Below are 84,826 nucleotides of genomic sequence, written 5' to 3' on the forward strand. Positions count from 1 at the left end.
GCCCCCGCCACACACGCCGGGATCAACCTCCCGCAGACCAAAACACCCCAAAAACCAGCCCAGTGACTCCACACAGCTTGACAACTTTCGAGCGTTCCCGCTTTCGGCCGCATACGTGAGCGAGCGTCGGGGAAAAGGACGATATACGTGAGCGAGCGTCGGAGGGGCAGGTCAGAGTTCGGCTTTCCCCTTGCGCCAGTAGCCCATGAACGCCACCTGCTTCCGGTCGATCCCCACATCCCGGACAAGATACCGGCGTAGCTCTTTGATGACCCCTGCCTCGCCTGCTATCCAGGCGTAGAACGGCAAAGCGCCAGCGGGAAGGCCCGGGTTGCGGCTCGCTTCGATCGCGGCCGTGTCCATCCGCAGCGGCGTTTCCCACAAGATGTCCTGGTCAACGTTGACGTCTTCGGGCTCGGGGCCGGCGGCGCCGTCGAGCGAGACGATGCCAACCCACCCCGGGACGGGTACAGCTCCGCGGACGGCTTCCTTGAGCAACTCACCGTGGGGTCGGGACCGGCCGAGCGCCGCGCCGCGCGCGAGCCACGTGATTTCGATGGCGGCGTCTGTGGCGAGATCCTGGAAATCGCCGGCCTCGGGTACCTCAAGGAAGGCATGCCCTGTGATTTCCGCGGGCAGGGACTCCAGGATCGCGCCGATGGCGGGGACTGCTGTTTCGTCGCCGGCAAGGAGGACCCGTTGCGCCAAGCCGGGACGCCATTCGATGCCGGAGTATGTTTCGGCGGTGACGCAGTGGGCTGCCCGGTTGTTAGGGCCGATGATGGTGATCGAATCCCCCGGTTTCGCGGCGAGCGCCCAGTTGGCCGCAGGGCCGCCTGTCAGGTGAGCCGCACCGCCGTCGACGCCGGGCCGCGCCGCGCCGCCGCTAGCGCCGCGGGTGCCACCACCACCGCCGCCGTCGTCGTCGTCGAAGTGCATCACGAAGTCGACGTCGATTTCCGGGTAAACGGCGTCGAGCCTCTCGTTCCGCACCGTGTAGGTCCGCATCGATCCGCGCACCGCGGAATCCATCGCCAACCACTCTTGGTACCAACCGGCGTCGCCCGTGTTGAAGGCGGGCAACGGCAGTGGGCGACTGTCGCCGTCGAGCGAGGGAATCATGAGTTTGATGCGCAGGTCCAGGGTGTTCCCCGAAACCCCGAATCCGCGCAGGCAATATCCCCCGAAGGTGATGCGCCGGAAATTGGGCCCTAGATCCTCGACGGCGGTGACGGTAACGGCGAACGCCAGGGTCATCGGCTCCGTGATGGCGTTCCGCACAGCGGCGTCTGCATTCATGATGCGAACTCCAATTCGAGGGGTGTTGCGGGAGCGGCGGTGTGGTGGCGGCCGATCGGGAGAATGAGCGGGGTGCCCGAAATTGGATCCGGAACCACCCGGGCCTCCAAGCCAAAAACTTCGCGAACCAGGTCCTCGGTGACCACTGCGAGTGCGGGCCCTTCGGCGACGATTGCCCCTGCCTTCATGGCGATGACGTGGTCCGCGTAGCGCGCGGCCAGGTTGAGGTCGTGCAACACGATGGCCACGGTGGTTCCGCGGCTGCGGTTCAGATCGGTGACCAGGTCCAGCACCTCCACTTGGTGTGCCAGGTCAAGGTAGGTGGTGGGCTCGTCGAGGAGCAGGACGTCCGTCTCCTGTGCCAGGGCCATGGCGATCCATACCCTTTGGCGTTGCCCGCCGGACAATTCATCGATGTTCCGTTCAGCAAGCTCAAGAGTAGAAGTGGTCTCGAGTGCGCGCTGTACCGCGAGATCATGCAACGACAGGTCACCAGTCCTCCAACTGCGGAAGAATCCTTGGTGCGGATACCGTCCGCGGCCCACGAGTTCGCGGACGGTGATGCCGTCCGGGGCGAGGGGGTGCTGCGGAAGGAGGCCGAGCGTACGGGCGAGTTCGCGGGCCGGGCGGGAGTGGATGTCCTTGCCATCCAAGGTGACGACGCCGGTGCTCGGCTTCAAGAGCCTGGAGAGCCCTCGGAGCAAGGTGGATTTTCCGCAGGCGTTGGCGCCCACGATCATGGTCACTTTGCCTTCGGGGATATGCGTCGAGAGTCCTTCGACCACCCTTCGCTGCTCGTATTGGAGCGTCAAGCCGCGTGCGCTCAGTTGTGCCATGTCAGGCTTCCTTTCGGTTGGACGTGGCCAGGAGCCACAGCAGGAATGGAGCACCGAGGGCGCCGGTAATGACGCCGACCGGCAGGACGGTACCGGCCAGAATCAGGGGTGCCACGTTGTACGCGAAATAGTCGGCCGCGAGGACGATCCAGGCGCCAGTGAACGCCGACGCCGGGAGGCTGGGCCACCCGACAACCCGCCGCGCGATCGGCCCGGCAAGGAAGGCGACGAAGGCAACCGGCCCGGCAGCCGCCGTCGCCACTGCTGCGAGCGCGACGGCGGTGATCACCAGTCCGAAACGTACGGCGTTCACGCGGATTCCCAGTCCGGCCGCGGCGTCGTCCCCGAGTTCGAGCATGCGCAGCGGTCCGGCGAGGAGGGCCAGGGCGGGAACGAGCACCGCGAGCGAAGCGAGGAGGACGCCCACGCGCTCCCAATTGGCTGAATTCAGGGAACCGTTGAGCCAAATGAGGGCCTCGGAGGCTGTCCGGATGTCCGCCCGGGTCATGAGGAAGTTCACCACCGCCCCCAATGCGGCGGCGATACCTACTCCGGCCAGGATCAGTCGGTTGCCTGCCGCGTTCGCGCTCCTGCCGCCCGAGCCGCCGCGCGAAATGGCGTAGATGACAAGCGCGACGCCGATCGCACCAGCGAGCGCGGCTGCGGACACGGCGGCACCGGACGCGCCGAACACGACAATGGCCAGGACTGCCGCGGCGCTCGCACCGTAACTGATGCCGATGACGTCGGGGCTTGCGAGGGGATTGCGGAGCATGGTCTGGAAGAGCCCGCCCGAGAGGCCGAACGCGACACCGATCAAGATTCCGAGCACGGCCCTTGGCAGTTTGTTCTCCATGACGATGAAGCTTGCGCCCGGGATCTTCTCGCCGCCCGCCAGCTGGACCGCAATTATCCTGAAGAAATCGGGGATGGTGACCCTGTAGCTGCCAAGGAGCACGGTCACCGCAAAGAGGACCACGACGCCGGCACCAAGGAGTGCTGTCCTGCTGCGGGGGTTCATAGCGAGGCCCCTTTGCCCCGGCGGACGAGCCACACGAAGACGGGAGCACCGACGATTGCCGTCATGATTCCCGCGGGGACTTCGCCCGGCAGTAGCACCACGCGGCCGATCACGTCCGAAACCAGCAGGAGTGCCGGTGCGAGAACCATCGAGAACGGCAGGATCCAGCGGTAGTCCGGGCCCGTAAAGAAGCGCACGGCATGTGGAACCACGAGTCCGACGAATCCGATGGGACCAGCCAACGCCGTGGCCGATCCGCAGAGCAGCACGATTCCGAGCGCGGTGACGCCCCTGGCCAGCACCACATTCTGGCCGAGTCCGCGGGCAACGTCGTCACCGAGGGCCAGGCTGTTGAGGATCCGGCCGCTGCCCAGCATGATCAACGCCCCAAGCAGCAGGAACGGCAGCCCGGTCAACACCGCCGACCAGTCGTTGCCGGCGATTCCACCCACCTGCCAGAAACGGAAGCGGTCCAGGGTGTCCTGGCTCGAAACCAAGATGACGTTCATCAGCGAGTAGAGTCCCGCGCTCAGCGCCGCCCCCGCTAAAGCGAGCTTCACCGGCGTCGCACCGTCCCGTCCCATCAACGCAATCAGATAGACGACGACGGCGGCCGCGGCGGCGCCAACGAAAGCGAACCAAATGTAGCCGCTCGCCCCCGAGATACCGAAAAGGTAGATCCCGGCGACCACGGCCAGTGCCGCCCCCGCGTTGACGCCCATGATGCCCGGATCCGCCAGGGGGTTCCTGGAGACCCCCTGCATCGCGGCGCCCGCAAGGCCGAGGGCAGCTCCCGCGACGAGGCCGAGCACCGTGCGTGGAATGCGGGTGTGGACCACCGCGTGGTTGCCGTCATCGGGATTGAACTGTGTGAGTGCCTGCCAGACGGTTTCAATGGACATGTCCCTGGCACCGATCGCGAGCGAGGCCGCACAGACAAGCGCAAGCACGACGACGGCGGCCACCAGCCAGGTGGCGCGGTTGCCGCGTCCCCGGCCCCCGACGTCGGGCCCGGCCTTCGCGCGAACTGGCAGGTGTTGCCCTTTGGAGGCGATTTGACGGTCATGAGCTGCCAGTTCGCGCGCAGTTCCGCCCGCGGAAGGTGGGCCCGCCGTCGTCGTGCTCTGTGTCATGTCAGGCGTATCGCTACTTGGCGGCCGCGTCGGCGCCCTTGGCGAGCTGGGGCAGGAACATGTCCAGTGCCCACGGCAGGCTCAGGGGCGAGGATGCGGAAATCGCCAGGGTGAGGGTGTTGTCGGAGTCGGCGACCAGGGCGCCCTTCTTGATGGCGGGGATCTGGCCCAGCAGGGGGTCCTGCTTGATCTGGTCAGTGGTCTTGGAATCCGGCACCCACGTCACGAAGACGTCCGAGGAGAGTTCGTTGGCCTTTTCAGCGGACCACGGAACGAAGAATTCCTTGGAGCCCTTGCTGGCGTTCTGCACCACGGGGGCGAGCGTCATGCCGATTTCGGAGAGGAAACGCGGTCGGTTGTCGTTGGCTGTGTAGACGTTGACGCCGTCGCCCTTCGCAGGCTCAAGGTTGCCGTAGATGAACGACTTGCCGGCGAGCTGCGGGAACGCCGAAACCTTGTTCTTGATGGTGGCTTCCGTGTCCGAGACGAGCTTGGCTGCCTCCGGGGTTTTTCCGAGGGCCTTGCCGATGATGGTGGTCGCATCCTGCCACGACGTGCCATACGCGAGTTCGGGCTGCGCCACCACGGGGGCAATTTCGGAGAGCTTCTTGTAGTCCGCCTCGGTCAGGCCGGAATAGGCGGCAAGGATGACGTCCGGTGCCAGCTTGGCGATCTCCGTGAAGTTGATGCCGTCGGCCTCGGAGAACTGGGCTGGCGCCTTCGCGGTGCCAAAGCCGGCACCCAACTTCTCAAGCGCGGCGTCCTTCCAGGGGGTGGAACCCTTGCCGTTGTTGCCCCATTCGTTTTTCGGGACCCCGACGGGCACGACGCCGAGAGCCAAGGCGACGTCGTCGTTGACCCACGAGACGGTTACCACGCGTTGCGGTTGCGACTTGATGGTGGTCTCACCGAAGACGTTCTTGATAGTGACCGGGAACTGGCCGCTGGAGGCCGGCGTTGTCGCAGAACTGGCGGTTGTTGAGCCGGTCGAGCAAGCGGTGAGTGACAGTGCGACGGCGGCAAGGGCTGCGGTCGCTGCACCTGCGGTCTTCAGCAGGGCACGGCGTGAGGGGCGGGAAGCCACGGGACTCCTTAGGTAAGTGATGCAAACCTAAGTAAGGCTAGCCTACCCTTCGAATAATTACGAAACGTTTGCGTCGCGTAATTAATTCGCTTTGCTTGAGCCCCCGATGCTCGCTCACGTATCGCGGCCAAAACGCGGACGGTCGCTCACATCTAGTGAGCGACCGTCGTCAGTAAATGCCCCAAAAGTGAGCGGGCGTCAGGGCTCGCCGCGACTAGAACGCACGGGATCTTTTGGACACCGGGTACCGCATTTGCAAAGATGACAGAGCCGGTTGATTCAACGAACTGCCCAAGGCCGTGAAAGCGGCGAAGATCGAGAGGATGAGCATGCGCACTACACACGTTGGCGCTGCCATGGTTTGCGAGGTGGCCGTTTTGGCCTGCTTTGCAGCCCCCTCTGCGTCGGCCATCCCGCTCGGCGGTCAGGGGAACTAACCCCGCCGCCCCTGCACTAGAAGCACGCTAAGGTTCCTTTGCCGTGCCCTCGGATCGCCAGACGCCAGCGTCCTTGCTCTTCGGAGCCCACACGATCTGAAAGAACTTTGCCGTGCAGAAAATCACCGCTCAACAAATCCGTTCCGCATTCATCAATGCGAGCCGCTCGGAGGCCGCCAAACTCAGCCTCCCGAAGGACTTTGATTCCCTCGACTGGGCCAACCTCGAATTCCTTGGCTGGCGCGACGAAAAGATGCCCATGCAGGGCTACCTCGTCCTCCCGAACGATGATTCCCTCACTGGCATCATGCTGCGCGCACCCGAGGGAGGCTCCGGCAAGAAGCGCTCGGTCCTTTGCGAACTGTGCCGCGACGTGTTTTCCAAGGACGATGTCTATCTTTGGGTTGCCAAGCGCGCGGGCCAATCGGGTCGCGACGGCAACACCGTGGGGACGTTGATCTGTGCAGAATTCGGCTGCTGCGCCAACGTCCGGAAGGAGCCCCCAGCGAATGAGATCAATCCCGACCCGGCCGCCGTCGTCGTTCGCCAAATCGCCGGGCTACAGTCCCGGACCGCCAAGTTCCTGGGGCGGGTCCAAGGAAAGTAGCCGGTCCGCCGGCGGACGCTCGCTCACCTCATGTGAGCGAGCGTCGGCCGGAAACCGGACATAGGTGAGCGAGCGTCCCGGGAAAACCGGCGATAGGTGAGCGGGCGTCGGGGCTAGCGGAGCACGATGTCCACGGGGTTGGCCTCGGAACGCCATTCACCCGGCAGGCCCGGGGCGCCGATCACGGGAGCCGTGAGCACGCCGGAACGGTTGGTTCGCTTATCGCGCAGGATTTCCGTAACCGAACCAAGATGCCGGGACAGGTCGATGACATTTTCGGGCGCGGCCAGCAACAACTGGAAGCCGAACTCGTGCAGCGCCTTGATGCCCGCCCCGGCGAACTCCTCCGACGCCAGGACGAAGGCCTCGTCCATCATCACCGTTCCGTAAGTCGTGAAACCTTGCTCGGCGATGCCCAACTGGTAACTCAGGGCCGCCGCCATGATGAACGCCGTGAAGCGCTGCCGCTCGCCACCGGACATCGATCCGGTGTCTGCGTGCATGTACACCTCGGTCTTCTTGCCACCCCGCGGGCCTTGGACGGAGCGGTGCTCCTTGCACTGGATGAAAAGGTGCCCGCGGACATCCAGCACCTCAGCACGCCAGCGCCGGTCCTCAGGGGTCTGCGAGCCGAGCCGCTTGACCAGGGTTTCGAGCGACTTGTAACGGTTGGTGAGTTCGACGTCGTCGTCCGCCTCCGTCGAGGCTCCGGCACCCGAAGTGGCACCCGCCGCACGCGAGGGCCGGGTGTGTCGGGTCTTCAACGCGTTGTGGATAGCGTCCTTGAACTGCTTCGCAGTGCCGGGCAGGGTCTGCTTGATATCGAGTTCGAGGAAGCTGCCCTCATGGAAGTTGACCTCGGACAAAATGCCGTTGAGCGGCAGGATGCGGCTCGTGATCGCGCGACGTTCCTCGTCGAGCAAGTGCAGCAAGGTGCTGAACGATTCGTGCGTGCGTTGGTTGAAGAACTGCCGGAATTCGGCTTCCTGCGCGGGCAACCCTTCGCTGACGATCTGGTGGTAACGGGACTCGAACTCCCCCGCAGCACCGATCGAGGTGCCGTGGTCCGCGGAAATGGCGGTGCCCCATTCGCGCACGAATCCTTCGAACATCCGCGTCAGCCGCTCGGCCAACGCCTGCCCGCGCGACTCGGCGGCATGCAGTTCCGCCAAGAGCTTGCTCCGAACTTCGGCAGCCAGGGTGTCGAGTTCGTGGAGCTCGCCAACCTCGCCGAATGCGCTGAAGTACGGCTCGAGGGCGGTGACAGTAGCGCCCGACGGCGGCGCCTGGTCAAGGCGCTTGCGCGCGGCATCGAGGAGGGCGTCAGCCGTGGTCATCTGCTGGTCGAGCGTCTTGTATTCGCTCTGCAAAACCGCCGCCGACCCTGTGGAGGACTGGTGCCTTTCGCGTACGGCCTCGATGTTTGCACGCAAGGGTTCCAAGTCGGCCTGCGCGGCCAAGGCGTCCTTGAGCCGCTGTTCGATCTTCGCGAGCTCCTCGGCCGCCACCGCTGCGGAGACCTGTTCCCAGCCACGTTCGTCGTCGGCGATGCGGCGCAACGCTTCGAGCTGCCGAGTCATGCCTTGGTGCGAATCCTCGCGGCTTTGGGCGAGTTCGGCGGCCTTCAGAAGCTCGTTTTCGAGCTCGCCGACCTTCGCGGCCACAAGCTCCAGCTTGGAAGCATTGTCGAAACCGAGAACGTAGTCCTGCCGGCTCGTGAAGCGATCGTCCTTCTCCACTGTGTGCCTGTTGCGCTTGACCACACCGCCCAGGCTCAGGCCCTTGTCCAGCTTCGCGAGCTCGTCCGGATCTTCCACGCACGGGTAGGCGAAATCGAGGGCGATCCGCTCGCGGATCCATTCAGCTGCCTCTACGACGGAGTCGCCCCTCGCCCCCAAGGTGAGGATGTTCAGCTTGGTCAGCAGGTCGCCGTCGGACACGTCCTCCACAGCCAAAGCGCCGCCCGCGAGCGGTTTGGAGACGTCCACTGCCCGCAGCGCGCCGCGGACGGTGTTGTCGTTCAGGTAGCGCGTGACGGCGGCGAAGTGCTCGCCTGGAACCAGCAGCGTCGTGGCGAGGTTCCGCAAGGCGCGCTCGGCCGCGGGCCGCCACTGTTCCTCCCCCTCGGCGAGGTCTATCAGCTCGCCTCCAAAGGGCATGCGGTCCTCGGGAACGCCAGTGGCTGCGGCGATCGCGGCGCGGTTTTCAATGCTCGACGGCGGCAGCAAAGACTTGCGCGTCTTCAGCGAGACGAGCTCCTGCTGGGCCGCGGCGAGTTCGCGTTTCTTGGTCGCGTGGCCGTCGAAAGCTTCGAAGCGGAGTTCCCGCAGCGCTTCGGAATCGTCCTTGAGCTCGGCAGAGCGGCTCGCTGCCTGCTCGTGGGCCTGCTCCCACCCCTCAGCCGTCCACTCAAGGTTGAGTCCGGCGTCGGCCAATGCTTGGCGGGCCGACTCCTCCACCTGCTGCCGGAGCTTGAGGCCGACCCGGGCGTTTTCAAGCGACTGCTCGATCGCCGAAATCGCGTTCCCGCCCTGGTTGTTGTAATCCGATTCGAGCTGGCGAAGCTCCTTGGCGAGCGCGTCCCGCACGGCCCGCTCGGCGCTGAGTTCCTTGGCTTTCGCCTGGGCAAGGTCCTTGAAACGGGCCAAGGTCTTGGCGTGGACCGTGACCGAGAGCTGCTGCTTGTACGCGTCGAATTCCTCGCCGCTGAGCTCCCGGAGCCGGTTGGCCTCCAGCAACGACTGGGCATACTCCTTGTTCATCCCGGGCACGGGGGCCAGCTGGTCGCGCTGCTGGCGGACGTCCTCCAGCCGCTGCCTGATGGACATGAGGTTGCTGAATTCCTCGACGACGTCGTCCGCAGCAGTGAGCGTCGCGGGCGCGTCGAGCACCTGGTCGCGGAAGAACGTGTTGACGCTGCCGCCGAGCCCCTTACCGGCCTGGATCACACGCAAAAGCGGGAGCGCCTGGTCCGAGTTGATGCCGAGAAGCCGGCGGAAACGCTCCGCAAAGGCCTTGTGCACATCGAAGATCTGGGCGTCCGGGAATATGGTCTCCAGCGCGCCCTTCGTGAAGCGCTTCTCCGCGATGCCCTCAATGGCGCCGAGATCCAAGGGCTTGTTGTCAATGACGTAGAACCGGCCGACGCTGGACTCCGTGCCGTTCTTGGGCAGGTCGAAGAGGGCCGAGATGGTGATCTTGGTGCCGACCGCATTGTCGAACGTCAGGGCGACGGCGGACCACGTGGCACCCGGGCGCTGGAAGGCACTGGCCGAACCCTCGCCCACGGCCTTGTCGCCCACTTTTCCACGCATGTACGTGAACGTGGTCCTCTTGTCCTCCACAGCCCCGCCAGCGCGCTGCGCGGCAGCCTCATTGGAGCGCGGACGGGCATCGAAGACGCGCAACATCGCATCGAACAACGTCGACTTGCCGACTCCCGAATTTCCTGTCAGCAGCGTGCCGTTGCGGTCCACGTGCATCGTGTGGGCGCCATGGAACGTGCCCCAGTTGACCACCTGGACCAAGGCTAGGCGCATCTGGCCCGGGTTGGTGAGTTCGCCGATCGGAAGCATCGTCGCAATGGTCATTTGGCTGCCTCCTTGATGGTCTTGGGTGTTGTGGTTGCGTCAGTTGTGGTTGCGTTTGCCTCCGCGGTGGATGCCGGCTCCGCCCCTTCGCCGGACAGCATTCGTCCTCCGGACGATGCTGCCGGCTCCGGAAGCGGCAGTGGCCTACCCAACACTCGCAAGCTCGCGTCGGGGCCCTCGGCCAGTGCCTTAGATGCCACTCCCGGGCCGGCATCCACCGCTGCGGCGTGTTTGTCACCGCTGCGGTCAGTCACCGAGCCGTCCTCTTCCCCGGCGTCGGCGTCGGCGTCGTCGGACGGGTCGCCGTCGTCGTCCGGGTCTGTTAGTTCGATGAGGGGTTCCGTGCCTGATTCGTCGGCCGCTACGGCGATCAGGGCTTCGATTTGGGCTGGGATGTCGCCGATGTTTTCGAAGGGGAGAGCCAGAGGGAGGGCCTTGGAGATCGCGAACGTGTCTTCGATGCCCGTGGCCAGGAGGAGTTGGCGGGCCAGGAGTTTCGTTATGGTGCGGTTCACGACGTCGGTGTCGCGGAGGGCATCTTGTTGGCCGGATGGTTGGTAGTGCGCCACGAGTTCGGCGATTTCTTCGCGAGAGATCACCGGGTCCGTCTGGGCCGTGACATGGCGGTCGAGAAGGAGCCTCAGGCGCAGTAGGACGATGGTTTCCACACGGCTCAACGCGCGTTGTTGGCGAAGGATGCTTGAGCGGGCGCTTCCTCCGATAGCTTCGGGATCGACGGGCCGGAGCACCGCGATCTTGCGTTCGTGGTCGAGCTGCATGCTCAGGAAGAGCTCCGAAAGTCGGCTGCGGAGGATCACTTGGTTATCCAAAAGGGTAGTCCAGAGCTTTTCGTCGCGACCGCCGTCGACATAGGGGCCCTTGAGCAGCCGCACGAGGGCCTGCCGGACCTTCATGGGCAGCACGCCGGTGTCGCCCGGGAACAGCGCCGCGCCGTCGACAAACGTGTCGCGGGGCGTGACGCGGAACGGATCGGACTGGACATGCTGCGTTATGTCCGCTCCTTGCTCCGAAGAGGGGGCATGCTCGGTGGGGTGGGCGTCAGTCATCGGAATCCTTAGTCAGGGTCACGAGCGGCAGGTACGCGGTGCGTGTACTGCCATCGATTTGTTCGAAGTCGATGTTTTCCCAAGCGGCCCGGTCGAACGCCGCACCACCGTGCAGCGCTTCGGACAGGAGGGCCCGGACCGTGTTGATGTGCCGTTCTTCCTCCGGGAGGTTCGCCCAAGCCCCCGCCAGTGTCGAGGCACCCGCCATTGCCGAGCGGACGACGTCGGGCCTTGCTTTCGCGGAGCGCAGCGAACGCACGCGGTCCGAATCGCTGAAGGCGATGGGGTCGGCCAGCTTTGGCGGTGCCGCAAACTCATCCGGATCGAAGAGCTTGACCATGGCGAGCGATTCGAATCCCGCATTGAACAACACCGGACCGCGGACCAGGCCGGGACGGTCGCGTTCGTAGGGCATGGAACGGATAGCCTGTTCGGCTTCGCGCAGGACCTCCCGCAGCCTGACGGACTGGCGGATGTCGTCGCTCTGGATGTAGTTATTCAGGCTCTCGGACAACCGGCCGTAGATCCGCTGGATCTGGCTGTGCTGGGTGCGCAGTTCCGCCACGAGGTTCTTGAGGGTTTCCCGGTCCTCATGGCTGAGTTCGTCGGCAAATTGGCGGCTCAACACGTCACCGATTGCCGAACGGAACCGCAACTGTTGCTGCGGGTCCTCAAGGAACGCCGTGAAGGAGCGGAACGTGCGGCCTTCGGGGCTCTGCCGTAGGCGCTTGTCCGCCTCCAGGACCTGCGCCATGGTGGCGCCCTTGCTGAGCGACTCCTCGATGATCTGGTTGCGGAGCTCGCCGACCAGTTCCTCGATGCGGTCGCGCATCTTCTTGTAGTCTGCCGGCAGGCTCGCCGCAAGGTCCAGGATGTTCCCGGCTGCTTCGACGGCTTGCTCATCGTCCAAAAGACCGTCGAAGTCGCCGGAACTGATGTCTTCTATCAACTGCTGGCGCTCTTGGATCTCCTCTTCAAGGGATTCCAAACGGGCGCTTTGGTCCGGGTTCGTCTCGTTGGCGAGCTTTTCGACGTCGCCCAGCAGCGTTCCTAGCCGGGAACCATTGAGCGTGGAGCGTTCGCTGGACAGGCTGTCCAGGAATGCCAGGACTCTTGCGGCGGCCTCGGTGATTTCGTAGACGATCTGGCCGGACTGGCCGCGACGGGTCAGGAACTGCTTGCGGGTCCATTCGTCGGCGAAGGCCTTGCCGCTCCCCTGGCCGCCAAGCCCGGGATCCTGCCTGCGGAGCTGCTCGAGGAAAGCGTCGACGTCGGCATGGAACTCTTCGAGCGGAAGCTGCGGTCTTGTTCGGGTAAAGGATGCCTGGAGCACCGCGATGACCCAGGGTGCCGAGCGAGTGAGGGCCCACGCAGGGCCTTTGGTCAAGAGTTCGAGGTCCCTGAGCCGCGCACTGATGGCGTCGGCTGAGGACATTGCTGAGCGGGACACTTACTCTCCTTCAGCTGCCGCGGAACCTTCTGGCAGCGGAAATCCCGAAAACTGCCCCGTACAAGGTTAACGCAGGGTGCGCCGCAACCCTTCCGTGATCTACCTGCCGGTAGGGTTTCGATCGCGTATCAACAGGCCCGACGCCGGTGTTGTTGCTGGCTGAACCGCCGATGCCGACCCTAATGTCGACACCAACGACGTCGACGCTCCGACGTCGGCTTTGGCAGCGTTGCGGAGGGGACCCAATGCAGTTCGACTTAACGACCTTAGACACCAGCATCTATGTCTTCGTGGGAACACTGATCCTTGGGCTGGTTCTGGCAGCCTTCATCGCGGTAGCCGCCATGGCCACGCTTGCGTTGATCGGAGCGGGAAGCCTCGCTTGGTACACCGTGAAGAACGTGTTGGGTGGGCTGGTCCTCGGCATCAATTTTGCGTGGGATCAGTTGGTGCACCAGGCCGGAAAAGTGGAACTGCCGATGGAATTCCCATCGCAAACGGCCCCTAGCACGGGTACCTACCCGCGGGTAGCATTGAGGGACAGCTGAAGGGTCCGCCACCCGAGGCGGATCCTGGGCTCAAACCGGCACAACCGGCAAGAGGAGTCCTCCCATGACCTCCGCCACTGACAACAAGAGCAACGGCGTCACGGCCGCAGAAGCCCGCGCCGTCGCAGAGGCCGCCCGCGACACCGAATGGAACCGCCCGAGTTTCGCCAAGGGGCTGTACCTGGGAGACTTCGATCTTGGACTGATCCATCCCTGGCCCCAGGCAAGGGCTGAAGACGTCGAGCGCGGCGAAGAGTTCATGGCGAAGCTGACGGAGTTCTGCGGCACCATGTCCGGCCGTATGATCGAACGCGACGCCAAGATCCCGGACGAATACCTCGCGGGCCTCACCGAATTAGGCGTTTTCGGCATGAAGATTCCGCGCGAGTACGGCGGTTTGGGCCTGTCGCTGGTGTATTACGGCAGGGCGCTGGCGCTTTTGGGATCAGTCCATCCGAGCCTTGGCGCGTTGCTTTCGGCCCACCAGTCCATCGGCGTCCCGGAGCCGGTCAAAGTGTTCGGCACGCCCGAGCAAAAGCAGGAGTACTTGCCGCGTTGCGCCGCCGGCGCCATTACGGCCTTCTTGCTGACAGAGCCCGACGTCGGCAGCGACCCCGCCCGGATGGGCTGCACCGCAGTGCCAAGCGACGACGGCGAGTCTTACCTTTTGGACGGCGTCAAACTTTGGACTACCAACGGCGTGATCGCCGAACTGGTGGTGGTCATGGCGGTTGTTCCTGCCCGTACCGCATCCGACGGCACGTTACTCAAGGGCGGGATCACGGCGTTCGTTGTGGAGATGAACTCGCCCGGCATCACCGTGGAGAACCGCAACGCCTTCATGGGCCTGCGCGGCATCGAGAACGGCGTGACGCGGTTCCACCAGGTCCGCGTACCGGCAGCCAACAGGCTCGGCCGGGAGGGCCAAGGGCTCAAGATCGCGCTCACCACCCTCAACACTGGCCGTCTCTCCATCCCCGGACTGTGCGTGGCTGCGGGCAAATGGTCATTGAAGATCGCCCGGGAATGGTCCAACGCCCGCACCCAATGGGGCCGTCCGGTCGGAAAACACGAGGCCGTCGGCAAGAAGATCGCGTTCATCGCCGCCACCACCTTTGCCCTTGAAGCCGTCTTTGAACTTTCTGCCGAGATGGCCGATGCCGGTCAGAAGGACGTGCGAATCGAGGCTGCGCTGGCCAAGCTTTGGTCCACTGAGCTGAGCTACACGGTGGCCGATGAGCTGGTGCAGATCCGTGGTGGTCGTGGCTTTGAGACGGCGGATTCCTTGGAGGCCCGCGGGGAGCGGGCGGTGGCCGCCGAGCAACTGCTGAGGGACATGCGCATCAACCGGATCTTCGAAGGCTCGTCCGAGATCATGCGCCTGCTCATCGCCCGCGAAGCCGTCGACGCCCACCTTTCGGCCGCGGGCGAGCTCGCTTCAGCGGACGCAACGCTGCAGGAAAAGGCGCGTGCCGCCGTCGGCGCCTCAGGTTTCTACGCGAAATGGCTCCCTAAGCTCGTGGCCGGAGCAGGCCTGGACCCCCGGTCCTACAGTGAGTTCGGGCGTCTCGCGAAGCAACTGAGGTATGTCGAGCGGGCTTCGCGCCGGCTCGCCCGGCAGACGTTCTACGGGATGGGCCGCTGGCAGGCGAAGCTTGAATACAAACAAGCGTTCCTCGGCAGGATTGTGGATATCGGGGCCGAGTTGTTTGCCATGGCAGCGTGCTGCTCGCGGGCTGAGATGCTGCTGCAGACCGCACCGGAACAAGGTGCGGCGGCGTACGAACTTGCCGAGGCCTACTGCGAGCAGGCCCGGATTCGCGTGGACGGATACTTCGATCAGTTGTGGCGGAACACCGACGACGTCGATCATGAGTTGTCCTCGAACGTCCTCGCAGGTGACTATGCGTGGCTTGAGGCCGGAATCCTTGACCAATCCGAAGGGACGGGCCCGTGGATCGCCGACGCCACCCCCGGCGCCTCGTCGAAGGAGAGCCTTCACAGGAAGTACCGCTAGCCGACGTCGCCGTCTAGGTAGTACCAGCGCCGGTCGATCCGCAGGAAGCGGCTGTTTTCGCGCTGGACTCCACGTTCGCCGTCGGACCGGTAGTGCGCCGCGAACTCGACCGTCCCGTCCGTGTCCAAGGGACCGCCTTGGCGCGTCGCCAGAATGTCCAGCCGGCGCCATTCAATGTCCGGGTCCAGGTCCAGCACGGCAGGCCTGGTGTCCGGGTGCCACGTGCGCAAAAGGTAATCGCTGTCGAGGACCACAAAGGCCGAGTAGCGCGAACGCATGAGCTGTTCTGCCGTAGGCGCGTCGGCGTCTCCGCGGTGGAAGCGTCCACAGCACTCGGTGTACTGCTCCCCGGACAAACAAGGGCAAGCGCCGAGTCGGAGGCGGGCCGGATCGAGTGGCATTGAAGCCCTATCTGGAAGAGAAGGTGAGAGCTAGGCAACAAATTCTGTCACAGCAGATAACAGCTTCGAAACAACCTCGGCTAGCCGGACTTTGGCGGATGATTCATTCACATTTCGCCCTTAGGCTAGAAGACATGCCCGCAGACCTTCGGTTGCGGCGCTCACCTCACAACTCTGGCTCGGGGAGGCTACGTGGAGGATCCAACAACACTTGGCCTCAATCTGACCTTTTTTGGAACGCTCGGGCTGGCCTTGCTGATGTTCCTTGGTTTGGGCTTCCTGATGGTTGTCACCTTAGTGCTGGCCGGCGTTGCGAAGCTGGTTTCGATTATCCTGCTCGCGATGTTCGGGATCTTCCCGAAACGCGATGCCGTGCCGGTTGTGCACCTGCCCCCGCGGCCTCGGCGCGCGCCCGTCCCGCTTTCGGATTCCGAGGAATCGACGACGGCGGACGACGGCTTGCTGGGCGGAGGTCCCTTCGTCCCCGGGAAACCGCGTCCTGGAATCGTTGAGACCACCAGGTTGCTGTGGTCGGCGTCGTGGTCGGCTGTCCGGAACGTCCCTTGGAAGTCGCTGGTCAACCCACGGACGTGGCCCAAGCCTGCCCAGATCAAGGACGGTATCGCAGCCACAGCCACAACCCAGGCGAAGGAACATCCTTTTGTGGTCGCGATAAAGCAGGATCCTCCGGTCCTGAACAGCCAGTGGGCTGCCGCCGTCGCCGAGGCCGATGCCCGGGCTGCGGCACGCGAAGCTGAACGGGCCGGGGAAGCGTCAGCTTCAGACCCTGAACCGCCGACTTCCGAGGAACCCGCTGAAGGGAATGTAGCGGAGTCGTCCGGAACTGGCGTGCCGGTACGCGAACACCGGGGAGAACCACATGGCGGCAAACCCGTATCTTCCGGCCGTGTGACGGCCTCAGCAGGGTCCCGCCCCCGGGCCTAGCGCCCCGCAGTGCCCGGCTGACCCAATCCGCAGTGCCCGGCTGACCCAACTGACTAGCATTTGTTGTCGTTTTGGAGGCTCATAACGACAACAAATGCTAGTCAGTTGGGGTGTGTCCAGCCTCAGGCGGCCAGTTGCCTGAACCCGGCCCCGTGGTAGATGAGGGGCTCGGCGTCGTGGTTGATCTCCACGGACTTCACTTCGAGGACGACGATCGCGTGGTCACCCGCGGGGGTTTCTGAGACCACTTCGCATTCAAGCACCAGCGCCGCGCCGTCGATCAACACTGCGCCCGCGTCGCTCGTTGAGGTCGCAAGGCCGGCGAATCGGTCCTGGGTCCGCGAGGAGAGCTGCAGGCACAAGGCTTCCTGACCTTGGGCCAAGACGGAAACACCCAGTCGAGGGGCGCGCCGGAGCTTGGGCCACGTGGTGGAGGAGTTCTGCACCGCAAACATGACCAGCGGTGGTTCGAGCGAGACTCCCACTGTGAAGCTCGATGCCACCAGGGCCTCCGGCGCGAAGCCGACCATGGCACTGAAGGCCGCCACGCCTGAGGGAAATTGCGCGAATGCCTGCTTGATCGAAGCGGCTCCATCCACCGTTACCTGGGTCATGGCGGGTTCCTTTCTCTGTGGTTTCGTGCCTGCCTACCTACTAATTCATTGGATGCCGATAACGGCAATATTTGTGTATTCGCGTGTCGAATGAAGTCAATTCATAATTCGTCATTCCTTGTTTTCATTACCCCGTAATACGAAAAGCGAAGAATTTGTACGTTTTTCGAGTGCCCCGGCCACGATATGTGTAGCGTCGTGTCAATCCATTGCACAGCCTTGATTCTTCACGGAGGAAGCCGGAGATGAGCCTCAGCGAGCTTCGAACCCTGGGACGCACAGGCGCCCTGATCAGCCCCCTTACCCTGGGAACCCTTAACCTCGGGACGGGCTCGGCGCCCACGGGCGCCGAAGAGAGCATCCGCATTATCCATGCGGCCCTCGACGCCGGCATCACTAGCGTCGACACCGCCGACATCTATTCGCAAGGCGAGGCAGAGGCCATCGTGGGCCGGGCCCTCCAAGGCAGGCGGGATGACGTTTTCCTTTCGACCAAGTTCCACGGACAAATGGGGCCGAATCCCGCGCATGCAGGCAATTCCCGGCGCTGGATCATGAAAGCCGTGGAAGGCAGCCTGCACCGCTTGCAGACGGACAGGATCGACCTTTACCAGGCGCACCGTCCGGACTACAACACAGACGTCCTGGAAACCATCACGGCCCTTAACGACCTCATCCGGCAGGGCAAGATCCTCTACTACGGAACGTCGGTATTCACGCCGTCGCAGCTTGTGGAGGCACAGTGGATCGCCACCACCAACCACCTCATTCCGCCAGTGGTGGATCAGGTGCCCTATTCCTTGTTGGTCCGCGCGAATGAGCGGGACGTCTTCGCGATCACACAGCAATACAACCTTGGCGTGCTCAGCTATGGACCGCTCGACGGCGGCTGGCTCTCCGGGAACTACCGCGTGGGAGTCCCCCAGCCCGCAAGCTCCCGTGCGTCGGCCGTTCCCGGGCGCTTCGACGTCTCGGCACCTTTCAATAGGAACAAACTCCTGGCAGCCGATGCCTTGGGCCGCGTCGCCGAACGGCATGGGCTCACCCTTATTCAGCTTGCTGTCGGCTTCGCCCTGAATCATCCGGCCGTCAGCAGCGTGGTTATTGGTCCACGCACGGAGGACCATCTGGTCGATTACCTCAAGGCCGCCGATGTTGTGCTTAACGACGCCGTCCTGGACGCCATTGACGAGATCGTGGCGCCCGGCACCAACTTCCTGGAGCGGGACGCTGGGACGGTCGTCCCGCACCTTGAATACGCGGAACTTCGACGCCGGTAATCGGCTTTTCGTTGGAGCCGCAGGTTCGCGCGCCGACTATACTCGTTCGCAATCATGACTAGCCTTCCAACTTCCGCCCAAACATCAAAAGCCGGCAATGTGCGCATTGACGCCTGGCTCTGGGCGATCCGCGCTTACAAGACCCGTTCCGCCGCCACAACCGCTTGCAGGGCGGGGCATGTGCGAATCAACGGCAACCCGGTCAAGGCGTCCCAGTCCGTGATTATCGGCGACACCATCCGTGTAAGGCAGCCTGGCTTCGAGCGCATCCTTGAGGTCCGGAGGCTCATTGCGAAGAGGGTGGGGGCCGAAGCAGCATCCCACTGCTTTACTGACCACACTCCCGAGCGCCCCGCAGCACCGGCCCTCGGGCTGCCGCAGCGGGATCGCGGCGCAGGTCGGCCCACCAAGAAGGACCGGCGCGACATGCAGAAGCTCAAGGGACAGTAGCCCGCCCGACAGGCGGGGCGGGAGGCTCACTGTTCGGCCCGTCGTCGGGCAGTTTTGTTCCTTGGCTCTGCAGGAGCGTGAGCGACGCGTAAAGTGGCAAGGGACGCCGATTCTGGACGCCGCGCTGCCGAAGGAGAGAACGTGACCATTGACTGGGACGAAAAAAGGGCCTTGCTACAGGAGCCCAACATTGCTGCCGTGACGCAGCTGTGCGACGAACTGATGGCCAAACGGCCCGGTTCCACCGTGCCTTATATCGATCCAGTGCATGACGAAGATGAGTGCCGGATCGTCACCCTCCAGACCAGTCCCGGGCGCGCCCCCACCTCGGGATTCGTATCGCACCTCAACGACGACGACGCCGCCCGACGTGCGCAGCTGATCTATGACTCGGCCGACTTGGACGTCCGCTATGTCATGCCGTGGAACTGCTACCCCTGGGTCCGCGACCCGGAACTGCCGCCGGCACTGAGCGCACAGGAGAAGACCGACGGGCTCCGCCCCTTCCGCCAGTTCCTGAAGATCAACAAGAGAGTCTCCGCCGTCGTCGCGCACGGTGCTGAGGCCGCCGCCTTCCTGGCGCTCTTTGAGAAGACCTACCACTCACCGCTCCGGCAGCACGGGATCAAGGTCTACAAGGCTAGCGCACTCGGCGGACGGGCATTTGCCCTGTCCGAAGCGAAGCAGCAGGAACTCCTGGCAAAGAACATCGAAACTTACAGGGACGCCATGCAGCGGGCAGGCATCCAGCACCTATAGCTGGGGAAGCCACTAGGCCGCCACCACGGCGCGAAGGACTTCCCTTGCAGTGTCTTCCCATCGTGGCAACTCACTGCTGGCCGCCTCGGCTGCTGACTGCCATCCCTCCCGTAGGGCAGGGTCGCTGAGCCATCTCCGCAGGAACTTCTCCAACGATCCGATTCCTGTGGTGAGATCGATCGCCTCACCGGCACCGTGGGCTCCGAGCGCTTCGACGGCACCGGTTCCTTTTCGGACCATCACCGGTATGCCGTGAACCAGGGACTCCTGGACCACCATGCCGAAGGACTCCGAGTGTGAGATCAACAGACTGAGGTCAGCTCGGTTCCACTGCTCCTCCAGGGCCGGGCCGGAGAGCTCGCCTGTTGTTTCCACCCGTTTTTCAAGTCCGTTCCGGAGGATGCGCTCTTGCACAGCGGCGGCGTACGAGGAGTCTGCTTTGGTGGATCCGACCAGCGCTGCGGTCCACGCCAGATCCTTGATCCGGGCCAGCGCGTCGACAAAGAAGATCTGGTCCTTATTGGGCAGTAGGGCGCCCACCATGATGAAATGCGGCGCCGCTGTCGCTCGTGGACTCGGGCGTGCTTTCGATGGGAGATCTACCCCCGGGGTCGCCAAGTGCACGTTGCCCAGGCCTAGGGTTCTGGCCGTTTCGGCAGTCCGGGAACCAGTGCAGAGAAGACCTGTTGCAGCGCGCAGCGCGCTCGTTTCCACTGGCTCCTCCCCGGAAGGGGGCATGTGGAGCAGCACCCAGACACGGCACCCGGCAGCGGTTGCGGTCTCGATTTCCGCGGGTGCACCCGAGGCAATCAGGCCGTCGACAATGTAGATGGCGAGACCGCTTCCGGCAAGTGCAGCTGCAAAGCGGTTCCGGGCTCCGGCACTCCCCGAAGGCCAGTCGCCGTCGAGCTTGCAGACCGAGACCTCCGCGCCCAGGCCCCGAAGGGCTGCAGCCAGCCTCGAGTTGTAGATGTTTCCCCCGGAACGATGGCGCACATTCGCGGGCAAAATCATGCGGATTTTGACCACGGGCTGCTCCCTTCCATCGTGCCGGCTGTTTGGCCTCACAGTCCTCAGACCGTGGTGTTGACCATATAACCCGGGCGGGTGACGGGGAAGGTGAACTGCATGTCCGGCGCGGGGCATCGGCGGTAGATTGTGGGCATGGGACAGACTTCTTCAGACCGTCGGGATGTGTTCGCTGATTGGCTCTTGGGTGTCGCGGAGTTCACCCACGCACACTGGTTCTTCGGCAACCTCTATGAGGCCATCGTCAAAATCCCGGACCGGGTCGCGGCCTCGGCAGCGAGCCGCGAACTCCCTCGAAGCCCCTTTGGAGCGGGAAGCCCCGGGCGCTACTACGCCCCAATCGCGCCTCTCAGCGCCCCTGCCGCCGTCGCTGCCCTCGTCGCCGGGTGGAAGCATTCCGACAATCGGGCTTGGCTGATGGTGGGTGCCGCGAGCTCCGCCACGGGGGCGGCCGCTACGGCGTACCTGCTTCGGTCCGTCAACCCCAAGCTGTTCTTCAGCCCCCAGCCGCTCGACGAGACGCAACGCAAGCCCCTGTTGAAGCGGTGGTACAGGGTCCACGCCCTCCGGCTCACCGCCAGCGCGATTGCGCTGGCCGCCATCCACCATGCCAGAACGATCCGGCTAAGAGGCCACGGATAAGGAGTTTCGCGTGAGCTTGCAGGTACCACTACGGCAATTGAGGGAAATGCTGGCGGTTCCTGATCCGCGATTCGCCGAAGTCAACTCCCACCCGGCCGATCTCCCAAGGCCCGCGTCCCCGGTGCAATGGCCTGCCCACAGCCACATGGGGTACCCAGCGAGGCGAGCGGAATCCAAGGGCAGGGGAGCTGAGGATGAAGTCGTCGATGTTGTCGACAAGCAGTTCATCCAGGAGTTCATGAAGCGCGTGTACAAGGGAGACCTGAAAGTCATGCACCGAGGCGGGCACATCTACTTCCAGTCCGCACACTCCGCCGCTGCCCAGGACGATCAGCCTTTCGGCGCTGCCGGAGAAGGCCTCCAGTACGGGCAGCGCCTCAAGCCACGCGACGGTCCTGAGCATGGCCGAATCGGCGCGAGTGTTGCCTTTGGTCCAATCAGCCACGTCCCGGCAGAAGTCATCCAGGACGCCCAAGTGCAATAGCGTCATGTGCAATCCCCGCTGCCTGCGCAAGGCAAACACGTACCGCGACAACTCCTCATAGTCCGCAGGCCCTGCCCCGACACCGAGGACCGGCACCTCCACTGTGATGGGCGGTGCTGTCTGTGTCGTTGAATCCCATCCCCCGCGCGGACGGTTGGCCATGGGAGTAATTATGCTCCCAACATTGACACCACCCTGTGACCCGTGCCATATTCGTAGAGTGAACCTGTCAGACAGCCGGACAGCCGGACAGGCCGCCACTGGACAGCCAGCCGTCAGCCAGAAAGCTGCGGCTGGCCAGCGCACCGCCACAAGCGGCGCCGTCCCCCGGCCGGCCCAAGTGGCCCAGCCATCAAGCCCCCGGCCCCTCGCCCGCTTCAGTGCCGCGGAAGCTGTGTTCAGCGCCCTCCGCCAGGACATCGAAGACGGAAACGTCGAAGTGGGGGCCAAACTCAGTTCTGAGGCCACCCTGGCAGCGCAGTACGGGGTAAGCCGCTCGGTGATCCGTGAGGCGCTCCGCTCCTGCACTGCGCTCGGGCTGACGGTCACCAAGACCGGCAAAGGCACGTTCGTCGTCGCCGACCGGGTAGCCAATGACCTCACACTCGGCCAGTACTCGGCACGGGACCTCAACGAGGCACGCCCGCACATCGAAGTCCCGGCAGCCGGCCTGGCGGCGAAACGCCGCAGCCCGGAAGAACTTGAACACCTCAAGGAAATCGTCAGTTCAATGGCAGTCGAGACCGACCCTGAGACCTGGGTCAGCCTCGACGCCACTTTCCATTCTGCCATTGCCCGCGCAAGCGGCAACAAGGTCTTCGAAAGCGTCGTCGCAGACATCCGCGAAGCCCTTGCCCACCAATCCGAAACCTTGAACATGGTGGCCGACCGCCAGCATGTTTCAGACGATGAACACCTCCGCATCGTCGAAGCCATCGAAGCCGGTGACGCCTCAGCCGCCGAAGCCGCCATGGCCGACCATCTCAGCGCCGTCAGCGTTGCGTTGGACACCATCCTCAGCAAATGATCCACCAACTGAAGGAAGTCATGCCCACCCCGCATGCAACGCGCACCGCTATGCCCGAAACCACCCCGGCAGGGACGATTCCGCCAACCCCGCGCCACGTCCCCCTCGCGGAACAGACCCGCGACGGCCTGGTCGAGAGCGTCCACTACGGCTCCCTGATCGCCGTCGGGCCTGACGGTGAAACCCTCCTCGAAGCGGGCGAGCCCGACGCCGCGTTCTACCCGCGGTCCTCCCTCAAACCGCTGCAGGCGGTCGCCATGGTCCGCGCGGGGCTCAAGCTTCCGGAGAACCTCCTCGCCCTCACCGCTGCAAGCCACTCCGGCGCCACTATGCACCTTGACGGTGCCGCACGCATCCTCGAAATGCACGGCCTGGACAAAAGCGCGTTGGAAAACAGCACCGACCTCCCTTATGGCACCGCCGAGCGTGAAGAATGGCTCCGCGCCGGCGGCAAGCCCACCCAGCTCGCACAGAACTGTTCCGGCAAGCACGCGTCCATGGCCGCCACGTGCGTGATCAACGGCTGGCCTGTCCAGGGCTACCTGCATCCCGAACATCCCCTGCAGGTGCTCGTGAAGGACACCATTACCGAACTCACGGGCGAAGACGCAGCGGCCATCAGCACGGACGGTTGCGGCACCCCGCTCTTTGCCCACAGCCTGCACGGCATGGCGCGGGCCTATGGCCGCATGGCGGCGGCGGACAACACGCAAGCAGAAGGCCAAGTAGCCCACGCGATGCGCGCTTTCCCCGAGATGGTGGCCGGCGAGGGTCGCGACGTCACAGCGATCATGCGCACGGTTCCCGGGCTGCTCGCCAAGGACGGCTTCGAAGGCCTCCAGCTCATCGGCCTGGGGAACGGCACCGGCGTCGCCATCAAGATCTCCGACGGCGGCGATCGAGCCCGCATGCCCGTCACCGTCCGCGTCCTTGAGGAACTAGGGCTCGACGGCGGCCAGCTCGCCACGCTTGCCAGCGCGCCTGTGTTGGGCGGCGGCCACCCTGTTGGCGTGCTCCGTGCCGCGAACTTCCTTGCATCCAACTGACTTCGACTGAGTCCAACTGACGCAGCCAAACAAGCACAAAAGACCTAAGGACAGCAATGACATCTGCCGTGCCCACCACGACAATTCCACGGTTCCGCTCGGAACACGATCTCCTCGGTGACCGCGACGTCCCTGCTGATGCCTACTGGGGCGTGCACACGCTGCGTGCCATCGAGAACTTCCCCATCACCGGCCACCCCTTGGCCAGCAACGCCAACCTCGTCAAAGGCCTCGCCGCAGTCAAGCTCGCCGCCGCCCGCACCAACCGCGAGCTCGGCCTCCTGGACGACGAACGGGCGGACGCGATCGAGCAGGCTTGCCAGGACATCTTGGACGGCAAGCTTCACGAGCAGTTCATGGTGGACGTCATCCAGGGCGGCGCCGGCACCAGCTCCAACATGAACGCCAACGAGGTCATTGCCAACCGGGCCCTTGAAATCCTTGGCCACCCCAAGGGCGACTACGCCAGGCTGCACCCGAACGACCACGTCAACTTGAGCCAGTCCACCAACGATGTCTACCCCACCGCCGTCAACCTGGCCACCATTTTCTCGGTCCAGGGCCTTCTGGAGGCTCTTCAGGAACTCCAGGTCGCCTTCGCGGAGAAGGGCCAGGAATTCCGCGCGGTGGTCAAGATGGGCCGCACGCAGTTGCAGGACGCCGTCCCCATGACCCTCGGCCAGGAATTCGGTGGCTACGCAGTGACCGTGGGCGAGGACCGGGCGCGACTCGCCGAGTCCCAGTTGCTCATACACGAGATCAACCTCGGCGCCACCGCCATCGGGACCGGCCTGAACGCCCCCGTTGGATACGCCGCAGCAGCCTGCAGGCACTTGGCCGAGATCACCGGCTTGCCCCTCGTCACCTCGGTGGACCTCATCGAGGCCACCCAGGACGTAGGCGCGTTCGTCCACCTCTCCGGCGTGCTCAAGCGCGTCGCCGTCAAGCTTTCCAAGATTTGCAACGATCTCCGCTTGCTGTCCTCCGGACCGCGTGCGGGACTGGGCGAGATCAACCTCCCGGCTGTGCAGTCGGGATCGTCCATCATGCCAGGCAAGATCAATCCGGTGATCCCGGAAGTGGTCAGCCAAGTGGCCTATGAAGTCATCGGCAACGATGTCACAGTCACCATGGCAGCCGAAGCCGGACAGCTCCAGCTGAACGCCTTCGAACCGATTATCGTCCACAGCCTCCACAAGAGCATCTCCCACCTGGAAGCCGCGTGCCGCACACTCACGTCGCGCTGTATCCGGGGCATCACCGCGAATACCGAACACCTGCGCCTCACGGTAGAGCAGTCGATCGGACTCGTCACGGCACTCAATCCGCACATTGGCTACGCCTCCGCCACTGCCATTGCCCAAGAAGCGCTGGCAAGCGGCAAGGGCGTCGCCGAGCTCGTTCTCGAACACGGCTTGCTGACCTCGGAGCAGCTCGATGAGCTCCTCCGCCCCGAACGCCTGGCCAACCTCAGCAATTAAGCTGAGCCGCGCAGAGCGTCCGACGACGGCGGCACCCACCAGCCGCCGTCGGGCCTGAGCGCGCGAAGAAACAGGCCGGACGGCAAGATCCGGACCCCCAACAGGACACCCCTAAGGATTCCCATGACCAATGCACCCATCACGGACCACACGGTCCCTCCGCAGGCGCACTCCACTGAAAAGCTCCTCCACGCCGAGGACAAGGGCTATCACAAGAGCCTGAAGCCGCGTCAGATCCAGATGATCGCAATCGGCGGTGCCATCGGCACCGGCCTGTTCCTGGGTGCCGGCGGCCGCCTCAACGCTGCGGGCCCTTCCCTCGTCATCGCGTATGCGGTCTGCGGCTTCTTTGCCTTCCTGATCCTGCGCGCCCTCGGCGAACTCGTGCTGCACCGCCCGTCGTCGGGCTCCTTCGTCTCCTACGCCCGCGAGTTCTTCGGCGAGAAGGCTGCGTTTGTCTCCGGCTGGTTCTACTGGATCAACTGGGCAACCACCACCATCGTGGACACCACGGCCGCGGCCCTCTACATGAACTTCTTCGGCAAATACGTCCCTTGGATCGGCGTCGTCCCGCAATGGGCCTGGGCACTGATCGCGCTTCTGGTGGTGCTTGGCCTGAACCTGGTCTCGGTCAAGGTCTTCGGTGAAATGGAGTTCTACTTCGCGCTCATCAAGGTGGCCGCGCTGGTGGCCTTCCTGTTCGTCGGTACCTACTTCGTCGTCTTCGGCACGCCGGTACCGGGCCAGGAAGTCGGCTTCAGCCTCCTCACGGACCACGGCGGAATCTTCCCCAACGGGATCCTGCCCATGATCATCCTCATGCAGGGTGTGCTGTTCGCCTATGCCTCGATTGAGCTCGTGGGTACCGCAGCGGGCGAAACGGAGAACCCCGAGAAGATCATGCCCAAGGCCATCAATTCCGTGGTCTTCCGCATCGCCGTCTTCTACGTCGGTTCCGTCATCCTGTTGGCGCTGCTGCTGCCGTACACCTCCTATGTCAAGGGTGTCAGCCCGTTTGTGACCTTCTTCGGCCACATCGGCGTGCAGGGCGTAGACGTGATCATGAACCTCGTGGTCCTCACGGCTGCCCTGTCCTCCCTGAACGCCGGCCTGTACTCCACCGGCCGCATCCTGCGCTCCATGTCCGTGGCCGGATCCGCTCCAAAGTTCGCCCAGCGCATGAACAAAGCCGGCGTCCCCTACGGCGGCATCGCCATCACGGCCGGCGTCTCCCTGCTCGGTGTCCCGCTGAACTACCTCGTACCGTCCGACGCCTTCGAGATCGTCCTCAACGTCGCCTCCGTGGGCATCATCGTCACGTGGGCCACGATCGTCTTGTGCCAGATGCAGCTCAAGCGCTGGGCGGACAAAGGCTGGCTGAAACGTCCATCCTTCCGGATGTTCGGCGCCCCGTACACCGGCTACCTCTCGTTGCTGTTCCTCGCGGGTGTGCTGGTAATGGTGTTCATCGACTCTCCACTCACCATGCTGGTCACGGCCATCGCCTGTGCGCTCATCGTGGTTGGTTGGTACATGTGCCGCAAGCAAATCCACGAGATCGCTGCGGCCCGGGACGGTTACACCGGCAGCTCCCCCGTGATCGCCAACCTGCCGGTTGCCGGAGCCGAGGACAAGATCTAGGCCCTGCAGTACTGCCCAACTGACTCGCATTTGTTGTCGTTATGAGGCCTCTAAACGACAACAAATGCGAGTCAGTTGGGTGCCAGACATCGGATCATTCGCCGTTAGGATGTAGCCATGGCTGTCACAGATGAAGCGATCGGCAAGATCAAGGACATGCTGATCCGCGGCGAACTCAAGGCCGGGGACCGCCTCCCGCCGGAGAAGGAACTGAGTGAACGGCTCGGCCTCTCGCGAAGCTCACTGCGCGAGGCCGTCAAAGCCCTCGAACTCATCCGTGTCCTGGACGTCCGGCGTGGGGACGGCACCTACGTCACGAGCCTTGACGCCAAGTTGCTCAACGAAGCCGTGGCGTTCGTCGTTGATCTGCATCAGGACCGTTCCATCCTGGAACTCTTTGAGGTCCGACGAATCCTTGAGCCCGCCACCGCATTCATCGCCACAGGCAAGATCACTCCCACGGCACTCACGGAGCTGCGCGCCACGATGGACGGGATCGACGAGAACACCGATGTCGAGGAACTCGTTGCCCACGACCTCGAATTCCACGGGATCATCACCCAGGCCGCCGGCAACGACTACCTCGCCGGCCTGCTCGAAGCCCTCTCCAGCAGCACCGTCCGGGCACGCATTTGGCGCGGGTTGACCCAGGAAAAAGCCGTGGCGCATACCCTCGCCGAGCACAAGGCCATCGCAGATGCCTTGGAACGCGGCGACGCCGAACTGGTCCGGGCGCTCGTGACGGTCCACATCAGTGGCGTCGAAAGCTGGTTGCGCCAGGCGCTCTAGCTGCCGTCCATGCTTCGTTTCTGAAGCCCATACGTCCGCACGGCGGTCCCTTCAAGGAACTCCCTGCGCTCGGCCAAAGTGAGCTCCGCGGCCAGTTCGAGCAGCCCCTCAAGAGTGCGTCCGTATGGCGCTCCCAAGGTACTGACAGGCCAATCGCCACCGAACATGAGCCGTCCAGGACCGAAAGCCTCCAGGGCCTCGTCCCAGAGTGGGCGCAAGGCCTCGGCCGTATAGGGGACGCCCGGCAAGTGCAGGCCGGACACCTTGGCCACAGTGTTGGGCAGCTCGGCCAAGGCCCGGAATTCCGTTCGCCACAAGTCCATCGCCGCAGCGTCGGCCAACGGCGGCTTCCCGAGATGGTCCAGGACAACCGTCAGCTCCGGCAGTTCCCTCGCAAGCCGGACCGCACCCCCGAGGTGCCTCGGAAAGGCGTCCGGGACGTCGAACGCCAATCCGTGGCCAGCGAGCATACGCAAGGAATCGCGGACCACGGGCAATTCGAGGAAGTCGTCCCGCGGATCGTCGTGGACCAAGTGCCGGACACCCCGGAACGCAGGATTCCGGAGGAACCGTTCCAGTTCTTTCTCCGCCTCGGCCGGCTTTTCGAGGGGAATCCAGCCCACGACGCCGAGTACCCAGGAGTTGCGGTCGGCGACGGCGAGCATGAACTCAGTGTCCGCAACGGTGTCGTCAGCCTGGACGAGCACCGCTCCCCTGACTCCGGCCGCGTCCAAGGTTTCCTGGGCCTCAGCCTCGCGGTAACTGCGGAAGAGTCCGCCATGCTGCGGGCCAAGCCACGAATAAGCCCCCGGCCCGAGCTCCCACAGATGCAGGTGGGAATCAATCACCCCGGCACACCTGCCAAAGCCGCCCACAGCTCTTCGGGCACGTCCTCACGCATCCTCGCAGCATTGGTGGACACTTGCTCCGGGGTGCTCGCCCCCACCGTCACGTTCACGACGGCGGGATGCCGCAGGCTGAACTGGAGTGCCGCCGTCGGGAGCTCCACCCCGAAGTCCCGGCACACGCCGGCGAGCGCCCGGGCACGCTCCACCAGCGCCCGCGGGGCACGCGCATAGTTGTAATGCGCGTCCTCGGGTACTTCGGGTCGCGCCAGCAGGCCGGAGTTGAACACGCCCACGTTCACGACGCCGGTACCGCGCGCCACACAGCGGTCCAGGAAGGGAACGCCGGGCTGCTCGAGCAAGGTGTAACGGCCGGCGAGCATCACCAGATCCAGATCCGCCGCTTCGACGCATTCGAGGGCGGCTTCCGCCGAGTTGGTCCCGACGCCGATCGCCTTCACCACGCCGTCCGCACGCAGCTTTTCCAAGGCCGGCAGCGCTTCGCCGATTCCCCTGGCAAGATCGTGGACATCAGGATCGTGCAGGTAGGCGATGTCCACGTGGTCCAGGCCGAGACGTTCAAGCGATTCCTCGATGCTCCGCCGGATGCCTGTCTCGGAAAAGTCCCACTGGCGTTTGCTCGTTGCCGGGACGTCGAAACCTTCGTCGTCCTTCGCGCTGGCTCCGGCCGCATTGGGCACCAGCAACCGGCCCACCTTGGTGGACACGGTGAACTCACTTCGGGGTTTCTCCCTGAGCACCGCACCGAGCCTGCGCTCGGACAGCCCCAAGCCGTAATGCGGGGCGGTGTCGAAGTAGCGGACCCCTGAGTCCCAGGCCGCGTTGCCGGTGGCTGTGGCCTGGGCGTCCGGCATGGCACGGTACAGGTTGCCGATGCCGGCGGCGCCGAAGCCGAGCTTGCCCAGCTGGCCGTCCCATCGCGTGCCGCTCATGCCAGCTCCCATACCAAGGGGATGCCCGAGTCGTTGCCGGAATAGTCATCCTGGACTTCAAGAAGCTCCGCCATGCGCGCTTGCCACGGGACGTTGGCCGGATGGTCTGCGAGCGCCCGGCGCATGGACTGGTAGTCCGCCACCTCAACGAGGTGGAAGAGGTCCTGGCCGCTGCGCCAAATCCTCCAATTGCCCACGCCGGCCTCTTTCAGGGCAGCGACGAGTTCAGCAGGGATCCCCGCATGGGCATCCGCATAGTCCTGCTCGGCACCCGGTTTGAGCCGGGTGTGAAGAGCGATGGTTTCCGGCACGCTATACCCCGGGCTTCAGGAAGAGTTCGACGACGGGCACCGCCACGTCCGGTCGCTGGACAGGCAGCTTCAGTGTCAGGGTACCTGCTGGCTGTCCTCCAGGGGTGGTGTTGATTGCTTCCCGGTCCGGGGCGATCTCCAGCATGGCGACTTCGGAAGCGTCGTTGAGCAGTTGGGCGTATTCCACCTTGCCGGCGAGTTCGGGGAGGTGGACGTATTCGAACGGCCACGCGAACAAGTGGACGTAGAGGCGGTCACCGCGGCGCGTATACCGGGTGTCGGCTGGCGGGGTCCAGGCCGCAGGGCCGGCCCCGTAGATGGCCCGGGCGTGCAGTTTCATCCAGTCGCCGATGCCGCGGAGGGACTCCACGGCCCGGGGATCGAAATTTCCGCGGCCAGTGGGGCCGACGTTGAGGAGCAGGTTTCCGTCCTTGGACACTCCATCCACAAGCATGCGCACCAGCAGGTCCACGGACTTGTAGTCCAGGTTGTCCCGGTCATAGCCCCAGCTGCCGTTCAGGGTCTGGCACGCCTCCCAAGGCACCTCGACGCCGTCCACCACCATAGGCCCGGAAGGCTGGTACTGCTCGGGCGTGGCGAAGTCGCCGGGAATGTCCAGGCGATCGTTGACGATGATGCCCGGCTGAAGTTCCCGGACCATCTTCAGGAGTTCCACTGAACCCCACGCCGCGCGGCCTTTGCCGCCCCAAATGTCCTTGTGGTCCTCGCTGGTGTAGGAGAAGTCGAAGAAGAGGTAGTCGATCTGGCCGTAGTTGCTCAGCAGCTCTCGCACCTGGCCATGGAGGTATTCGCGGTAGCGGGCCATATCGCGGCCCTCGTTGAGCTTTTCGACGTCGGGGTTGTCCCGTTCGGGGTGGAACCCGTCGATGGTGAAATCCGGGTGGTGCCAGTCAATAAGTGAATGGTAGAAACCCACCTTCAGGCCGAATTCCCGCAATGCCTCAACGTACTGGGCCACCAGGTCCTGGCCGGACGGAGTCTTGGTGGATTTGTAGTCAGTGAGGGCGGAATCCCACAGGCAGAAGCCCTCGTGGTGCTTGGTGGTCAGCACGACGTACTTCATGCCGGCGTCCTTCGCAGCACGGGCCCATTCCCGGGGATCGTAGAGATCCGGGTTGAAGTGCTGGAAGTACTTCTCATACTCCTCGGCAGGAATGCGTTCGCGGTTCATGACCCACTCGTGCCGGGCCGGCAGGGCATACAAGCCCCAGTGGACGAACATGCCGAACCGGGACTCCGTAAACCAAGGTGCTTGGGCGATCATTGGTAGTTACTCCTTCAAAGTAGTTCTGCCGTAAATGCGGGTCTTGGGGTCGTTGAGCGTTGCGTGGTCTAAGTGGGGTCAGCGGCCGCCAAAGCCGCTCGTGACGATGCCTTTGACGAGGTGTTTCTGCAGGAGGATCAGCAGCAGAAGGGTGGGAGCCATTGAGATCACGGAGGCGGCCATGACCAGGTGCCACTGATTGCCCTGTTGGCCGAAGAACATCTGGAGCCCCAGCGGGATGGTGCCGAGGTTGTTGACGTCGTTGATCACTACCAATGGCCAGAGGAACGAGTTCCAGTAGCTGATGAAGCTGAAGACCGCCAGGACGGCCATGGTGGGCCTAGCCAGTGGAAGCATGACCAACAGGAAGGTCCTCAGGGTTCCCGCGCCATCCACCCTGGCCGCGTCGTCGAGTTCTTGGGGTACGCCAAGGAAGAACTGCCGGAGCAGGAAGGCACCGAATGCCGTGAACGCCCAGGGCACAATGAGCGCCTGGAAGGTGTTCACCCAGCCCACCTTCTGCATCATGACGAACATCGGGACAATCAGGACTTCTTGGGGGATCATCAGCGTTGCGAGGAACACCATGAAAACCAGGTTCCGTCCCCGCCAGCGCTGCCGTGAGAAGGCGTAGCCGGAGAAAGCGGAAACCACCAGGGTGAGTGCCGTTCCAGCGGCCGAAACCAAGAGTCCGTTGCCCATGAAGCGCAGGAACGGCATGTAGTTCAGGGCCTCCTGGTAGTTCTGCCAGCGGAATTCCGAGCCGAACAACTTCGGCGGGACGCTGAAGATCTCAGCAGGGGGTTTGAACGATGTCGCAAACATGTAGATGAGCGGCGACAGGAAGAGCAGCGCGATAAGGCAAAGGATCACGTATCCGAAGGCGGGCCGGATCCTCGTGGTCCATCGCCTTCCGGGCGCTCCGGAGCCACGGGGACGGGCTGTGAGAGGGCGTATCCGGCTGGTTGTCTCAAGCATCGTAGTGGACCCACTTCTTTTGTCCGAGGAACTGGACTGCCGTCACGCCGAGGATGATGACGAACAGGATCCAAGCAGCCGCGGATGCCAGGCCGAGCTGGTGGAACTGGAAACCCTGGTTGTAGATATAGAGGACGATCGTCGAGGTGGCCGAACCCGGCCCTCCCTTGGTGAGGATGAACGGCTGGGCGAAGACCTGGAACGAGGTAATGAGGGTCATCATCGTGCCAAAGAAGATGGACGGCGAAATGAGCTTGAGCTTGATGCGCCAGAAGATGGTCCAGGCGTTGGCGCCATCGATTGCGGCCGCTTCGGTGAGGTTCTCAGGAACTGCGTCCAAGGCGGCGGAGAACACCAGCATGTTGTAGCCGAACCCCTGCCACACGCTCATGACGACAATGGCCATCATTGCCCAGTGTTCGTCTCCGAGGAAGTTCGGCGCTGAAATTCCCGTGGCGCTTTGCAGGGTGCCGTCGATGAATCCACCGGGTTGGTACAGCATCCTCCAGACGACGACGTTGGCCACCACCGGGGTGATCGAAGGAATGAAGAAGATGACCCGGAAGATGTGGCGCCCCTTGATGCGCGGAGTCAACCACGCGGCAAGGCCGAGGGAAACAACCAGGTTCAGGGGCACATAGAGGACCACGAAGAGCACGGTGTTCCCGACAACCTGCCCGAAGATCGGATCGCTGAACAGCTTCTCGTAGTTGCCCAGGCCGAGGAAACTCGGGGTTCCCAGGAGCGGCCAGCGGAAGAAGCTGATGACGAGGGAAACAACGATCGGCAGCAGCGTGAAGATCGCGAGACCGAGGCCATGCGGCAGGGCAAAGGCCGGTCCCCACATTGTCCTCCGGCCGAGCTGTGCATCCGTCTCGGCCTTCGCCTTCCCACTGGCGGTGGCAGCCGTTACTTCAGGAAGCGGCGCCTTTGCGGGCTTGAGTAGTGTCATTTCTCATTCCTTTGCGAAGAGTGCGTGCCTGCCCGGCTGTTGCTCGGGCACTGCCAGGCAGGCATCACACTGATCATCGGGGCAGCTGGGCCGCAATGTCTTTCATGACATCCGCTGCGCTCTGCTGTCCATTGATGGATTTGACGAGGTACTGGTTGAAAAGCTGGCCCAGTTGGTCGCTGTTGGTGTTGCTTGGCATCGGCACTGCCGTGGCCTCGGCGCTCTTAAGGGTCTCCGCGACTCCGGGAATGCCCGCGTTGTCAATCCACTTTGTCTGCTGGGCGGTGCGTGCGGCCAGTGCGCGCCCGGCTGCCGCCAGATTCCCCAGGACCTTGTCGCCGGTCATTTCCTTGAGGGCGGCAAAGGCCTTGTCCGGAGTAGCGCATTGCTTGGAGATGCCCCAGCCGGAGCCGGCGCTGAACGTCTTCCCGCCGCCAGGGCCGGCGGGAAGGGTGGTGACGCCGACTTTGAACTTCGCTTTGGCCTTGACGTCCAGCAGGGACCACGGACCGTCGATACTCATCGCGGTATTGCCGGCCATGAATTCATTGGCGCTGAATGCCGTGTCGCCGCCGGGCAGTTCGGGGGAGACCTTCTCCTTGCTTGTCAGGTCGGAAACCCACTGGAGTCCCTTGGCGAAGGTCGGATCGCTCGCGTCCATGGTGCCGTCTTCCTTCAAGACGCGTCCGCCGTTGTAGGCGAGGACTTGCGATTCAACGAAGAGATCGGCCGTGTTCGGTGCGATCGCATGTTTGCCGTTGGCCGTCAGCTTCTTCGCGGCTGCCACGAACTCGTCGGCCGTCCAGCCCGCCTTCGGGACCGGCACGCCCGCGGCGTCGAACATGTCCTTGTTGTAGAACATCATCACCGGGCCCACGTCATACGGCAGGGCGTACAGATTGTTGTCGGCGCTGAGCCCCTTGATCATGGAGGAGTCGAAGGCGCTCAAATCCAGGTTGTTCTTTTTCACCAGGTCATCGAGCGGCAGCATGCCATCCTTGAGCTGCGCTGTCCGCAGGCTCTGGACCGCCACCAGGCACGGGGCTGTGTTCGAGCTGAGCTGGGTGCTCATCTTGGTGAAGTAGTCCTGGAAGGTAGAACCCTGCAGGGTGATCTTCACATCGCCCAACGTGTTGCTGACGTCATCGGCAACTTTCTCCCAGTTCTTCTGGTCTTCCGTGCCGCCGACCCACATGGCCCACGTCATGGCGGTCTTGCCGTCTGCGGTACTGCCGGACGAGCTGCCCCCGCAGCCTGTGAGTCCAATGAGGCCCAGTGCCAAGGCACCTGCCACCAACGCTTCTTTGCGCATATCTTTCACCACGTGCTTTCAGTAGGGAACTGTGCTTTCGAGGAATTTCGATAAAGGTTATTGCTTGGGAGTCAAAGGAGGGGATCCCGCGGCCCACACAGGGCCATCGGGAAAGCTGTAGCCGGCCAACGTGCCGCCGACCATTTCACTGCCGGCACCGGGTGCCGACGGCGGCCAGTACGAGCCGTCGTGGACATCCACCGGAGTGACAAAGTGCTCGTGCAGATGGTCGACGAACTCAATCATCCGACCATTCTTGTCGGCGGATACCGCCACGAAATCGAACATCGACAAGTGTTGGACGGCCTCGCAGAGGCCAACTCCACCTGCATGTGGGCAGACGCGGACGCCGAACTTCGCCGCGAGCAGGAGGATGGCGATGTTCTCGTTCACTCCCGCCACCCTCGCCGCATCCAGTTGCAAGACCTGCAGGGATCCGGCCTGCAGCATCTGCTTGAACATCACGCGATTTTGGACATGCTCACCCGTGGCCACGGGGATCGGCGCCACGCCCCGGGCAATCGCGGCATGGCCGAGGACATCATCCGGACTGGTGGGTTCCTCAATCCAGGCAATGTCATAGGGAGCCAAATGCGCCATCCAGTCAATCGCTTCCTGGACGTCCCAGCGTTGGTTCGCATCCACGGCGATCTTGATGTCCGGCCCCACCGTATCGCGGGCCGTGCGGACGCGCCTGATGTCGTCGTCCAGCGAGGCCCCCACCTTGAGCTTGATCTGCCCGAAACCGTCCGCAACGGCTTCCTTGGCCAGACGCACGAGTTTGTCGTCGCTGTAACCCAACCAGCCCGGCGTCGTGGTGTATGCGGGGTATCCCTCCGCGAGAAGCGCTAACCTGCGGGCGGCGCGCCCCGGCTCCGCCGTCCGCAATATTCCCAGCGCCTCTTCGGGTGTAAGGGCATCGCTGAGGTACCGGAAGTCCACGAGTGCCACGATCTCCTCGGGGTTCATCCCGGAGAGCAGCTCCCAGAGAGGTAGCCCGGCCCGCTTGGCTTTGAGGTCCCAGAGGGCGTTCACGACGGCGCCGATCGCCATGTGCATCACGCCCTTTTCGGGGCCGAGCCAGCGGAGTTGGGAATCGTGGGCCAGGAGCTTCCAGGTGCCGCCCATGTCGCCGAGCAACTCCTCGACGTTGCGGCCCAGGATGTGGTGGCGGAGGGCCTCGATCGCCACGGCTTCCACCTCATTGCCGCGCCCGATGGTGAAGACGAAACCGTGGCCCTCGTGACCGTCAGCGGCATCGGTCTTGATCACCAAATATGCCGCCGAATAGTCCGGATCCGGATTCATGGCATCCGATCCGTCCAGTTCCTGGGAGGTGGGAAAGCGGATATCGAAGGTATCCACTGCGGTGATGACGCTCATTGTGCTCCTTGCTTGGCAGCAGGTAGTTTGCTGGGAAGAGCGTAAACATCCGATGTCTGCATTGTCAATGGGTCACATTTCCGTATTATGGAGAGCAACAGCAGACTAGAGCTCGGATGTTAGAGCCAGAGCACGGAGGAATACATGAACATGAAATTCGCCCGGCTGGGCGCTGCCGGAAATGAAAGGCCGGTTGTCATCGCCCAAGACGCCAACGACACCGAAAAGTACTTCAGCCTTGACCCGCTGACGAAGGACATCAACGGAGAGTTCCTCGCCGCGGACGGCATCGCACGCACCCAAGAAGCCCTTGCAGCAGGCATTTTGCCCGAGATTCCAGCCGAGGGACTCCGGATCGGTTCACCCATCGCCCGGCCCGGAAACGTCGTCTGCATCGGCCTCAACTACACCGCGCACGCAGCCGAATCCGGAGCAACGCCCCCGGAATCACCCGTGGTGTTCCTGAAACCCAGCAACACGGTCAGTGGACCGTTCGACGCCGCGCCCATCCCGCCGTCGTCCGAAAAGTACGACTGGGAGGTGGAACTCGGAATCGTCATCGGCCGTGAAGCGTCATACCTTTCAGGCACCGACGAGGCCGCAGACTGCATCGCGGGCTACGTCGTCGCCAACGACCTCTCCGAACGCGACTACCAACTGCCCGGCGCCGCTGGCCAGTGGACCAAGGGCAAGTCCCTTCCGCAGTCCACTCCCCTGGGCCCGTGGCTGGTTCCAGCAGACCAGCTCGACGCCGGACACCTCGCGTTGCGCACCTGGGTCAACGGCGAGATCCGCCAGTCCTCGGACACCTCGGACATGATCTTCGACGCGCTTACCGTGGTCCACCACCTCAGCCAGTACATGGTCCTGGAGCCCGGCGACGTGATCCTCACGGGCACTCCCGAAGGCGTGGCGCTCTCCGGCCGTTTCCCGTACATTCAGCCCGGCGACGTGGTGGAGCTTGAGGTAGAGGGGCTCGGCCGTCAGCGGCAAGAGTTCTACAGGGCCCGCTCTGGTTCGCTTGCAGCAGTAGGCACAGACAAGGCAACGCGGTGAGCACCGAGTTCGAGGGCCTCGTAGCGCTGGTCACCGGCGGGGCGTCGGGCATCGGCGCGGCTATCGCGGACCGGCTCGCCGCAGGCGGGGCGCAGGTCGCGGTGCTCGACCTCAACCCGTCCGGGACCCCGCACTTCGGCGTCGAATGCAACGTGGCCGACGACGCCTCGGTGCGTGCCGCCGTCGACACTGTCGCCCGGAAGTTCGGCCGCCTTGACGTGGTGGTCAACAACGCGGGGATCGGCGCCCAAGGGGACGTCTCAGCCAACGACGACGACGAATGGCACCGTGTGCTGGACATCAACGTGGTGGGCATCGCCCGCGTCAGCCGCGCGACCCTGCCGTACTTGCGCGAGTCGCCGGCAGCTGCGATCGTCAACACGTGCTCGATCGCCGCGACCGCCGGGCTACCGCAAAGGGCCTTGTATTCGGCGTCGAAGGGCGCTGTTTTGTCCCTGACTCTGGCCATGGCGGCCGACCATGTTCGCGAAGGGATCCGTGTCAACTGCGTCAACCCGGGCACGGTGGACACGCCGTGGGTGGGCAGGCTACTGGATTCCTCCGCCGACCCCGCCGCCGAGCGCGCCGCGCTCAACGCGCGCCAGCCACACGGCCGCCTGGTGGAGGCCGCAGAGGTGGCGGGCGCCGTTGCCTACCTCGCGAGCCCGCTGTCCGGCTCGACGTCGGGCACGTCGCTGGCGATCGACGGCGGGATGCAGGGGCTGCGGTTGCGTCCGGTGGGGTAGCCGCGTAACGCAACGCCCGCGCAACCCCTCTCCACGGCCGGTTCGCCTATGCTCAACACCAGGCAATCGATGGCGATCCACCAAGGAGCAGGGCATGAGCAATTGGCGCATCAGGGACTTCCACTCGTCTGACATGGACGGCATCCTGCACCTATGGGAGTCGCTCAAAGCGGACAATGTCGAGCCGGTCTATGCGCTCTCCGAGGTCCTCGCGTCGTGCGAGAAGGACCACGCCGTGGTGGCGGTGCAGGGCGAGCAGGTGGTGGGTGCCGCCGTCGGACGCGCGGCCCATGACCAAGGCTGGATCGTTTTCCTGGCCACTCTGCCAGAGTTCCGTGGCCGCGGGATCGGCACCTCGCTGCTGGCCGCCGTCGAGAACCGGATGACTCCGCACGGCCTCAACAAGCTCTCGGCGCTCATGCCGGAGTCCGAGACCCGTGTCGAAGCGTTCCTGGGCCGCGGCTTCCTGCTCAAGCAGAACCTGCACTACTTCGAGCGGACCATTCCGGTGCAGCGCCAGGAACTCGAGCCGTTGAGCCAGCTCGGCGGCCGCATCCTGGCCCGTGACCTGTGGGAAAACGTCGCCGGCATGCGCCGCGAAAAGGAACTGCTGGAACGACGCCTGGTCCTTCCCCTCGCTGAGGCCGATCTCGCCGATGAGTTCGGCGTGGTGCCGCCTCGCGCCGTCGTGCTCTTCGGCCCGCCTGGGACGGGCAAGACGACGTTCGCCAAGGCGATCGCGTCCCGGCTCGAGTGGCCGTTCGTGGAGGTCTTCCCCTCCCGCCTGGCCTCTGATCCCAAGGGCCTGGCCGGGGCGCTGCGCGAGACGTTCCTGGAAATCGCCGAACTGGAGCACGCGGTTGTGTTCATCGACGAGGTGGAGGAAATCGCGTCCCAGCGGTCGGGCGAGCCTCCGTCGCCTCTGCAGGGCGTCACCAACGAGCTCCTCAAGATCATCCCGGCTTTCCGCGAACAGCCGGGCCGCTTGCTGGTTTGCGCCACCAACTTCATCCGGGCCCTGGACACCGCCTTCCTGCGCCACGGCCGCTTCGACTACGTCATCCCCATCGGCCTGCCCGACGTCCATGCCCGCGAGGCCATGTGGCAGCGCTTCATCCCGGCCAGCGTGGTGGACTCGGTGGACGTGGCGCTGTTGGTGTCCCGGACGGGGGGCTTCTCCCCCGCGGACATTGAGTACGCGGCACGCAGCGCCTCACAGCGTGCTTTGGAAAAAGCCGTCTACACAGCCGGCGCTCCCGACGCCTCCGCCGGGGGCGCCGCACCGGCGTCGAACGCCCGCAAGGGACCGGTCACGCAGGACTACCTCGACGCCATCGCCGATACCCGCACTACCGTCAGCGACGAAGTCCACCAGGACTTCCTCGAAGACATCGACGTACTAGGCCGCGTTTAGAGCAACGCGGGGTCACTTACGGCCCATGTTCGGCCCCGGGATGGGCGCTAAGTGACCCCGCGTTGGAAGAGGAGGAACCGTGAACCTGTTTCTGACAATCCTGAGCGGGGTCGCCTGGACGACGGTCTACATTTGCGCGATCCGGATCGGGTTTCGCGACAAGACATATGCCATCCCGGCGGCGGCGCTGGGCCTGAACTTCGCGTGGGAGGTCATCTACGCGGTGCATTCGCTCAGCACGAGGCTCTCCGTGCAGGGCGTCATCAACATTGCCTGGGCGTTGGCCGACGTCGCCATTGTGTACACGTTCTTCGTGTTCGGCAGGCGGGAACTTCCCGGATTTGTCACGCGGCCGCTGTTCATCGGATGGGCGGTTCTGCTGGGCCTGGCCTCGTTCGCTGTGCAGTGGCTCTTCATCACCGAGTTCGATTGGGATCCCGCATCCCGGTACGCGGCTTTTCTGCAGAATCTCCTGATGTCCGGGCTATTCATTGCCATGTTCGCGGCCCGGCGGGGCTTGCGAGGCCAATCCATGGTGATCGCCGTCGCGAAATGGATCGGAACGCTTGCGCCCACCATCACCTTCGGGGTCCTCGAGAATTCACTGTTCATCCTGGGCATCGGCGTCCTCTGCAGCATTTTCGACCTGAGCTATATCGGGCTGCTGTTATGGGCGAAGAGAAACCCGGCCGCCCTCTCGCGGGATCGGGACTCGGGGGGCCTCCCGGCGGTACCCTGAACCATGTCCATGAATCCATTGCGCCATGCACTGTCGCGCATGGGCGGGCGCGATCCCCTGGAGCTGAATCGCACAGCCACGCCCTTGGAACTCTTCTTTGATTTGACGTTCGTTATCGCCTTTGGGGTTGCCGGCAGCCAGTTCGCGCATGAGCTGGCCGAGGCCCGTTTCGGCTCCGGGTTGATGGGCTTCACCTTCGCAATGTTCGCCGTCATGTGGGCCTGGATCAATTTCTCGTGGTTTGCCAGCGCCTACGACACTGACGACTGGGTGTTCCGCGTTGTCACCATGGTGCAGATGGTGGGTGTACTCATCCTTGCCATGGGCATCGAACCGATGTTCCAATCCCTCGATGAGGGCCACCGCGTGGACAACTCCACCATGGTGCTGGGCTACATCATCATGCGGTTGGCGTTGGTGTTCCAGTGGCTGCGCGCCGCGAAGCAGGATCCGGAGCGCCGAAGTGCTTGCCTCACCTACGCGAAGTTCCTGGTGGTGGCGCAGATCGGCTGGGTGGTGGTGCTGATTGTCCACGCCGACATCCTGACGAACTTCCTCATGGCCGCCCCGCTTTTCCTGCTGGAAATGGCGACGCCGACAATCGCCGAGCGCAAAGCCAAGACACCGTGGCACGCACACCACATCGCGGAACGCTACGGACTTCTGGCCATCATCGCCCTGGGCGAGTGCCTGATCGGAGCCATTGAATCCCTTCGGGCGATCGTGGCCCTTCATGGCTGGTCCGTTGACGCCGCCCTCGTTGGCCTCGGCGGTACGGGGCTGGCCTTTGGAATGTGGTGGATCTACTTCATCCTTCCGTCCGGCCACGCCCTGCATCACCAGCGGCACCGGGCATTCGCCTTCGGATACGGCCACATGTTCATCTTCGGGTCGATCGCAGCCACCGGCGGTGGACTTCACGTGGCGGCCCTCTTCATCGATCATTCTGCCCACATCAGCGCCACCATTGTAGTGGCCACCATCGCCGTACCCGTGGCCCTGTTCAAGGTAGCCCTGAGTTCGCTGTACGGCTACCTGTTGGGTTTCGACCGCGCACTCCTCGGAGTCACGGCTCTCGTGGTCGTGTTGCTCTGCGGCAGTGTGGGCTTGGCCGCCCTGGACGTCTCTGTTCCTGTCTGCATGATGGTGATTGTGGCGGCGTTGGCTATCTCGATCGTGATCGACGAACGGCGCGGGGCCGCACGCCGGGAAGCAGCCCTGGAAAGGCTGAGGGCACACCCGGCCACCTAGGCGAATTCGTGGGTCTGGGCTCGGGACCGCTGTACCGGCGGCACGCAGCGGACGGCCCGCACGCACGATGTCGCGGCGGGCTCACCGGCACGAACGTACCGATTCCCTGCCGCCAATCCTTGATTCGCCTCCCAAGTAAGCGGAAAATGATGAAACCGGCACGAACGTACCGGACACGCACAACGCGGATGCCCACAGAACACAACGAAGGATGGACATGTCCCCCTGGGAATTTACCGAGTCCCTCGGAGCCAAGGTACGTGCCCGCCGCGTTTCCCTCAGCCTGAGCCAGTCCGACCTCGCAGACCTCGCAGGAGTCTCGGAACGATTCGTCCGCTTCGTGGAGCAGGGGAAGACCACGGTCCAATTGGAGCCACTCCTCGCGGTCCTCGGCACACTGGGCCTTGAGCTCAAAGTGCAACCCGCGGGCAAGCAATCCAGCCAGTCATGACCTTCCACCGCATCGCCGACGTTTACAAGCAGGGCGTCCTGGCGGCGCGCATCGAGCGGCATGAAGGCGGCACCAAGTTCAGCTACTTGCCGCGGTACCTCGAATCAGGCGGTCCGGCCGTTGCCACTACGCTCCCATTGACAAATGAAGCAGTGTTCACCCCGAGCGGCGCGGTTCCGCCCTACTTCACGGGTCTCCTCCCGGAAGGCCGCCGCCTGAATTCCCTGCGCCGGGCGGTCAAGGCCAGCGCCGACGACGAGCTCGCGCTCCTCATGGGCGCGGGCGGGGACGCCGTGGGCGATGTCCAGACGGTCCCCCACGGCGAGCCGCCCACGGAAGGAGGCTCCGCCGTCGTGCTCGACTCGAAGCTGCCGCTCGACTTCGACGCTCTGCTCGGCGATTCGGGCCTTATCGATCCTGTGGCGTTGGCGGGTGTGCAGGACAAGTTGTCGGCCGGGATGATTTCGCTTCCGGTGGCGCAAGCGGGCAAGCGCTTCATCCTCAAACTCAATGCGCCCGAGTTCCCGTTCGTGGTGGAAAACGAGTTCCTCATGTTCCGTTTTGCGCGCAAGCTCCGGATCCCGGTGAGTAGCGTGCAGTTGGTGCACGACGTCGGCGGGCGAGCCGGGCTGCTCGTCGAGCGTTTCGATCGCCTCACCGGAGCCGACGGCACTCCCGTGCGTCTCGCCGTCGAGGACGGCGCCCAAGTGTTGGGACTCTATCCTGCGGACAAGTACAGCGTGCCGTTCGGCGAGGTTTGCGCGGCTTTGGCGGCGCATTGTTCCGCGCCGCTGCCGGCCTTGCGGAACCTGGCCATCCAACTGGCTTTCGCTTGGCTCAGCGGCAACGGCGACCTCCACGCGAAAAACGTGTCCATGCTTCAGTCGCAGGCAGGGGTTCAGTCGCCGCAGGGCGAGTACACCATCGCCCCGGTCTACGACATCCCCTCCACGGTGGTCTATGGGGACAAGACGCTCGCGCTCGGAATCGGCGGCAAGAAGAGCGGAATCTCCCGAAAGCACTTCCTTGCCTGGGCCGGGAAGCTCGGACTGACGGAGCGCGCAGCGGAGGGAGTTTTGGGACTCGCGCTCAAGGCTTCGGGACCGCTCATCGCAGAGCTCGACGCCGGCGCCTCGCCTTTCGGGGCGGTGCAGACAAGGGACTGGATCAAGGAGCTAAAGCATCGGCGAAGGCTGATGGGCGGGTAACTTTCCCTGCACCAGGGGTCAAAGCGGCAGTTGAACTATCGCTTATTGCGTACCCGTTAACACCAGCCCGATCGTGGCATAAAGTAAGGGCACCAAACGATATCTGCGTGGGTCGCGGAGCGGCCTGGCGCAGAATCAGCATTTGCATCCGCAGACTAACAAGGGAGACCCTCATGTTGCTTTGGATAGCCATCATTATCGCTGTTCTCTGGCTTCTCGGATTGATTGGCAACATCGGCGGCGGGTTCATCCACCTGCTTTTGGTTGTTGCGGTGATCGTCCTGATTTTCCACTTCCTCCGTGGAAGATCCCGCGTGTAAATATCAACCGTTCAATCCAAGGTTCACCCGCATGGCGACGCTAGGCTCGCTCTCAGAGGCGAGACGGGCTCGCCGCGAGCCAAGGGATTGAACGTATGGCACAGCAGGCCGGACACCAATCGACATCCACGACGGGCGCTCTTCCGCATTCGCGCTCTTATCTGAGACCTACGCGGTTGCTCTCCCAAAGCGAGCGTTCAAAGCTCCACCCATCCGTCCTGGCAGAGGCCGAGCGCCGGGCCGCAAGCATTCAGCTTCGAGTCGCGGACGCAATCACGGCCTTCGCCGGATCGATGAACTTCGTCTACCTGCACATTTTGCTTTTCGCCGTGTGGATGCTCGTGTTCGAGCAGAGTCCGTGGCCGACGTTGACCCTGATCGTCTCGCTCGAAGCGATCTTCCTCTCGACCTTCGTCATGATCGGACAGAACCGTCAAGCGGCTTTCCAGCAAGTGAAGGCGGACCATGACTACAACGCCCAGGAGCAGCTGCTCGAGGAGAACACCGAGCTGACGCGTGCGATTCACGAGCTCACCGCCCAGATCCACCAGCGGGTCCTCGCGGAGGTCACCGCGCCCACCGCGCGAGAGGCGGTTGCCGCTGCCAACCCGCGGCCGGATGACCCGACGAAACCGTAGGCAGGTGGGACCTACCGGGTCGAACTGCTAGTCCGCCAACTGATCCAGCTCGTACAGCAGATCCGTGTTGATGCGCTCCACGATCAAGTGGCTTTCGCCCCGGGGCACCGCCTTGTAGAGCACTTTCCGGGCGTCCGCGTAGCGCGTGGGCGACACTTTGTCTGGCCACTTCTCCGCAAATGCCTGTACGCGCTCCGGCAAGGAGTTGTGGGCATTGCAGGCGATCTTGACCAAGGTGGCATCGTGGTCCTGCGCGATATGCAGAATGACGGCCTCATCGTTAGCCGGGTCGTCCTGGAAGCGGCGCGTCACGCGTTCGATGATTTCTACGGCGCGTTCGGAAACGCCCATGTCCAGCAATGCTTGTTTGGTGATGGGCGTGTCCTTGGCGATGTCGTGCAGGTAGCCGGCGATCCGGATATCGTCATCGAAATCGGCAAGCGCATCTCCGACCGCCATCACGTGCTCACTGTGCGGCCGTTTCAGTTTGTCCTTCTGGCGGTTGTGCGCCACCCCGGCAAGGACCATGGCTGTTTCAACAGTGAAGGTCACTTTTCATCCTTCTGCGCCAGTTCGGTGACTGCCTTCCGCACGGCGGCGCTCAGCTCGAGGTTGCGGCATCCTGCTCCACCCGGCTCGGCCTGTTGCGGCACGTATCCGAAGGCGAGTTCATACACAGGGTCAGCGAACCCCAAAGATGCGCTGGCGCCGTCGTGCCCGAACGCCCGGTAGCTGCCGTAAGGCGAGCGTGCATGCGATTTCATGAACACCGTCCCAAAGCAACTGGTCTCGCCGAACACGCGGTCGATGCCGAAGACCTGCTCGGCCGAGACGGCCTGGATGGTCTCTTCGCTCAGGAGGGGCGCGACGGCGGGTCGGTCGCCGTCGGGGCCAAGTCCGGTGAGTGCCGCAGCGTAGACGCGGGCCATGCCTTCGGCGCTGGCGACCCCGGCGGCGGAACTCAGGCCGGCTGCGCGGACCTCGCGGATATTAGGCAGGTCAAGGATGTCCCCCACCGCAGAGTTTGCCGAAAGGCCGAAATGGCTCGCGGGATCAATCCACGGCTGGGAGGGGTCCTCGGCCCAACGGAGGGTGGCGTAGCGAGGCTCCTCTGACTCAGGCAGCCCCAGGAAGAACTGGGCGCCCGTGACCGAGCGGATGCGTTGTTCGTAGATTTCCTGGAGGGTGGACCCGGTGATCCTGCGGCAAAGCTCCTCCATGAAGACGCCGATGGTCAGGGCGTGGTATCCGAAGGCGGCCCCGGGTTTCCAGAGCGGCCGCATCTGCGCGAGTTTGGCGGCGGCCAGCTCGGAGTTGTTGTACTCCGCCAGGGTGAGTCCGCCTTCAACTCCCAGAAGCCCGGCCTGGTGGGAGAGCAGCTGGGCCACGGTAATCGTGGCCTTTCCTTCGGCGCCGAATTCCGGCCAATACTTGACCACTTCGGCGTCGAGGTCCAGGAAGCCGTCCTGGATCAAAAGTGCGATGACCAGCCCGGACACTCCCTTGGAGCAGGAGAAGACACCGGTTACGGAATCCGGGCGGCGGTGCGGCCCGCCGCTGATGTCCAATACCTTGACTCCGCGGTGGTAGGCCGCGAGCTGGGCTGAATATTCCGGGTCCTCGCTGAGGAAACGGCCAAAGAGTTCGGCTACCGGTTCGAATCCAGGGGCAATCGTCTGTGCATCCACCCGGACAGCCTAATCCCTTCTGCCCCCTAACCTCGCTACACTCGGCCAGGGAACCCGGCAGAATGGGCCCACCTTCTACCCCCTAACCTCGCTACACTCGGCCAGGGAACCCGGCAGAATGGGCCCACCTTCTGCCCCCTAACCTCGCTACACTCGGCCAGGGAACCCGACAGAATGGGCCCAGCCGGGAGTGTCCATGGTCACCACGATCTTGCCCTTGGCGCGTCCTTGCTCCAGCGCGGCGAAAGCGTCGGCGATCTTTTCGAGCGGATAGCTGCTGTCCACCACGGGTTGCAGTTTCCCTTCGGAAACCAGGCGGGACAGGAATTTCAAGTCCTCGCCGCTGGGGTGCATGAAGAGGTAACGGTACCGCACGTTGGCTTCACTGGCACGGCTCCGGATTCGGAGGCTGATTGCCCAGAACAGCGCGGTCATCCAGGCCGGAGCCGCAAGGTCTTTCAGGGCCGTCTGCGGTTCGGGCATCCCGGCGATGCTGACCACCTTCGAGCCCGGCTTGAGGATCTTGAACGTCTGGTCCAGCGTCTCGCCGCCCACGAGGTCCAGCGCGGCATCGAAGCCGCTGAGCACTTCGGCCAGGTTTTCCTTCGTGTAGTCGACGACGGCGTCCGCCCCGAGCCGCCGCACCAACTGTTCCCCACGGGGAGACGCGGTGGTGGTCACCTCGGCGCCAAAGTACTTGGCCAGCTGGATGGCGAGGGTTCCCACTCCGCCCGCGCCTCCGGAGATGAACAGCTTGGTCCCGGGCTTGATCTTGAGCTCGTCGCGCAATGCCTGCAGCGCGGTGAGGCCCGCCAAGGGAAGGCTCGCGGCCTCGGTGTAGCTGAGCGACCTTGGCATGAGCGCCACGAAATCCTCGTGGACGGCGGCGTGCTCGGCAAAGGCTCCCAGCAGCGTCTTGTCCACACGGGCAAACACCCGGTCTCCCGTGGCAAAGCGGGTGACATCCGGGCCAACAGCCTCCACGATCCCGGCCAGTTCGCTTCCGGCCACCAAGGGCAGCCTGGGCCTGGTAATCACCCGCACCGCACCTTCGCGCTGCTTGTAGTCCACAGGATTGAGCCCCGCAGCAAACACTCTGACCAGGACCTCGCCCGGACCGGCAATCGGCCTCGGGACGTCCTGCAGCTCCATTGCGTCGGCGCCGCCGTAGCGGGTCAGCACATAGGCGAGCACTTAGGCCCCTTTCCGGAGGGTTGATTGCTGAATGCCATTCCATATCCATGGCCCGCGTGGCAATCGGGCCGGATCAAATCTATCCAAGGCCTCGCCAAGCGGCCCTCCCGGCAAGCCGAGCGATTCCAGGATCACGTCCCGCACCTCCCCGGCGGACAGCCCGACGGCGGCAAGGTCGCCAAGCGTCACCGCACCGTCGCGTTTGGCCAGGCGGGCGCCGTCGCGATTCAGCACCAAGGGGACATGGGCATATTCCGGCACGGCTAAGACCAACAAGGAGGCCAAATAGGCTTGGCGGGGTGTGGAGGAAAGGAGGTCGTCTCCGCGGACCACTTGGTTCACGCCTTGCTCCGCGTCATCCACCACCACGGCCAAATTGTAGGCAGTGACGCCGTCGTTCCGCCGGAGCACAAAGTCATCCACGACGCCCGTGTATTGTCCGTGCAGCCCGTCCTCCACAGTCCATTCATGCGTATCGGCGCGGAGCCGGATGGCGGCCGGGCGTGAGGCCCGCCGGATCTCAAGCTCCGCCGTCGAAAGGTTCCTGCACGTCCCCGGGTAGGCGCCCTGTGGCGCGTGCGGGGCGGACGGCGCGTCCTGGATCTCGCGTCGCGTGCAGAAGCATTCATACGTCAGTCCGGCGTCGGTGAGCCGCGCGATCGCGTCGTTATACAGTCCGGAACGGTCCGTCTGGCGGACGACGGCGCCGTCCCACGTCACGCCGACGGCTTCGAGATCGCGGAGCTGGACTTCCTCGGCGCCGGCCCGCGCACGGTCGAGGTCCTCAACGCGCAGCAGGAAGGCGCGGCCCGTGGAACGAGCGAAGAGCCAGGCGAGCATGGCCGTGCGCAGATTGCCCACGTGAAGCTCGCCGGAGGGGCTCGGAGCGAAGCGGCCAGCGGAAGTCATGGCACAAGACTATGCGCCGCCGGGCGTGCCTGCAGGATTCAGGCGAGGTCGGGGCCGCTGGGAGAATTGGGTACCTTTAGTTTCCAAAGAGAGGACCAACATTGAGCTCAGCTCGAGTCAAGGCGACGGTTTCCTTCTGGAAAGCCGAAGAAGGTTGGGGGGAACTTATTCTTCCCGACGGGAAGAAATGCTTCGGACATTTCTCGGTCATCGAGCAATCAGGCGGATACAGGTCCCTCAATGCAGGCGATCTGGTGGAGGTCGAATGGACCGCCGCCTCCCAAGATGAATACGACTTTGTCGCGGTGTTGATTCAGCCTTTTTGAGAACACGACCCGGGCAGCACAAGAGCCCCCCAGCTACCGCAACGCATTCGGTGGCTCAGGGGCTCTTATGGTGGTGCCGGCCACCCTTCATGGCGACGCCGGCGGGGTGCGGAAAGACGATGCGTGAACAAGAGTCAATCAGCGGCTGCGTCTTTGCGGGACGGTGTTCCGGGTTGCCGGGTGGTGTGCCGGGGGATCCGTAGCCTGTGGGGTCCGGCGGTAGCCCTTCCCCTTGTTGCCACTATTTCAACAGGAACACTACAACTGGCGCAACGGACTCAACCGTCACTGGTCAATCTGACTAATTCTTTAGCGGAACATGAACAGGAGATGGTCACTTTGCCGAAGTTGGCTCGGCAGCGGCCCACGCGGCCATCGCTCCACGGAGCGCAGCACAAAGCTTGGTGGACACTTGGTCCTTGTCCAGGCCGACGGTGTTGAGCAGATCGAAAATTTCCCGGGGGTCGAAGAGGATGTTCCACAGGAACATGGCTTCGTCCCCCAGGGGCGGGAGGCCGAGTTCCTCACAGGCCTCGCGGAGTGGCCGCTCCAAAGCCTCGGCCTGGATGGTCAGGTAGTACGCGCCGGAGCGAAGACGGGCCAGGTACCCTTCGCCGGAACGGGTGTGGACCATGGAACCGCCGTGCTTGATGACGAGGCCCACCCAGTGCCGGCTGACGCTTTCCAGCAGTTCCACCCCGGACGTGGTCTGGGCAACGCTGAAATCGCGTAGCTTCTCGCCAACACCAAAACGGAACGCGGCCAGGACGTCCTCGACCGAGGCGAAATGCCGGTACGCCGTTGCGGGAGAGATCTCGGCTTCACGGGCGATGTCCGTCATACTCACCGGGCCCTTGGCCTTGGCGAAGAGCTTCCCGGCGGCCCGCACCAGCTGGCGGCGGTTGCGTTGGGTGTCGCTGCGCATGGGCGCCCCCTTCCGTGTCAGATTCCAGCGTAGCGCCTGAGCGGCGGGCGCTACGCTGGCCACGTCCGCGGCACTCACCGGAGCTCGGCCAATCCGGCGGCCAGCCGCTCCACACCGGCGGTAATCGCCCCGGAGCTGGCGGCGTAGGACAGGCGCAAGTGGAACTCGCCGTTCCGGCCGAATTCGCTGCCGGGACGGACGGCCACGCCGTGGTTGCGAAGGTGGGCCACCATCGCGGCCGCCGGCAGCTCGACGTCGTACTTGGGGAAAAGGTAGAACGCACCTTCCGGCGAGCTGACCGTAAGACCCGGAATCTGCTGGAGACCGTTGGCCATGAGCTCCCTGCGCAAGGCATAGGAGGCGTGCATGCGTTCGATGTCCGGTCCGCACGTCTTCAGGGCGGTCAGCGCCGCGTATTGCACGGCCTGGTTCATGGAGCCGTTGAAGGTGTTGTGAACCCGGGCGGCGGAGGCGATGACGTCGGACGGGCCCCAGAGGTAGCCGACGCGCCAGCCGGTCATGGCATAGCTCTTGGAGAAGGTCTGGCAGTAGATGGTCCGGCCGGCCAGCGCTTCGACTTCGAGCGCCGAGGTGAAGGGTTCGGGCGTGTAGACAAGATCGCTGTAAGCCTCGTCCGAGAGGATCAAGGTGTCGGTTCCGGCCACCATGTCGGCGAGGGCTTCAAGTTCGCGTCGGGAATGCACAATACCAGTGGGGTTGGAGGGGTTGCAGAAGACGAACATCTTGGCGCCTTCAAGCGCGGTGGCTAGTGCCTCGAGGTCCCAATGCAGGTCATCGGCAAGCGGCACCGGCACGGTGATGCCCCCGGCCATGCTGACGAGGTCCGCGTATAGGGAATAGGTGGGGTCCGGGATGACCACTTTGTCGCCCGGGTTGACGACGCCAAGGATCGCCGCGGACAAGCCGGCCGTGCCGCCTTGGGTAATGAGCACGTCGCCTGGGCTGGCCACTCCGCCGAGGAGCTGGCCGATACGGGCAGCCAGCTCCTCGCGAAGCACCAGCTCGCCGAGCAACGGCGAGTAGTGGGTGAAGCCGTCCTCGAGGGCACGGGCGGCTGCTGCTCGAACCTGGGCCGGGGTGTCGAAATCCGGCTCGCCCATCGCCAAGGAGACAAGGTCCCCCTTGGATTGGGGCTGCTGCACCCGCAGCGATGTGCGCTGGATGCGCTGCACCGCCTCGGAAGGCTGGAAATCGGCGACGGCGGTGGCTGGCTCGAGTGTCATGAGGGTCCTGATCTGGGTGGTTGCTTCGGGGGTGGTTGTTCTAGGGGCGCGCGACGCGAGGCCTGCTGGCGACGCAGCGGAGGGCGCGTAGAGCCTGCGGGGTTTCATCGCTGCGGCGCCTGGCCTGCGGGAGCCTCATCGGCAGGGGCTCCTGCCCAGCGGCTGATCTCGATGTCGCCGGAGGTATCCCGCTGGATCGTGGGGGCGATGACGAGTTCCTGGACCACGGTGCGCTGGGGCAGCGTGGCCACGAGGTGGATGGCTCGGGCCACGTCCTCGGGCTGCACCATGGCATCGCGCTCCTCTGCGCGGGGCGGGCGGGCGCGGTTGTCCAGGATGGGCGTCGCGGTTTCACCGGGCAGGATGGTCACCGCACGCAGCCCGTCGTTGCGGAAGGTGTTGTGGAGGTACGTCATGAAGTTCCGGACCGCAGCCTTGGCAGCGCCGTATGCGGCGCCACCGAGAAGGTTCGGATTCACTGCGGCGAGCGAGGAGACCGTGATGATGGTTCCGGTCTTGCGGGCCAGCATGTCCGGAAGGACCGCTTGGCTGAGCAGGTAGACGGCGTTGAGGTTGACGTCCAGGACGTCATTCCACTCCTGCTGGCTGATCCAGCGGACGTTGAGGACCTTGCTGGAGCTACCCGCATTGTTGACGAGGATGTCGACTTGGCCCAGATTCCCGTGGATCCACTCCAGCAGCGCATCTACATCTTCCTTGGAGGTGATGTCCGCGGCCCGGGCAATGGCGCGGCCACCGTCGGCGACGATTTCCGCGGCGAGTTCCTGCAGGACGTCTTCACGCCGCCCCACCAGCACCACTGCGGCCCCCTCGGCTGCCAGCAGGGCCGCCGTCGAGCGTCCCATGCCCGTACCGGCGCCGGTGATAATCGCGAGCTTGCCGTCCAGAAGTCCCATGGTTTCAGTTCCTTGCGTTTTTAGTGTGAGTCATTTGAGATGCCGATCACATATGAGAAGAGTTTCTCATTTTAGAGAATGATGGTCAAGTGTTTTCGCACGGCCGATGGGTCACGCCGCAGCGGGACTCGGCGAGGAGGCCGCCGCAAAGCTTGCGGCGACAGGAAGCCCGACGGCGGCAAACAGTGCGTGCACGTGCTCTTCCAGATTCACCAAACCGCGCTGCTGTTCCCGGTATTGCTCCACTGCTTGCTCGTTGCCGATCCAGCGGAAGCTCATCTTCCGGCCGGGGCTGGCCTGGCCCAACATGGACAAGGAAGCCTTGGCTGCCACTGCGACGATCGGGTAGCCCGCGGTCAACGTCCTTGAGCGGCCCAGGATGATGAGTTCGTCGCCATGCGGGATTTCGAATGCGCCGATGGGGACCCCATGGGACACGATTTCCCCGAGCCCTTCGGGATGCACAACCGGGCCGTCCAAACGCAGGCCCACGTGGTTGGATTTGGCGCCTACCGTGTAGTGGCTGGAGCTGAGCAATTTCCGGATGCCCGGCGTCCTGTCCGTTTCGGGACCGACGACGACGTCGATGGTCCACACGTCCGGGCTGAAGTCCGGCAGGGGAACTGGAAGCCGGAACAGGGGCTGGGTCAGGAACGGGTGTGTGAATCCGCGGTACCGGCTGTGCAGGGTGAGCGTCTGGCCTGGGGCGAGCTGTTGTGGGAAGCCCATGCGGGATTCCGGCGCTGCGCTGCCCATGAAGCGGGCAGTTTCCAGCTCCCCGCTGAAGGCCAGGTAATTCCGCATGCCACCGCTGGCCTTGGCAATCACAACTCGGGCTCCGGCGGGGAGGCAAAGCGGCTCCCACAACCCCACCGGATCCCCGTTGACCGTGACCTCGGCCGGGACCCCGGTCACAGCGCACATCACGTCATGTGTGGCTGTGAAGGCGAAACGTCCTCCCATGATTTCCAGGCACGCGGCCTTACGGCTGTTTCCGACCAGGATGTTGGCGACCGCCGCGGAGTACTGGTCAGCCGCGCCTCCGCAGGGGACTCCCATGAATTCGGAATTCTCGCGGCCCAGGTCCTGGAACGTGGACAGCCAACCGGCCTCGCTTACTTTGATGCTGATGGCGTGTTCAGGGAAGGTCACTATTGCCCCCTTCAGCGCCGTTCCAGCCAGTGCCGTCAGAGGCGACGCCTTCCGGGGTGGCCCTCAGGAATTGCCCTTCAAGCCGCGACCATTCACTCTCCGGCACCACGTCGAAACGCACCAGATCCCCCGGTTTGTAGGACGTCGCGGGATCTTCCCGGATGTCGCAAATGGTGAGCGGCGTCCGGCCGATCACCTTCCAGCCGCTCGGTCCGGGGAACGGCTGGATGATGGCGTTGGTACCGGCCACCATGACAGACCCGGGCTCCACGTTGGTCCGAGGCTCGACGCAGCGGCTGACCTGGCCAGGGAATTGCACACCGCCCATCATGGGGGCCATGGCCGCGGCCAACAGGTTGATGGTCAGCACCGAGGACTGGAACTGCTGCAGCATTGCTTCCGGGCGCAGGCCCAACTCCTCGGCCACATCCTGAAGGTCCGGGGAGAATTCCTCGCCGACCACCATCGGGATGACAAAAAGTGCTTGGGAAGCACTGGGAGCACCCGGTTCCAGGCCGCTACCGGCAACCGCCAGGCGGATGGTCTGGGCCAATTGTTCGTGGGTCACAGCCAGGCAATCGAACTCGACCAACAGGGACTCAACGCCGGCCACGATGTCCAGCACCCCGTACGGCCGAACCTCCAGCAGCACGTCGCGGAGCCGGCGGCCCGCCGCCCGGCGGAAGTCGCCGTCGTCGTTCTTGACCCGGAGCATGAGGGCTGAGTCGCCGAACGGCTCGGCTTCCAGTTCGGGCGGGTGGTGCAGCCGCTCCGCGGGTGCTGTGTGGGTGGTCATGAGTCCTGCTCGGTGGTGCGGGTGATGGATCCGGGTTGCTGCTCAGCTTCAGACCGTGGCGAGCCGGGCCTTTTCGGCGAGGACTTCCTGTAGCCCGGCGGCTTTGATGCCTGCCTTGTCGAGGGCCGCACGCAGGGCCGTGCCGTTCTGGAGGACCTGCGGGTGGTCGCCGTGGAGGAGGACGACGTCGGCATCGTGGCCCAGCGGGACCACCTTGCCGGTGACGGCGCGGACGGTTCCTTCGGTCACCACCTGAACCACGCGGCGGCCGATTTCCTCGGGGTCGTGAAGGAGTGCGCCTTCGCTGTTGCGGGAGACCGGCATGCCGTCTTCTCCGTAGCCACGGTCCGCGAGGAAGACATAGCCAACCTGAAGGCCGCGTTTGCGGGATTCATCGGCCAAAAGACCGTTCTGGCAGATCACGATGTAAGAGGGGTCGTAGGCCTTGATGGCGTCCGTGATGGCCCGGGCGTGCTTGGTGTCGGTCTGGGCGATGCTGCCCATGCGCCCGTGCGGTGCCACGTGGCTGATCTTGCCGCCGTGGATGCGGGCGAACGCGTCCAGGGCGCCGATTTGATAGAGGACGTCGGTGCGGATTTCTTCTTCGCTGGCTTCGATGAGGCGGCGGCCGAAGCCCACCAGGTCCGGATATCCGGGGTGGGCGCCGAGTTCGATGCCGCGCTCCACGCAGGCCTTGACGGTGGCATCCATGACCCTCGGATCGCCGGCGTGGAAGCCGCAGGCGATGTTGGAGGCGGTGACGAGGCCGAGCAGGGCGTCGTCGTCGCCGATCGTGTAGTTGCCATAGCTTTCGCCGAGGTCTGCGACGACGGCGACTGAATTGATGCTCAAGGTGACTCCTGCTTCTGTTCCTGGTTAGGAGGTTCTGTTGTCTTGCTTGGTGTTCGACGGCGGCGGCTGCCGTTTCGCTGGCGGGCGGCCGCCGCCGTCGGGGTTCTGGTTTTACTAGTGAGTCTGCAGGGGCTGTCCCTTGGTTTCCTTCAGGAAGTAGACCGAGACGAGCGTGATGATGGCCGTCCCGATCGAGGCGTACGCGGGAACCATGCTGTTGCCGGTGGCCTTGATCAGTTCCGTCATGACCAGCGGGGCGCTGCCGCCGAAGATGATGGTGCTGATGCTGAAGCCGATGCTGTACGCGCTGTAGCGGACAGTAGTGGGGAACATTTCGGTCAGCACAGTGTGGACGACGGCGGCGTGGCCGGAGAACGCGATGGCCATCACGACCGTGGCAACACAGGCCAGCGGCATGTTGCCAGTGGTGATCATTGCAAACATCGGGTAGGAGACACCGGCCATGAGCACTGCGGAGAGAGCCAATACGGGTTTGCGTCCGATGCGGTCGGACAGGCGGGCCATGAGCGGGATCGAGATGATGATGGCCACCAAGCTGACGGCGGTGACGAGGAGCGCCTGGAGCATGGTGAAGTTGTTGCCCGCACCGAGCTGGGTCTTCAGGTACGTGGGCATGTAAGCGAACAGGAGGTAGTAACCGGGGCCGTTCAGCGCCGGGAGGAAGATGGTCAGGGCGATGGCCTTGAGGTGGCGCTTGGAGGTGAAGACAGTGCGCAGCGGGTTGCGTTCCACCTCGTTGCGCTCTCGGAGTGCCGCGAAGTGCGGGGTGTCTTCCATCTTGGAGCGGATGTAGAAGCCGACGTAGCCCAAGGGCAGGGCGAAGAGGAACGGAATGCGCCACGCCCAGGATTGCATGGTCGAGTCGCCGAGGGTGGTGATGAGGCCGGCGGAGAGGGCGCTACCGAAAAGCAGGGCGCAGAAGGAACCGACCGCGATGAAGCTCATGGAGTAGTTGCGGTGCTTGTTGTGGGCGTATTCGCCCACGAAGGCCATGGCGCCTGCCACTTCCCCGCCGGCTGAGAAGCCCTGAAGGATGCGGAACAGGATCAGCAAGGCCGGAGCGGCCCAGAAGATGACCGAGTACGACGGGATGAGGCCGATGCAGGCAGTGGCCCCGGAGATGAGGAGCAGGAGGACAGCGAGCAGATTCTTGCGGCCCAGCCGGTCACCAAGGAAACCGCAGATGACGCTGCCGAAGGGGCGGGCCAGGAAGCTCACCAGGAAGCCGACGTTGGTCAGGAGCAAGGAGCCGACGTCCTTGGAACCCATGATGTTCATGGCCAGGTACGTGGTCAGCAGGCCGTAGATGCCGTAGTCGTACCATTCCACGAAGGAACCCATGGTGCCGGCAAAGGTTGCTTTGCGCACCATCCTGCCGTCAGCGGTTACGACTTTGATTTGAGCGGTGTTCAGTTCCACTGAGTCCGTCGATTGCTTTGTCATGGTGGGTGCTTTCAGTCTATGAGGGGGCTGGGGTGGGAGAAAGCGCTAGCTGTATTCGCGGGTGATTTCCGCGGTCATCTCGGCCTCGTGCGCGGCCACGGCGATGACCCGTTCCAGGATTTCGGCGGCACGGGCCTGGGGGATGATGACCACTCCGTCGTCATCGGCGGCGACGATATCGCCCGCCGAGCAGACGATTCCGCCGATTGCTACGGGTTCGCCGATGACACCCGGGCCGTTCTTGAACGGACCGGCGGGGGTGACACCCCGCGCAAAGACGGGGAACTTGATTTCGGTGATGGTGGCGCGGTCCCGGATGTAGCCGTCAATGACCGCGCCGGTGGCGCCCGCGGCTTCGAAGCGCTGGGACAGTTGCTCGCCGACGAGGGCGCGGTGTTCGTGGCCGAAGCCGTTGATGACCATCACATCGCCGGGCTGGATGTAGTTCAGCGCTTCGATGACGGCGGCATTGTCTCCGGCGGCGCCCAGGACGGGCAGTGCCGAGCCGACGCAACGGGCGCCTTCCCAGACCGGGCTGATTCCGCCGTCGACGATTCCAAGCCGCTCCATGGCGTCACCGATGTTTGCCACGGGGAACGCTTCGAACGCACGGACCAGTTCGCGGGGCGGCCGGGTCCAGGATGCGGTGCGGACGGTCAGTTCGAGTGTTGTTGCCATTTTCTTCGCCTTTGGTTTCTTCCCAAGAGCCGGCGCCTTGGGTGCCGATCTTCTTGAGACGTCAATCACATATGAGAAGAGTTTCGCGTTTTAAATTCATGCCGTCAAGGCTTTCCCGTTACGGGCATGTAAATGATTCGCAACCATGGCTCGGGGCGAACTGGTCCCGCCGGTGGGCTGCTCGGCCGGGATTGTGCGGGAGAATGGGTTTCGGCTGGACATTCTGACCAGTCGGATCTTCCGCGACTAGGCAGAAAGCGTTAGCGATGCAGGAATTGGATTCAACGGACAAGCGGATCCTTGCCGCGCTCGACGACGACCCCCGGGTGCCGATCATGGTCCTCGCCCAGCGCCTGGGCCTGGCGCGCGGGACGGTCCAGTCGCGCCTGGAGCGAATGTCGGCGTCGGGCGCTTTGCGTCCGAACAGCAGCCGCGTGCTGCCCTCAGCACTGGGCCGCGGCGTTGCGGCGGCGGTAAGTGCGGAGTTGGATCAGAGCCGGCTGAACGAGGCCATCGCTGCCCTGCGCGACATCCCGGAAGTACTCGAATGCCATGCGCCGGCCGGCGACACCGACCTCATCATCCGCGTGGTCGCCACAAGCCCGGATGATCTATACCGGGTATCCGAAGAGATCAGGCTATGCCCGGGAATCGTGCGCACGTCCACTAGCATGTTCCTGCGCGAGGTGATTCCATACCGGACGACGGGGTTGCTGCGAGGCTGAGGTCATATCTGGAAGTAGTGGTTTCTTCTGGGTTTCCGGTCCGGGTCGGTGTGGGGTGGCGGGATGAACCAGGGCACGCCTGTTTGGACTTCGATGCGCCAGTCTTCCTTGTGGATCAGGTGATGGTGGTGGCTGCACAGGAGCGTGCCGTTGGCGGCGCTCGTGGGTCCGCCCCGGGACCAGTACTCGATGTGGTGGGCCTCGCACCACGGGGCCGGCATGGTGCACCCGGGGAAGGCGCAGCCCTTGTCCCGCGCCGTGATCGCCTTGCGCAGGTGCGGCGGGAAGAGCCTTGAGGCCCGGCCGATGTCCAGGACCTGGCCCTCGCCGCCCAGGACCACGGGGATGATGTCCGCGTCGCAGGCTAGTCTGCGCAACGTAGCTGCCCGGACGGGCCCGGTGAACGTGAAGGACCCGGTGCTGCTGAACCCGGTGCCGGTGACCTGCCGGGGGCGGCCGAACAGGGCGGGCTGGCCGGAAACCTCAAACCCCGGCCGGCCGGAACCCTCGCGCCCGAATTGGCCCGTGGGCTCATTTCCAAACGGCGCAGCTTCCCCGAAGGGCTCGGGCTGCCCGTTCTTGGATTGCTGGGCCTGGCTGTATTGGGTGAAGAGTTCGCGGTGGTCGATGGTGGCCATGATCTGCGGGCGGTGGCCGCCGGTGGCGGGCAGGGACCCGGTGGCCAGGGCGAGCCGGCAGGCGCCGACCAAACCGTCCAGGAGCTTCTGCGCCCTCGACCTCCGCTCCAGCGGCTCGTTTCCACCGTCCGGATTGTTTCCGCTGTCCGGATCTGCAGGTCGGTCGTTTCCTTCCACGCCGGCGCCGGTGCCCTCGGGTAGGCGGGTGCGGGGGTTGGTGGCGGTGTTCATGACGGTGAGCAGGTGTTCGTATTGTTCGGTGGTGGCGTAGATCTCCACGTGCTGCAGGCCGTGTTTGGGGCGGCGCAGGAACGCGCCCTGGTGGTAGCGGAGGGATTCTTCGGAGGGTTCCGGGCCGTCCTGGTCGATCGCCTCGACCCAGCGCCGGGCGACCCTGGCCAGGAAATCCGGATCGTTCTCCTGCGCGGTGCGGGTCAGGGCGTGTTCCATCTCCGCCGCCTTCTCCGGGCCGCACAGTGGACGCACCTTCTCCACGGCCATCGTGATGATCCCGGCTGTCCGCGACCCGATGACCCCGGACGCCAGCGCCGCGGCCGTTTCTTCGTGCCGGGGCGGGACCGTCTGTCCGGTGAGGCCGCGGCCCGGCACCAGGTCCCGGGCCAGGGCCAGACGGCGCCTGGCCTCGGCGGCACTGATCCGCAGCAACGAACGCAGATGCTCAGCCGTGTTCCGGAACTCTCCGCCACGAGCGCTCCCGGTTCCCCGCACCGAAGAAGCCGCATCCGCCTCACGGCTGACAGTCCCTGGGCCCTGCAACGCCCCACCCGGCACCGGGCCGGAGGCACCACCCTGCGCGTCCATGCGGCCTGCCATGGTCTCGGAGGTCCAGCCCACGCCAGGGCCCGTATCCGCCTCCGCGGCCCAGCCCGTCGTCCAGCCCGGCTCGGTGGCGGGTTCAGCGCTCCGGGCCCTGTCCAGCCCTGCAGCGGCGAGCAGTTGGAGATAATCCAGGGCGCGGGAAAGTTCCTCAACCCCGGACACGAACGCGACGGCCTCTTGGAAACCCAGCCGTCCGACGTCGTCGGCCGCCTTGCCGGCCAGCGACCTGACTGCCGCCACGGCCCCGTCCAGAACGGCCTGCCGACCGCCGAGATCGCGCGGATCTGCGAAGGCCAGCCCGCCCGGAAACCCGCCCGCAACCCCGGCAAAGCGCGGCGCCCGGGCATGATGGGACGCCACGAAAAGCCCGCCGGACCCAAGGTCCTGCCGGGTACCGACGCATCCGATCGCTTCCATGGAAACACTCTGCCAGGGGGCTACGACATTTTAGGCCGGTCCCAGATCCGGCCACCGATACCTACCGCATGGCCCGGCAACGAATCCAAAGCCCGGCCGGTTCCGTCATTTAACCCGGACTCAGACCGGCGGTCCCGCGTTCGGCTTCAGGTTCTTCATCACCAACGTCGAGTTGAGGCGCTCGACGGCGGGAAGCGCCGAGAGTTGGTCGTCGTAGAAGCGCTGGTAGGCCGGGAGATCGGCGGCGATCACGCGGAGGAGGTAGTCCGGCGAGCCGAAGAGCCGCTGGGCCTCGACGATGTTCGGAATGGCTGCCACCCGGTCTTCGAACTCCGACATCGTGGCGCGGTCAGCCTGGCGCAGGGTCACAAAGACTATGGCCTCGAATCCCAGGCCAATCGCACCCGGATCGATGTCTGCCCTGTACCCCCGAATGACGCCGGAGGCCTCGAGATCCCGCAGCCTTCGATGGCACGGAGCCACGGTCAATCCCACCTTGGCGGCGAGCGCGGTGGCAGTCATTCGGCCATCCTCTTTGAGGTGGCGCAAAATAGTTCTATCTATTCCATCAATCACGCAAACATCTTACCGAAACCTCGGCAAGCCTGGCTAAAAATGGGAACACTTATGGGCGGATTTTCCATAAAGTTCATGGTGTAACCGCCAGCCAGGAGCCACCATGAATCCCCAGCTTTTTCTCGCCTTCGTCATAGTCGCTGTCACCTTGGCGTGCACCCCGGGCGTCGACTGGGCATATTCGATTGCCGCAGGCCTGCGCCGGCGCAGCTTCTTCCCCGCTGTGGCCGGCCTGTGCAGCGGATACGTGCTGCACACGGCCCTCCTGGTGGCCGGACTCGCAGCCCTTTTAACGGGCGTTCCGGGGCTTCTCGGCTGGTTGACGGTCGCTGGCGCGGGCTACTTGCTCTGGCTGGGCGTGAGCACCATGCGCTCGTGGCGCGGCGCGAGCTTCAGTGCGGATGACGCCGTCGGGCAGTCCCGAAACCAGATGCGCACCTTCCTGCAGGGTATGGGCACGAGCGGCATCAATCCCAAGGGCCTGCTGTTCTTCCTGGCGCTGGTGCCGCAATTCGTGAGCCCGGAGGCTTCGTTGCCGGTGCCGGTGCAGTCCGGCGTACTGGGCCTCACCTTCGTCTTGTTCGCGGGCATCATTTACACCGTGGTGGCCCTGACTTCGCGAAAGCTGCTGCAGTCCAGGCCCTCCGCCGCCCGCGTGGTGACCCTTGCGAGCGGAATCATCATGGTGGGACTCGGCGTCGTTCTGTTGGGCGAACAGTTGCTTCCGCTGCTCCGGTGACGCGGCCTCCGGGTGGGATCGCTCTGAGGAGGCAGCGACGGACGCAATGCTGTCGGCGCCGTGGGGGTTTCGATTCGCGGAGTCCTCCGCGCGCTTCGGGACTAACCGCGCGTCGTTAGTCCCGGCGTTAACCGCCCGGCTCGCCGAAGTCCTTGTTCCACATTCGACGCACCTCGATGTCCTTGCGAATCCCGTCGACGGCATCCGGCTCAGCGTCCTCCGGCTTGCCGCGCCGGACCCGCTCAGCAACAAAGGGCCGCGGGCTGGGACGCCGCCTGACCTCAAGCTTCGACAGTGCCCTGTCCGTAAGCGCGTCATTGCGCAAGGCGAGGCTGGTCTTCTTCCTCCGGAGTACCTCCACGAGAGCGGCCTGTGCCGCCTCCCGCTCCCCCAACACCCTGAGCGACTGCGCCCGAATCAGCAGGAGCGCCGCCGAGAGGTCGTCCGTGTTGCGCAGCCCCTCCGTCCAGGCGACGACGTCGGCGTGCCGCTCGAGCGCTGCCGCCGCAGTGCAGCGGGCCAAGGCGGTGGGCAACGACGGCGGCAAGCTGGCAAGGGCGTCCAGGGCCTCTGCCGTCTGGCCCGTTTCCCGGAAGCAATGCGAGAGGGCAAGGAACACGGATTCCTCGCTGAACAGGACGGGGACGTCAATCCGCTCCGCTACCTCGACCCGCGTGACCACCCTGCGAAGGTAACTTGCGGAGAACTGGCTGGCGGCGTCGTCGATCCGAATGGACAAGCCCCGCTGCAGCAGTTCCGACGCCCGAAAATATCCACCGTGTTTGTACACAAGCAGCCCGGCAATCACGTAGCAGAGGCCAGCCCAGCCGGGGTAGCTGCGCGCCAAGGTAATCAGGCGGTCCGGTTCCGTGCTGGTAAAGACCGCGTCGTACACCGATTTGGCGGTCTTGCCGGCCAGCCGCTTGAGCCTCGGAACGTCCCCCGCGACGTCGATCCGGCCAGCGGCCTTTCCTTTCAGGAAGCCCCAAATCGCACCGCTCAAGCCCTCAGCCAGTCCACCCACCGATGTGCGGACATGTCCATTCCGGAACGGCGTGATGTCCCTGGTGTCCCAGAAGATCGCTCCACGGACTCCGGGAACCGATGGCTCACTCACGGTTGCCCTGGAATCGCAGGACAAAGCGTCGCAGAATTGGGCGTCACAGAACCATGCTAGCTCCGCATGTCCCAGCTTCTCCCCTCTATTCCGGGGTTTTCGGGAGTATGATATCCCCGTCGGCAGGGTTCCGACTCCTTGCCGCGATACGGCCCTCCATTTGAAGGGCCGATGGAAATCGTGATCGGGAGGAGCTATGACTACTGCTTCACACCCCGCGCAGCACCACCACGTGATGGGGCTGACGCTGCACAACACAGCACTGGTTTTGGGCTGGGTTTTCCTGGCTGTTGGCGTCTTGGGATTTATCCCGGGCATCACCAGCAATTACGGCGCCATGGCCTTTGCAGGACATGACTCGGGCGCCATGCTTCTTGGAGTCTTCCAAGTATCCGTCCTGCACAATATTGTCCATTTGCTGTTCGGCGCAGCAGGCCTGTACTTCGCGAGGACTGGAAGGATGGCGCGCGGTTACTTGATCGGTGGCGGCGCAATCTACCTCGTCCTGTGGATCTACGGTCTCATCACCATGTCCAGCATGAGCGCTGACTTCGTGCCCATGAACGCCGCGGACGACTGGCTGCACCTGGTTCTCGGTGTTGTCATGGTTGCCCTTGGCATTTGGCTTGGACGCGATGTAAGAGAGGAGTCGAAGGGCCGCGCCATGTAGCGCCCCCGACTCTGCAACACTCTGCAGTTGCACGACGGCGGCCGTCCCTTTCGGGCGGCCGTCGCCTTTGCGTTCTGGTTGCCTACCCGAGAAGCCTGCGTTCGTAGGCGAATGCCACCAGCTGAAGCCTTGTGCGCAGCCCCAGCTTGCTGAGGACACTGCGCAGATGGGATTTCACTGTGGCCTCGGAGACAAACAGGCTTTGCGCCATCTCGGCGTTCCCTAAGCCTTTGGCCGCCAGCAGGAACACATCCCGCTCGCGTGGAGACAGCTCGTCCATCGCGGCGAGGTCCGGCCCGGCGACCGGCACCGTCCTGGCTGCGTGCTGGAAGAGCTCGTGAACCGAACCAGGCGCGATCACCGAGTATCCCGAATACACGGTTCGGATGGCGGCCAGGAGGAATTCCGGTTCCGCACTCTTGAGCAGGTACCCGCTCGCTCCCGCCTGCACGGCTTCAACCACGGCCTGGTCCCTGTTGAAGGTGGTCAGGGCAATGATCTTTGGCTTGTCCGCTCCCGCCGCATCGGCTTCCTCCGTGATGCGGCGCGTGGCCTCGACTCCATCCAGCACGGGCATCCGAAGGTCCATCAGCATGACGTCCGGCCGCTGCTCGGCCGCGAGCATCACGGCTTGTTCGCCGTCGTCGGCCTCCCAGGCCATGTCCATGTCCGCCTGGCTCTGCACCAGCATGCGGATGCCGGAACGGAACAGTGGTTGGTCGTCCACTAAGGCAACCGTGATGGGTGTTTCAGCCACGTCCGACGCTTCCCCGCTCAGGGCCCGACGACGGCGAGGCGCCCTCGAGAGCCAGCGCCGGCTCCTGCTCCAGTCCCTTGGCGGACGAAACACCCTCCTCTTCCGCCCCACCTTCCGGAAGGAGCGCTGCCGGGCGCGATCCATAGGGGATGAAGACCGTCACGCGGAACTGCTCGCCGTCGGGCCCGGAACTGAGCCAGCCTCCGGCTAGATGCGCACGCTCGCGCATTCCGGGAATGCCGCGCCCCACGCGCTCGGCGGCACCGCCGTCGTCCGTCCCCCCAATCGAAACGGACCCCGGCAATTCCGAAGCAACGTGCATGGTCAGCCCTGGGCCGCTCCAGTCGAAGTGAAGGCGCACGGCCGTGCCGCGTCCTCCGTGCTTGAGGGCGTTCGTCAAGCACTCCTGCACAATCCGGAATACGGCGAGTTGCTGGCCCGCGCCAAGGTCCACCGGGGTTCCGGTTTCGCTCTGCTGGACCTTGAGGCTCCCCTGCCGCATCCGCTCGACAAGAGGCCCGACGTCGGTGAGCCGGGGCTGCGGAGTTACCAGGCCGTCGTCGCGCACTCCTTCAATGACGCGCTGGGCGTCCACCAATGCGTGGCGGGCCGATACCGCAATGTTCTCCAAAGCGTCGAGCACTGCCTTGGGTTGGTCTTGGCTGAGGTAGCGGGTGCCGTCGGCTTGCGCGGCGATCACTGCGAGCGAATGCGCCAAGACGTCGTGGAGGTCCCGGGCGATCCGCGTGCGCTCCTGCTCCACGACCAGCTCGACTTCGGTCTCCTTGAGGTTTGCCTGGACGAGGACCTTGGACTGGAAGAGCTTGCCCCGGTCCTCGTAAAGGCGCAGGGCGAGGCCCGCTGCGGCGCAACCAGCTGCGATGAGGAAAAGGAACGAGAAGACCTGCCAGCCGTTGTTGGCCAGGGCGAATCTGTCGCCCATAAATAACGGGCGGAACCAGCCAACGCCCTGCCCGTAGCGCCACGACAACATCATGAAAACCATTACACCGGCGAAAGCCACGTTGCTCCCGGCGACAACAAATTGCAGACGACCCCTCGCAGTCCACATCGAAAACCCCAAGGCAATGAATGAGCCCAAGTAAATCGCCCAATCATTGGAATCAGGCTCCGGGATGAAGTACACCAACTGACCCATTAGCAAGACGGCCGTGAATCCCAGAGAGAGCGCGGGTCGCCATGCCGAGACAGCAATGGCGAAGGTGGTCAAGATCAGTATCGAAAATCTTGACAGAATAAGCTTCCACAATTCGGCCCAATGGGGAAGCCATGCCGCCATAAATCCCAGTTCCGCCACGCACCACAGTGCGAAGAAAATGACGGCCGCCGCAGGGGCGCCCCAATGCCGTACAACCTTCAGTGTCTGTTCCATGTCAGCCACACTATCCACGGCCAGGGACGCGGGACCGCCGATTCTGCCCTCCAGCGTCCGATCTCCACCCGGAAGCCAGCGGATTCATCCTTGGAGCCAACGCGAGATGTGAGCGAGCGTCAGTCGAAAGGGCGCCAAAGGTGAGCGAGCGTCAGTCGATGCAAACGCTCGCTCACATATCCGGCCCAAATCCCAAACCCTCGCTCACCAGCGCTGAAGTTGGTCCCCGAGAACGACGGCGGAACAAAAGAACGACGGCGACCCTCCCCAGCACGGGAGGGTCGCCGTCGTCGGCTCGTTGGATTAAGCGCGCGGGCTATTCAGCCGCCGCCGCAACTGCCGCCGTAACCGCAGGAGCGACACGGGGATCCAGGGGGCTGGGCACGATGTAATCGGCGGAGAGTTCTTCCTCGGCCAGCGCGGCGATGGCGCGGGCTGCGGCGATCTTCATGGCCGGAGTGATGCGACGTGCGCCAGCGTCCAAGGCTCCGCGGAAAATTCCGGGGAAGGCAAGGACGTTGTTGATCTGGTTCGGGAAGTCGCTCCGGCCGGTGGCCACGACGGCCGCGTACTTGACGGCGACCTCGGGCAGGACTTCCGGGTCCGGGTTGGACAGGGCGAACACGATCGAATTCTCGTTCATGAGCTTCAAGTGTTCCTCGGCCAGCTTGGACGAGGAAACGCCGATGAACACGTCGGCGCCCTGCAGTGCCTCCGCGGGTCCGCCGGAAAGGGCGCGGGGGTTGGTGCGCTGGGCGAAGCGGGCCTTGACGCTGCCTGAATCCGCCACCAGGTCGGCGCGCTCGGAGTTGATGATCCCCTTGGAATCCAGAAGGACGACGTCCTTGACGCCCGCGGTCAGCAGGATCTCGGAGACGGCGATGCCCGCGGCACCCGCACCGGAGACCACGACTTTCAGTCCCTCAAGCTCACGGCCGGTCACCTTGGCGGCGTTGGTCAAGGCTGCGAGAACCACGACGGCGGTGCCGTGCTGGTCATCGTGCATGACAGGGCAGTCGAGGGCTTCGATGAGGCGCTCTTCGAGTTCGAAGCAGCGGGGCGCGGAGATGTCTTCGAGGTTGACTGCACCGAAGCTCGGACGCAGGCGGACAAGGGTCTCGATGATTTCGTCCACGTTGGTGGTGTTGAGGACCAAGGGGATGGAGTCGAGATCGCCGAAGGCCTTGAAGAGCGCGGACTTTCCTTCCATGACCGGGAGGGAAGCGCTGGGTCCGATGTCGCCCAGGCCCAGGACAGCGGTCCCATCGCTGACGACCACCACGAGGCGCTCGGCCCACGTGTGGGTGCGTGCAAGCTCGGGGTTGGCGTGGATCGCTCGGCTCACCTCTGCGACGCCGGGAGTGTAGGCGATGGAAAGGTCCCGCTTGTTCAAAAGCGGCACGGTGCTGGACACGGAGAGCTTGCCGCCTTCGTGGGCGCTGAAGATTTCCTCTTCGCTCAGCGCCAGGGCAGTCAGATTCTGTTCAGGGGTGATGGTCTCGACGGACACGTCGTTGTCTCCTCAGGCTAGCCGTGAACCCACGGCACAATTCGGGCAGGTATAGAGGCTTCGGTGCCGGACCAAGGGTGGCTGGTCCGTGCGGTGAAACTCCTGCGGATATGGGCTGCTAGCCGCTTGGGTCCTGTCTTCGTAGACAGGGGCCTGATAGGAAGACTAGAGACATCCAGTCATAAACTCATACTTTTGGTCGTAGTGGTCTAGACCAATTACGTTGATTCCCGGAAAAGCTACGCGTCCGCAATCAACTTGCAGGCGTTCTTGAGGTCCTTCTCGGCGTCGAAAAGTGAGATCCGGCGGCAGTTGACGGACTGGACCAGACCACTGATTACGTGGAGCAGAATCCGGGCCCGCCCGGTGTCGCCGATCGCGGCCGCGACCATCTCCGCCGAGAGCACCTCGATATCGCGCAAGAGTACGGGGATGTCACCGTCGCGGGTGTCCCACGTGCGGGACAGACAGTGTTCGACTGCGGGTTGCATGACCCGCATGTGGAAGATCTCCATCCCGAGACCGGTGAGCTCTTGCTGGCTGCACCTCGAAGATGCCGGCTTGGCGTCGTTGAGTTCCCGGAGCTGCTGCCGGTAGACGGCGAGCATCAGATGGACCGTGGACGGAAAGTAACGGTAGAGCGTCCCGAGCGGAACGTGCGCCCGAGTGGATACATCCGAGAGGCTCACAGTATCGAACTGCCGCTGGGCGAATCCCGCGGCAGTCTTCAGTATCCGGGCGTAGCGCAATAGCTGTCTCGGCGTGGTGGGAGCAGCCGCCATTTGGGGCAACCCCGCGGCCAGATCCAGCGAATACGGTTCCAAGGAGTTCGGTTCGGACATTTCCGGCGTTCTGTTGGTTTGGGCTTCGTTCGGGGAGATTGCGCGGCCCCCCATAGACCGAGCGCGTCCTGACAATGATACGGCAGCAAGTTGTCAGTTCCCTGAGAACGGATTCCCAGGTCTATGCTACGCCCTTGATCTTCACCACGAATACCGCTCCCAGCAAGCCAATGACAGCTGCGGCCACATAAAGCGAGACGTACCCACCCCAGAACACAACGAAAACGGAGGCAATCGCCGGCGCAATCACCTGCGGCAAAGAATTGGCCACGTTGATAACCCCGAGGTCCCTGCCCCGGTCCAGCGCAGTGGGGAGCACCTGGGTAATGAGCGCGAAGTCGACCGCGAGGTACGCGCCAAAGCCGATACCGAGCACCACCGCGCCGGCAATGGCGCCCGTCCACGTGGGTTCGAACGCGAGGATCAGGCTTGCGATCGAAATGACGATGGAGGAAACAATCACCAGAGGTTTGCGTTTGCCCATGCGGTCGCTGATGGCACCGCCCACCACACTGGTGATGATCACCATGACGGCATAGAGGCCCGTCAGGATGAGGACCCCGAACTCAGGCTTGAGGCCCTGGGTCTCCTCGAGATGCACGGCATCCTTGAGGAAGAACAGCAAGTACAACGTGACCATGTGGTTGCCGATATTGACCAGCAGGCGCGTCAACCAGGCCCACGCGAAGTCCGGGTATTTGACGGGCGAGATCCAAAATCCCTTGACGAATGTCCAGAGTTTGAACGGTGGCCTTGCCTCCGGAACGAGAGGCACGTCGCCACTCTTGAAAAGGTAGAGCACGACACCGGCCATCAGCGCGGCAGCACACACGATGTAGCCGAGGGCAAAGTTCCCCGAAACTACGGAAGCGATCACAGCACCCGCGAGAATGCCCACGGTCTGGCCCATGGCCGCAAGGCCGCCGACCGCGCCGCGTTGGGGCACCGGCACTCGATCCGGAATAGCCGCTGTGATGGCCGCATAGGCTCCATTACAGCCGGCCTGGACCAGGCACCACAGAATAGTCATGATCGCCACATTGGGAGCTCCCGCCAAGGCCACCAAGGCTACGACGCCCAAAATGGCACCGAAGAGCACCCAAGGGACGCGCCGACCGAAGCGGGACGTGGTGCGGTCGCTGAACGCACCAAAGAGGGGATTCGCGACCATCGACACCGCAGCACCACATCCTGTAACGAGCGCAAGGATGGCTTCCTTCTGGCCCTCATCGAAGTGGATGGCCTGCTGCCCTAGCAAAACCTGGAGAGGGCCGAAGAAGGCGGCGTTGATGCCCACATTGACGAGCACCACTCCGGTGACCCAGAGAGAGCGGACGCGCTCCACGGGCTCGGCGAGCGCCATCGTCGGGCCTTCTGTTCGCGCAAGATCCAGGGCAGGATCCGTCACCGGTCTTTCAGGTAATGAACCGGGCAGATCGGACAGGCTCATGACGGTGCTCCCCTAGCCTCTGGACGTGTGAATTCAGCCTAGCGCCGCGGGAGCCTGCCCGGCTGTCATGAAGGCGCGTATGTGGACAACCGGCGCGTCCAAGACCCGCCATGGCAAGGCCGCTCGCGTTAGGGTAACTCCAACGGACCGAGGAGGATCAACGATGAACAGCCCAGCGAACCCCATCAACACAGCCGATCTCTATGACGAGCGTGCCGAAGAAGTTGAGTCGATATCACTGCAGTTCCAGGACCTCGGCGGCGTCTCGCACTTCAACGGACCCGTGCGCACCATCAAGTGCTTTGAGGACAATGCACTCGTCAAGACCGTCCTGGCAACCCCCGGCGAAGGTGCCGTGCTGGTGGTGGACGGCTACGGCTCCCTGCGCACAGCCCTCATGGGGGACATGATCGCCGAGAGCGCAGTCGCGAACGGCTGGTCCGGCGTCGTGATCAACGGGGCCATTCGCGATCGCGTGGCTATTGCGAAGCTGCCTTTGGGCGTCAAGGCACTGGGAAGCAACCCCAAGAAGAGCTCCAAAGTGGGCCGTGGCGAAGTGGACATCCCCTTGGTGATTGACGGAGTGCACATCGAACCCGGCAACCTGATCTACTGCGATCCCGACGGGATTCTCATAGAGCGGTGACATTTTTCTCTCCAATCGGGTAAGACAGGGAATACAGGAGCCATTAGGATAGTTACTGAAAGCAACTATCCTGCTTAGTCCCCTTACATCCACCCTTGGAGAAGCAATGTCCAACGCCACGCCTGTGCGGGCCGCCGGAGAGGTCTTGACACACCGTCAGACGCTTACCGTCATGGTGGGCCTCATGCTCGGCATGTTCCTGTCCTCCCTGGACCAGACCATCGTGTCCACGTCCATTTACACGATCGCCAACGACCTCGATGGCCTGTCCCTGCAGGCGTGGGCCACCACGGCCTACCTCATCACCTCCACGGTGAGCACCCCGCTCTACGGCAAGCTCAGCGACATATTCGGCCGCCGCCCGCTGTACCTGGCTGCGATCCTGATCTTCCTGGCCGGCTCCCTGTACGCCGGTTCCGTGCATTCCATGACCGAGCTCGCCATTGCCCGCGGCATCCAGGGAATGGGCGCCGGCGGTCTGCTGGCCCTCGCACTGACCATCATCGGCGACATCGTTGCCCTCAAGGATCGTGCCAAGTACCAGGGCTACTTCATGTCCGTCTTTGGCGTCTCCTCGGTGCTCGGACCCGTAGTCGGCGGTGCCTTCGCAGGATCGGCCAACATCCTCGGCTTCGACGGCTGGCGCTGGGTCTTCTTCATCAACCTGCCCATAGGCCTTGCCGCGCTGGCTGTCGTGTTCTTCTATCTGCACCTGCCCGCGAAGCACGTCAAGCAGAAAATCGACTACTGGGGCGCTGCAGCCATCACGCTGGCAATCGTCCCGCTGCTGCTCGTGGCCGAACAAGGCCGCAGCTGGGGCTGGACCTCCGTCAACTCGTGGATCTGCTACGGCCTCGGCGTCGTTGGCATCGTGGCGTTCCTGCTGGTTGAGCGGCGTGCCGGCGACTATGCGCTGATCCCCCTGCGGCTCTTCAGGAACATCACCTTCGGACTGTCCTCCCTGTTGAACTTCATCATCGGTATCGGCATGTTCGGGGCCATCGCGATGCTCCCGATGTACCTGCAGCTGGTCAAGGGCCTCACCCCCACCGAGGCGGGCCTCATGATGATCACCTTCACGGTGGGCATCCTCTTCGGTTCCATTACAGCGGGACGGACCATCTCGGCGTCGGGCGTTTTCCGGATCTTCCCGATCCTCGGCACGGGCATCCTCACCGCCGCCGCCATCGTCATGGGACTGTCCCTCGGCGTGGACACCGGGCTCTGGGTTCCCGGCCTGATCGCCGTGTTCTTCGGCATGGGCCTGGGCTTCTGCATGCAGCCGCTCACGTTGGCCATGCAGGTCTCCGTGCCGCCGAAGGACATGGGTGTGGGCACGTCCACCGCGGCATTCTTCCGTTCCATGGGCGGCGCAGTGGGTACAGCGGTGTTCATCTCGATGCTCTTCAGCCTGGCCGCCGACAAGATCGCCTCAGGCATGAAGGACGCCATCGGCAACGCCGACTACCTCAAGGTGCTCAAGGATCCCGCGGTTGCCGCGGATCCCGCCAACGCCAAGCTGTACGACTTCTTCAAGAACGGCGCGACGAACGATTCGCTGAACGACACCAGCTGGCTCCACCATGCCAACCCGGCGCTCACACGGCCCATTCTTGAAGGCTTCGCGCAGTCGATCGACACCGTGATGCTGACCGCCGCCGCGCTCACCGGCCTCGCGTTCCTGATCACCTTCGCTTTGCCGAACAAGAAACTCACGGACCCGAAGGCGGCGGCGAAGGAATCCGTTTCCGCACACTAATATCTCGAACCGCGTCACGGCAGGCAGTCTTTTGGACTGCCTGCCGTTGTCGTTTCCAGCGTTCGCGCGGTGGAGTGCCCGACGGCGGCGCGAAAGTTTGCGCGGCGTGACACTTCCGGTGTGCCTGGCCGCGTTGATTGGAAGTCACGCTGGCGGCGTGCCACACTGTGTAGCGCGAGTGCACCGGCGTCCCCGTCGGAATCAGCTGCCGACGACGACCGCGCCGCACAATCCACCACATTTCCCCAAGGGAGAGCCATGCCCAAATCCAGCTCCGACAGCCATTCCGGCGTCCCACGCAAGGTAATTGGCCTGGCCGTTGCCGGAGCTGTGGGCGGTTTCCTCTTCGGCTTCGATTCCTCCGTGGTCAACGGCGCCGTCGATGCCATGAAGGACGAATTCATGCTGAGCGAAGCCGTCACGGGCTTCGCTGTGGCGGTCGCGTTGCTCGGCTGCGCGGCAGGGGCATATCTTGCGGGCAAGGTAGCGGACCGCTACGGCCGAATCCCCGCCATGAAGCTTGGTGCTGCCCTTTTCCTCGTCAGCTCCATCGGGACGGGCTTGGCTTTCAGCGTCTGGGACCTGGTTTTCTGGCGCTTGGTTGGCGGCCTGGGCATCGGCCTCGCGTCGGTGATCGCGCCGGCCTACATCTCGGAAATCTCGCCGCGCCAGGTCCGTGGGCGGCTCGCGTCGCTGCAGCAGTTGGCGATCACCACCGGCATTTTCGCGGCGCTGCTATCCGACGCCGTCCTGGCGACTTCCGCGGGAAGCGCCCACCATGCTTTGTGGCTCGGAATTGAGGCCTGGCGCTGGATGTTCATCGCGTGCGCCGTGCCCGCCGCGATATACGGCCTGATCGCCTTCCGGCTGCCGGAGTCCCCGCACTTCCTGGTCCTCAACGGCAAGGAAGACACCGCACGCAAGATCTTCGACACCCTGATGCCCGGCGACGACACCGAACGCCACATCCGTGAAATCCGCGACTCAATCAAGCAGGACGAGCTCTCCACCAAGAAGGGCTCGCTCCGGGGCAAGGCCTTTGGCCTGCAGCCAGTGGTGTGGATCGGCATCATCCTGTCCGTGCTGCAGCAATTCGTCGGCATCAACGTGATCTTCTACTACTCCACCACCCTGTGGAAAGCAGTCGGCTTCCACGAGCAAGACTCCCTGGCCATCTCCGTCGCAACGTCCGTCACCAACATCCTGGTCACCCTCGTGGCCATCGCCCTCGTGGACCGCATCGGCCGCCGGCCCATCCTATTGACGGGCTCCATCGGCATGGCCGTGTCCCTCGGTGCCATGGCGCTGGCCTTTTCTTCCGCCACCGGGACGGGCTCTTCGGTGTCCTTGACCGGGGCCTGGGGTCCTGTGGCCCTCGTGGCTGCAAACGTGTTCGTGGTGAGCTTCGGCGCCTCGTGGGGACCCCTGGTGTGGGTGCTCCTGGGCGAGATCTTCCCCTCACGCATCCGTGCCCGCGCGCTCGGCCTGGCCGCCGCGGCCCAGTGGATCGCCAACTTCGCCATCACCTTGAGCTTCCCCATCATGGCGGCGGGTTCGCTTCCGCTGACTTACGGCATGTACGCAGGGTTCGCCGCGGCGTCGTTCTTCTTCGTCATGTTCAAGGTGCCCGAAACCAACGGCATGTCCCTTGAGCAGGCCGAGACCTTGTTCGTCCCGAAGGGCTCCAAACCTGCGGAGCTCGCGCCCGCACCCAAGTAGCCCCCACCCAAGTAGATCGCAGTAGTTGTCGTTTTGAGGCTTCATAACGACAACAACTGCGAGCTGGTTGGGCCCTCCTACACGAGGTGCGGTTCGTGGGACTTCAGGAACCGGCGGCCGCCCACGGCCACGAGGATCGCGAACGCGAGGGCAAGGGCCGCGGCGAAGAACGGAACCTGCGGGCCAAAGTGCTCACCCAGCTGTGCCGCCACAAACGGAGCCAGCGCGCCGCCCATCCAGCGCACAAAGTTGTAACCGGCCGAGGCCACGGGACGCGGCGAATCGGAGACTTCCATGGCCAGTTCGGTGTACAGCGTGTTGTTGATGCCAAGCAGGGCGCCCGCCACAATGACAAGCACGACGACGGCAGTCACCGAGTGCCCCGCAGCCAGTCCCAGCCCGACGAGGTCCAGCAAGAGCGCCCCAAGGGTGCCGACCAGGACGTTGGTGGTGCCGAAGCGACGCTGCAGCACGGGTGCCACGAAGACCGAGAACACAGCCACTGCCACACCCCAGCCGAAGAACACAGCACCGATACCGTAGGCGTCCATTCCCAGGATGAAGGGCGTGAAGGCCAGGATCGTGAAGAAGCCGTAGTTGTAGAACAGGGCACTGGCCGCAGTGGTGCGAAGGCCCTTGTGGCCCAGGGCAAGGAGCGGGTCACCCAAACGGGCCTTCGTTGCCGGCGTCGGGGTCTTGGGCAACAGGGCCAACAAGGCGATGAAGGAAACGGCCATGAGGACCGCCGTTCCGAAGAACGGTGCACGCCACTGCCAGCCGCCGAGGAGCGCGCCGAGCAATGGGCCCAGTGAAATACCCAGGCCAAGGGCGGCCTCGTACAGGATGATGGCCGTTCCGGTTCCGCCGCTCGCGACGCCGACAATCACGGCAAGCGCGGTGGCCACGAAGAGGGCGTTGCCAAGTCCCCAACCAGCGCGGAATCCGACCAGCTCACCCACGCTTCCGGACAGGCCCGAGAGCGAGGCGAACGCGACAATCAGGGCAAGGCCGATCATGAGGGTCTTTTTGCCGCCGATCCGTGAAGAGACGAAACCGGTCACGAGCATCGCGACGGCGGTAACCAGGAAGTAGCTCGTGAAGAGCAAAGACACTTGGCTGGGGCTGGCCTGGAGGTTCTTGGCGATGGCCGGCAGGATCGGGTCTACCAGGCCGATGCCCATGAAGGCGAAGACGGCGGCAATCGCCGTGGCCCACACAGCTTTGGGCTGCTTGAGGAACGAGGCCTTCTCGGCCTCGAGGGTTTCTTCCGCTGGCTGCAGTTGCTCTGCGAGCTGGCCTTTCACGGAGTGCTCTCCTAGTTTCGGCTTGTTCAGTACTGGACTGAGTGGTTGATCTTGTCGAACACCGGAAGGGCGGCTTGGACAGCGTCGCGTTCGGACTGGCTCAGCGCTCCGAGGATCCCGGCGATGAATTCGTTGCGGCGCCGGTCTGCCTTCTCGACGGCGGCACGCCCCGCCGCGGTCGCGGCGACGCGGACGGCGCGGGAGTCGTCCGGGTCTGCTTCGCGTTTGACCAGGCCCGCGCGCTCAAGCTTGATGATCTGCTCCGTGGCGCTGGGGACCTTGACCCCAAGGTTCCGCGCGATTCCCCCGACGCGGGCACCGCCGTCGAGCGCCATCTTGAGGACGCCAAGCTGGGCCGAGCTGAGTTGCTCCTCGGAATCGAGGCGGCGCATCACGTAGACGCTCTGCCGCAAGGCTTCCCGGAATGATTGGGCGAGGGCGAGCAGCGCGTCGTCAGCTGGACTGGTGTTCATATTTAGGTATCCTAACAGTTAGGCTGCCTAAATATCAAGGGATGCCGGACTTTTCCTCGAGATTGCCTCCAGGCTGCCGGCGCTACAGCGCCAGCTTCATTCCCTCGTGGCTGGCCACGAAACCAAGCCGCTCATAGAAGCGATGGGCGTCCTTGCGCGACTTGTCGCTGGTGAGCTGGACCAGGGTGCAGCCCCTGTTCCGGGCCTCTTCGATGGCCCATTGCATCATGGCCGCACCCACGCCATGATCCCGCAACTCTGCGGCGACGCGCACGGCCTCGATCTGGCAGCGCAGCGAGCCCTTCCTGGCCAGGCCCGGGATGAAACTCAGCTGGAAAGTTGCCACGCAAGCGCCGTTCAAGTGGCCCACCACCAACAGTTGGGCCGGATCCTCGTTGATCTGTTGAAACGCCTGCAGATAGGGGCCGACGTCGTCGGCGTTTTCGCGGGAACTACCCAACTGATCGGCCGCGAGCAATCTCAGAATGGCGGGGAGGTCCTCCCAATGGGCCCGGCGGAGCGTGAAGACGCCTTCGTCCAGAACCATGCTCAACAGCGGCTTCACTCCTGGATTTGTGTGACTCATAGCACCAGCCTGACACAAGCTGGAGGATTCTTTTTGCTAGCCTTCATGAATTCTGGGTGAAACGATCAATCACAATCTTTTCGATTGTTCGAGTTACTTTGGACTAGCAGATTTGTTAGCCACGTCACCATTGCGGCGAATCACCCGAAGGATGCAAAAATGTCTGACCAGACAACCACGGGGCAACGCACTGCCTCCAGCAAAGACAGCGAGCCGCATCTGGCACGCTCACTGAGCAACCGCCACATCCAGCTGCTTGCCATCGGCGGCGCCATCGGCACAGGCCTGTTCATGGGCTCCGGAAAGACCATCTCCGTCGCCGGTCCGTCCGTGATCTTCGTGTACATGATCATCGGCTTCATGCTGTTCTTCGTCATGCGCGCCATGGGACAGCTCCTCCTGTCCAACCTGAACTACAAGTCCTTCAGCGACTTCGCCGGCGACCTCCTCGGTCCCTGGGCAGGTTTCTTCACCGGTTGGACCTACTGGTTCTGCTGGGTGGTAACGGGGGTGGCCGATGTCATCGCCATTGCGGGCTACGCCAATGAGCTCTGGCCGGGGGTGCCGCTCTGGATTCCGGGCCTCGCGACCATCGTCATCCTGCTCCTCTTGAACCTCCCCACCGTGAAGGCCTTCGGCGAGACTGAATTCTGGTTCGCCCTCATCAAGATCATCGCCATTGCCGCTTTGATCATCGTGGGTATCGTGATGATCTCCACCGGCTTCAAGTCCGACGCCGGAGCCGCGAGCTTCACCAACCTCTGGAGCCACGGCGGGTTCTTCCCCAAGGAATTCATGGGCTTCGTTGCCGGCTTCCAGATCGCGGTCTTCGCCTTCGTGGGTATCGAACTGGTGGGCACCGCCGCGGCCGAAACCAAGAACCCGGAGCACAACCTGCCCCGCGCCATCAACGCCATTCCGGTCCGCGTCATGCTGTTCTACGTCGGCGCGCTCATCATCCTGATGTCCGTCATCCCGTGGACCGAGTTCAAGGCCGGCCACAGCCCATTCATCGCCATGTTCTCCCTGGCAGGACTGGGCATCGCGGCCACCGTGGTGAACCTCGTGGTCCTGACTTCCGCCATGTCCTCGGCCAACTCCGGTATCTACTCGACGTCGCGCATGGTGTTTGGCCTGGCGAATGACGGCGATGCCCCCAAGATGTTCGGCCGCCTTTCCAGCCGCAAGGTTCCCCAGAACGCCCTATTCCTGTCCTGCGTGCTGCTCCTTGGCGGCGTCGCACTGCTCTACGCGGGCAAGGACATTGGAGCAGCCTTCGACATGGTCACCACCGTGTCCGCCGTCTGCTTCATGTTCGTCTGGTCGATCATCCTGGCCAGCTACCTCGTTTTCCGGAAGCGCAGGCCTCACCTCCACGAGGCATCCACGTTCAAGATGCCCGGCGGGATCGTGATGGTGTGGGTGGTCTTCGCATTCTTCGGCTTCCTGGTCTGGGCCCTGACGACGCAGCCGGACACCCTCACGGCACTGCTCGTAACGCCCATCTGGTTCGCGATCCTCGCCGTGGCCTACGCCCTGGTCCGGAAGTCTCCGCTGCACCAGGCCCGCGTCGCCGAGTGGAAAGCCATGGCCGAAACCGAGACGACCGCCGTCGAAGCCTCCGCCCGCTAGGACGCTCGCTCACATATAGCGGCGGTTCTTCCAACGCTCGCTCACATGTAGCGGCAAAACCCGAAACCCTCCTTCACGTCATCATGTGAAGGAGGGTTTCGACTGTCCCGCCAAAGGCGGGTGAGCGTTGGGCGCCGGGACTTATGCTGGCGCGGGCTGCAAACTCCGACGGCGGATCGGTTGTCGCGCCGCGGCGACTGACAAAGCTCCGAAGGCCAAGAACGCAGCAAAGGTTCGTACTGCGTGGCCCACCTGCCAACGGTCGCGTATGTCCGCCCAGTCCCCTGGCGGGTTGCTGACGTTCCATCCAGCTTCGGCCAGATTGATAGGAACGTTGACTACGAGTGTGGTGATCAAGGCCGCGAGCAGCAGCGCAAGGGCGCCGGCCACCAACCAGAAACCGCGATCCCTTGTCTTGAGCTCCATCAATACCAGGGCCGCCGTGGCAATCAGCGCTGGAAACAGTAGGACTGAGGCCAGGAGAGGCAGCCCGACGAGGGCCACCTGCTGGAGCTGGGCGTAAACCGTGCTGCTAAATTGCCGCAAGGACAATTCCAAGACGAGTATCCCAGCGAGGAACCCCGCGAACAGGCCGACGAATACAAGCCCAGCGATACGGACCACTGACTGGATGGCTAGACGGCTCATGACAACTTTCCCTCGGGGACGCTATCCGGCGCGGCCTTCTTGCTGCTGGCCTCGCGGAAAAGCAGCTGAATGAGGCTCGGCTTCTGCGAAAAGGTTGCAACTGCTACGTTCTTGCGCACGAACTCGTCCGAAGTGAGTTGCCTCAGCATGGAGTCCGCCAGGTCGGCCCGCGACGTGAAAGTGCCATTTATGTAGTCAACGGCCATCTTGTATTCAGTCACGGAATCGGTTTCGAAAAGACCGGAAGGCCGCATGATTGTCCAATCCAAGCCACTGGCGGCGACAGCAGATTCCATTCGCCGCATGTCCTCGTACAGGGTCTTCCCCAGGAGCTTGGTAACGAGTGGCTGCAGCAATTTCTCGAAAAGGAACCCTCCGTGCGGGCCGGCCGTAGTGTCGGTGGCGCTTGAGCTCACGCAGACCAATCGACGGACGCCGTGGTTGCCCATTGCCCGGATGATGTTGCCGGTGCCCACTGAATAGACCGTGATCGGCTGGCGGCTGTATGGAACGCCGAGGGTTGAGAGGACGGCATCACTTCCTTCGACGACGGCGCTCACGTCATCGAAGTTGTACACATCGGCGCCGACCACACTTAGGCCGGGAGCGGAAATCGGGAATTCGTGCGGCCTGCGCGTGACAGCGGTGACGACGTGTCCGGCGTCGAGCGCTTGTGCGGTGAGAATCCTTCCGGTGGGGCCGTTTGCCCCGAATACTGCGATCTTCATGTGATGCGGCCTCCGGTATTCTTGTCCTAGGAAAACCATACAATACAGAAACGATATCATATGAGTTCCATATCAAATCAAGAGGCCGCAACTCCGCGCCTTCGGCGGCGCGCTGTCGCTGAGCTCAAAGCCGAGCTTCGGGGCGTACGCGTGCAACTAGCCGTACTCAATCACCAGGTCGGCACCCAAGCCGAGCTGAAGGACGTTGACCTTGATTGTCTTGACCTGATCTCGAGCCGCGGGCCGCTCAGCCCGAGCATGTTGGCCAAACACGCGGGCCTGCACCCGGCCACCATGACTGGCATCCTCGACCGGCTTGAACGCGGCGGTTGGATTGTCCGGGACCGCGATCCGTCCGACCGGCGCGCCGTGGTGATCCGGGTTCTTCCCGACAGAAACGCCGAGATGTTCCGCCTCTACTCGGGAATGAACAGCCTCATGGACACCATCTGCGCAGACTACGACGACGCTGAAATCGCAGTCATTACCGACTTCCTGCGGCGGGTCCAGGCCGCCGGAAGAACGGCGTCGGAAGAACTCGGCAATTGATCGACGCTCGCTCACTTTTGGAGCCCAAAGCGCTCACCCTCCTTCACATCATGTGAAGGAGGGTGAGCGAGCGTTCGGGAAAAAGCCGGCATATCTGAGCGAGCGTTCGGAAAAAAGCCCGCATATCTGAGCGAGCGTCGCCAGCCCGGCCCCGGCTGTCTAGGCCTCGGCTTTCCGGTCTTCGATCAGCTTCCGCACCTGCGGGAACAACGGGTGCGACGGCGGAAGGTCCGTGATGCGCTCGACCGCTTCGGCGGCGTCCATCTCTGAAAGCATCCGGGCGAGTTCCACGGCTTCGTCGTCGGCCCCGTCGTCGAAACGCAGGGCGGCCGACATCGCGTCGAGCAAGGCGACGGGAGTGACTCCGCGCTCGGCCAGTTCTGCCGCCGGGCCGATGAACCGTTCGTGCCGGCCCAACTTGCGGAGCGGAGCACGGCCTACCCGGTTCACGGTGTCCGGCAAGTACGGGTTGGTGAAGCGGGACAGGATCTTCTGCACGTACGCTTCCTGCTCAGCTTCGACGAAGCCGTGTTTGGCCACGAGAAGCTGTTTGGTTTCCTCCAACACGGCTCGCACCCGGGCGGCCACGGAGGCGTCGGCCATCGCATCGGAGATCTTCTCCAAGCCGGCGCCGTAGCCGAAGTATGCTGCCGAGGCGTGTCCCGTGTTGACCGTGAAGAGCTTCCGTTCGATATACGGCCCGAGCTCGTCCACGAAGGTCGCGCCGGGGATGACCGGCGCCTCCCCCGCGAACGGCGTCCGGTCGATGACCCACTCGTAAAAGGTCTCCACAGTGACGTCCAGGCCTTGGCCCGGCGCCTGGTTGGGGACAATTCTGTCCACCGCGGTATTCGCAAAAACAGCAACGGAGGAAAGATCGCCCGCGGCACCGTCCCACGCCGCTTCCACTTCGGAACGCAGGAGGTCCGTGGCGTTGATCGCGTTCTCGCAGGCCATGACCTGGAGCGGAGCCAACGACGGCGAGCGGCCGGCGAGGCCCCGCGCTATCACGGGTGCCACGAACTTGAGGATGTGCGGCCCCACCGCCGTGGTGACGAGGTCCGCCGTCGCGATTTCCGCGACGACGGCAACCTCTTCGGTGCCCGAATTCAGGGCCCGGAAACCGGACACGGTCTTGACTGCCGCGTTTTCGCCGACCTCGTGGACCTCGTAGGAGGACACGGAGGCGAGCTGGCTGATCAAGGCATCTGCGACATCCGCGAAGACCACCTCATATCCGGCCTCGTGCAGCAGCAAACCGACGAACCCTCGTCCGATGTTCCCTGCCCCAAAATGGACTGCCTTCACTATGCGTTGACCTTTCCGAACAGATCCAGCACTTCCTGCACCGAGGTGGCCTGCTCGAGCTGGGCCACTTGCGCCTTGTCCGTGAAGATCTTGGCAATGGAGGACAGGATGTGGAGGTGCTCGTTGTTGATACCGGCGACGCCGACCACGAACTTGACCTGCTTGCCTCCCCAGTCGATGCCCTCGGGGTAGCGGACGATCGACACACCGGAGTGCCGGATGTGGTCCTTGGCAGCGTTGGTGCCGTGCGGGATGGCCAGGAAGCTGCCCATGTACGTGGACACGGATTCCTCGCGCTCATGCATGGCGTGGATGTAGCCCATGTCTACGGAACCGCGGTCCAGCAGGAGCTTGCCTGCTTCGTCGATGGCCGAGTCACGGTCCGTGGCGGTGCCGTTGAGGATCACGCTTTCGGCGAGCAGGACATCCTTGCCCCCGACGGCGGCCGGTTCGGCAACCGCCGTCGAGCCCTCAGCGCCGGATCCGGCGTTGCTGCTCTTGACCAGTTCCACGATCTCCTCGTACCGGGGACTGTTCATGAAGTTGTCCACGGAGACGTGCACGGCGCTGGCTGTGACAGGCCGTGCGCGTTCGGTCAGGTCCTGGTGCGTGACCACGACGTCGTAGGTGTCGCTGAGGTTGGCAATGGCTGCATTTGTGACCTTGACGTCCGGGAAACCGGCTGCCTTGATCTTGTTGCGCAGCACCGAAGCACCCATGGCACTGGAGCCCATGCCGGCGTCGCACGCGAACACGATGTTCTGGATAGGACGGGTCAGGACGGCGGTTCCGCCACCGGCACCCAAGAGGGCGGAGGAAACGGAACTCTTCTTGCCTTTCATTTCTTCCATCTTGGAGGTGGCTGCACCAAGGTCAACCTCGTCGCTGTGATGCGTGGTGCGGAGAATCAGCGAGGAGACGAGGAACGACACCGTCGCCGCCAAGACGACCGACAAAATGACGCCCACATAGCTATCCCGGGAGGTCTGGGCAATGACTGCGAAGATGGATCCCGGGGCTGCGGGAGCCACGAGGCCGGAGTTGGTGACTGCGAGCGTCGCAATGCCTGTCATGCCTCCAGCGATAGCTCCGAGGATCAGCAGCGGGCGCATCAGGACATACGGGAAGTAGATCTCGTGGATGCCGCCAAGGAACTGGATGATCAAAGCGCCGGGCGCCGAGGCCTTCGCCGCCCCGCGTCCGAAGAAGATGTACGCGAGAAGAATTCCGGCTCCCGGACCGGGGTTGGCTTCAAGCAGGAACAAGATGGACTTACCTTGGTCGAGCGACTGCTGGATCCCCAACGGCGTCAGTACCCCGTGGTTGATTGCGTTGTTCAGGAAGAGGACCTTGGCGGGCTCGATGAAGATGCTGGTAAGCGGAAGGAGTCCGTTGTGGACCAGGAACTGGACGAAATTGCCCGCGGCCGTACTGAAGGCCTGGACCAGGGGAGAAATACCGAAGAAGCCGAGCATGGCGAGCAAAGCTCCCCAGATACCTGCGGAGAAGTTGTTCACCAGCATCTCGAAGCCCGGACGGATCTTGCCATCCCAGATGGAGTCGATCTTCTTCATCGTCCAGCCACCGAGTGGGCCCATGATCATTGCACCGATAAACATCGGAATACCGGCACCAACGATCACGCCCATGGTACCAATAGCACCAACCACGCCGCCGCGGACGTCGTAGACCATCTTGCCGCCGGTGTATGCAATCAGGAGCGGCAGCAGATAGGTGATCATTGGGCCGACAAGGCCCACGTTCGGTGTACCGGCGGCGTTGTTGCCGAAGCCGCCCAGTTCGGGGACGGGCAGCCAACCGGTCTTGATGAACAGGGCGGTGATGATGCCCCATGCAATAAAGGCCCCGATGTTGGGCATGATCATGCCCGAGAGGAACGTTCCGAACTTTTGGACACCAACGCGCACGCTGGTGCGCTGTTTCGCAACTGACGCTGTTGCCATTGTGTGAATTCCTAACGTGAGTCCCGCATCAATGCGGAATCAGTCGATATCTATCGAAAGAGGACAGCTCTAGGAGCTGCTGGAGATTCGGTGAAGCCATTCAAGAAAGAGCTTCAGTTCCGAACTGGATAGCTGGTCTGAATGCGAGGCTTGGAGTGCCGCATTCAGCGCGATTGCCGCAACAACAACGGACGACTTGCCGGAGTCGTCTGCTGCGGCGCCACGGGCTGTTTCCGTGGACACGGCGAAAATCATGGAATCCCGGGTCATGGTGGAAAGTTCGAGGTTCCGGTCTTCCAGGGGCTCTGCAATGAGCATGAGCGTGACGCCAACGTTGGCCGCCAGGATGCTTCTGGCCGCCTCACGCGGGGGTACGTTGATCTGCCCGGCAATGGCCGCCTTGCTCAGCATCTCCTCCAGAAGCGACTCGGCATCAGCCACGATGGCCGGCCTGCTTTCCGGACGGATGTTGCCGAACATCACCAGGTAAAGGTGCGGTTGGGTAAGTCCGAACTGGACGTGGTTGTCCCACATCCGGCGGACGTCCTCCAGGGGAACCCCAGAGGGAGCGAAGTCCCGCTCTCCCGCCACATACTCCTCGAAGCCGGCTGCAACGACGGCGTCGAACAGCCCCTCCTTGTCGCCGAAGTGGTGGTAAAGCGTGGGCGCCGTGACGCCGGCAAGTTTGGTGATTTGGCGCGTAGAGACCGGCGACCCATCCGAATTCGCCAGCAACTCGGCAGCTGCACGGAGCAGCCGAGTTTTGGGCGGAAGCTGGTCATCGAAACTCATAGCCGCTACCCTAGCACCTATAGCAACGCTATATGAAGTGAGTCACAGGAGATTTTTTCGGATCCCGAGGCGCCGCAGCCGCCGGGTCCGATCCGAGAGCAGGAACAGAGGATTTCAGTGCAGAATTTCCAAGGAGTAGGCGTCAGCCCGGGCCGCGTCATTGGCACTATCCGTCAGATGCCCAAACCAGTCAGCGAACCGCCGTCGGGAGAGCAGCTAGCCGCATCGACCACCGCGGAAGACGCCGTCGCCGGCCTAAAAGCGGCGGCCCAGTCGGTCCACGACGAACTCAAAGCGCGCGCGGACAAGGCCAGTGGCGACGGCAAGGCGGTGCTGGAAGCCACCGCCCTCATGGCCAAGGACACCATGCTCCTGAAGTCGGCCACCAAGCTCATCAACAACAACGGCAGCTCCGCCGAACGCGCCATCTGGGAAGCCGGCGCCTCCGTGTCCGAAATGCTCCACAACCTGGGCGGATACATGGCCGAGCGCGCCACCGACGTCCTGGACGTCCGCGCGCGGATCGTCGCCGAACTTCGCGGAGTCCCCGCCCCGGGGATCCCGGCGTCGGACACTCCGTTCATCCTGGTGGCCGAAGACCTCGCTCCGGCCGACACCGCAACGCTGGACCCCGCCGTCGTGACAGCACTGGTCACCTCGGGCGGCGGACCGCAGTCCCACACGGCGATCATCGCGCGCTCGCTCGGCCTGCCCGCCGTCGTCGCGGCCCGCGGAGTGGACGAAATTCCTGACGGCGCAGAAGTCTTTGTGGACGGCGCAGCCGGCTCACTCTCCCTCGAACCCAGCGAAGAACAGCGCGCGGCCGCCCTCGCATGGGTCGAAAACGCCGCCACCCTGGCGGTCTTTGACGGAAACGGCACGACGGCGGACGGCCACTTGGTGCCCCTCCTCGCCAACGTCGGCGGCGCCAAGGACGCTGCCGCGGCCGCCGCGCTTGGCGCGCAGGGCGTGGGCCTTTTCCGCACCGAATTCTGCTTCCTGGAACGCGACACCGAACCGACCGTGCTGGAACAGGCCGCCGCGTACAGGGGCGTGTTCGACGCCTTCCCGGGCAAGAAAGTAGTGCTCCGGACCCTCGATGCAGGCGCCGATAAGCCGCTTCCCTTCCTCACCGACGCCACCGAACCCAACCCGGCCCTCGGCGTGCGCGGCTACCGCACCGACTTCACGACACCCGGTGTTTTGGACCGCCAGCTCGAGGCCATCGCCATAGCGGCCGACGAAACAGAAGCTGAGGTGTGGGTCATGGCACCCATGATCTCGACTGCGGCCGAGGCTGCCCATTTCGCATCGATGTGCGATGCCGCGGGCATCAAGACACCCGGCGTGATGGTGGAAGTTCCCTCGGCGGCATTGACCTCGGCGTCGGTCCTGCGCCACGTGGGCTTCGCGTCCCTCGGCACCAACGACCTCACCCAGTACGCCATGGCCGCCGACCGGCAACTCGGGCCCCTCGCCGAACTCAACACCCCGTGGCAGCCCGCCGTCCTGCGCCTCGTCCAGCTGACCGTGGCGGGCTCGGCGGAAGAAGGCAACGGCAAACCCGTTGGCGTCTGCGGTGAAGCTGCCGCGGACCCGGCCCTCGCCGTCGTACTCGTTGGCTTGGGCGTGTCCACACTGTCCATGACCGCCCGCTCGCTGGCCGCCGTCGGAACCGTGCTCAAAACGGTGACGTTGGAACAGGCGCAGGAGCTCGCCCGACTGGCGCTCAGCGCACCCGATGCGCTTGATGCGAAGGCCTGGGTCCGCGCCAAACTGCCGATCCTCGAGGAACTCGGGCTCTGAGCCCAGCCGTACTGCCCCCTACCTGAACACAAGGAGAAACCATGCCCGAACGCACCGCCACCATCGCCAGCCGCTCCGGACTGCACGCCCGTCCGGCGGCGATTTTTGCCGAAGCCGCGGGGGAATCCCCGGTTGAAGTGACCATCGCGATGGCCGGTTCGCCTGCCGACGACGCGCTCGACGCCGCCAGCATCCTTTCGCTCATGACGCTTGGGGCGGCAAAGGGCGACGTCGTGGTGCTTCGGGCCGAGGGCGACGGCGCCGACGCTGCCCTCGATTCCCTGGTGACGCTGCTGGAAACAGACCTCGACGCGGAGTAGGCACCTCCCACCCGACGCTCGCTCACATATGGTGGCTTCCCGCCCGACGCTCGCTCACATATGGTGGCTTCCCGCCCAACGCTCGCTCACCGTTGACTAGCCGAAAGGAGCCGGAAATGCGCAAGCCGGACGCCGCCCTCGCGTTCTACGCGCTCAGCATCCTGCTGCTTCCGGTCTCGTTGCTCGGCTATGTGATTTGGGTCGGGAAGCTTCTGGCCGTGAAGCCTTCCGGGGTTTCGACGAGCGCGCAGGCTCCGCTCTCCGCTAGGTGGGCGATGCACAATTTCGGCGTGCGCGAAGACCAGGCAGCGAACCAGCTGTTGCCCCTGCTGCCCGGCGTTCCTTGGCTGGGCATGCGGTTGGCGTTCTGGCCGACGCTCTTCGCGCACCGCGTCACCGGTTTCGTCCCGAAGACCTTCCGGTACCCCTTTGAGGGCGAGATACCTCCACAAGCCGAGGCGTCGGCCAGGGTCGCCTTCTTCGACGGCGCCGTGGACCGCGCACTTCCCGGGACCGACCAGTTGGTCATCCTCGGCGCCGGCTTCGACACACGCCCCTACCGCCTCCCGCGGGACACGTCCGTCAACTCCTTCGAGGTAGATGCCCCAAAGACGCAGGCGGTCAAGCGCGAAATACTGGACAAGGCAGGAATCGACTTACGCAAGGTCGCGTTCGTGCCCGCGGACTTTGAGAAGGATGATTGGCTCGCCAAACTCGTGGACGCGGGGTTCGACCTCGGGCGTCCGGCACTTTTCCTCTGGGAAAGGCGTCACGATGTACCTCGACCGGGAAGCGATCGAGGACACGCTGCGCAAGATCGCGAGTTGCGCCAACGGCAGTTTGCTCGCATTCGACTACTTCACAACCGAGACCCTTGAGTCGAGCATGCCCTACTGGCGGTTCGGGAGGGCAGCGGCTAAGGCAGCGGGCGAACCGTTGATGTTCGGCGTGGACAGGACACCGCCGTCGCGGGAGCGTCTTGCCGAACTTCTGCGATCCGCGGGGCTGACGCTCCTCGAACAGCGTGGGCTTGGTCGCGAGACAAAGAAGAAACGCGCGTGGGGTGGCTTCGCGATAGCAGTGGTGGGGCGCATTGGGCCCTAGACGACCGCATTGATCTGAGCGCGCGTTACGTCGATATGGCTCATATCCGAGCGAGCCCCTCATCGTCAAGCTGGTTGTGAGTCATTCATTACCTGTTGATTGAAGGAGCCGGCGATGGCCGTTGATAACAAGGGTTTTACGCGTGAAGAG

Annotated in this window: 81 protein-coding genes and 1 pseudogene; 34 read left to right on the forward strand and 48 right to left on the reverse strand. The window is 63.9% G+C overall.

The window, feature by feature from the left end; translation table 11 throughout:
* Nucleotides 1–171: 171 nt before the first annotated feature.
* From ACFVTG_RS20860 to ACFVTG_RS20880, 5 genes are read right to left on the reverse strand one after another with little or no spacing between them, the layout of a single operon-like run.
* A complete protein-coding gene (locus ACFVTG_RS20860) occupies nucleotides 172–1,299 on the reverse strand; it encodes a siderophore-interacting protein (RefSeq protein ID WP_390282744.1) in 1,128 nt (375 codons plus the stop codon).
* On the reverse strand, nucleotides 1,296–2,135 hold the full coding sequence (locus ACFVTG_RS20865; RefSeq protein ID WP_284755736.1) for an ABC transporter ATP-binding protein: 840 nt from the start codon (nucleotides 2,133–2,135) through the stop codon (nucleotides 1,296–1,298). Before ACFVTG_RS20865 ends, ACFVTG_RS20860 begins: the two co-directional genes overlap by 4 nt.
* A 1-nt stretch (nucleotide 2,136) precedes the next feature.
* Nucleotides 2,137–3,156: a FecCD family ABC transporter permease gene (locus ACFVTG_RS20870; protein ID WP_390282745.1), complete on the reverse strand. Its 1,020-nt coding sequence runs from the start codon at nucleotides 3,154–3,156 to the stop codon at nucleotides 2,137–2,139.
* The gene (locus ACFVTG_RS20875; protein WP_390282746.1) at nucleotides 3,153–4,289 is read right to left on the reverse strand and encodes a FecCD family ABC transporter permease; all 1,137 of its coding nucleotides are present in this window, start codon (nucleotides 4,287–4,289) and stop codon (nucleotides 3,153–3,155) included. Before ACFVTG_RS20875 ends, ACFVTG_RS20870 begins: the two co-directional genes overlap by 4 nt.
* Nucleotides 4,290–4,302: 13 nt before the next feature.
* Complete coding sequence (locus ACFVTG_RS20880) at nucleotides 4,303–5,373, reverse strand: iron-siderophore ABC transporter substrate-binding protein (protein ID WP_390282747.1); 1,071 nt, start codon at nucleotides 5,371–5,373, stop codon at nucleotides 4,303–4,305.
* A gap of 549 nt (nucleotides 5,374–5,922) precedes the next feature.
* On the opposite strand from ACFVTG_RS20880, the gene ACFVTG_RS20885 reads away from it, so the two are divergent.
* Entirely contained in the window at nucleotides 5,923–6,417 is a 495-nt protein-coding gene (locus ACFVTG_RS20885) for an FBP domain-containing protein (protein ID WP_390282748.1), read from the forward strand.
* 113 nt (nucleotides 6,418–6,530) lie between these two features.
* Here the strand turns inward: ACFVTG_RS20885 and ACFVTG_RS20890 are convergent, their stop codons facing one another.
* The 3 genes and pseudogenes from ACFVTG_RS20890 to ACFVTG_RS20900 form a co-directional block, all read right to left on the reverse strand.
* Nucleotides 6,531–10,007: an ATP-binding protein gene (locus ACFVTG_RS20890; protein WP_390282749.1), complete on the reverse strand. Its 3,477-nt coding sequence runs from the start codon at nucleotides 10,005–10,007 to the stop codon at nucleotides 6,531–6,533.
* 254 nt (nucleotides 10,008–10,261) lie between these two features.
* Nucleotides 10,262–10,996: pseudogene (locus ACFVTG_RS20895) on the reverse strand (DUF4194 domain-containing protein); the annotation flags it as partial.
* 70 nt (nucleotides 10,997–11,066) lie between these two features.
* Complete coding sequence (locus ACFVTG_RS20900; protein ID WP_390282750.1) at nucleotides 11,067–12,524, reverse strand: DUF3375 family protein; 1,458 nt, start codon at nucleotides 12,522–12,524, stop codon at nucleotides 11,067–11,069.
* Nucleotides 12,525–12,769: 245 nt separating this feature from the next.
* Between ACFVTG_RS20900 and ACFVTG_RS20905 the strand changes: the two genes are divergently transcribed.
* Both ACFVTG_RS20905 and ACFVTG_RS20910 read left to right on the forward strand, forming a co-directional pair.
* The gene (locus tag ACFVTG_RS20905; protein WP_390282751.1) at nucleotides 12,770–13,072 is read left to right on the forward strand and encodes a hypothetical protein; all 303 of its coding nucleotides are present in this window, start codon (nucleotides 12,770–12,772) and stop codon (nucleotides 13,070–13,072) included.
* 64 nt (nucleotides 13,073–13,136) lie between these two features.
* On the forward strand, nucleotides 13,137–15,089 hold the full coding sequence (locus ACFVTG_RS20910) for an acyl-CoA dehydrogenase family protein (RefSeq protein WP_390282752.1): 1,953 nt from the start codon (nucleotides 13,137–13,139) through the stop codon (nucleotides 15,087–15,089).
* Here the strand turns inward: ACFVTG_RS20910 and ACFVTG_RS20915 are convergent.
* Entirely contained in the window at nucleotides 15,086–15,490 is a 405-nt protein-coding gene (locus ACFVTG_RS20915) for a YchJ family protein (RefSeq protein ID WP_390282753.1), read from the reverse strand. The two genes, ACFVTG_RS20910 and ACFVTG_RS20915, sit on opposite strands and share 4 nt — an antisense overlap.
* A 192-nt stretch (nucleotides 15,491–15,682) precedes the next feature.
* Between ACFVTG_RS20915 and ACFVTG_RS20920 the strand changes: the two genes are divergently transcribed.
* The gene (locus ACFVTG_RS20920) at nucleotides 15,683–16,435 is read left to right on the forward strand and encodes a hypothetical protein (protein ID WP_390282754.1); all 753 of its coding nucleotides are present in this window, start codon (nucleotides 15,683–15,685) and stop codon (nucleotides 16,433–16,435) included.
* 122 nt (nucleotides 16,436–16,557) lie between these two features.
* On the opposite strand, the gene ACFVTG_RS20925 is transcribed toward ACFVTG_RS20920, so the two are convergent.
* Nucleotides 16,558–17,049, reverse strand: a complete 492-nt coding sequence (locus ACFVTG_RS20925; RefSeq protein ID WP_284755752.1) for a flavin reductase family protein — start codon at nucleotides 17,047–17,049, stop codon at nucleotides 16,558–16,560.
* A 245-nt stretch (nucleotides 17,050–17,294) separates the two neighbouring features.
* Between ACFVTG_RS20925 and ACFVTG_RS20930 the strand changes: the two genes are divergently transcribed.
* The 3 genes from ACFVTG_RS20930 to ACFVTG_RS20940 all read left to right on the forward strand — a co-directional run bounded on the left by ACFVTG_RS20930 (nucleotide 17,295) and on the right by ACFVTG_RS20940 (nucleotide 19,538).
* Nucleotides 17,295–18,329 (forward strand): aldo/keto reductase, encoded by a 1,035-nt coding sequence (locus tag ACFVTG_RS20930; protein WP_390282755.1) that lies wholly within the window; start codon nucleotides 17,295–17,297, stop codon nucleotides 18,327–18,329.
* 54 nt (nucleotides 18,330–18,383) lie between these two features.
* Nucleotides 18,384–18,779 (forward strand): RNA-binding S4 domain-containing protein, encoded by a 396-nt coding sequence (locus ACFVTG_RS20935; protein ID WP_284755756.1) that lies wholly within the window; start codon nucleotides 18,384–18,386, stop codon nucleotides 18,777–18,779.
* Between the two features lie 141 nt (nucleotides 18,780–18,920).
* On the forward strand, nucleotides 18,921–19,538 hold the full coding sequence (locus ACFVTG_RS20940; RefSeq protein WP_059388685.1) for a uracil-DNA glycosylase: 618 nt from the start codon (nucleotides 18,921–18,923) through the stop codon (nucleotides 19,536–19,538).
* A gap of 12 nt (nucleotides 19,539–19,550) precedes the next feature.
* Here the strand turns inward: ACFVTG_RS20940 and ACFVTG_RS20945 are convergent, their stop codons facing one another.
* Nucleotides 19,551–20,567: a glycosyltransferase family 4 protein gene (locus tag ACFVTG_RS20945; protein ID WP_390282756.1), complete on the reverse strand. Its 1,017-nt coding sequence runs from the start codon at nucleotides 20,565–20,567 to the stop codon at nucleotides 19,551–19,553.
* Nucleotides 20,568–20,702: 135 nt separating this feature from the next.
* On the opposite strand from ACFVTG_RS20945, the gene ACFVTG_RS20950 reads away from it, so the two are divergent.
* Nucleotides 20,703–21,209: a hypothetical protein gene (locus ACFVTG_RS20950; protein WP_390282757.1), complete on the forward strand. Its 507-nt coding sequence runs from the start codon at nucleotides 20,703–20,705 to the stop codon at nucleotides 21,207–21,209.
* Between the two features lie 28 nt (nucleotides 21,210–21,237).
* Here the strand turns inward: ACFVTG_RS20950 and ACFVTG_RS20955 are convergent, their stop codons facing one another.
* Nucleotides 21,238–21,855 (reverse strand): hypothetical protein, encoded by a 618-nt coding sequence (locus ACFVTG_RS20955; RefSeq protein WP_390282758.1) that lies wholly within the window; start codon nucleotides 21,853–21,855, stop codon nucleotides 21,238–21,240.
* 58 nt (nucleotides 21,856–21,913) lie between these two features.
* On the opposite strand from ACFVTG_RS20955, the gene ACFVTG_RS20960 reads away from it, so the two are divergent.
* The 5 genes from ACFVTG_RS20960 to ACFVTG_RS20980 all read left to right on the forward strand — a co-directional run bounded on the left by ACFVTG_RS20960 (nucleotide 21,914) and on the right by ACFVTG_RS20980 (nucleotide 27,677).
* Nucleotides 21,914–22,720, forward strand: coding sequence for a FadR/GntR family transcriptional regulator (locus tag ACFVTG_RS20960; protein WP_390282759.1), 807 nt, complete (start codon nucleotides 21,914–21,916; stop codon nucleotides 22,718–22,720).
* A 20-nt stretch (nucleotides 22,721–22,740) separates the two neighbouring features.
* The gene (locus ACFVTG_RS20965; RefSeq protein WP_390282799.1) at nucleotides 22,741–23,766 is read left to right on the forward strand and encodes an asparaginase; all 1,026 of its coding nucleotides are present in this window, start codon (nucleotides 22,741–22,743) and stop codon (nucleotides 23,764–23,766) included.
* A gap of 56 nt (nucleotides 23,767–23,822) precedes the next feature.
* Nucleotides 23,823–25,247, forward strand: a complete 1,425-nt coding sequence (aspA, locus tag ACFVTG_RS20970) for an aspartate ammonia-lyase (RefSeq protein WP_284755762.1) — start codon at nucleotides 23,823–23,825, stop codon at nucleotides 25,245–25,247.
* Between the two features lie 123 nt (nucleotides 25,248–25,370).
* Nucleotides 25,371–26,888: an amino acid permease gene (locus ACFVTG_RS20975; RefSeq protein ID WP_390282760.1), complete on the forward strand. Its 1,518-nt coding sequence runs from the start codon at nucleotides 25,371–25,373 to the stop codon at nucleotides 26,886–26,888.
* A 117-nt stretch (nucleotides 26,889–27,005) separates the two neighbouring features.
* A complete protein-coding gene (locus tag ACFVTG_RS20980; RefSeq protein ID WP_284755765.1) occupies nucleotides 27,006–27,677 on the forward strand; it encodes a FadR/GntR family transcriptional regulator in 672 nt (223 codons plus the stop codon).
* On the opposite strand, the gene ACFVTG_RS20985 is transcribed toward ACFVTG_RS20980, so the two are convergent.
* The 8 genes from ACFVTG_RS20985 to ACFVTG_RS21020 all read right to left on the reverse strand — a co-directional run bounded on the left by ACFVTG_RS20985 (nucleotide 27,674) and on the right by ACFVTG_RS21020 (nucleotide 35,696).
* On the reverse strand, nucleotides 27,674–28,525 hold the full coding sequence (locus ACFVTG_RS20985) for an amidohydrolase family protein (protein ID WP_390282761.1): 852 nt from the start codon (nucleotides 28,523–28,525) through the stop codon (nucleotides 27,674–27,676). The genes ACFVTG_RS20980 and ACFVTG_RS20985 overlap by 4 nt on opposite strands.
* On the reverse strand, nucleotides 28,522–29,475 hold the full coding sequence (locus tag ACFVTG_RS20990) for an aldo/keto reductase (RefSeq protein ID WP_390282762.1): 954 nt from the start codon (nucleotides 29,473–29,475) through the stop codon (nucleotides 28,522–28,524). The genes ACFVTG_RS20985 and ACFVTG_RS20990 overlap by 4 nt, the downstream gene beginning before the upstream one ends.
* Nucleotides 29,472–29,786, reverse strand: a complete 315-nt coding sequence (locus ACFVTG_RS20995; RefSeq protein ID WP_390282763.1) for an L-rhamnose mutarotase — start codon at nucleotides 29,784–29,786, stop codon at nucleotides 29,472–29,474. Before ACFVTG_RS20995 ends, ACFVTG_RS20990 begins: the two co-directional genes overlap by 4 nt.
* A 1-nt stretch (nucleotide 29,787) precedes the next feature.
* Nucleotides 29,788–31,071 carry an alpha-L-fucosidase gene (locus ACFVTG_RS21000; protein ID WP_390282764.1) on the reverse strand — a complete coding sequence of 428 codons (1,284 nt, stop codon included), beginning with the start codon at nucleotides 31,069–31,071 and terminating at the stop codon, nucleotides 29,788–29,790.
* Nucleotides 31,072–31,149: 78 nt separating this feature from the next.
* Entirely contained in the window at nucleotides 31,150–32,049 is a 900-nt protein-coding gene (locus tag ACFVTG_RS21005; RefSeq protein WP_390282765.1) for a carbohydrate ABC transporter permease, read from the reverse strand.
* Nucleotides 32,042–33,001 (reverse strand): sugar ABC transporter permease, encoded by a 960-nt coding sequence (locus ACFVTG_RS21010; RefSeq protein WP_284755773.1) that lies wholly within the window; start codon nucleotides 32,999–33,001, stop codon nucleotides 32,042–32,044. The genes ACFVTG_RS21005 and ACFVTG_RS21010 overlap by 8 nt, the downstream gene beginning before the upstream one ends.
* A gap of 73 nt (nucleotides 33,002–33,074) precedes the next feature.
* A complete protein-coding gene (locus ACFVTG_RS21015) occupies nucleotides 33,075–34,313 on the reverse strand; it encodes an ABC transporter substrate-binding protein (RefSeq protein ID WP_306973098.1) in 1,239 nt (412 codons plus the stop codon).
* Between the two features lie 57 nt (nucleotides 34,314–34,370).
* On the reverse strand, nucleotides 34,371–35,696 hold the full coding sequence (locus tag ACFVTG_RS21020) for an L-fuconate dehydratase (RefSeq protein ID WP_390282766.1): 1,326 nt from the start codon (nucleotides 35,694–35,696) through the stop codon (nucleotides 34,371–34,373).
* Nucleotides 35,697–35,840: 144 nt separating this feature from the next.
* On the opposite strand from ACFVTG_RS21020, the gene ACFVTG_RS21025 reads away from it, so the two are divergent.
* From ACFVTG_RS21025 to ACFVTG_RS21065, 9 genes are all read left to right on the forward strand, one after another.
* Nucleotides 35,841–36,752 (forward strand): fumarylacetoacetate hydrolase family protein, encoded by a 912-nt coding sequence (locus ACFVTG_RS21025; RefSeq protein WP_390282767.1) that lies wholly within the window; start codon nucleotides 35,841–35,843, stop codon nucleotides 36,750–36,752.
* Entirely contained in the window at nucleotides 36,749–37,498 is a 750-nt protein-coding gene (locus ACFVTG_RS21030; RefSeq protein ID WP_390282768.1) for an SDR family NAD(P)-dependent oxidoreductase, read from the forward strand. Before ACFVTG_RS21025 ends, ACFVTG_RS21030 begins: the two co-directional genes overlap by 4 nt.
* A gap of 94 nt (nucleotides 37,499–37,592) precedes the next feature.
* Nucleotides 37,593–38,912: an ATP-binding protein gene (locus ACFVTG_RS21035; protein WP_390282769.1), complete on the forward strand. Its 1,320-nt coding sequence runs from the start codon at nucleotides 37,593–37,595 to the stop codon at nucleotides 38,910–38,912.
* Between the two features lie 79 nt (nucleotides 38,913–38,991).
* Nucleotides 38,992–39,651, forward strand: coding sequence for a hypothetical protein (locus ACFVTG_RS21040; protein ID WP_390282770.1), 660 nt, complete (start codon nucleotides 38,992–38,994; stop codon nucleotides 39,649–39,651).
* Nucleotides 39,652–39,654: 3 nt separating this feature from the next.
* Nucleotides 39,655–40,902: a low temperature requirement protein A gene (locus ACFVTG_RS21045; RefSeq protein ID WP_390282771.1), complete on the forward strand. Its 1,248-nt coding sequence runs from the start codon at nucleotides 39,655–39,657 to the stop codon at nucleotides 40,900–40,902.
* A 217-nt stretch (nucleotides 40,903–41,119) separates the two neighbouring features.
* On the forward strand, nucleotides 41,120–41,353 hold the full coding sequence (locus ACFVTG_RS21050) for a helix-turn-helix transcriptional regulator (RefSeq protein WP_390282772.1): 234 nt from the start codon (nucleotides 41,120–41,122) through the stop codon (nucleotides 41,351–41,353).
* The gene (locus ACFVTG_RS21055) at nucleotides 41,350–42,561 is read left to right on the forward strand and encodes a type II toxin-antitoxin system HipA family toxin (RefSeq protein WP_390282773.1); all 1,212 of its coding nucleotides are present in this window, start codon (nucleotides 41,350–41,352) and stop codon (nucleotides 42,559–42,561) included. The genes ACFVTG_RS21050 and ACFVTG_RS21055 overlap by 4 nt, the downstream gene beginning before the upstream one ends.
* Before the next feature lie 173 nt (nucleotides 42,562–42,734).
* On the forward strand, nucleotides 42,735–42,881 hold the full coding sequence (locus ACFVTG_RS21060) for a lmo0937 family membrane protein (protein WP_284755784.1): 147 nt from the start codon (nucleotides 42,735–42,737) through the stop codon (nucleotides 42,879–42,881).
* A 95-nt stretch (nucleotides 42,882–42,976) separates the two neighbouring features.
* Nucleotides 42,977–43,519, forward strand: a complete 543-nt coding sequence (locus ACFVTG_RS21065; protein WP_284755785.1) for a DUF1003 domain-containing protein — start codon at nucleotides 42,977–42,979, stop codon at nucleotides 43,517–43,519.
* A gap of 27 nt (nucleotides 43,520–43,546) precedes the next feature.
* On the opposite strand, the gene ACFVTG_RS21070 is transcribed toward ACFVTG_RS21065, so the two are convergent.
* From ACFVTG_RS21070 to gluQRS, 4 genes are all read right to left on the reverse strand, one after another.
* Nucleotides 43,547–44,047, reverse strand: a complete 501-nt coding sequence (locus ACFVTG_RS21070; RefSeq protein ID WP_284755791.1) for an HD domain-containing protein — start codon at nucleotides 44,045–44,047, stop codon at nucleotides 43,547–43,549.
* A 20-nt stretch (nucleotides 44,048–44,067) separates the two neighbouring features.
* Nucleotides 44,068–45,207 (reverse strand): serine hydrolase domain-containing protein, encoded by a 1,140-nt coding sequence (locus ACFVTG_RS21075; protein WP_390282774.1) that lies wholly within the window; start codon nucleotides 45,205–45,207, stop codon nucleotides 44,068–44,070.
* Between the two features lie 147 nt (nucleotides 45,208–45,354).
* Nucleotides 45,355–46,401: an NADP-dependent oxidoreductase gene (locus ACFVTG_RS21080; protein ID WP_390282775.1), complete on the reverse strand. Its 1,047-nt coding sequence runs from the start codon at nucleotides 46,399–46,401 to the stop codon at nucleotides 45,355–45,357.
* Nucleotides 46,402–47,310: a tRNA glutamyl-Q(34) synthetase GluQRS gene (gene gluQRS, locus ACFVTG_RS21085; protein ID WP_390282776.1), complete on the reverse strand. Its 909-nt coding sequence runs from the start codon at nucleotides 47,308–47,310 to the stop codon at nucleotides 46,402–46,404.
* Between the two features lie 101 nt (nucleotides 47,311–47,411).
* Between gluQRS and ACFVTG_RS21090 the strand changes: the two genes are divergently transcribed.
* Entirely contained in the window at nucleotides 47,412–47,636 is a 225-nt protein-coding gene (locus ACFVTG_RS21090) for a cold shock domain-containing protein (RefSeq protein ID WP_284756049.1), read from the forward strand.
* Between the two features lie 334 nt (nucleotides 47,637–47,970).
* Here ACFVTG_RS21090 and ACFVTG_RS21095 read toward each other — a convergent pair whose 3' ends face one another.
* The 8 genes from ACFVTG_RS21095 to ACFVTG_RS21130 all read right to left on the reverse strand — a co-directional run bounded on the left by ACFVTG_RS21095 (nucleotide 47,971) and on the right by ACFVTG_RS21130 (nucleotide 55,664).
* Nucleotides 47,971–48,561 (reverse strand): TetR/AcrR family transcriptional regulator, encoded by a 591-nt coding sequence (locus tag ACFVTG_RS21095; protein WP_268020064.1) that lies wholly within the window; start codon nucleotides 48,559–48,561, stop codon nucleotides 47,971–47,973.
* Nucleotides 48,562–48,635: 74 nt separating this feature from the next.
* Complete coding sequence (locus ACFVTG_RS21100) at nucleotides 48,636–49,805, reverse strand: pyridoxal phosphate-dependent aminotransferase (protein WP_390282777.1); 1,170 nt, start codon at nucleotides 49,803–49,805, stop codon at nucleotides 48,636–48,638.
* A gap of 104 nt (nucleotides 49,806–49,909) precedes the next feature.
* Complete coding sequence (locus ACFVTG_RS21105) at nucleotides 49,910–50,722, reverse strand: SDR family oxidoreductase (protein WP_390282778.1); 813 nt, start codon at nucleotides 50,720–50,722, stop codon at nucleotides 49,910–49,912.
* A gap of 111 nt (nucleotides 50,723–50,833) precedes the next feature.
* Entirely contained in the window at nucleotides 50,834–51,874 is a 1,041-nt protein-coding gene (locus tag ACFVTG_RS21110; protein WP_390282779.1) for a biotin-dependent carboxyltransferase family protein, read from the reverse strand.
* The gene (locus ACFVTG_RS21115) at nucleotides 51,861–52,670 is read right to left on the reverse strand and encodes a carboxyltransferase domain-containing protein (protein WP_390282780.1); all 810 of its coding nucleotides are present in this window, start codon (nucleotides 52,668–52,670) and stop codon (nucleotides 51,861–51,863) included. Before ACFVTG_RS21115 ends, ACFVTG_RS21110 begins: the two co-directional genes overlap by 14 nt.
* A 48-nt stretch (nucleotides 52,671–52,718) precedes the next feature.
* Nucleotides 52,719–53,522 carry a LamB/YcsF family protein gene (locus ACFVTG_RS21120; RefSeq protein ID WP_390282781.1) on the reverse strand — a complete coding sequence of 268 codons (804 nt, stop codon included), beginning with the start codon at nucleotides 53,520–53,522 and terminating at the stop codon, nucleotides 52,719–52,721.
* 114 nt (nucleotides 53,523–53,636) lie between these two features.
* On the reverse strand, nucleotides 53,637–54,986 hold the full coding sequence (locus ACFVTG_RS21125; protein ID WP_345448053.1) for an MFS transporter: 1,350 nt from the start codon (nucleotides 54,984–54,986) through the stop codon (nucleotides 53,637–53,639).
* A gap of 45 nt (nucleotides 54,987–55,031) precedes the next feature.
* Nucleotides 55,032–55,664 carry an RraA family protein gene (locus ACFVTG_RS21130; protein WP_390282782.1) on the reverse strand — a complete coding sequence of 211 codons (633 nt, stop codon included), beginning with the start codon at nucleotides 55,662–55,664 and terminating at the stop codon, nucleotides 55,032–55,034.
* Nucleotides 55,665–55,930: 266 nt separating this feature from the next.
* On the opposite strand from ACFVTG_RS21130, the gene ACFVTG_RS21135 reads away from it, so the two are divergent.
* Nucleotides 55,931–56,389: an Lrp/AsnC family transcriptional regulator gene (locus ACFVTG_RS21135; protein ID WP_269996679.1), complete on the forward strand. Its 459-nt coding sequence runs from the start codon at nucleotides 55,931–55,933 to the stop codon at nucleotides 56,387–56,389.
* A gap of 2 nt (nucleotides 56,390–56,391) precedes the next feature.
* Here the strand turns inward: ACFVTG_RS21135 and ACFVTG_RS21140 are convergent, their stop codons facing one another.
* Together ACFVTG_RS21140 and ACFVTG_RS21145 are read right to left on the reverse strand one after the other, a co-directional pair.
* Nucleotides 56,392–58,284, reverse strand: coding sequence for a DUF222 domain-containing protein (locus ACFVTG_RS21140; protein WP_390282783.1), 1,893 nt, complete (start codon nucleotides 58,282–58,284; stop codon nucleotides 56,392–56,394).
* Between the two features lie 120 nt (nucleotides 58,285–58,404).
* Nucleotides 58,405–58,860 (reverse strand): Lrp/AsnC family transcriptional regulator, encoded by a 456-nt coding sequence (locus ACFVTG_RS21145; protein ID WP_234751876.1) that lies wholly within the window; start codon nucleotides 58,858–58,860, stop codon nucleotides 58,405–58,407.
* A gap of 103 nt (nucleotides 58,861–58,963) precedes the next feature.
* Here ACFVTG_RS21145 and ACFVTG_RS21150 point away from each other — a divergent pair, with 103 nt between their 5' ends.
* A complete protein-coding gene (locus ACFVTG_RS21150; RefSeq protein WP_284756058.1) occupies nucleotides 58,964–59,599 on the forward strand; it encodes a LysE family translocator in 636 nt (211 codons plus the stop codon).
* Nucleotides 59,600–59,726: 127 nt separating this feature from the next.
* Here ACFVTG_RS21150 and ACFVTG_RS21155 read toward each other — a convergent pair whose 3' ends face one another.
* Complete coding sequence (locus tag ACFVTG_RS21155) at nucleotides 59,727–60,716, reverse strand: hypothetical protein (RefSeq protein WP_390282784.1); 990 nt, start codon at nucleotides 60,714–60,716, stop codon at nucleotides 59,727–59,729.
* Between the two features lie 196 nt (nucleotides 60,717–60,912).
* Between ACFVTG_RS21155 and ACFVTG_RS21160 the strand changes: the two genes are divergently transcribed.
* Nucleotides 60,913–61,386, forward strand: coding sequence for a DUF4383 domain-containing protein (locus ACFVTG_RS21160; RefSeq protein WP_284756060.1), 474 nt, complete (start codon nucleotides 60,913–60,915; stop codon nucleotides 61,384–61,386).
* An 82-nt stretch (nucleotides 61,387–61,468) separates the two neighbouring features.
* Here ACFVTG_RS21160 and ACFVTG_RS21165 read toward each other — a convergent pair whose 3' ends face one another.
* From ACFVTG_RS21165 to ACFVTG_RS21185, 5 genes are all read right to left on the reverse strand, one after another.
* Nucleotides 61,469–62,143 (reverse strand): response regulator transcription factor, encoded by a 675-nt coding sequence (locus ACFVTG_RS21165; RefSeq protein WP_284756061.1) that lies wholly within the window; start codon nucleotides 62,141–62,143, stop codon nucleotides 61,469–61,471.
* Entirely contained in the window at nucleotides 62,136–63,140 is a 1,005-nt protein-coding gene (locus ACFVTG_RS21170; protein WP_390282785.1) for a sensor histidine kinase, read from the reverse strand. The genes ACFVTG_RS21165 and ACFVTG_RS21170 overlap by 8 nt, the downstream gene beginning before the upstream one ends.
* A gap of 712 nt (nucleotides 63,141–63,852) precedes the next feature.
* Nucleotides 63,853–65,046 (reverse strand): NADP-dependent malic enzyme, encoded by a 1,194-nt coding sequence (locus tag ACFVTG_RS21175; protein ID WP_284756064.1) that lies wholly within the window; start codon nucleotides 65,044–65,046, stop codon nucleotides 63,853–63,855.
* Nucleotides 65,047–65,285: 239 nt separating this feature from the next.
* Nucleotides 65,286–65,888 (reverse strand): TetR/AcrR family transcriptional regulator, encoded by a 603-nt coding sequence (locus ACFVTG_RS21180; protein WP_390282786.1) that lies wholly within the window; start codon nucleotides 65,886–65,888, stop codon nucleotides 65,286–65,288.
* Nucleotides 65,889–66,009: 121 nt separating this feature from the next.
* Nucleotides 66,010–67,338, reverse strand: a complete 1,329-nt coding sequence (locus tag ACFVTG_RS21185) for an MFS transporter (RefSeq protein WP_390282787.1) — start codon at nucleotides 67,336–67,338, stop codon at nucleotides 66,010–66,012.
* Nucleotides 67,339–67,501: 163 nt separating this feature from the next.
* Here ACFVTG_RS21185 and rraA point away from each other — a divergent pair, with 163 nt between their 5' ends.
* The 3 genes from rraA to ACFVTG_RS21200 all read left to right on the forward strand — a co-directional run bounded on the left by rraA (nucleotide 67,502) and on the right by ACFVTG_RS21200 (nucleotide 71,462).
* The gene (rraA, locus tag ACFVTG_RS21190) at nucleotides 67,502–67,984 is read left to right on the forward strand and encodes a ribonuclease E activity regulator RraA (protein WP_284756070.1); all 483 of its coding nucleotides are present in this window, start codon (nucleotides 67,502–67,504) and stop codon (nucleotides 67,982–67,984) included.
* Between the two features lie 106 nt (nucleotides 67,985–68,090).
* On the forward strand, nucleotides 68,091–69,743 hold the full coding sequence (locus tag ACFVTG_RS21195; RefSeq protein WP_390282788.1) for an MDR family MFS transporter: 1,653 nt from the start codon (nucleotides 68,091–68,093) through the stop codon (nucleotides 69,741–69,743).
* A gap of 258 nt (nucleotides 69,744–70,001) precedes the next feature.
* Nucleotides 70,002–71,462, forward strand: a complete 1,461-nt coding sequence (locus tag ACFVTG_RS21200) for a sugar porter family MFS transporter (protein ID WP_390282789.1) — start codon at nucleotides 70,002–70,004, stop codon at nucleotides 71,460–71,462.
* A gap of 77 nt (nucleotides 71,463–71,539) precedes the next feature.
* Here the strand turns inward: ACFVTG_RS21200 and ACFVTG_RS21205 are convergent, their stop codons facing one another.
* The 3 genes from ACFVTG_RS21205 to ACFVTG_RS21215 all read right to left on the reverse strand — a co-directional run bounded on the left by ACFVTG_RS21205 (nucleotide 71,540) and on the right by ACFVTG_RS21215 (nucleotide 73,825).
* Nucleotides 71,540–72,766 carry an MFS transporter gene (locus tag ACFVTG_RS21205; RefSeq protein WP_390282790.1) on the reverse strand — a complete coding sequence of 409 codons (1,227 nt, stop codon included), beginning with the start codon at nucleotides 72,764–72,766 and terminating at the stop codon, nucleotides 71,540–71,542.
* Between the two features lie 26 nt (nucleotides 72,767–72,792).
* Nucleotides 72,793–73,239, reverse strand: a complete 447-nt coding sequence (locus tag ACFVTG_RS21210; RefSeq protein WP_390282791.1) for a MarR family winged helix-turn-helix transcriptional regulator — start codon at nucleotides 73,237–73,239, stop codon at nucleotides 72,793–72,795.
* Between the two features lie 82 nt (nucleotides 73,240–73,321).
* Nucleotides 73,322–73,825, reverse strand: a complete 504-nt coding sequence (locus ACFVTG_RS21215; protein ID WP_284756077.1) for a GNAT family N-acetyltransferase — start codon at nucleotides 73,823–73,825, stop codon at nucleotides 73,322–73,324.
* 159 nt (nucleotides 73,826–73,984) lie between these two features.
* Between ACFVTG_RS21215 and cycA the strand changes: the two genes are divergently transcribed.
* Nucleotides 73,985–75,457 (forward strand): D-serine/D-alanine/glycine transporter, encoded by a 1,473-nt coding sequence (gene cycA, locus ACFVTG_RS21220; protein WP_390282792.1) that lies wholly within the window; start codon nucleotides 73,985–73,987, stop codon nucleotides 75,455–75,457.
* 141 nt (nucleotides 75,458–75,598) lie between these two features.
* Here cycA and ACFVTG_RS21225 read toward each other — a convergent pair whose 3' ends face one another.
* A complete protein-coding gene (locus ACFVTG_RS21225; protein WP_390282793.1) occupies nucleotides 75,599–76,105 on the reverse strand; it encodes an anthrone oxygenase family protein in 507 nt (168 codons plus the stop codon).
* Nucleotides 76,102–76,833 carry an NAD(P)-dependent oxidoreductase gene (locus ACFVTG_RS21230; protein ID WP_390282794.1) on the reverse strand — a complete coding sequence of 244 codons (732 nt, stop codon included), beginning with the start codon at nucleotides 76,831–76,833 and terminating at the stop codon, nucleotides 76,102–76,104. The genes ACFVTG_RS21225 and ACFVTG_RS21230 overlap by 4 nt, the downstream gene beginning before the upstream one ends.
* Before the next feature lie 60 nt (nucleotides 76,834–76,893).
* Here ACFVTG_RS21230 and ACFVTG_RS21235 point away from each other — a divergent pair, with 60 nt between their 5' ends.
* Nucleotides 76,894–77,382, forward strand: a complete 489-nt coding sequence (locus ACFVTG_RS21235; RefSeq protein WP_390282795.1) for a MarR family winged helix-turn-helix transcriptional regulator — start codon at nucleotides 76,894–76,896, stop codon at nucleotides 77,380–77,382.
* A 159-nt stretch (nucleotides 77,383–77,541) separates the two neighbouring features.
* On the opposite strand, the gene ACFVTG_RS21240 is transcribed toward ACFVTG_RS21235, so the two are convergent.
* From ACFVTG_RS21240 to ACFVTG_RS21250, 3 genes are all read right to left on the reverse strand, one after another.
* Nucleotides 77,542–78,690 carry a mannitol-1-phosphate 5-dehydrogenase gene (locus ACFVTG_RS21240; RefSeq protein ID WP_390282796.1) on the reverse strand — a complete coding sequence of 383 codons (1,149 nt, stop codon included), beginning with the start codon at nucleotides 78,688–78,690 and terminating at the stop codon, nucleotides 77,542–77,544.
* Nucleotides 78,690–80,654 (reverse strand): PTS mannitol transporter subunit IICBA, encoded by a 1,965-nt coding sequence (locus ACFVTG_RS21245; RefSeq protein ID WP_390282797.1) that lies wholly within the window; start codon nucleotides 80,652–80,654, stop codon nucleotides 78,690–78,692. Before ACFVTG_RS21245 ends, ACFVTG_RS21240 begins: the two co-directional genes overlap by 1 nt.
* Nucleotides 80,655–80,723: 69 nt before the next feature.
* Complete coding sequence (locus tag ACFVTG_RS21250; RefSeq protein WP_059388720.1) at nucleotides 80,724–81,446, reverse strand: TetR/AcrR family transcriptional regulator; 723 nt, start codon at nucleotides 81,444–81,446, stop codon at nucleotides 80,724–80,726.
* Between the two features lie 117 nt (nucleotides 81,447–81,563).
* Here ACFVTG_RS21250 and ptsP point away from each other — a divergent pair, with 117 nt between their 5' ends.
* The 3 genes from ptsP to ACFVTG_RS21265 all read left to right on the forward strand — a co-directional run bounded on the left by ptsP (nucleotide 81,564) and on the right by ACFVTG_RS21265 (nucleotide 84,450).
* Complete coding sequence (gene ptsP / locus ACFVTG_RS21255; RefSeq protein WP_284756088.1) at nucleotides 81,564–83,252, forward strand: phosphoenolpyruvate--protein phosphotransferase; 1,689 nt, start codon at nucleotides 81,564–81,566, stop codon at nucleotides 83,250–83,252.
* A 41-nt stretch (nucleotides 83,253–83,293) separates the two neighbouring features.
* Nucleotides 83,294–83,572, forward strand: a complete 279-nt coding sequence (locus ACFVTG_RS21260) for an HPr family phosphocarrier protein (protein ID WP_234751838.1) — start codon at nucleotides 83,294–83,296, stop codon at nucleotides 83,570–83,572.
* Nucleotides 83,573–83,688: 116 nt separating this feature from the next.
* Nucleotides 83,689–84,450: a class I SAM-dependent methyltransferase gene (locus tag ACFVTG_RS21265; RefSeq protein ID WP_390282798.1), complete on the forward strand. Its 762-nt coding sequence runs from the start codon at nucleotides 83,689–83,691 to the stop codon at nucleotides 84,448–84,450.
* The last annotated feature ends 376 nt before the right edge of the window (nucleotides 84,451–84,826 follow it).

Source organism: Arthrobacter sp. NPDC058127, assembly GCF_042884555.1.
In the GTDB taxonomy this organism is placed as follows: Bacteria; Actinomycetota; Actinomycetes; order Actinomycetales; family Micrococcaceae; genus Arthrobacter.

Bases quoted from the DNA above. Each gene is read 5' to 3' on its own strand.
- ACFVTG_RS20860 (WP_390282744.1), bottom strand. From the start codon at position 1,299: ATGAATGCAGACGCCGCTGTGCGGAACGCCATCACGGAGCCGATGACC.
- ACFVTG_RS20865 (WP_284755736.1), bottom strand. From the start codon at position 2,135: ATGGCACAACTGAGCGCACGCGGCTTGACGCTCCAATACGAGCAGCGA.
- ACFVTG_RS20870 (WP_390282745.1), bottom strand. From the start codon at position 3,156: ATGAACCCCCGCAGCAGGACAGCACTCCTTGGTGCCGGCGTCGTGGTC.
- ACFVTG_RS20875 (WP_390282746.1), bottom strand. From the start codon at position 4,289: ATGACACAGAGCACGACGACGGCGGGCCCACCTTCCGCGGGCGGAACT.
- ACFVTG_RS20890 (WP_390282749.1), bottom strand. From the start codon at position 10,007: ATGACCATTGCGACGATGCTTCCGATCGGCGAACTCACCAACCCGGGC.
- ACFVTG_RS20905 (WP_390282751.1), top strand. From the start codon at position 12,770: ATGCAGTTCGACTTAACGACCTTAGACACCAGCATCTATGTCTTCGTG.
- ACFVTG_RS20910 (WP_390282752.1), top strand. From the start codon at position 13,137: ATGACCTCCGCCACTGACAACAAGAGCAACGGCGTCACGGCCGCAGAA.
- ACFVTG_RS20915 (WP_390282753.1), bottom strand. From the start codon at position 15,490: ATGCCACTCGATCCGGCCCGCCTCCGACTCGGCGCTTGCCCTTGTTTG.
- ACFVTG_RS20925 (WP_284755752.1), bottom strand. From the start codon at position 17,049: ATGACCCAGGTAACGGTGGATGGAGCCGCTTCGATCAAGCAGGCATTC.
- ACFVTG_RS20930 (WP_390282755.1), top strand. From the start codon at position 17,295: ATGAGCCTCAGCGAGCTTCGAACCCTGGGACGCACAGGCGCCCTGATC.
- ACFVTG_RS20935 (WP_284755756.1), top strand. From the start codon at position 18,384: ATGACTAGCCTTCCAACTTCCGCCCAAACATCAAAAGCCGGCAATGTG.
- ACFVTG_RS20950 (WP_390282757.1), top strand. From the start codon at position 20,703: ATGGGACAGACTTCTTCAGACCGTCGGGATGTGTTCGCTGATTGGCTC.
- ACFVTG_RS20955 (WP_390282758.1), bottom strand. From the start codon at position 21,855: ATGGCCAACCGTCCGCGCGGGGGATGGGATTCAACGACACAGACAGCA.
- ACFVTG_RS20965 (WP_390282799.1), top strand. From the start codon at position 22,741: ATGCCCACCCCGCATGCAACGCGCACCGCTATGCCCGAAACCACCCCG.
- aspA (WP_284755762.1), top strand. From the start codon at position 23,823: ATGACATCTGCCGTGCCCACCACGACAATTCCACGGTTCCGCTCGGAA.
- ACFVTG_RS20975 (WP_390282760.1), top strand. From the start codon at position 25,371: ATGACCAATGCACCCATCACGGACCACACGGTCCCTCCGCAGGCGCAC.
- ACFVTG_RS20980 (WP_284755765.1), top strand. From the start codon at position 27,006: ATGGCTGTCACAGATGAAGCGATCGGCAAGATCAAGGACATGCTGATC.
- ACFVTG_RS20990 (WP_390282762.1), bottom strand. From the start codon at position 29,475: ATGAGCGGCACGCGATGGGACGGCCAGCTGGGCAAGCTCGGCTTCGGC.
- ACFVTG_RS21000 (WP_390282764.1), bottom strand. From the start codon at position 31,071: ATGATCGCCCAAGCACCTTGGTTTACGGAGTCCCGGTTCGGCATGTTC.
- ACFVTG_RS21005 (WP_390282765.1), bottom strand. From the start codon at position 32,049: ATGCTTGAGACAACCAGCCGGATACGCCCTCTCACAGCCCGTCCCCGT.
- ACFVTG_RS21010 (WP_284755773.1), bottom strand. From the start codon at position 33,001: ATGACACTACTCAAGCCCGCAAAGGCGCCGCTTCCTGAAGTAACGGCT.
- ACFVTG_RS21015 (WP_306973098.1), bottom strand. From the start codon at position 34,313: ATGCGCAAAGAAGCGTTGGTGGCAGGTGCCTTGGCACTGGGCCTCATT.
- ACFVTG_RS21020 (WP_390282766.1), bottom strand. From the start codon at position 35,696: ATGAGCGTCATCACCGCAGTGGATACCTTCGATATCCGCTTTCCCACC.
- ACFVTG_RS21025 (WP_390282767.1), top strand. From the start codon at position 35,841: ATGAACATGAAATTCGCCCGGCTGGGCGCTGCCGGAAATGAAAGGCCG.
- ACFVTG_RS21035 (WP_390282769.1), top strand. From the start codon at position 37,593: ATGAGCAATTGGCGCATCAGGGACTTCCACTCGTCTGACATGGACGGC.
- ACFVTG_RS21045 (WP_390282771.1), top strand. From the start codon at position 39,655: ATGTCCATGAATCCATTGCGCCATGCACTGTCGCGCATGGGCGGGCGC.
- ACFVTG_RS21050 (WP_390282772.1), top strand. From the start codon at position 41,120: ATGTCCCCCTGGGAATTTACCGAGTCCCTCGGAGCCAAGGTACGTGCC.
- ACFVTG_RS21055 (WP_390282773.1), top strand. From the start codon at position 41,350: ATGACCTTCCACCGCATCGCCGACGTTTACAAGCAGGGCGTCCTGGCG.
- ACFVTG_RS21060 (WP_284755784.1), top strand. From the start codon at position 42,735: ATGTTGCTTTGGATAGCCATCATTATCGCTGTTCTCTGGCTTCTCGGA.
- ACFVTG_RS21065 (WP_284755785.1), top strand. From the start codon at position 42,977: ATGGCACAGCAGGCCGGACACCAATCGACATCCACGACGGGCGCTCTT.
- ACFVTG_RS21070 (WP_284755791.1), bottom strand. From the start codon at position 44,047: ATGGTCCTTGCCGGGGTGGCGCACAACCGCCAGAAGGACAAACTGAAA.
- gluQRS (WP_390282776.1), bottom strand. From the start codon at position 47,310: ATGACTTCCGCTGGCCGCTTCGCTCCGAGCCCCTCCGGCGAGCTTCAC.
- ACFVTG_RS21095 (WP_268020064.1), bottom strand. From the start codon at position 48,561: ATGCGCAGCGACACCCAACGCAACCGCCGCCAGCTGGTGCGGGCCGCC.
- ACFVTG_RS21100 (WP_390282777.1), bottom strand. From the start codon at position 49,805: ATGACACTCGAGCCAGCCACCGCCGTCGCCGATTTCCAGCCTTCCGAG.
- ACFVTG_RS21105 (WP_390282778.1), bottom strand. From the start codon at position 50,722: ATGGGACTTCTGGACGGCAAGCTCGCGATTATCACCGGCGCCGGTACG.
- ACFVTG_RS21115 (WP_390282780.1), bottom strand. From the start codon at position 52,670: ATGACCACCCACACAGCACCCGCGGAGCGGCTGCACCACCCGCCCGAA.
- ACFVTG_RS21125 (WP_345448053.1), bottom strand. From the start codon at position 54,986: ATGACAAAGCAATCGACGGACTCAGTGGAACTGAACACCGCTCAAATC.
- ACFVTG_RS21130 (WP_390282782.1), bottom strand. From the start codon at position 55,664: ATGGCAACAACACTCGAACTGACCGTCCGCACCGCATCCTGGACCCGG.
- ACFVTG_RS21135 (WP_269996679.1), top strand. From the start codon at position 55,931: ATGCAGGAATTGGATTCAACGGACAAGCGGATCCTTGCCGCGCTCGAC.
- ACFVTG_RS21140 (WP_390282783.1), bottom strand. From the start codon at position 58,284: ATGGAAGCGATCGGATGCGTCGGTACCCGGCAGGACCTTGGGTCCGGC.
- ACFVTG_RS21150 (WP_284756058.1), top strand. From the start codon at position 58,964: ATGAATCCCCAGCTTTTTCTCGCCTTCGTCATAGTCGCTGTCACCTTG.
- ACFVTG_RS21160 (WP_284756060.1), top strand. From the start codon at position 60,913: ATGACTACTGCTTCACACCCCGCGCAGCACCACCACGTGATGGGGCTG.
- ACFVTG_RS21170 (WP_390282785.1), bottom strand. From the start codon at position 63,140: ATGATGTTGTCGTGGCGCTACGGGCAGGGCGTTGGCTGGTTCCGCCCG.
- ACFVTG_RS21180 (WP_390282786.1), bottom strand. From the start codon at position 65,888: ATGTCCGAACCGAACTCCTTGGAACCGTATTCGCTGGATCTGGCCGCG.
- ACFVTG_RS21185 (WP_390282787.1), bottom strand. From the start codon at position 67,338: ATGAGCCTGTCCGATCTGCCCGGTTCATTACCTGAAAGACCGGTGACG.
- rraA (WP_284756070.1), top strand. From the start codon at position 67,502: ATGAACAGCCCAGCGAACCCCATCAACACAGCCGATCTCTATGACGAG.
- ACFVTG_RS21195 (WP_390282788.1), top strand. From the start codon at position 68,091: ATGTCCAACGCCACGCCTGTGCGGGCCGCCGGAGAGGTCTTGACACAC.
- ACFVTG_RS21200 (WP_390282789.1), top strand. From the start codon at position 70,002: ATGCCCAAATCCAGCTCCGACAGCCATTCCGGCGTCCCACGCAAGGTA.
- ACFVTG_RS21210 (WP_390282791.1), bottom strand. From the start codon at position 73,239: ATGAACACCAGTCCAGCTGACGACGCGCTGCTCGCCCTCGCCCAATCA.
- ACFVTG_RS21215 (WP_284756077.1), bottom strand. From the start codon at position 73,825: ATGAGTCACACAAATCCAGGAGTGAAGCCGCTGTTGAGCATGGTTCTG.
- cycA (WP_390282792.1), top strand. From the start codon at position 73,985: ATGTCTGACCAGACAACCACGGGGCAACGCACTGCCTCCAGCAAAGAC.
- ACFVTG_RS21225 (WP_390282793.1), bottom strand. From the start codon at position 76,105: ATGAGCCGTCTAGCCATCCAGTCAGTGGTCCGTATCGCTGGGCTTGTA.
- ACFVTG_RS21230 (WP_390282794.1), bottom strand. From the start codon at position 76,833: ATGAAGATCGCAGTATTCGGGGCAAACGGCCCCACCGGAAGGATTCTC.
- ACFVTG_RS21235 (WP_390282795.1), top strand. From the start codon at position 76,894: ATGAGTTCCATATCAAATCAAGAGGCCGCAACTCCGCGCCTTCGGCGG.
- ACFVTG_RS21245 (WP_390282797.1), bottom strand. From the start codon at position 80,654: ATGGCAACAGCGTCAGTTGCGAAACAGCGCACCAGCGTGCGCGTTGGT.
- ACFVTG_RS21250 (WP_059388720.1), bottom strand. From the start codon at position 81,446: ATGAGTTTCGATGACCAGCTTCCGCCCAAAACTCGGCTGCTCCGTGCA.
- ACFVTG_RS21260 (WP_234751838.1), top strand. From the start codon at position 83,294: ATGCCCGAACGCACCGCCACCATCGCCAGCCGCTCCGGACTGCACGCC.
- ACFVTG_RS21265 (WP_390282798.1), top strand. From the start codon at position 83,689: ATGCGCAAGCCGGACGCCGCCCTCGCGTTCTACGCGCTCAGCATCCTG.